General features: G+C 59.6%; 113 protein-coding genes, 3 tRNA genes, 1 pseudogene and 1 other annotated feature (2 of these 118 only partly in view). Of the genes and pseudogenes, 53 read left to right on the forward strand and 64 right to left on the reverse strand.

What is annotated here, in order from left to right:
• On the reverse strand, positions 1-394 hold the start of the coding sequence (locus BTE54_RS22415) for an O-acetylhomoserine aminocarboxypropyltransferase (RefSeq protein ID WP_065653995.1). Its footprint begins 890 nt before the window's first position; only the first 394 of its 1284 coding nucleotides appear in the window; the start codon lies at positions 392-394; its stop codon lies beyond the left edge, outside the window.
• Between the two features lie 74 nt (positions 395-468).
• Positions 469-903 carry a CoA-binding protein gene (locus BTE54_RS22420; protein WP_065653996.1) on the reverse strand — a complete coding sequence of 145 codons (435 nt, stop codon included), beginning with the start codon at positions 901-903 and terminating at the stop codon, positions 469-471.
• Between the two features lie 905 nt (positions 904-1808).
• On the opposite strand from BTE54_RS22420, the gene BTE54_RS22425 reads away from it, so the two are divergent.
• From BTE54_RS22425 to BTE54_RS22450, 6 genes are all read left to right on the forward strand, one after another.
• Complete coding sequence (locus tag BTE54_RS22425; protein ID WP_078054022.1) at positions 1809-2645, forward strand: EamA family transporter; 837 nt, start codon at positions 1809-1811, stop codon at positions 2643-2645.
• A gap of 253 nt (positions 2646-2898) precedes the next feature.
• On the forward strand, positions 2899-3363 hold the full coding sequence (gene rplM, locus BTE54_RS22430; protein ID WP_003502335.1) for a 50S ribosomal protein L13: 465 nt from the start codon (positions 2899-2901) through the stop codon (positions 3361-3363).
• A gap of 2 nt (positions 3364-3365) precedes the next feature.
• Positions 3366-3833: a 30S ribosomal protein S9 gene (gene rpsI / locus BTE54_RS22435; RefSeq protein WP_003521540.1), complete on the forward strand. Its 468-nt coding sequence runs from the start codon at positions 3366-3368 to the stop codon at positions 3831-3833.
• A 131-nt stretch (positions 3834-3964) separates the two neighbouring features.
• Positions 3965-4918 (forward strand): agmatinase, encoded by a 954-nt coding sequence (gene speB, locus BTE54_RS22440; protein ID WP_078054023.1) that lies wholly within the window; start codon positions 3965-3967, stop codon positions 4916-4918.
• A gap of 70 nt (positions 4919-4988) precedes the next feature.
• The gene (gene argC, locus BTE54_RS22445; protein ID WP_035217708.1) at positions 4989-5921 is read left to right on the forward strand and encodes an N-acetyl-gamma-glutamyl-phosphate reductase; all 933 of its coding nucleotides are present in this window, start codon (positions 4989-4991) and stop codon (positions 5919-5921) included.
• A 10-nt stretch (positions 5922-5931) separates the two neighbouring features.
• Positions 5932-6777, forward strand: coding sequence for an aminoglycoside phosphotransferase family protein (locus BTE54_RS22450; protein WP_078054024.1), 846 nt, complete (start codon positions 5932-5934; stop codon positions 6775-6777).
• A 6-nt stretch (positions 6778-6783) separates the two neighbouring features.
• On the opposite strand, the gene BTE54_RS22455 is transcribed toward BTE54_RS22450, so the two are convergent.
• The gene (locus BTE54_RS22455; protein WP_035218885.1) at positions 6784-7887 is read right to left on the reverse strand and encodes a COX15/CtaA family protein; all 1104 of its coding nucleotides are present in this window, start codon (positions 7885-7887) and stop codon (positions 6784-6786) included.
• Between the two features lie 143 nt (positions 7888-8030).
• On the opposite strand from BTE54_RS22455, the gene BTE54_RS22460 reads away from it, so the two are divergent.
• Together BTE54_RS22460 and uppA are read left to right on the forward strand one after the other, a co-directional pair.
• Complete coding sequence (locus BTE54_RS22460; RefSeq protein ID WP_020811154.1) at positions 8031-8243, forward strand: DUF2842 domain-containing protein; 213 nt, start codon at positions 8031-8033, stop codon at positions 8241-8243.
• A gap of 97 nt (positions 8244-8340) precedes the next feature.
• The gene (gene uppA / locus BTE54_RS22465) at positions 8341-9567 is read left to right on the forward strand and encodes a polysaccharide biosynthesis GNAT family N-acetyltransferase UppA (RefSeq protein ID WP_078054026.1); all 1227 of its coding nucleotides are present in this window, start codon (positions 8341-8343) and stop codon (positions 9565-9567) included.
• A 19-nt stretch (positions 9568-9586) separates the two neighbouring features.
• Here uppA and uppB read toward each other — a convergent pair whose 3' ends face one another.
• The gene (gene uppB / locus BTE54_RS22470; RefSeq protein WP_078054027.1) at positions 9587-11854 is read right to left on the reverse strand and encodes a polysaccharide biosynthesis protein UppB; all 2268 of its coding nucleotides are present in this window, start codon (positions 11852-11854) and stop codon (positions 9587-9589) included.
• A 210-nt stretch (positions 11855-12064) separates the two neighbouring features.
• Between uppB and uppC the strand changes: the two genes are divergently transcribed.
• From uppC to BTE54_RS22495, 6 genes are all read left to right on the forward strand, one after another.
• Positions 12065-12637, forward strand: coding sequence for a polysaccharide export protein UppC (uppC, locus tag BTE54_RS22475; RefSeq protein ID WP_003502309.1), 573 nt, complete (start codon positions 12065-12067; stop codon positions 12635-12637).
• A 16-nt stretch (positions 12638-12653) separates the two neighbouring features.
• Positions 12654-13799: a polysaccharide biosynthesis type 4 glycosyltransferase UppD gene (gene uppD / locus BTE54_RS22480; RefSeq protein ID WP_198939209.1), complete on the forward strand. Its 1146-nt coding sequence runs from the start codon at positions 12654-12656 to the stop codon at positions 13797-13799.
• Positions 13800-14020: 221 nt separating this feature from the next.
• Positions 14021-15574, forward strand: coding sequence for a polysaccharide biosynthesis glycosyltransferase UppE (gene uppE, locus BTE54_RS22485; protein WP_078054029.1), 1554 nt, complete (start codon positions 14021-14023; stop codon positions 15572-15574).
• Positions 15571-16812 carry a polysaccharide biosynthesis O-antigen ligase family protein UppF gene (gene uppF, locus BTE54_RS22490; RefSeq protein WP_059752598.1) on the forward strand — a complete coding sequence of 414 codons (1242 nt, stop codon included), beginning with the start codon at positions 15571-15573 and terminating at the stop codon, positions 16810-16812. Before uppE ends, uppF begins: the two co-directional genes overlap by 4 nt.
• Positions 16813-16891: 79 nt before the next feature.
• A complete protein-coding gene (locus BTE54_RS24890; protein ID WP_104679367.1) occupies positions 16892-17041 on the forward strand; it encodes a hypothetical protein in 150 nt (49 codons plus the stop codon).
• A 172-nt stretch (positions 17042-17213) separates the two neighbouring features.
• Positions 17214-17867, forward strand: a complete 654-nt coding sequence (locus BTE54_RS22495; protein WP_078054030.1) for a hypothetical protein — start codon at positions 17214-17216, stop codon at positions 17865-17867.
• Between the two features lie 71 nt (positions 17868-17938).
• Here the strand turns inward: BTE54_RS22495 and BTE54_RS22500 are convergent, their stop codons facing one another.
• Entirely contained in the window at positions 17939-18475 is a 537-nt protein-coding gene (locus tag BTE54_RS22500; RefSeq protein ID WP_003521556.1) for a DUF1269 domain-containing protein, read from the reverse strand.
• 218 nt (positions 18476-18693) lie between these two features.
• On the opposite strand from BTE54_RS22500, the gene BTE54_RS22505 reads away from it, so the two are divergent.
• The 4 genes from BTE54_RS22505 (at position 18694) to BTE54_RS22520 (ending at position 19793) form a co-directional block, all read left to right on the forward strand.
• Positions 18694-18770, forward strand: a tRNA-Pro gene (locus BTE54_RS22505).
• A 138-nt stretch (positions 18771-18908) separates the two neighbouring features.
• Positions 18909-19169: a hypothetical protein gene (locus tag BTE54_RS22510; RefSeq protein ID WP_065654007.1), complete on the forward strand. Its 261-nt coding sequence runs from the start codon at positions 18909-18911 to the stop codon at positions 19167-19169.
• A gap of 103 nt (positions 19170-19272) precedes the next feature.
• Positions 19273-19479, forward strand: a complete 207-nt coding sequence (locus tag BTE54_RS22515; RefSeq protein WP_078054031.1) for a hypothetical protein — start codon at positions 19273-19275, stop codon at positions 19477-19479.
• Positions 19480-19565: 86 nt separating this feature from the next.
• Positions 19566-19793, forward strand: a complete 228-nt coding sequence (locus BTE54_RS22520; protein WP_078054032.1) for a DUF6429 family protein — start codon at positions 19566-19568, stop codon at positions 19791-19793.
• A 149-nt stretch (positions 19794-19942) separates the two neighbouring features.
• Here the strand turns inward: BTE54_RS22520 and BTE54_RS22525 are convergent, their stop codons facing one another.
• The 7 genes from BTE54_RS22525 to BTE54_RS22555 form a co-directional block, all read right to left on the reverse strand.
• Entirely contained in the window at positions 19943-20440 is a 498-nt protein-coding gene (locus BTE54_RS22525; RefSeq protein ID WP_078054033.1) for a ferritin, read from the reverse strand.
• A 73-nt stretch (positions 20441-20513) separates the two neighbouring features.
• A complete protein-coding gene (locus BTE54_RS22530) occupies positions 20514-20969 on the reverse strand; it encodes a pseudoazurin (RefSeq protein ID WP_078054034.1) in 456 nt (151 codons plus the stop codon).
• Positions 20966-21787 carry an ABC transporter ATP-binding protein gene (locus BTE54_RS22535; RefSeq protein ID WP_078054035.1) on the reverse strand — a complete coding sequence of 274 codons (822 nt, stop codon included), beginning with the start codon at positions 21785-21787 and terminating at the stop codon, positions 20966-20968. Before BTE54_RS22535 ends, BTE54_RS22530 begins: the two co-directional genes overlap by 4 nt.
• Positions 21784-22836 carry an iron ABC transporter permease gene (locus BTE54_RS22540; RefSeq protein WP_078054036.1) on the reverse strand — a complete coding sequence of 351 codons (1053 nt, stop codon included), beginning with the start codon at positions 22834-22836 and terminating at the stop codon, positions 21784-21786. The genes BTE54_RS22535 and BTE54_RS22540 overlap by 4 nt, the downstream gene beginning before the upstream one ends.
• Before the next feature lie 112 nt (positions 22837-22948).
• Entirely contained in the window at positions 22949-24061 is a 1113-nt protein-coding gene (locus BTE54_RS22545; RefSeq protein ID WP_174056652.1) for an ABC transporter substrate-binding protein, read from the reverse strand.
• Positions 24062-24359: 298 nt separating this feature from the next.
• Entirely contained in the window at positions 24360-24914 is a 555-nt protein-coding gene (locus BTE54_RS22550; protein WP_003521565.1) for a dual specificity protein phosphatase family protein, read from the reverse strand.
• A 138-nt stretch (positions 24915-25052) separates the two neighbouring features.
• Positions 25053-25640 (reverse strand): YqaA family protein, encoded by a 588-nt coding sequence (locus BTE54_RS22555; RefSeq protein WP_059752579.1) that lies wholly within the window; start codon positions 25638-25640, stop codon positions 25053-25055.
• A gap of 511 nt (positions 25641-26151) precedes the next feature.
• Here BTE54_RS22555 and BTE54_RS22560 point away from each other — a divergent pair.
• Positions 26152-26796: an exopolysaccharide biosynthesis protein gene (locus tag BTE54_RS22560; protein WP_078054038.1), complete on the forward strand. Its 645-nt coding sequence runs from the start codon at positions 26152-26154 to the stop codon at positions 26794-26796.
• Between the two features lie 3 nt (positions 26797-26799).
• Here BTE54_RS22560 and BTE54_RS22565 read toward each other — a convergent pair whose 3' ends face one another.
• Complete coding sequence (locus BTE54_RS22565; RefSeq protein ID WP_065654012.1) at positions 26800-27078, reverse strand: hypothetical protein; 279 nt, start codon at positions 27076-27078, stop codon at positions 26800-26802.
• 176 nt (positions 27079-27254) lie between these two features.
• Between BTE54_RS22565 and BTE54_RS22570 the strand changes: the two genes are divergently transcribed.
• A tRNA-Asn gene (locus BTE54_RS22570) sits at positions 27255-27329 on the forward strand.
• Between the two features lie 102 nt (positions 27330-27431).
• Here BTE54_RS22570 and BTE54_RS22575 read toward each other — a convergent pair.
• The gene (locus tag BTE54_RS22575) at positions 27432-27821 is read right to left on the reverse strand and encodes a DUF2934 domain-containing protein (RefSeq protein ID WP_078054039.1); all 390 of its coding nucleotides are present in this window, start codon (positions 27819-27821) and stop codon (positions 27432-27434) included.
• 170 nt (positions 27822-27991) lie between these two features.
• Here BTE54_RS22575 and BTE54_RS22580 point away from each other — a divergent pair, with 170 nt between their 5' ends.
• Entirely contained in the window at positions 27992-28231 is a 240-nt protein-coding gene (locus tag BTE54_RS22580) for a hypothetical protein (protein WP_065654014.1), read from the forward strand.
• A 68-nt stretch (positions 28232-28299) separates the two neighbouring features.
• On the opposite strand, the gene BTE54_RS22585 is transcribed toward BTE54_RS22580, so the two are convergent.
• From BTE54_RS22585 to BTE54_RS22595, 3 genes are all read right to left on the reverse strand, one after another.
• Positions 28300-28743, reverse strand: coding sequence for a TIGR02594 family protein (locus BTE54_RS22585; RefSeq protein WP_078054040.1), 444 nt, complete (start codon positions 28741-28743; stop codon positions 28300-28302).
• Between the two features lie 113 nt (positions 28744-28856).
• Positions 28857-29414: a methylated-DNA--[protein]-cysteine S-methyltransferase gene (locus BTE54_RS22590; protein ID WP_078054041.1), complete on the reverse strand. Its 558-nt coding sequence runs from the start codon at positions 29412-29414 to the stop codon at positions 28857-28859.
• Positions 29415-29549: 135 nt separating this feature from the next.
• Positions 29550-29819, reverse strand: coding sequence for a DUF982 domain-containing protein (locus BTE54_RS22595; RefSeq protein WP_065654016.1), 270 nt, complete (start codon positions 29817-29819; stop codon positions 29550-29552).
• Between the two features lie 188 nt (positions 29820-30007).
• Between BTE54_RS22595 and BTE54_RS22600 the strand changes: the two genes are divergently transcribed.
• The 4 genes from BTE54_RS22600 to sseA all read left to right on the forward strand — a co-directional run bounded on the left by BTE54_RS22600 (position 30008) and on the right by sseA (position 34795).
• Positions 30008-31447, forward strand: a complete 1440-nt coding sequence (locus BTE54_RS22600; RefSeq protein ID WP_078054043.1) for a deoxyribodipyrimidine photo-lyase — start codon at positions 30008-30010, stop codon at positions 31445-31447.
• 122 nt (positions 31448-31569) lie between these two features.
• Positions 31570-32607: a cysteine synthase A gene (locus BTE54_RS22605; protein ID WP_003521575.1), complete on the forward strand. Its 1038-nt coding sequence runs from the start codon at positions 31570-31572 to the stop codon at positions 32605-32607.
• A gap of 12 nt (positions 32608-32619) precedes the next feature.
• The gene (locus BTE54_RS22610) at positions 32620-33357 is read left to right on the forward strand and encodes an alanyl-tRNA editing protein (protein WP_065654018.1); all 738 of its coding nucleotides are present in this window, start codon (positions 32620-32622) and stop codon (positions 33355-33357) included.
• 16 nt (positions 33358-33373) lie between these two features.
• Positions 33374-34795: a 3-mercaptopyruvate sulfurtransferase gene (sseA, locus tag BTE54_RS22615; RefSeq protein ID WP_078054044.1), complete on the forward strand. Its 1422-nt coding sequence runs from the start codon at positions 33374-33376 to the stop codon at positions 34793-34795.
• 113 nt (positions 34796-34908) lie between these two features.
• Here the strand turns inward: sseA and BTE54_RS22620 are convergent, their stop codons facing one another.
• Together BTE54_RS22620 and BTE54_RS22625 are read right to left on the reverse strand one after the other, a co-directional pair.
• Entirely contained in the window at positions 34909-35553 is a 645-nt protein-coding gene (locus BTE54_RS22620) for a dihydrofolate reductase family protein (RefSeq protein ID WP_078054045.1), read from the reverse strand.
• A gap of 54 nt (positions 35554-35607) precedes the next feature.
• Complete coding sequence (locus BTE54_RS22625; RefSeq protein ID WP_065654021.1) at positions 35608-36495, reverse strand: DUF4344 domain-containing metallopeptidase; 888 nt, start codon at positions 36493-36495, stop codon at positions 35608-35610.
• Between the two features lie 164 nt (positions 36496-36659).
• Here BTE54_RS22625 and BTE54_RS22630 point away from each other — a divergent pair, with 164 nt between their 5' ends.
• The 3 genes from BTE54_RS22630 to BTE54_RS22640 all read left to right on the forward strand — a co-directional run bounded on the left by BTE54_RS22630 (position 36660) and on the right by BTE54_RS22640 (position 39756).
• Entirely contained in the window at positions 36660-37127 is a 468-nt protein-coding gene (locus tag BTE54_RS22630; protein WP_078054046.1) for a DUF1203 domain-containing protein, read from the forward strand.
• A gap of 97 nt (positions 37128-37224) precedes the next feature.
• Entirely contained in the window at positions 37225-37560 is a 336-nt protein-coding gene (locus BTE54_RS22635; protein WP_003502271.1) for a PilZ domain-containing protein, read from the forward strand.
• A gap of 207 nt (positions 37561-37767) precedes the next feature.
• Entirely contained in the window at positions 37768-39756 is a 1989-nt protein-coding gene (locus BTE54_RS22640; protein WP_059752563.1) for a bifunctional 2',3'-cyclic-nucleotide 2'-phosphodiesterase/3'-nucleotidase, read from the forward strand.
• Positions 39757-39935: 179 nt separating this feature from the next.
• Here the strand turns inward: BTE54_RS22640 and BTE54_RS22645 are convergent, their stop codons facing one another.
• Together BTE54_RS22645 and BTE54_RS22650 are read right to left on the reverse strand one after the other, a co-directional pair.
• Complete coding sequence (locus BTE54_RS22645) at positions 39936-40478, reverse strand: DUF2087 domain-containing protein (RefSeq protein ID WP_078054047.1); 543 nt, start codon at positions 40476-40478, stop codon at positions 39936-39938.
• A 271-nt stretch (positions 40479-40749) separates the two neighbouring features.
• Positions 40750-41718, reverse strand: a complete 969-nt coding sequence (locus BTE54_RS22650; RefSeq protein WP_078054048.1) for a LysR family transcriptional regulator — start codon at positions 41716-41718, stop codon at positions 40750-40752.
• A gap of 149 nt (positions 41719-41867) precedes the next feature.
• Here BTE54_RS22650 and BTE54_RS22655 point away from each other — a divergent pair, with 149 nt between their 5' ends.
• On the forward strand, positions 41868-42485 hold the full coding sequence (locus BTE54_RS22655; protein WP_003521585.1) for an FMN-dependent NADH-azoreductase: 618 nt from the start codon (positions 41868-41870) through the stop codon (positions 42483-42485).
• 43 nt (positions 42486-42528) lie between these two features.
• Here BTE54_RS22655 and BTE54_RS22660 read toward each other — a convergent pair whose 3' ends face one another.
• From BTE54_RS22660 to ilvA, 3 genes are all read right to left on the reverse strand, one after another.
• Positions 42529-43794, reverse strand: coding sequence for a GGDEF domain-containing protein (locus BTE54_RS22660; RefSeq protein WP_065654026.1), 1266 nt, complete (start codon positions 43792-43794; stop codon positions 42529-42531).
• 117 nt (positions 43795-43911) lie between these two features.
• Entirely contained in the window at positions 43912-44223 is a 312-nt protein-coding gene (locus tag BTE54_RS22665) for an HlyU family transcriptional regulator (RefSeq protein ID WP_065654027.1), read from the reverse strand.
• A 70-nt stretch (positions 44224-44293) separates the two neighbouring features.
• Positions 44294-45568: a threonine ammonia-lyase gene (gene ilvA, locus BTE54_RS22670; protein WP_078054049.1), complete on the reverse strand. Its 1275-nt coding sequence runs from the start codon at positions 45566-45568 to the stop codon at positions 44294-44296.
• 80 nt (positions 45569-45648) lie between these two features.
• Here ilvA and BTE54_RS22675 point away from each other — a divergent pair, with 80 nt between their 5' ends.
• Positions 45649-47106: a TrkH family potassium uptake protein gene (locus BTE54_RS22675; RefSeq protein ID WP_065654029.1), complete on the forward strand. Its 1458-nt coding sequence runs from the start codon at positions 45649-45651 to the stop codon at positions 47104-47106.
• 106 nt (positions 47107-47212) lie between these two features.
• On the forward strand, positions 47213-47467 hold the full coding sequence (locus BTE54_RS22680) for a heavy-metal-associated domain-containing protein (protein WP_003521591.1): 255 nt from the start codon (positions 47213-47215) through the stop codon (positions 47465-47467).
• Positions 47468-47897: 430 nt separating this feature from the next.
• Here the strand turns inward: BTE54_RS22680 and BTE54_RS22685 are convergent, their stop codons facing one another.
• The 8 genes from BTE54_RS22685 to BTE54_RS22720 form a co-directional block, all read right to left on the reverse strand.
• Positions 47898-49391 (reverse strand): ABC transporter substrate-binding protein, encoded by a 1494-nt coding sequence (locus BTE54_RS22685; protein WP_078054050.1) that lies wholly within the window; start codon positions 49389-49391, stop codon positions 47898-47900.
• Positions 49392-49621: 230 nt separating this feature from the next.
• Complete coding sequence (locus BTE54_RS22690) at positions 49622-50632, reverse strand: ABC transporter ATP-binding protein (RefSeq protein ID WP_078054051.1); 1011 nt, start codon at positions 50630-50632, stop codon at positions 49622-49624.
• 12 nt (positions 50633-50644) lie between these two features.
• Complete coding sequence (locus tag BTE54_RS22695; protein ID WP_078054052.1) at positions 50645-51727, reverse strand: ABC transporter ATP-binding protein; 1083 nt, start codon at positions 51725-51727, stop codon at positions 50645-50647.
• Between the two features lie 139 nt (positions 51728-51866).
• The gene (locus tag BTE54_RS22700) at positions 51867-52772 is read right to left on the reverse strand and encodes an ABC transporter permease (RefSeq protein ID WP_078054053.1); all 906 of its coding nucleotides are present in this window, start codon (positions 52770-52772) and stop codon (positions 51867-51869) included.
• A complete protein-coding gene (locus tag BTE54_RS22705; RefSeq protein WP_020810438.1) occupies positions 52762-53706 on the reverse strand; it encodes an ABC transporter permease in 945 nt (314 codons plus the stop codon). Before BTE54_RS22705 ends, BTE54_RS22700 begins: the two co-directional genes overlap by 11 nt.
• A 72-nt stretch (positions 53707-53778) precedes the next feature.
• Positions 53779-54267 carry a Cu(I)-responsive transcriptional regulator gene (cueR, locus tag BTE54_RS22710; protein ID WP_065654034.1) on the reverse strand — a complete coding sequence of 163 codons (489 nt, stop codon included), beginning with the start codon at positions 54265-54267 and terminating at the stop codon, positions 53779-53781.
• A gap of 11 nt (positions 54268-54278) precedes the next feature.
• Positions 54279-55289, reverse strand: coding sequence for a 2Fe-2S iron-sulfur cluster-binding protein (locus BTE54_RS22715; RefSeq protein WP_078054280.1), 1011 nt, complete (start codon positions 55287-55289; stop codon positions 54279-54281).
• 12 nt (positions 55290-55301) lie between these two features.
• The gene (locus BTE54_RS22720; protein ID WP_198939210.1) at positions 55302-57806 is read right to left on the reverse strand and encodes a heavy metal translocating P-type ATPase; all 2505 of its coding nucleotides are present in this window, start codon (positions 57804-57806) and stop codon (positions 55302-55304) included.
• Between the two features lie 253 nt (positions 57807-58059).
• On the opposite strand from BTE54_RS22720, the gene BTE54_RS22725 reads away from it, so the two are divergent.
• Positions 58060-58590 carry a DUF4142 domain-containing protein gene (locus BTE54_RS22725; protein ID WP_078054055.1) on the forward strand — a complete coding sequence of 177 codons (531 nt, stop codon included), beginning with the start codon at positions 58060-58062 and terminating at the stop codon, positions 58588-58590.
• A 10-nt stretch (positions 58591-58600) separates the two neighbouring features.
• On the opposite strand, the gene BTE54_RS22730 is transcribed toward BTE54_RS22725, so the two are convergent.
• The 8 genes from BTE54_RS22730 to BTE54_RS22765 all read right to left on the reverse strand — a co-directional run bounded on the left by BTE54_RS22730 (position 58601) and on the right by BTE54_RS22765 (position 64350).
• A tRNA-Leu gene (locus BTE54_RS22730) sits at positions 58601-58686 on the reverse strand.
• 133 nt (positions 58687-58819) lie between these two features.
• On the reverse strand, positions 58820-59548 hold the full coding sequence (locus BTE54_RS22735) for a thermonuclease family protein (RefSeq protein ID WP_078054056.1): 729 nt from the start codon (positions 59546-59548) through the stop codon (positions 58820-58822).
• Between the two features lie 163 nt (positions 59549-59711).
• Entirely contained in the window at positions 59712-60245 is a 534-nt protein-coding gene (locus BTE54_RS22740; RefSeq protein WP_003520813.1) for a MerR family transcriptional regulator, read from the reverse strand.
• A gap of 274 nt (positions 60246-60519) precedes the next feature.
• Positions 60520-60858, reverse strand: coding sequence for an integration host factor subunit alpha (locus BTE54_RS22745; protein ID WP_003502236.1), 339 nt, complete (start codon positions 60856-60858; stop codon positions 60520-60522).
• A gap of 244 nt (positions 60859-61102) precedes the next feature.
• Positions 61103-62074 (reverse strand): beta-ketoacyl-ACP synthase III, encoded by a 972-nt coding sequence (locus BTE54_RS22750; RefSeq protein WP_059752548.1) that lies wholly within the window; start codon positions 62072-62074, stop codon positions 61103-61105.
• Positions 62075-62078: 4 nt separating this feature from the next.
• Complete coding sequence (plsX, locus tag BTE54_RS22755) at positions 62079-63140, reverse strand: phosphate acyltransferase PlsX (RefSeq protein ID WP_035261625.1); 1062 nt, start codon at positions 63138-63140, stop codon at positions 62079-62081.
• 98 nt (positions 63141-63238) lie between these two features.
• Entirely contained in the window at positions 63239-63802 is a 564-nt protein-coding gene (locus BTE54_RS22760) for a DUF177 domain-containing protein (RefSeq protein WP_078054281.1), read from the reverse strand.
• Positions 63803-63810: 8 nt separating this feature from the next.
• Positions 63811-64350, reverse strand: coding sequence for a ubiquinol-cytochrome C chaperone family protein (locus BTE54_RS22765; protein ID WP_078054057.1), 540 nt, complete (start codon positions 64348-64350; stop codon positions 63811-63813).
• Between the two features lie 271 nt (positions 64351-64621).
• Between BTE54_RS22765 and BTE54_RS22770 the strand changes: the two genes are divergently transcribed.
• Positions 64622-65152, forward strand: coding sequence for an outer membrane protein assembly factor BamE (locus BTE54_RS22770; RefSeq protein ID WP_003520808.1), 531 nt, complete (start codon positions 64622-64624; stop codon positions 65150-65152).
• Positions 65153-65228: 76 nt separating this feature from the next.
• On the opposite strand, the gene BTE54_RS22775 is transcribed toward BTE54_RS22770, so the two are convergent.
• From BTE54_RS22775 to BTE54_RS22830, 12 genes are all read right to left on the reverse strand, one after another.
• Positions 65229-67367 carry a sodium-translocating pyrophosphatase gene (locus BTE54_RS22775; protein ID WP_078054058.1) on the reverse strand — a complete coding sequence of 713 codons (2139 nt, stop codon included), beginning with the start codon at positions 67365-67367 and terminating at the stop codon, positions 65229-65231.
• 218 nt (positions 67368-67585) lie between these two features.
• Positions 67586-68809 carry an MFS transporter gene (locus BTE54_RS22780; RefSeq protein WP_078054059.1) on the reverse strand — a complete coding sequence of 408 codons (1224 nt, stop codon included), beginning with the start codon at positions 68807-68809 and terminating at the stop codon, positions 67586-67588.
• A gap of 20 nt (positions 68810-68829) precedes the next feature.
• A complete protein-coding gene (nusB, locus tag BTE54_RS22785; RefSeq protein ID WP_004441180.1) occupies positions 68830-69327 on the reverse strand; it encodes a transcription antitermination factor NusB in 498 nt (165 codons plus the stop codon).
• A gap of 4 nt (positions 69328-69331) precedes the next feature.
• Complete coding sequence (locus BTE54_RS22790; protein ID WP_003520804.1) at positions 69332-69811, reverse strand: 6,7-dimethyl-8-ribityllumazine synthase; 480 nt, start codon at positions 69809-69811, stop codon at positions 69332-69334.
• A gap of 131 nt (positions 69812-69942) precedes the next feature.
• Positions 69943-70575: a LysE family translocator gene (locus tag BTE54_RS22795; RefSeq protein WP_078054060.1), complete on the reverse strand. Its 633-nt coding sequence runs from the start codon at positions 70573-70575 to the stop codon at positions 69943-69945.
• Positions 70576-70870: 295 nt separating this feature from the next.
• Complete coding sequence (locus BTE54_RS22800; RefSeq protein ID WP_078054061.1) at positions 70871-71482, reverse strand: riboflavin synthase; 612 nt, start codon at positions 71480-71482, stop codon at positions 70871-70873.
• A complete protein-coding gene (gene ribD, locus BTE54_RS22805; RefSeq protein ID WP_078054062.1) occupies positions 71482-72726 on the reverse strand; it encodes a bifunctional diaminohydroxyphosphoribosylaminopyrimidine deaminase/5-amino-6-(5-phosphoribosylamino)uracil reductase RibD in 1245 nt (414 codons plus the stop codon). Before ribD ends, BTE54_RS22800 begins: the two co-directional genes overlap by 1 nt.
• A 2-nt stretch (positions 72727-72728) precedes the next feature.
• The gene (gene nrdR / locus BTE54_RS22810; protein ID WP_003496675.1) at positions 72729-73208 is read right to left on the reverse strand and encodes a transcriptional regulator NrdR; all 480 of its coding nucleotides are present in this window, start codon (positions 73206-73208) and stop codon (positions 72729-72731) included.
• 16 nt (positions 73209-73224) lie between these two features.
• Positions 73225-74514: a serine hydroxymethyltransferase gene (glyA, locus tag BTE54_RS22815; protein ID WP_020809946.1), complete on the reverse strand. Its 1290-nt coding sequence runs from the start codon at positions 74512-74514 to the stop codon at positions 73225-73227.
• Between the two features lie 198 nt (positions 74515-74712).
• Complete coding sequence (locus BTE54_RS22820; RefSeq protein WP_003520799.1) at positions 74713-76044, reverse strand: murein L,D-transpeptidase; 1332 nt, start codon at positions 76042-76044, stop codon at positions 74713-74715.
• A gap of 366 nt (positions 76045-76410) precedes the next feature.
• Positions 76411-76920, reverse strand: a complete 510-nt coding sequence (locus tag BTE54_RS22825) for a MarR family winged helix-turn-helix transcriptional regulator (RefSeq protein WP_026363448.1) — start codon at positions 76918-76920, stop codon at positions 76411-76413.
• A gap of 234 nt (positions 76921-77154) precedes the next feature.
• Positions 77155-77592: a DUF6163 family protein gene (locus tag BTE54_RS22830; protein WP_003496683.1), complete on the reverse strand. Its 438-nt coding sequence runs from the start codon at positions 77590-77592 to the stop codon at positions 77155-77157.
• Positions 77593-77765: 173 nt separating this feature from the next.
• On the opposite strand from BTE54_RS22830, the gene hemB reads away from it, so the two are divergent.
• The 4 genes from hemB (at position 77766) to BTE54_RS22855 (ending at position 80578) form a co-directional block, all read left to right on the forward strand.
• On the forward strand, positions 77766-78779 hold the full coding sequence (gene hemB / locus BTE54_RS22835; RefSeq protein ID WP_078054282.1) for a porphobilinogen synthase: 1014 nt from the start codon (positions 77766-77768) through the stop codon (positions 78777-78779).
• Positions 78780-78876: 97 nt separating this feature from the next.
• The gene (locus BTE54_RS22840) at positions 78877-79335 is read left to right on the forward strand and encodes an RDD family protein (protein ID WP_065654043.1); all 459 of its coding nucleotides are present in this window, start codon (positions 78877-78879) and stop codon (positions 79333-79335) included.
• 178 nt (positions 79336-79513) lie between these two features.
• Complete coding sequence (locus tag BTE54_RS22850) at positions 79514-80272, forward strand: arginyltransferase (RefSeq protein WP_078054065.1); 759 nt, start codon at positions 79514-79516, stop codon at positions 80270-80272.
• 60 nt (positions 80273-80332) lie between these two features.
• A complete protein-coding gene (locus BTE54_RS22855; RefSeq protein WP_065654045.1) occupies positions 80333-80578 on the forward strand; it encodes an AbrB/MazE/SpoVT family DNA-binding domain-containing protein in 246 nt (81 codons plus the stop codon).
• A 71-nt stretch (positions 80579-80649) separates the two neighbouring features.
• On the opposite strand, the gene parC is transcribed toward BTE54_RS22855, so the two are convergent.
• Complete coding sequence (parC, locus tag BTE54_RS22860; RefSeq protein WP_078054066.1) at positions 80650-82902, reverse strand: DNA topoisomerase IV subunit A; 2253 nt, start codon at positions 82900-82902, stop codon at positions 80650-80652.
• Between the two features lie 229 nt (positions 82903-83131).
• Here parC and BTE54_RS22865 point away from each other — a divergent pair, with 229 nt between their 5' ends.
• Positions 83132-84322, forward strand: coding sequence for a hypothetical protein (locus BTE54_RS22865; protein WP_065654047.1), 1191 nt, complete (start codon positions 83132-83134; stop codon positions 84320-84322).
• Between the two features lie 42 nt (positions 84323-84364).
• Here BTE54_RS22865 and BTE54_RS22870 read toward each other — a convergent pair whose 3' ends face one another.
• From BTE54_RS22870 to aspS, 3 genes are all read right to left on the reverse strand, one after another.
• The gene (locus BTE54_RS22870; protein ID WP_078054067.1) at positions 84365-85846 is read right to left on the reverse strand and encodes a SulP family inorganic anion transporter; all 1482 of its coding nucleotides are present in this window, start codon (positions 85844-85846) and stop codon (positions 84365-84367) included.
• Positions 85847-85920: 74 nt separating this feature from the next.
• Positions 85921-85976: a sequence feature (sul1 is cis-regulatory element that is thought to sense ions involved in sulfur or methionine metabolism; They are found in Alphaproteobacteria), on the reverse strand.
• 100 nt (positions 85977-86076) lie between these two features.
• Complete coding sequence (locus tag BTE54_RS22875; RefSeq protein ID WP_003520788.1) at positions 86077-86553, reverse strand: FUSC family protein; 477 nt, start codon at positions 86551-86553, stop codon at positions 86077-86079.
• Position 86554: 1 nt separating this feature from the next.
• Positions 86555-88342, reverse strand: a complete 1788-nt coding sequence (gene aspS / locus BTE54_RS22880) for an aspartate--tRNA ligase (RefSeq protein WP_078054068.1) — start codon at positions 88340-88342, stop codon at positions 86555-86557.
• Positions 88343-88533: 191 nt separating this feature from the next.
• On the opposite strand from aspS, the gene BTE54_RS22885 reads away from it, so the two are divergent.
• The 8 genes and pseudogenes from BTE54_RS22885 (at position 88534) to BTE54_RS22920 (ending at position 95956) form a co-directional block, all read left to right on the forward strand.
• The gene (locus tag BTE54_RS22885; RefSeq protein WP_078054069.1) at positions 88534-89805 is read left to right on the forward strand and encodes an MFS transporter; all 1272 of its coding nucleotides are present in this window, start codon (positions 88534-88536) and stop codon (positions 89803-89805) included.
• 82 nt (positions 89806-89887) lie between these two features.
• Positions 89888-91048, forward strand: coding sequence for a ribonuclease D (rnd, locus tag BTE54_RS22890; RefSeq protein WP_065654050.1), 1161 nt, complete (start codon positions 89888-89890; stop codon positions 91046-91048).
• Positions 91049-91099: 51 nt separating this feature from the next.
• A pseudogene (locus BTE54_RS25520) lies at positions 91100-91336 on the forward strand (hypothetical protein); the annotation flags it as partial.
• Between the two features lie 209 nt (positions 91337-91545).
• Entirely contained in the window at positions 91546-92574 is a 1029-nt protein-coding gene (locus BTE54_RS22900) for an adenylate/guanylate cyclase domain-containing protein (protein WP_078054070.1), read from the forward strand.
• A gap of 153 nt (positions 92575-92727) precedes the next feature.
• Positions 92728-94086 carry an esterase-like activity of phytase family protein gene (locus BTE54_RS22905; RefSeq protein WP_078054071.1) on the forward strand — a complete coding sequence of 453 codons (1359 nt, stop codon included), beginning with the start codon at positions 92728-92730 and terminating at the stop codon, positions 94084-94086.
• Positions 94087-94326: 240 nt separating this feature from the next.
• Positions 94327-94674, forward strand: a complete 348-nt coding sequence (locus BTE54_RS22910; protein WP_065654053.1) for a hypothetical protein — start codon at positions 94327-94329, stop codon at positions 94672-94674.
• Positions 94675-94820: 146 nt separating this feature from the next.
• Positions 94821-95168: a hypothetical protein gene (locus BTE54_RS22915; protein ID WP_078054072.1), complete on the forward strand. Its 348-nt coding sequence runs from the start codon at positions 94821-94823 to the stop codon at positions 95166-95168.
• Positions 95169-95323: 155 nt separating this feature from the next.
• Positions 95324-95956 carry a DapH/DapD/GlmU-related protein gene (locus BTE54_RS22920; RefSeq protein WP_078054073.1) on the forward strand — a complete coding sequence of 211 codons (633 nt, stop codon included), beginning with the start codon at positions 95324-95326 and terminating at the stop codon, positions 95954-95956.
• Between the two features lie 45 nt (positions 95957-96001).
• On the opposite strand, the gene ppx is transcribed toward BTE54_RS22920, so the two are convergent.
• Genes ppx through BTE54_RS22940 form a run of 4 tightly spaced genes read right to left on the reverse strand, consistent with a single transcriptional unit; the run spans position 96002 to position 101710 of the window.
• Entirely contained in the window at positions 96002-97525 is a 1524-nt protein-coding gene (ppx, locus tag BTE54_RS22925; RefSeq protein WP_003520777.1) for an exopolyphosphatase, read from the reverse strand.
• Complete coding sequence (locus BTE54_RS22930) at positions 97522-99768, reverse strand: RNA degradosome polyphosphate kinase (protein WP_233282659.1); 2247 nt, start codon at positions 99766-99768, stop codon at positions 97522-97524. The genes ppx and BTE54_RS22930 overlap by 4 nt, the downstream gene beginning before the upstream one ends.
• 53 nt (positions 99769-99821) lie before the next feature.
• Positions 99822-100550, reverse strand: coding sequence for a DnaA regulatory inactivator HdaA (gene hdaA, locus BTE54_RS22935; RefSeq protein ID WP_065654057.1), 729 nt, complete (start codon positions 100548-100550; stop codon positions 99822-99824).
• Positions 100551-100552: 2 nt separating this feature from the next.
• A complete protein-coding gene (locus BTE54_RS22940) occupies positions 100553-101710 on the reverse strand; it encodes an AI-2E family transporter (RefSeq protein WP_078054074.1) in 1158 nt (385 codons plus the stop codon).
• A 243-nt stretch (positions 101711-101953) separates the two neighbouring features.
• On the opposite strand from BTE54_RS22940, the gene BTE54_RS22945 reads away from it, so the two are divergent.
• From BTE54_RS22945 to BTE54_RS22960, 4 genes are all read left to right on the forward strand, one after another.
• Positions 101954-102748, forward strand: a complete 795-nt coding sequence (locus tag BTE54_RS22945; RefSeq protein WP_078054075.1) for a class I SAM-dependent methyltransferase — start codon at positions 101954-101956, stop codon at positions 102746-102748.
• Positions 102749-102871: 123 nt separating this feature from the next.
• Positions 102872-103945: a phosphoribosylformylglycinamidine cyclo-ligase gene (gene purM / locus BTE54_RS22950; protein ID WP_078054076.1), complete on the forward strand. Its 1074-nt coding sequence runs from the start codon at positions 102872-102874 to the stop codon at positions 103943-103945.
• Positions 103942-104616: a phosphoribosylglycinamide formyltransferase gene (gene purN, locus BTE54_RS22955; RefSeq protein WP_078054077.1), complete on the forward strand. Its 675-nt coding sequence runs from the start codon at positions 103942-103944 to the stop codon at positions 104614-104616. Before purM ends, purN begins: the two co-directional genes overlap by 4 nt.
• A 131-nt stretch (positions 104617-104747) precedes the next feature.
• Complete coding sequence (locus BTE54_RS22960; RefSeq protein ID WP_078054078.1) at positions 104748-105683, forward strand: omptin family outer membrane protease; 936 nt, start codon at positions 104748-104750, stop codon at positions 105681-105683.
• 57 nt (positions 105684-105740) lie between these two features.
• On the opposite strand, the gene BTE54_RS22965 is transcribed toward BTE54_RS22960, so the two are convergent.
• Together BTE54_RS22965 and BTE54_RS22970 are read right to left on the reverse strand one after the other, a co-directional pair.
• Positions 105741-106358, reverse strand: coding sequence for an NUDIX domain-containing protein (locus BTE54_RS22965; RefSeq protein ID WP_078054079.1), 618 nt, complete (start codon positions 106356-106358; stop codon positions 105741-105743).
• 55 nt (positions 106359-106413) lie between these two features.
• Positions 106414-108636 (reverse strand): molybdopterin oxidoreductase family protein, encoded by a 2223-nt coding sequence (locus BTE54_RS22970; RefSeq protein ID WP_198939211.1) that lies wholly within the window; start codon positions 108634-108636, stop codon positions 106414-106416.
• A 41-nt stretch (positions 108637-108677) separates the two neighbouring features.
• On the opposite strand from BTE54_RS22970, the gene BTE54_RS22975 reads away from it, so the two are divergent.
• Complete coding sequence (locus BTE54_RS22975; protein WP_078054080.1) at positions 108678-109541, forward strand: 23S rRNA (adenine(2030)-N(6))-methyltransferase RlmJ; 864 nt, start codon at positions 108678-108680, stop codon at positions 109539-109541.
• A gap of 5 nt (positions 109542-109546) precedes the next feature.
• On the opposite strand, the gene BTE54_RS22980 is transcribed toward BTE54_RS22975, so the two are convergent.
• A complete protein-coding gene (locus tag BTE54_RS22980; protein ID WP_065654066.1) occupies positions 109547-110494 on the reverse strand; it encodes a lysylphosphatidylglycerol synthase domain-containing protein in 948 nt (315 codons plus the stop codon).
• A 207-nt stretch (positions 110495-110701) separates the two neighbouring features.
• Here BTE54_RS22980 and BTE54_RS22985 point away from each other — a divergent pair, with 207 nt between their 5' ends.
• Positions 110702-111475: a ribonuclease gene (locus BTE54_RS22985; protein ID WP_078054081.1), complete on the forward strand. Its 774-nt coding sequence runs from the start codon at positions 110702-110704 to the stop codon at positions 111473-111475.
• A 112-nt stretch (positions 111476-111587) separates the two neighbouring features.
• A complete protein-coding gene (locus tag BTE54_RS22990) occupies positions 111588-112184 on the forward strand; it encodes a glutathione S-transferase (protein WP_078054082.1) in 597 nt (198 codons plus the stop codon).
• A gap of 116 nt (positions 112185-112300) precedes the next feature.
• Here BTE54_RS22990 and BTE54_RS22995 read toward each other — a convergent pair whose 3' ends face one another.
• Positions 112301-112910: the 3' portion of an outer membrane protein gene (locus tag BTE54_RS22995; RefSeq protein ID WP_035261664.1), read on the reverse strand. Its footprint extends 47 nt past the window's final position; only the last 610 of its 657 coding nucleotides appear in the window; its start codon lies off the right edge, out of view; it ends in the stop codon at positions 112301-112303.

Consider the following 112910-nt stretch of genomic DNA (forward strand, 5'->3'; position numbering starts at 1 on the left):
AGCGGACCTGCCAGTCGAAGCCCTTGAAGGCATGGCCGAACTGATTGATCGAGCCGCCATAGAGCTGGCGGGCGGCGACGAAATTGTCGCCGGATTGCAGCAGCGTATGGAAGACCAGCAATTGCGCGGCATGGCCGGACGCGACGGCAAGCGCGGCCGTGCCGCCCTCAAGTGCTGCCACGCGCTCTTCCAGAACCGCCTGGGTGGGGTTCATGATGCGGGTGTAGATATTGCCGAATTCTTTCAGTCCGAACAGGGCGGCGGCGTGATCGGCGTCGCGGAAAGCATAGGCCGTGGTCTGATAAATGGGCGTGGCACGCGCGCCGGTGGTCGGATCGGGTTGCGCGCCCGCATGAACGGCCAGCGTCGAAAACCCGGGATTGCTGCTCGGCATGATGTTTCCTCCAATTGGAATTTCGGAGGGATCATAATGCCTTGCCGCCAAATGATAAGTCCGATCCGTACCAACTATCGCACAATATTGAGACGCGGATACTCAATTGCAGGGCAACGATCCATCACGACTTCCATACCGTAGGCTTCCGCCTTGGCAGCGGCATTGTCATCGCGAACGGAAAGCTGGCCCCAGATTACCGATGGCCGCTCCGGCAGCAAGATCGCCTCCTCGACGATTGCCGACAAATATTCCGGCGCCCGGAAAACGTCGATCATGTCCACCGGCTCGGGAATATCGGCGAGTTTGGCATAGACCTTCTGCCCCAATATCTCCTTGCCTGCCTGGCCGGGATTGACCGGAAACACACGATACCCCCTGGACAGCAGGAAGCGCATCACGCCGTGGCTCGGCCTGTCCGGGTTGGGCGAAGCACCGAGCAGGGCGATGGTTTTGACATCGGTCAGAATTCTTCTGAGGTAGTCGGGCTCGTAACTATCATGCTGCATGTCAACTTATCCCTTCTGGCGCGTCGCATGGTTTGAAGAATACCAATGCAGCTGCGCCAATTAAAAGCGCCGCGAGCATAGCGTCTCCTGCATAATTCACCGACGCATTCCTGACGCTACCGGTTGCGTCCACCCCTCCATCTAGGAAGGTTCTTCGCTCTCTTGAACCCCTGCTCGGCTGAAAAATTGCAGCTACGGCAGAAACCCGACCGCGCAGTGGCACGTTTTCGCCCACGCAAAATGATTTCACCAAACGCCGGAATGCCGGTTGTACTGACTATTTTTGTCCAGTTTTCAAAATGACGCGAATTGCCGCAAATAGGGGCTCAAACAACATTAGCGTGCAATTCATGCGCTCTTCGTCTCCTGTTTGTTTTCATTCCGTTCACAGGAAAATTAGAGACATCTAATTTTCAGAAAGTTATTCTGTAAATCAATCTATACACAAATCTGCAACGTTACAGTTGCCAATTCGTGAAAGATATGAAATTTCTTTTCATGCACGCCTTCGCCCGATTGATACACCTTGCGCCCGAAGCACCATGGCGCACTGGGCGCCAATATTTGACAAATTTGGTAGTATTTTTAGCGAAAATTCGTCGTGAGGCGAAACCATAAGCTGTGCGTCGGACGCTCATGCGCCCACCTGACGGATGAAATCATGAGCAGAACGTCATATCACCCCGACGCAAAATCATTCCCCGGCGCCATGACATGCACAAAGCATAAATTTTACGCGCGTCGCAGTATCCGCTGCGATCACAGGCCGTTTGCGGGCGGTTCCACGGGCGCAAAACGCTCGCTCGAATGATCAGGAGAGGCTTACCGCCCTCGCCGAAAATCGATTCCGGTTTTCAAGCCGATGCTGTAGGTTGCCCAAAGTAGCCCGCGAGCGAGTCTCTATTGTGACGTTTGACATTCTTCTTCTGGTGCTCCTGGGCGCGATGCTGCATGCCGGATGGAATGCGCTGGTCAAAGCCGGATCCGACAAATCGCTGGACGCCTCGCTGATCGCGGCGGGCGCGGCGGCCTGTTCGTTGCCGTTTCTGCCTTTCCTGCCATTTCCAGCTCCGGTCGCCATTCCTTTCCTGATCGCTTCGGCCGTTCTGCAATTCGCCTATTTCCGGCTTGTCGCCGCCGCCTATACGATCGGCGACATCGGTCTTGTCTATCCCGTCATGCGCGGCGTGGCGCCCCTGATCGTCGCGGCGACGAGCAGCCTGTTCCTGAGCGAGATTTTAAGCCCGCTGGCCCTTGCCGGCATCGCCGTCATCTCCGGCGGCATCCTGACGCTCGCTTTCGAGGCGCGACGCGGTGGCGGAAAGGCGATCATGGTCGCCCTGCTCAACGCCTTCGTGATCGCATCCTACACCTTCGTCGACGGTGTCGGCGCAAGGCTTTCCGGCAACGCCATCTCCTATACGCTGTGGATGTCGCTTCTGCCGCCCGTGCTGCTTTTCGGCTTCGCCTTCTACCAGCGCGGTGTAGGCCCGGTCGCGGACCATGTCCGGCGCAACTGGTGGCGCGGCCTGATCGGCGGCGGCGGCTCCATTCTCTCCTATGGTCTGGCGCTCTACGCCATGACCAAGGCGCCCGTCGCCGTGGTTGCGGCGCTCCGGGAAACCTCCATTCTCTTTGCGCTGGTGATCTCCGTGGTGATCCTGAAAGAACGTGCCAGCCTCTGGCGTTATCTTGCCGGAGGCATCATTGCAGCGGGCGTTCTGGTGATGCGACTGGGGTAAAACGGGACTGTTCGATGAGGTAAAATAATACCCCATTATCAAGCCATTGTTTTTGCTATCTTATTTTTACAACCTCCAGAATCCGTCATATTGACGCTTTCGCCCGCGCACCGTATAAGCGCGCCAGATCGGATTCCAGCCGGAATAGGGTCATTTGCGGTTGCCTTTGACGGCAACCAAACCAAGCAACAAGAAACGCCCGTATGCTCTTATTTAAAAGAGGATGACGGGTCCACGTTAGAAAGTGAAATCCATGTCTACTTTCGTTCAGAAGCCTGCTGAGGTGGAGAAGAAGTGGGTCATCATCGACGCCGAAGGCCTCGTTGTTGGTCGCCTCGCCACCATCGTTGCAACCCGCCTGCGCGGCAAGCACAAGGCTACCTACACCCCCCACGTTGATGATGGCGACAACGTCATCGTTATCAACGCGGAAAAGGTTGCCTTCACCGGCAACAAGTACTCCGACAAGAAGTACTACTGGCACACCGGTCACCCGGGTGGCATCAAGGAGCGTACGGCTCGCCAGATCATCGAAGGCCGCTTCCCGGAGCGCGTCGTTGAAAAGGCCATCGAGCGCATGATCCCGCGCGGTCCGCTCGGCCGTCGCCAGATGAAGAACCTGCGCGTTTACGCCGGCTCGAACCATCCGCACGAAGCACAGCAGCCCACCGTTCTCGACGTGGCCGCGCTTAACAAGAAGAACGTAAGGAGCGCCTGATAATGGCCGATCTTTCCTCTCTGAAAGACCTCGCCCCGGCATCGGAAGCTTCGGCTCCCGTGCATGTCCGCAAGGTTGACACCCTCGGCCGCTCCTACGCGACCGGCAAGCGCAAGAACGCCGTAGCCCGCGTATGGGTCAAGGCCGGTTCTGGCAAGATCATCATCAACGGCCGCGATTTCACCACGTATTTCGCACGTCCGGTTCTGCAGATGATCCTTCAGCAGCCGATCGTCGCCGCTGCCCGCACGGGTCAGTTCGACATCATCGCCACCGTTGCCGGTGGTGGTCTGTCCGGTCAGGCCGGTGCCGTTCGTCACGGTCTGTCCAAGGCCCTCACCTACTTCGAACCGGGCCTGCGCTCCGTTCTGAAGAAGGGTGGCTTCCTGACCCGCGACAGCCGCGTTGTCGAGCGTAAGAAGTACGGTAAGGCCAAGGCCCGCCGTTCGTTCCAGTTCTCGAAGCGCTAATCGCTTCTCAGAACGGTTCGTTCAGAACTTCGAAAGGCGGGGCTTCGGCTCCGCCTTTTTTTCATGGTCTCCTCCCTTGTTTTTTCAGCAGGAAGACAGCAACCTCGGCGCAAATCGCAATGGGGTGATCAATGCCGTCCAAAACCATCGACCATGCCTTCACCGCAACGACGCTGACATCGGCCGCCACCGACCCGACCCATGCGGGCGTCCTTTCCTTCATGCGGCGCAAATATACCAAGAACCTCAAGGGTGTATCGACGGCCATCTGGGGTATTCCCTTCGATGCGGCCACCTCCAATCGGCCGGGCGCCCGCTTCGGGCCGCAGGCGATCCGCCGCGCCTCGGCGATCTTCGACAACGATCCGCAATATCCTTTCGCGCGTGATCTCTTCGCCCATATGCCGACCATCGACTATGGCGACTGTCTGCTGGACTATGGCAACCACTGGAAAACGCCTGATACGATCGAAAAGGAAGCGCGCCGGATCATTTCCAAGACGGATTACCTGCTGACGCTCGGCGGCGATCACTTCATTACCTGGCCGCTTTTGAAGGCGCATGTGGCCAAGCATGGGCCGCTGGCGCTGGTGCAGTTCGATGCGCATCAGGACACCTGGTTCGATGACGGCAAGCGCATCGACCACGGCTCCTTCGTGGCCCGCGCCGCGCGCGATGGCCTGATCGACCCCGACCGCTCCATCCAGATCGGCATCCGCACCCATGCGCCTGACGATTTCGGCATTCGCATTCTCCACGGTTACGAAGTTGAGGAAATGCGGGCGGGCGACATCGCCTCGCTCATCGTCAAGCACACGGCCGGCATGCCCACCTATCTGACCTTCGATATCGATTGCCTCGATCCCGCCTTCGCGCCAGGAACGGGCACGCCGGTGGCCGGCGGGCCGACCAGTGCTAAAATTCTCTCCGTTCTGCGCGGGCTTGGCCAGCTCGATATTCGCGGCTCGGACGTCGTGGAAGTCGCGCCCGCATATGACCATGCTGACATTACCGCCATTGCCGGAGCCACCGTTGCAATGTATATGCTTGGCCTGCGTGCCGAACGGCTGGCCAAGGCCGGCTGACAACACGGCCACAACTTAGAAAACTGATTCCGATTACCCTCGCAACCCTTTGAAAAGTCAGGACAAGGACATGACAGCGAAGATCTTCATCGATGGCGAACACGGCACCACGGGTCTGCAGATCCGCACGCGCCTTGCCGGTCGCCGCGATATTGAGCTGCTGTCCATACCCGAGGCCGAGCGCCGCAATGCGGCGATGCGCGAGGATATGCTCAACAATGCCGACATTTCGATCCTCTGCCTGCCGGACGATGCTTCCCGGGAAGCGGTCTCGATGGTGGCCGGCAATAACAATGTCCGCATCATCGATACCTCGACCGCCTATCGCGTCCACCAGGACTGGGCCTATGGCTTTGCCGAAATGGACAAGGAACAGGGCGAGAAGGTTCGTTCCGCCCGTCTCGTCGCCAATCCGGGCTGCTACCCGACTGGCGCTATCGCGCTTCTGCGCCCGCTGCGCGCCGCAGGCCTGCTGCCAGACGGTTATCCGGTCAGCGTCAATGCGGTTTCCGGTTATACCGGCGGCGGCAAGCAGATGATCGCCCAGATGGAAGACCAGAGCCGCGATGACGCGATCAGCGCCAATAATTTCCTTTATGGCCTGACGCTCAAGCACAAGCATGTGCCGGAAATGACCATTCATGGCCAGCTCGACCGTGCACCGCTGTTTTCGCCCTCCGTCGGGCGTTTCCCCCAGGGCATGATCGTGCAGGTTCCGCTGTTTGCCGCCGACCTGAAGGAAGGCGCAACCGTCGAAACGATCCATGCAGCGCTGACCGCCCACTATGCGGGACAGGACATCGTCAATGTGGTGCCGCTTGCCGAAAGCAAGGGGCTCGCGCGCATCGACGCCGAGGAACTGGCAGGCAAGGACACGATGAAGCTCTTCGTCTTCGGTACGCCGGGCGGCGAACACATCAACCTCGTCGCGCTGCTCGACAATCTCGGCAAGGGTGCATCCGGCGCTGCCGTGCAGAACATGGAACTGATGCTCTCCGCATGAGACTTTTCTCATGAAGATTGCCCCGCCCTCTTTTCCGGCCTCGTGGAATATCGAGGCCGCGAAACCTATTGCCGATACGCCGGCCGGGGTGGTCTACGAGCTTACGCGCGGCGACGGCTCCCTTGCCGTCGCCAAGGTTCTGAAAAAGAAAGTATTGAAGGACAGCCTTCGCGGCGCGGATTTCATTAAATGGCGCGCCGGCATCGGCTGCGTGGAGCTGCTCGACCGCTCCGACGATATTCTGCTGATGGAACATGCCGGCACGGAAACCCTGCGCGACGTGCTGTTTCGCGACGGCAACGACGATGCCACCACGGAAATCGCCGCCGATGTCCTGCTCAGATATCATCAACCATCGCAGCAGCAGCCGCCTTCGAGCCTGCTGACGCTGCCGCTCTATTTCGAGAGCCTGTTCCGCAAGGCCGAACAGGACCGTACCGACGGCGTGGACGGCCCCTATATCGAGGCGGCCACGCTGGCGCAGGCACTGATCGACCGGCAGCGGGATGTGAAGCCGCTGCACGGCGATCTGCATCACGAGAACATCATGCGCAGTGAACGCGGCTGGATCATCATCGACCCGGCCGGCCTGATCGGCGATGCGGCGCTCGATGTCGCCAATATGTTCTCCAATCCGCTTGACCGTTTCGATCTCACCCGCAGCGAGGCGCGCATCGCCTCCATGGCGGCGATCTTTGCGAAGGCTCTGCAACGGGACGAACGGTTATTGCTGCAATATGCCTTTGCCTATGGCTGCCTCTCTGCCGCGTGGCACGAAGAGGACGGCAATGCGGAGGAACGCGACAACGAACTCGCCGTCGCGGCCACCATCAAAACGGTGCTCGGGCAATTCTAAGCCGCCTCAGTCCCTGACTTCGACCGCAACGGGCGCCGGATATTCGCCGATGAAACCGCGCCAGTGGGCGACGGCGAAACCAAGCACGATCAGCGCCATGCCCTGATGGGCGAGCGCGACGTGAATATCCACATGCATCAAAAGCGTGGTGATGCCGAGCGCCGCCTGAATGGAGACGAGCACGAAGAACAACACGGCGCGGCGAGCATGCGGTGTATTGGGCAAGGCGCGGGCCATAGACACCATATGCCACAGCGTGGCGGCAAACAGCGTGTAGGCGCCAAGGCGGTGGACGAATTGCACCGTCTTGGGGTTCTCGAAGAGGTTGATCCACCAGGGCTGTTGCAGGAAGAGATCGCCAGGCACCAGCGAGCCATCCATCAGCGGCCAGGTATTATAGGAAAGGCCGGCATTCAGCCCCGCCACCAATGCGCCGAGATAGATCTGGAAGAGACAGAGCACCGTCAGCAGCGCGGCAAAGCCCCTGCCCGTCTTTTCGTCGGCGGCCTCGGGGGAATGAAGCGACAATCCGCGCAAAATCCACATGCAGCCCGCAAAGATGAGGCAGGCGATGGTCAGATGCGTGGCAAGGCGATATTGCGAAACATCCGTCCGGTTGACGAGGCCTGAGGACACCATCCACCAGCCGATGAAACCCTGAAAGCCGCCCAGCGCCAGAAGGCCGACCAGCGGCAGGCGCAGGCGCTTTTCGACGCGGCCGGTGAGCCAGAAGAAGGCGAGCGGCAAAGCGAAGATGAGGCCGATGGCGCGGGCAAGCAGGCGATGCGCCCATTCCCACCAGAAAATCGTCTTGAACTCGTCGAGCGACATGCCCTTGTTGATTTCCTGATATTGGGGAATGCGCTTGTAAAGCTGGAACTCCTCTTCCCATTCGGCAACGGAAAGCGGCGGAATGGCGCCGTGGATCGGCTTCCATTCGGTAATCGACAGGCCGGATTCGGTAAGCCGCGTGGCGCCGCCGACGAGGACCAGACAGAAGAGCGTGAAGAGCACGACGCGCAGCCAGATGCGCAGCAGGCGGCGGTCCTTCTCCTGTTTCTGCAGGGCAGCCTCCACCACCATTTCCGCAGAACCATTTGCCATCGTCATGCCGCTCGAACGCATCTTTCAGGTCTCCCTCATACAGTCATGTTGATTAGCCCCAACCGGCACCACAAAACAAGGCCTCTGGGTTTGCGGCATGCGGTCGCGGCGCTATAGTCCCGCAAAGATACTCAATGACGGAAGACTTCATGCACCCTCGCCTCAGATCGCTTATCGGCACCATCGTCATCATCTGCCTCGTCGTCGTTTACGCCGTGGTGGCGACGGCCATTGCATCGGCGGCGCTGGCGCAATCGCCCTGGTGGGTGCATCTTGCTTATTTCGTGCTGACCGGAATCTTGTGGGTTCTGCCGGCGATGCTGATCATCAAATGGATGGCCGGACCCAAAAAGCAGGGTTAAGCGCCAGCCATCGCATGACACCCTGAGGTCGCAATTTTATAAACCGATTGTTTGCCGCTCAGCGATATAGTCCGACCGAAACAACCGGAGAGAGTGGATGGCGGCTGAGGGGCCGGTCTTTATCAGCGACGAGCAAGCACCGACCGCCGTGCAAAACGAGCGGCGGAGTTCTGATCGTCTGTTGATCGATCTGGTCGATGACGCCTCCACCATCCGCTCCGACTGGGAGCGGCTGGAAAACGACCCGCTCAATTCGCTGCATCAGGGTTTCGGCTGGTGTTCCATCTGGGCGCAGACGCAGGACAGCGCGCTCCTGACGCTTCGCGGCCGTCAGGGCGGCAAGACGATCTTTCTGCTGCCGCTCGAAATCGTACTGGAAGGCGGCATCCGCAAGGCGCGTTTTCCCGGCGGCCGTTTCAACAATATCAATACGGGGCTTTTCGACCCCTCCTTTGCCGAACAGGCCGGACAGGAAATCGCAGCAGCGATTGCCCGTGAGGCGCGGAAGCTGCTGCATGGCCGGGCCGATATTCTGGCCTTGCAGAACATACCGCTGACGTGGCGCGACAGGACCAATCCCCTCTCGCATCTTGTTTCCGTCGAAAACCAGAATCCAGCCTTCCAGCTTCCCCTGTTCGAAAGCTTCGAAGCCACGCTTCGGCAGGTCAATGCCAAGAGGCGACGGAAGAAATTCCGCATCCAGAGCCGAAGGGCCGAGGAGATGGGCGGTTACAGCCATGTGATCGCACGGTCGCCACAGGAAAAGTGCGAATTGCTGCAGGCATTTTTCCGCCAGAAGGCAGCCCGTTTCGCCTCGCAGGGCATTCCGGATGTGTTTCGGGATCAATCGGTGCGGGATTTCTTCTACGATCTGGCCAATTTTCCCGAGATGGGCACGGACAGTCTGCTGGAACTGCATGCCATTCGCCTGCATGGCGAAAGCGATGGCGTCATCGCCGCGATAGCAGGCCTTTCGCGCAAGCAGGATCACATCATCTGCCAGTTCGGTTCGATCGATGAATCCGTTTCGGAACTCAGCCCCGGTGAATTGCTGTTCTGGCTGATGATCGAACGGGCATGTCGCGAAAAGGCGGCGATCTTCGATTTCGGCGTCGGCGACCAGCTTTATAAGCGCAGCTGGTGCCCGCTTTTCACCGTGCAACACGATATATTCCTGCCGGTGACGTTGAAGGGTCGTGTTGCGGCCTCGGCCTATGTCGCCATCGCCCGGACAAAAAGCCTGATCAAATCCAATCCCGCGCTTTATGCGCTCATTCAGCGTTTTCGCGCCGGACGCTCGAAGTTGGACACTGCCACCGACTGAGCAGTTTTTTTGCCGCGTCTCAGGCCGCGCTCAGATGGTCCGGCTTGCGCATGCCGGTCATCGGCAATGCCTGTTCATAGCCCTCAGCAACCAGTTCACCGAGCGTCTTTTCCAGCAATTCGCTATCCTTACCGGGAACCGAGACGATGATTTCCGCCGGCAGGTTGCGCAGCATTTTCCCGAGGCTCGAAATCTGCACCGCGCCGCATTCGACGAGGACGGTATCATAAGCGTCGGAGAGCGCGCCGAGGATCATCGTCAGACGGTCTATCGCGCGCATGGCCTCACGCGGCTGCGCATTGCCGCGCGGCACGATATGGGCGTCGGACAGGCGGTCGCCGTGAATGGTTTCACCGAAGGCGGCCGCGCCCGCCAGAAGGTCCATGACACCGGGAAGCCCGGCTTCCGGCGCCATCAACCGCGTCGGACAGGCTGACGCCGTCATGTCGACGAGAACGACCGAACGGCCGATTTCGGACAAAGCACGCGCCAGCATGACGGACGTGGTCGAGCCGCTATCACCGGCCGGCGACACGATTGCGGCGACCGGTTTGGCAAGGCGGGTGGCCAGGAAACCTGCGACCGCGTCGATGGAGAAATCGTCATCGGTATCGATTTCCTCCTCCATTGCCTCCTCTTTCGCAGCCGTGACATCTTCCACCGGCAAGGCCGGCATGGCAGCAGCGGCGACGGCCGGTACATGCCGTTCTTCCTCTTCAGCAACGGGCTGGTATGCCGCGACCGGCATGGCCCGCGCAGCAGGCTGCATGGTTTCATGGCGCGCGGCTACAGGCTGTTCCGGTACGTCCGTGGTCTTATCCGGATCGGCTGGAGCACGCGAAGGAGAAGGCGGATCGGAGAGCGGCGGAACCTGATTCCTGCCCATCGGCTTTAGAGCCCGGCCGGTGAAAAGCTCCACCAGCATGACGACGATGCAGGACAGCAGAAAGGCCGCCAGCGTCACGACGATGGTGATGGCGCCGGTCTTCGGGAAATAGGGTTCGCGCGGCTCCACGGCCGTCGAGATGACGCGCGCATCGGCCGGCGTGGAATCCACCGAGCCGGCGCGCGACGTCGCTTCGCGGTAACGGGCAAGATAGGTTTCCAGAAGCTGCCTTTGCGCCGAGGCTTCCCGCTCCAGATCGTTGAGGCCGACCTGCTGTTCGCCCGCACGCACGCTTTCCGATTTCAGCATGTTCAGCTGCTGGACCAGCTGTCGCTCCCGCAGGCGCGAAACATTGGCTTCGTTTTCGAGACTCGCCAGCACCTTGCGGGTCTCTTCCTGAATCTGCCGCTGTATGCCGTCGAGCTGGTTGCGCAGCGCGCGGATGCGCGGATGGCCTTCCAGCAGCGAGGACGAGAGATCGGAAATCTGGCTGCGGATCGTCGTTTCGTTTTCCTTCAGCCTTTGGATCGTCGGGGAACCGACGACATCGGGAAAAGTATCGAGTGGACGGCCGCTTGCAAGCGCGCTGCGCACGCCTTCCGCCCGCGCCTCCGCATTGGCGCGCTCTCCGCGGATACGGCCGAGTTCGGTGGAGATATCGCTGAGCTGGCGGGTGGCGAGCGTTTCGCCCTGCCCCGCCGAGAGAAGATCGGAGGAGGCGCGGTAATCCGCGACCTTTCTGTCAGCCTCGCGCACCTTTTCGCGCAGATTGGCGATTTCCGGCTCCAGCCAGCGCGCCGCTTCCGTGCTTGTATCCAGCTTCGCGCCGCTTTGCAGGGCGATATAAGCCTTCATCATCTCATTGGGGATGGCGGCGGCCAGCTTGGGGTCCTGCGAGGAAAATTCGACCGTGATGACGCGCGAGCTTTCGACCTGATAGACCTGCAGCTTTTCCCGGAAGGCGCTCAGCACCCGCTCTTCGGGCAGCACCTGAAGCGGGTCCTTCTTGACGCCGACGGCGACCAGGAGCTGCGAGATGAGCGAAGGATGGGCCTCCGGATCGAACTCATCCAGCTCGTAAAGCTTCATGTCTTTGGCGACCTGCTTGATGAGGTCTACCGATTGCAGGATCTGCACCTGGCTGGAAACGGTCAATTCGTCGAGCACGGGTTCGGCGGGCGCATTGGACTGCTGCGAGGCACCGAAGGAGGCCGCGCGGGATTCGATCAGCACGCGCGCCTCGCCCTTGTAGGCGGGCGACATCATGCTTGAGATCACGAAGGCGGCGCCCCCGGCAAGAAGCGTGATTGCCGCGATCCGGCCCTTGCGCTGCCAAATGGCCGCGACAAGCTGCGCAAGATCGATATCCACATCCCTGTCGTCAATGCGATCGCCGTTCATGCGGGCTCCGTAACCGAGACAAACCTCGGGCGCTCAAATATAGATGGTCAATTTTCGCGAAGTTTAAGTCTTGCCGGTAACACAACAGTTAATCCCGGCGAATCCGACGAAATAAAGCCGATATTACCAACGCTCGCGCCGGTCGTTTACCGCACATTAACCCTAACAGAACGATAAGAATGATCAAAGTTCGACTCGGAGCCAGATGAGATGCCGCTCGCCGGATCACGACATGTCACCGCACTGACGCTCGCCGTTCTGACGGCCCTTTCCGGCTGCGCGGCATATCAACCCGCTCCGAGGTCGTTCAACGAAGCCGCCCTGCAGCCCTATCATGTCGATAGCGGCGACAGGCTGCGCATCAACGTGTTCGAGCAGGCCGGGCTGACCAACACCTATACGGTCGATCAGGCCGGTTATGTCGCCTTCCCGCTCGTCGGCCAGGTTCCGGCACGCGGCAAGACCCTGCCGCAGCTCGAAGCCGCCATCGCCGCCAAACTGCGCCAGGGTTATCTTCGCGATCCGGACGTGACGATCGAGATCGACCGTTATCGCCCGGTCTTCATCATGGGCGAAGTCGGCCGTCCCGGCCAATACTCCTATGTGCCGGGCATGACCGTGCAAAACGCCATCGCCATTGCCGGCGGCTTCACCCCGCGCGCCAATCAGGCCGATGTCGACATTACCCGCAAGATCAATGCCGAGGTGATGACCGGCCGGATCGGTATCACCGCCCCCATTCTGGCCGGCGATACCGTCTATGTGCGTGAACGCTTCTTCTGAAAACGGAGTGGCGAACGTGTCGGATGACGGCCCTCCCCTGCGCATCATTCACTGCTTCCGCTCCCCGGTGGGCGGTGTCTTCCGCCATGTGCGCGACCTCATCGAAGAACATGTGAAACAGGGCCACAAGGTCGGCATCGTCTGCGACAGCTCCACCGGCGGCGCGCATGAGGAACGGCTTTTCGCACAGATCACCCCGATGCTGGAGCTTGGCCTCACCCGTCTGCCCATCCGTCGGTCCATCAGCCCCGGCGACTTCATGGCGCTGTGGAAATCTTACAAGCACATCAAAAGTTTGCGGCCGGACATTCTGCACGGGCACAGCGCCAAGGGTGGCGCTCTCGCCCGGCTGATCGGCTCACTCCTGCGGGCGAACAGGTATCGCGTAGCCCGCCTCTATTCACCGCATGGCGGCAGTCTGCATTACGCCAGAAACAGCCTCAAGGGGCAGCTTTTCCTGCGGCTGGAGCGGTTTCAGGAGCATTTCACCGATGCGCTCTGTTTCGTCTGCAATTTCGAGCAGGCGACTTACGAGGCCAAGGTCGGCAGGCCACGCACCCGCACCGCGATGATCTATAACGGCGTGCAGGAAAGCGAATTCGAAACCGTGCCCGCCCGCGAAGATGCGGCCCGTTTTCTCTATATCGGCATGTTGCGCGACCTCAAGGGACCGGATGTCTTCATCAAGGCATTTGCAAAAATGGAACGCAGCATCGGCCAGCCGATGACCGGTGTGATCGTCGGCGACGGACCGGACAGGGACAAATATGCGGCGATGATCGACAAGGCCGGGCTTTCCCGACGGATTTCCATGCATGCGGCAATGCCCGCCAGGCAGGCCTTCGAACTGGCGACGACGGTGGTGGTGCCGTCGCGCGCCGAAGCCATGCCCTATATCGTGCTCGAAGCGCTTGCGGCGGGAAAAACGGTCATTGCCTCGCATGTCGGCGGCATTCCCGAAGTCCTTGGAAAAGACAGCGAGGCGCTCGTGCCGGCTGGCGACGCCGATGCGCTGGCACGGATCATGGTCAAGGATGCCGAGGATGCCGGCTGGGCGCAGCGGATCATGCCTCGCCCGGACAGCTTCAAGGCGAAATTTTCAACCCCGGTCATGGCGGATGAGATGATGAAACTCTATCGCGACCTGTTATCGACCCAATAGCCATTTCAAAAACACGATTTTTAATTGTATATTCCGGCCGTCCTGTAGAAACTCATCATAAACGTTTCTTAGCATGTTTCGGCTAGTTTTCTGCTCGTAGAGCGCCGCGTGTCCATTCGGATGCACGAAGGGCGCTCTACCACTTTGAGGTTGCGCATCGTTCCGGTCGAAAATCCAATGCGATTTTAAGGCCGATGCGCTGGAGGGTGCGGACCAAGGCAATGACCAAGACTGACAAGGACAGGCTGCAATTCGATCTGGCGTCATTGCGCAAGAAACTCTCCGACCATGAAGCCGGCGGGGCTTCGGCCTCCGAAACCGTCGTTCTCAATCCGCTTGCACGGCAGATCGCCAACCAGCTTCGCGCCGGCAACCATTCACCCAACATGGTGATCGGGCAATTGCGGCTCCTGGAATTCACGATGCTCGTCGTCATCGCCGCCATCGTCAACGGCATCGCAGCCGATCGCGGTCTCGAAACCTTTCTGTCGGTTTTCGGCGGCGGCGTGCTGGGGGCGGCGCTCTGCGTGTTTCTGTTGCAGGCGGGTGACTGCTATCAGCTTCCGACACTGCGCACGCCGCTGAAGATGTTCGCCCGCATTCAGGGCGCAGTGTGCCTTTCCTTCGTGGGAATTGCCTGTTTCCTTCTCCTCTTCTTTCCCGATGCGCTGCATTCCTGGCCAGCCTTCGGCATCTGGTATGCAACGGGTGCGATGGCGATCTTCGCCGGGCGGCTGATCCTCGGCTTCGCCATTCGCCACTGGGGCCGCAACGGCGTCATGGAACGCCGTGCCGTCATCGTCGGCGGCGGCGATACCGCCAAGGACCTTATCCGCTCGCTGGAACAGCAGTCCGATAACGATATCCGCATCTGCGGTATTTTCGATGACCGGAAAAGCGCCCGTTCTCCCGAGGTTGTCGCCGGCTATCCCAAGCTCGGCACCTTTGCGGAGCTGGTGGAATTTGCCCGCCTGACGAAGCTGGACATGCTGATCATCGCCCTGCCGCTCAGCGCAGAGGCGCGCATTCTCCAGCTTCTGCGCAAGCTGTGGGTGCTGCCGGTCGATATCCGCATTGCGGCGCATGCCAATAAATTGCGTTTCCGCCCCCGCGCCTATTCCCATGTCGGCAAGGTGCCTATGCTCGATGTGTTCGACAAGCCGATCCGGGACTGGGATTCGGTGGCGAAGCGGGTGTTCGACATCACCTTCAGCCTCATCGGCATCGCCCTTTTATGGCCGGTGATGGTGGGCGCGGGAATTGCCGTGAAAGCGACGTCCAAAGGCCCGGTCCTCTTCAAGCAGAAGCGCCACGGCTTCAACAATGAGACGATCAACGTCTGGAAATTCCGTTCCATGTATACGGAACTCAGCGATCCGACCGCGAAAAAGGCCGTGACGAAGAACGACCCGCGCGTCACGCCCGTCGGCCGCTTCCTGCGCAAATCCTCGATGGACGAGCTGCCGCAGCTTTTCAACGTTCTTTACGGCGACCTTTCGCTTGTCGGACCGCGTCCGCATGCCGTTCATGCCCAGACGGGCGACCTGAAATATACCGAGGTGGTGGAGCACTATTTCGCGCGCCACAAGGTCAAGCCCGGTGTTACCGGCTGGGCGCAGATCAACGGCTGGCGCGGCGAGATCGACCATGGCGACAAGATCAAGTTCCGCACCGAATACGATCTCTATTACATCGAGAACTGGTCGCTGTTCCTCGATCTGAAGATCCTGTTCCTCACGCCGATACGGCTGCTGAAATCGGAAAACGCCTATTGACCCACACCGGCTACCAGCACGCACCGGATTTCGACGCGCCGCTGGCCGCCATGCGGCTCGTCGGTTCGTTCTTCATCGCGTTCGGCGTGTTTCTTTCCGGTTTCGTCATTTCCGAGCCGGCGCCCTATGAGCTGATGATGGTGGGACAGGTGGCCCTGTGGTTCCTGCTCGGCCTTCGCCTTTCGCGCACCGTCATCCTGCTTCTGTGCCTGCTGCTGGCCTTCAATGTCGGCGGTTATCTTTCGCTCACCACCATGGCCGATCTGGATGAGGGACCGCTTTATCTCGCCGTCTCGACCTTTCTGGCGCTGACCTCGGTTTTTTATGCGGCGATCATAGAGGACAAATACCAGCGGCTGCTTTTGATTTTCCGGGCCTGGCTTGCGGCGGCGCTAATCACCGCCCTGCTCGGCATCATCGGATATTTCCACGCCATTCCGGGTTTCGAGGTCTTCACCCTTTACGACCGCGCCAAGGGCGCCTTTCAGGACCCGAACGTTTTCGGTCCCTTTCTGGTGACGCCCTCACTCTACCTCATTTACGGCCTTCTCACCGGCAAGGCGATGCATGCGCCCTGGCGGATCGCCGGGCTGCTCATCCTGTCGCTTGCTGTGTTCCTGTCATTCTCGCGCGCGGCCTGGGGCCTGTTTCTGTTCGCCACCATCCTCCTCGTCTTCGTGATGCTGCTGAAGGAGCGCACGGCCGCGTTTCGCCTGAAGATACTCGTGCTGTTTCTCGTCGCCGCCGGGTTGATGGTCGCGGCGGTCATCATCGCGCTGCAGTTCAAGCAGGTGGCGGATCTGTTCTCCAGCCGCGCTTCGGCGGTGCAATCTTATGACGGCGGCCATCTCGGGCGTTTTGCCCGCCACTATCTCGGCTTCCTGCTCGCCATGGAACACCCGCTCGGCATCGGCCCCATGGTGTTCGACAATATTTTCCCCGCCGCCGAACATAATATCTGGCTGAAGAGCCTGACGACGCATGGCTGGTTCGGTTTCGTGATCTATCTCGTGTTGATCTGCTGGACCATCGCCGCCGGTTTCAGGCACCTGCTGCGGCCACGGCCCTGGCAGCCGTTCCTCATCATTTCCTGGGTGACGTTCGTCGGGCATGTAATGATCGGCGCCGTCATCGATACCGACCACTGGCGACACTTCTTCCTGCTGCTCGGCATATTGTGGGGATGCATGGCGCTTGAAAAACGCGAAAGCCTGCGCCGCCGCACGCGTGCCGCATAAACCGCTTACCCTTACGGAACCTTACGCCATTTCATGCGTTTAGCCCCGGATTCTGATTGTCAAACGGGGAGACATCTTAATGACGCAGACCAATAATCTCTATCTCATCATCGGCGCGCTCATCGTGGTCATCGCAGGCCTCGGCGTCTATGTCTGGCACGAGGAAAGCAAGCCGAAGGGGATCGAGATGAATATCGGCCCGAACGGCGTCTCCGTTCAGGAGAACTGATCCGTAAGCGTCGCGCAAAGTCCGGCCATTAAGACCGGGTGCATCCCAAGCCGAAAACGGCCGGGATTCGCCCGGTCTTCTTATGAGAGGAGACGAAAGGCGGGATCGATGCCCGCCTAGCCGGTTCGGTACGAATGATGCGTATCGCCCGATCAAGGAAACAGCTAGCGCAATGGTCTCCTCCATCGACCTGTCCACACGCCTCACCGCCACCAGACTGGCCCTCAAGGCCATCAAGGAGCAGGAAGACAATTCCGCCGTCACATCCTCCTCCACAACGCGGACGTCTCTCCTCGATTCTTACGGGCTGGACACCACCTCCTCCTCGTCTTCCACCAACACGCGGCTCACGCAGCTTCTGGCGCAATATGCCCAGACCTCGAACGAGGATACGCAGACCGACGACACGGATACCCAGCTTTCTTCCGGCGATATTACCAAGGCCGATTTCATGAAGGAGCTGAAGGAGACGCTGGATGAACTGACCGCAGACCCGGACAAGGCTTCGCAGGCCAAGGCCATGCTGGAGGCTTTGACGGCCGGCACGCTGACCGTCTCCGACCCCGCCGAGGGTGCGCAAATAAAGGCCTGGGATGTGGCCTCCGATACAGAAACCACCTCCAGGCCGGCCACGGATATCGCCATGACGGGATGGAGCGACTTTCTGAAAGACCATCTCAAACGCGACGGTTCGGCCTATGCGAGAAGCGAGACCGGCGCCTATGTCGATACCGTTTCCGGCGACAACGCGTTTTTCGGCAGCGTCGGCAGCCGCTATTATTATCTCACCTGGCCGCAGGCGAAAAACGGCACTTTGACCGTATAAGCCGAATTCCCCGATGCCCGAGCGGATGGCTGCGACATGGAACCTGCCGCAGCCTCGCCTTCATCGTCTGCTCAGACGGCAGGCGCTGCAGCCGGTTCGGCTCCGCCGGAAAGCGCCTTCTGCAACTGCGCTTCCTGCGCCGGCGACAGCGACGTCTTGATGACCCGTCCGCGCAGGCCTTCGAATTCCGCCAGCACCTTTTCCGGCTGCACCTTGCGGATCAGCACGAACAGCGCTGAAGAACCGTTGGGAATGGTCTCGCCGAGCGATTTGATGAAATCGTCGTCGATGCCGAAATCCGTTAGCGAACCCGCAAGAGCCCCCGTGCCGGCACCGATCGCGCCGCCGATGGCAAATCCCGCCAGTGGATTGAGGAAAAGCAGGCCGACGAGGCCGCCCCAGAGACCGCCGGACAGGAAACCGGAGCTTGCGCCGATCGCCGTCAGATTGACGCTTTGTTTCAGATGCACCTTGCCATCTTCATCGCGAACGACAACCACGGCATCTTCCAGATCGACCAGATATTCCTTTTTCAGGCCTGCAAGCTTCAGAAGCACCCTGTCGGCCACTTCCGTTCCGTCAAAACCAACAACGACGAGTTCGGACATAGTTCGTCTCCCTGAGTTTCACTTCCGCTGCGATTGAACGCCGAAGCGGGCGGCTTGTTCCGGCAATGATGGAAAGGGGATGTGTCATGCGTTTGACGGCCGCCCATCCGGGCTGCTTAGCCCTCTCTACGCCATCCACACCGTTTGCTCCTTTTTTTATGAAAAGACCATTTTCCGCTTGCGCCCTAACAGGCTTATATATAAACGGCTTTCAGGTCCGGAGCGTAGCGCAGCCCGGTAGCGCACTTGACTGGGGGTCAAGGGGTCGTGGGTTCGAATCCCGCCGCTCCGACCATTAAAATCAGATAGATAGCCAGTTCCCCCAGAGCTGGCTATATTTGTTTCAGCTATCTGGTAACCTGCGCCATGCGCGAATTTAAAAGCCCGGATTGGGCTATACGTTTGTCCAGGCCTGAGAATGAGGTGTGCCGAGATGGCCAAAAAAACGAAAATAGAACACTCAGAATTCTCGGGCGAGTTTGAAGACGACGGCATCACGGTTCTGGTTGATATCTACCGGCCCGCTGGCACCCAGCAGGATTGGACGCTCGAGGTCATCAGCGAGCATGACGATGTCACCACCTGGGACGAACCCTTCGCGACCGACAAAGATGCCTGGGAAGAATTCCTGGCCACGTGTGAGAAGGACGGGATTCGCAGCTTTCTGGATGGCGAAGAACCGTCTGTTCACTAACGTTCAATTCCGCAGTGCCGGACTGTAAAGGGCCACGCCCATTGCGTTGTTGACTCTCTGCTAAAATTAGAACATTTAGTGAACAAAAGAGAGGTCATCCACTATGTCCGACGCTGAAAAAATCACCCCCACACGGCCTGACGACATAGCCGGATATGTCATCCAATGTCACGACGGCGATGCGAAGGCGGCTGTCGAAGCTCTTCTCGGCGAAATCGAGCATCTGCAGGAACAGCTTTCCCTGGCGGTCGCCATTATGGGAAGGGGATATACGCGCGGATGGACGCCGCTGGACGGGATTGGGCGCTGATAAGCCCTGTCATTGCACCAGACCGGAGAAGCCGATAACTTCCCGCAGATAGCGAACCTTCACTGCCAATCGTCGCGAGGTGTTGAATGGATATCGATGAAGAGAAAATCGATGACACGGTGCTTGCACTGTTATGGCTGACCCTTCACAACGATTACTACGCTTGGAAGGGGCATGACTGGGATGTGCTGGAGCGTTTGCACCAGAAGGGCATGATCGATAACCCTGTTAATAAATCGAATTCGCTGGGGCTGACGCATGAAGGGCGTCAGCGTTCGGAGGCGTTGTTTCGGCAACTCTTTACGCGACAGTGATCGAGTTAAGTCGCCGTCACGCAGTATCGCCTGACAGATTGGAATGGCCGCAGCTTTTCTGAGGCGATGCCGAGTTCACCCGGCATCGTGGTACGTGATTTACCCGATCATGAATCGTATACTATTGAGAGTTGGGACTGGAGCAGCAATCAGCCCTTGTCCGCCAGCTGACCGATTTCGCGGTCGATCAGGTAAAGCGCGTTGGGGCCGTCGCCGATCAGCTCGATCTTGCCGAGTATGGTGCGGCAAAGGCTGTCTTCCTCATGCTGCTCATCCACGAACCATTGCAGGAATGAGGTTGTGGCGTGGTCTTTTTCCACGTGGGCAAGATCGACTGCCGCGTTGATGGCGGCGGTGACGCGGGATTCGTGCTCCGTCACGATGGTGAACAGCCCCTTGATGTCGTTTGCCGTGACCTGCGGCGCCGGCAGCTCGGAAAAGGTGACGCGCGCGCCGAGATCGTTCAGAAAGCCGAAGATGCGGTGCATGTGCTCCAGCTCTTCCGCCGCATGGCCGAGCAGGAATTTATAGCAACCGTCGAGATTGCGTTCCGCCGCCCATGCGGCCGCCTGAAGATAGGCGTGGTGGGCGCGCAGCTCGCCATTGAGGAGATCGTTCAGCGTCGTTTCGATAACTTTGTTTGCCATGGTTTCATCCTTGGTTTCGGGGTTGAAGAAGCGGATTTGCGGTGCGGATTGGCGCGGCCTGAAAGGCGGGGCGTTATTGTGCGGGCGTCACCTGCCCGAGCGCCGTCTCCAGCCTTTCGCTCTTCATGACGAGCTTGGGCCGCAGCTTCTCGGCCTTTTGTCTGACGGCTTCGAGATTGACGGGCTTGCCGACTTGAATGATGCCGATCATCGCCATCATCAGATGCGGCGGGCAATAATAGAGATAGACGCCCTCCTTCTCGACAGTGACGGTGAAGGCCTCATCGAGCTTGCTTTTCCAAGGGCTAACGCCTTCCGGAACCGCATAGGACTGCACATAGTGGCTGGAATTTTGCGGCACGAAGGTAATGGTGTCGCCCGGCTCCGCCTTCACGTATGAAGGCTCGAACACCATGCCGCCATCCTTGCCGTAATTGAGCATCAGTATCTTGTGTTCGGCGGCAAGGGATGGCGTGACGGGCAGGATTACGGCCAAAGCCGTGGCAAGCGTCATCAAAAATCGTTTCATGCAATTATTCCTTCAAGGGTTTTGAAATGTTCGAGCGGCGGATCGCCCGCCGGCTGGATGACGGGATTGCCGCGCCGGTCGCGCAACACCTCCACGGCAACGCCATAGGTCTCGGAAATAAGCTTCGGCGTGACGATATCGCCCGGTGCGCCGGTCGCCTTCAGCGCGCCATCCGAAATCACCAGCAGGTTGTCGGCATATTGGCAGGCGAGATTGAGATCATGCAGCACAACAAGCGTCACCCGGCCATTGGCGCGGGTTTCTCGCCGCACCAGATCGAGAAGCGCCACCTGATGCTTGAGGTCCAGCGCGCTGACAGGCTCATCGAGCAGCATCGCCTGCGGCTCACGCATCAGAACCTGCGCAAAAAGCGCCATCTGCCGTTGCCCGCCGCTGAGCGAGGCGATCTCCCTGCCCGCCAGATGGGCTATTCCGGCCTGATGCAGGCGTGTCATCGCCAGATCGAGCGTTTCGTCGTCGATATGAAGCGAAAGCCGGCCGAAGCGGCCGAGCGCCACCACCTCCAGCACACTGAGCGCTATATCGGCGGCCGTGTCCTGCGGCATATAGGCGAAACGATCCCGCCATTCCCTTCTGTGCCGCCCTGCCCTTTCCCCGGCCTGAAGGCGACGATCGCCGAGGTTGATCGCGCCGCTGGCGAGCGGCAGGTCGCCGAAGATCGCTCTGAGAAGCGTCGTCTTGCCCGTTCCGTTCGGGCCGATGACGGCGTGGATTTGCCCGGATTCCAGGCGTGCCGAGAGGTCTCTCACAATAACCTGCCCGCCCCGTTCGATGGAAATATTATCCAGAACCATCATCGGCCGCGCCTCTTCGGAGCGAAAATCAGCCACAGGAGAAACGGCACGCCGACAATGGCGGTGACGATGCCGACCGGGAACAGAGCGCCGGGAATGATCGATTTGGAGAGAATCGAGGCTGCCGAAAGCATCAGCGCGCCGCTCAGTACCGACATCGGCAAAAAGAAGCGCTGATCCTCGCCCACCGTCATACGGGCGATATGCGGCGCGACCAGCCCGATGAAACCGATGACCCCGACAAAACTCGTTGCAGTCGCTGTCATGATGGCGACGATGATGAGAACCTTCATGCGCAGCAGGCGCACATTGATGCCGAGGCTGGCTGCCCGCATTTCCCCCATCCTCAGCGCCGTCAGTTTCCAGCAATCCGCCATCAGCAGGGCGCAGCAGAAAGCGGTGACGGCGGCTGTCAAACCAAGCGTTGGCCAGGTCGCCTTGGTCAGGCTGCCGAACAGCCAGAAAAGAATCTGCTGCGACAGTTCCGGCGAGGACAGGAACTGGATGAGCGACAGCAGCGACTGAAACAGGAAAAGAAGCGCGATGCCGCCGAGAATGATGGTTTCGGCCGTCATCTGCCGCATGGAGGCCAACATGAAGAGAAAGAGCGCAGCGAGCATGGAAAAGACGAAAGCGCCGAGCGGAACGGCAATCATGGCATCCAGCCCGAGACCGCCGAGCGAAAGCACCAGCGCGGCGCCAAAGCCCGCCGCAGCCGCCATGCCGAGCGTATAGGGGCTCGCCATGGGATTATTCAGCAAGGTCTGCATCTGCGCGCCGCCGGCGCCGAGCGCCGCTCCGACGGCGAGCGCCATCAGCGCCATGGGCAGGCGAAGGCCGCGCACGATGGAATCGGTCATCGCCGCCCGTTCGCCAAGGCCGGTCAGCGACTTCACCACTTCAGCGGGCGACAGCAGCGAGGGACCGGTGGCGATATCGAGAACGAGGCTCACCGCCATCAGCACGAAAAAGACCAAGACGACGCGCCAGCGACGACGTTCACGCAGCCGGTGCGCACCGATGGCTTCGGCATTGCGGGCGGCAATTGTCATGGAAAACCTGTTTGAAAAAGACGGTGAAAAACGGACGCCGTGCCGTGGCGTCCGCGGAATTTAACCTTCAGCGGCAAGCAAATATGCTTTTCCGCCGCCGGCCACAGAACCATCAATCCTTGACGGCGATGGCAAAGGTGCCTTCAGGCGTGACCGGCAGGTACTTCCTGTAATAGCCGAGATAGTTGGCGATCGGATCGACATCCTTGAACTGCTCGGGATAAAGCTGCTTGGCGATATATTGCACCATGGCGAAATCGGAGAGTGTGCGCGACGCCCCCTGATAGACACCGAACAGTTGACCGTTCTTGATGGCCGGCACTTCACTCCAGCCCTGACGGGTTTCGAAGGCCTTGAGCTTTTCGCGGGCATCCGCTGCCTTTACCGCCTGCCCCATCGGCAGCGCCGCGGGGTTCTTGTTGTTTTCACGGCCGGAAATAAAGATGGCGTCGGGCTTCGAAGCCAGAACCTGCTCGGGATTGATCGGTCCCCACCACTCAACGAAAGGTGCTGCGATATTGTCGCCGCCAGCGGCGGTGGACATGGCGCCCCACATGTTCTTGCCATAGGTGAAGGAATATTCGGCCGGTCCCTTATTGCCGAATTCGACATAGACCTTCGGTTTCGGCTGACCGGATTTCGCCACCCGTTCGGCGACATCCTTCAGAGAACCGGCGTAGAATTCCGCAATTTCCTTGCCGCGCTGCTGCTGGCCGGTGAGTTCGCCGAAAAGCCGGGTGGAGGCGACGTGGCGCTCGACCGTCTGGGCGTTGTAGTCGACGACAACGACGGGAATGCCCTCTTCTTCCAGACGGTCGGCATCGAGGCCGAGCGCCTTGTATTGCCAATCCGCCAGAATCACCAGATCGGGATTGAGGCTCAGAACTTTTTCGACTGAGAAGGTCTGGGCTTCGACTTCGCCGACATCGGCAATATCTGCAAGCGAGGCGCGGTGAGCGAGATGCATTTTCCAGTTGGCGGGAACCCAGCCTTCCCACGCTTCGCGGGAAATGCCGACAACGGAATCATAGGCCTTTTCGCCACCCACCGCCATGTAGTCCTCGAAATAGAAACCGAGAACGACGCGTTTTGCAGGAAGATCAACCTTCACCTCGCGTCCGATGACGTCGGTGATGGTCTTCTCTGCGGCAGTGGCGGAAGGTGCAATAAAGAAAACGGATAAGAACGATGCGGCAAGGCCGCCGATAAATGTTTTGCGGGTCATGATGCGATCCAGAAGTTGAAACAATGCCGCTGTATAAAAGGTGACACCGCGAGTCAACTTAAATTGCAAGATCGCATAAGTTGCTAATATAAAAATGAAAATTGTCATTTCCGGTAGATATGCATGTCGGAGAAATATTGCGCTGGGCGACGGCAATAGATGCTGCGCAGCCCGCGCCCTCAGCCGGCCAAGATCTCTGGGTTGCGCCCGTCCCGATAACCTGCGTCATCGAGACAGGACGCAAGATCCCGTTCAGATCATTGAAGTGTGCCCTGTGGGGAATGCGCCCGAGCCGACTTCAGAACTCGTTGGAGGCGATGGCGAAATCGTCGACGACGGGCATCTTTTCCGCGTTCTCCCAGGTCCGGTCCATGGCGTAGGTTTCCGAGAGATAGGGAATGCCGATATGGCCGAAGCGGAAGGAAAGCTGGCTTTCCGCCTGTTCCTCATCAAGCTTTGCCACGCGGCTGAGATAGAGCGCGGTGGCGAGGCCTGTCCTGTCCGCACCGGCCTTGCAATGAATGAGAATGGGCTTAGGCGCATCGCGCATGATGGCGACCAGCTCGTTGACCCTGTTCATGTCGAGCTCCTGACTTGCCGACATGCCGAAATCGATATGATTAAGTCCCAGTTCGCGGGCGGTTTCGACCTCATCGCGATACCAGGCCTTGGATTCGTTCGCACCGCGCAGATTGATGACCGTCCTGATACCATGGTCTTTGGTATAGCGGACGAGCTGCTCATTGCTCGGCTGGTTGGAGCGATAAAGCTGCCCCGCGACAACCTCGTGAAAATTGCCCAGGAGCTGAATGGCGTAGAGGTAACCGCCTGCGGCAAGCACAGCAATACCCATGCCCCAAAAGGAGCACTTCCAAAATCTTCGCATAATAAAACGGTTCCCTCATTCGACGAGAGAACCGATACAGACGGATTCTGACAGTAAGCTGAAAGTTATGCGACAGTATTGTAAGAGTAGAAAATTTGCGCTTGATCAACGCACGAAAACGTAAACCGCATAGACCGCGATGAGCGCGGCGGCGGCCGCCGCGGTGATGGCGCCGAGGCGTTTTTCGATGAAATGACGCACCGATTCCCCGTATTTCTGCAGCAATCCGGCAAGGATGAAAAAGCGCGCGCCGCGCGTGACGACGGCCGAAAGAATGAACAGACCAAGGCTGATATTGGCCGCGCCGGACAGGATAGTCACGACCTTGATCGGCGGCAGATGCGCGAGCCCCGATGTCACCAGCAGGAGAACGATGGTTTCGTAGTCAACGGAGTTCTTCAGATGCTCGAAGCTGTCGAGCTTGCCGTAAAATTCGAGAATGGGCCGCGCGATGCTTTCAAAGGCATAGTGGCCGAGGAACCAGCCGGCGATGCCGCCAAGAACCGAGGCGACAGTTGCCACGAGCGCATAAAACATCGCCTTTTTCGGCCTGGCCAGCACCATGGGCAGGAAAAGCACATCGGCAGGCACAACGAAGATGGAGCTTTCCACGAAAGCCACGATTGCCAGCCACCACACGGCGGTTTTGCGCGCGGCGAGCGCCATCGTCCAGGCATAGATGTTTTTCAGCATGTCGTGTCCCCGGGGAAGAGTGTTGCGGAGTGAAGGCAGGCGGGAGCAAAGGCATATCGGCGGTGATTCATGCGGTTGCCGACGGGCCGGAGAGACCGGCCCCGAATGAGGATTAGAGACAACGCAAGAGAATGGCAAATGTTGGAAAATTTATTTTTGCATCGCAAAAAATCATAAAGACGAGCATTTCCAGCCCTCACCGCAAGCCGGTTGTTGCAATGCGAAATTTCAGCCTGTGGTAGATGAACTCGCCTTTTTGCTGTAGAATAAGAGGTGGAGGAAAGAGGAGGAAGTTATCATGGACTATGTAAACTTCGTTACATCGATCAATCCGGTCATACTTGTCATTCTGCTGGTGGTTCTTCTTGCAGGCGCCTACAGTAGCTGGGTTTCGCACTAATCCAGGCGAACCACGCGACCAAATGAGATGAGGCTCTTTTTCTATCGGCGATAGGCATCGGGCCGGATGGATGTTATCAATCCCGGAGTTAAACAACTTCCGGGAAGCCGCATGACGAACGAATTCGCATTTACTGATACGTCTGAAAAGCTGAGCACGACGCTTGAGAAGCTGATAGGAAAGCTGCAGGGTCAGACGATCACGTTGCGCGAGTTGATGGAAGCGATCGGCGAACAGGGCCTTTTGCTCATCTGCGCAATCGCCTCCCTGCCCTTTCTCATCCCGGTTTCCATTCCCGGCGTCAGCACGGTCTTTGGTGCGGCGATCATTCTTGTCAGCCTGGCAATCACCCTCAACCGCCTGCCATGGCTGCCGGCAAAAATCCTCGACCGGCAGATGGAGACGGCAAAGCTCGTTCCCGCCCTTCAAAAAGGCGTCGCCATTGTCTGCAAGCTCGACGGTTTCATCCGCCCGCGCATTCCCGCGCTGACGACCGGCATCATCGCCAACCGCGTAAACGGACTTGCGCTGATGACGGCGGGCGTATTGCTGATGATGCCGCTCGGCTTCATTCCCTTCTCCAACACCCTTCCAGGCGTTGCGATCCTGCTTTTTTCGGCAGGGATGATTCAGAGGGATGGCGTCACCGTGCTCGGCGGCTACCTGTTTCTGGGGCTGACGGCGATTTATTTCGCAGCGCTCGCCTATGCGGCCTTCTGGGCCGGCCAGGGCATCAGCAGTTCCATCGGCACATAAGACCTATTGCCGGTCGCCCTTGCGGGTGTCGCGGCGGTTCTGCCGCGATGCCCACCAGACCGCCAGCCGTCGCCGCTGGCGGCGAACCGCGGGCAGATCGTGGGAAAGCACGACGAGACCAAGCGGAACCATCCAGAAGCCGAGCACGGGCAGGAAACCCAGCGTTCCGCCCACCACCAGCGCCGAGCCGGTCGCAATCCTGCCGACACGCGAACGCGGCATGGCAAAGCTCCATTTTCCGACATGGAGGCGGTGCGTTCTGTGGTCGATACCGAATTTCATTCCATCCTGCCCTTTTGCATCTGGCCTGTGGATAATTTTTTCACCGGCGATAAGCCCGGAAAATCGGGACTCTGGAGGGATAAAACAAGAGGAATGCGTTTTTTTTGAAAAAACCGCTTGGCAAATCGGAAAAGCATTTGTATTACCCCGCTCACACCGCGCCAAGCGGTGGACGTTCCCTGGTAGCTCAGCGGTAGAGCATTCGACTGTTAATCGACAGGTCGCCGGTTCGAATCCGGCCCGGGGAGCCATTCCTCTCAAAAACACGTTTTGAAGAGCGAAGTGCAGCTGCAATTCGCCCCATTCTTCTTGGGGGATCGTCGTGACTTCCCCATTATCCTACCGCCAAACGATCAGTTCTTCTTGACAGCCCTTTTCGTCGCCTTCGTGGCGTTGGTCAGCGCCGGAGGATCGCTTGCCGGAAAACTCTCCTCAAGGCTCTCGGTGAGATCGTCTTCCTTGTTCTTATCCGTAGATTTCCGCTCTTTCTCAAGCGATTTTACCGCGGGTGATTTGGCATTTGCCGGAGTTGCCTTTTTCGCTGGCGTCTTCTTCGCAGGCGCTTTCGCGGCAGCAGACTTCTTCACGCCATTTCCGCTTTTGGACTTCGCCGCTTCCGCATCTGCGGAAAGCTCCCGTTCCGCCTCGATCCAGTGTCTTTCATGGTGCCCGTCGGGTCTTCCTTCCCTCTCCCATATTGCGCGCGCTTTTTCACGGATTGCGGCTTCGCGGTCATGGCTCATAACGAACCTCCCTTTTTACGTTGCACCGGTTTTGATTGTGCCATTGAAAAAACAAAAAAAGCCAGAGTTAGTTCCGCTTTGACCTGCGACGAATAAGCATTTCCGCGAGAAACGGAACCGTCATCGGCCGCCGATCGTTTGGCCTGCAGAAACCAGCAGGAGATCGCTTCATGACCACCCCGCAGAAGCCGAAAACCGAACCGCTTGATATTGAGGACGACGATGTCGCGCGGTTTGAAACAGACAGCGAACTGAAAGCCAAAGATGTCGAGATTTACCCGGACGAGAGCGTGAGCCTGCGTGCGCGCCGGCAGGCCGCAAGGCAGCACGAGGATGCTTTCATCGTCGCCACAGACCTTGAGGACGACGATCAGCGCGACGCAGCGCCTGGCACCAGAGAGCAGCCCTGAGCCCAAAGACGGAAAAGGCGGGTCAAAGCCCGCCTTTATCAAAAATGCCGTCAAAAATGTCAGGAGATTTATCGGCGGACCGAAACGATGGCCTTGCGGTTGAAGTTCGACACCTGCACCCGGCCGGACTGGTTGCCGCCGAGGATTTGGGCAGTCTTGCCGCTCATGCTTTTCAAAATGCCGGCGTGGTAACCGCGGCCGTTGCGAATGACGACGACATCGCCGGGCTTCGCCTGACTGACTGGCACGGCATAACCGAAGGATGTCCAGGACTTCGCAAATCCATAGGATTTGGGAGATTGCCGGCCGGCCTTGCTGGCGACCGCATGCAGGAAAAGGCCGCACCATGGGGTGCTGCGGGGATTTGCGCCAAGAATGTTCTTGAGGCTCTTGTTGTTCTTGGACTCATGCAGCCCGGTGTATTTTTCTGCCTGGTTTAGCATGCCGGCAGAGGCCGATGCAATGACTGTAAAAGACAAGGCAACCGATAGAATTAACGCGGATACTCTCAAACGTCTCGCCCTTATGTTAGAGGGCGCCCGTGTATTGTGACAATTTAGCGACAATTTGACGAGAAATGGGCAGAAATCAGACGCCTATTCATGTGCACTGATCTGTCATTGCTTTAAAACAGGCTGCCCTGCGCCTCATCGGTGCGGCTGCGGCCGGCATTTTCGAGATCCAGCATACGCAATTTGGTGGTGGTTCCGCCCGGTGCGGAGAAGCCTCCAAGCCTGCCGCCGGCGGCGAGAACCCGGTGACAGGGAATGATCAACGGCACCGGATTTTTCGCCATGGCCTGACCGACATCGCGGGCCTTTTCCATACCGAGGCCTAGCGTTTTTACGATGCCACCATAGGTCGTCGTGTCGCCCCAACCGATCTGCCGCGCAACGGCGTAAACATCGAGGAAAAAACGCTCTTGCCCGGCGAGATCGAGTTCGACGGCGGTAAAATCGATCTCCTCGCCGCCGAAATAACGGGTGATCATCGCAATCACCTCACGCGTGCGTGTTTCGGGAACGGCGATGGAGGCGGATGGCAGGCGCTTCTGGAGAAGTTTTTCGGTCTCGCCGGCGTCAGAGCCGGGCAATTGCAAACGCACAATGCCCCGGCCCGCCCATGCAAGGCCGCAATGGCCGAGGGCTGTGGGAAAAACAATATAGCCGTAGTGGTTGCTCATTGCCGTCGCTCATCCGCATTTTTGCATGCACGATGCCATATCCCGCATTCGAAACAACCCGTTTCCTGCTCCTCAACAAACAAGGCCACCCGTTTTTGGCGGGTGGCCTTATACACATCAGTTCCGAAAATCCGTTCAGGACGCGATTTTGCCCGGCTCTTCCACAAGGCACCGTGCCTGCCGGCTGGCGGCAACGAAGGCCGTGCGGGCAATTTCCCCCGCCACGTCGCCCATCAGCGAGGCGCGGCACAGGCGCAGCGCCTGTTCATGCACCTTGTCGCCACGCTCAGGCCATTCGTGCTGGAGAAAATCGAAGGCTTCGTAAACGCCATTGAAAATACGGGGAGCACCGTTTTCAAGGGAGATGGTAACGGGCTTTTCCCACTTAACGTCATTCAGCAACATTGATTGCACTTCCATGCTCTATTAACCCGCGACAAACGCCGGCTCCTCCAGTTGGTTCCCTTTATCAGCGGTTTCAAGGGCGAAAAAATAACCCTCGAAAAACCATGCCCTCCATCTTTCCATTCTAGCCGATTTGCGGAACAAAGCGTTTCAACACTCGTTCAAGCGGAAGTGAACCGGGTCCTTTCATGTCGACAGCAGCCTCCCCCGCCATCGTCTGGTTCCGCAAGGACCTGCGCCTTTCGGACAACCTCGCTTTGCTTGCCGCCGTGGAGCATGGCGGCCCCGTCATCCCCGTCTATATCAGGGAAAAATCATGCGGCCCGCTCGGCGGCGCACAGGAATGGTGGCTTCACCACTCCCTCACGTCCCTTACCGCTGCACTGGAAAAAATCGGCAGCCGCCTCGTTCTTCTCAGCGGTGACGCCGGCGAGACATTGCGCCATCTGATATCCGAAACCGGTGCGGAGGCGGTATTCTGGAACCGCCGATACGATCCTGCCGGCATGGCGACGGACAAGGCGCTGAAACAGACGCTTCGGGATGACGGCCTGACGGTCCGCAGCTTTTCCGGCCATCTGCTGCATGAACCATCGAGGCTGCAGACGAAATCCGGCGGTCCATACCGGGTCTATACGCCTTTCTGGCGGGCGCTGGAGGGCGGCGAGGAGCCACATGCGCCGGCGGATGCGCCGAAGGGTCTCAAGGCGCCGAAGACGTGGCCGAAATCGGAAAAGCCTGGCGATTGGAAACTGTTACCCACCAAGCCCGACTGGGCGAAACACTTCAGCGACATCTGGTCTCCCGGCGAAGGCGGGGCGCGGGAGAAACTCGACGATTTCATCGATGGCGCTTTGAAGGGTTATGAAGAAGGCCGCGATTTTCCGGCAAAGCACGCAACCTCTCTGCTTTCGCCGCATCTGGCGTCCGGCGAAATATCGCCTTCTACCGTCTGGCACGCGACGAAGGGGCTTTCCCGCCATATCGCCTCCAACGATATCAGCCGTTTTCGCAAGGAAATCGTCTGGCGGGAATTCTGCTATCACCTGCTGTTTCATTTTCCCGAACTCGATGAAAAGAACTGGAACGACAGTTTCGACGCCTTCCGCTGGCGAGACGATGAAAAATCCTTCACGACGTGGACCCGCGGGATGACGGGATATCCGATCGTCGATGCCGGCATGCGGCAATTGTGGAAACACGGCACCATGCATAACCGGGTGCGTATGATCGTGGCGTCCTTCCTCATCAAACATCTGCTGATCGACTGGCGGAAGGGCGAGAAATGGTTCCGCGACACGCTTGTCGATGCAGACCCGGCCTCCAACGCCGCCAACTGGCAATGGGTGGCGGGATCGGGCGCGGACGCCTCGCCATTTTTCCGCATCTTCAACCCCATATTGCAGGGCGAAAAATTCGACGCCGATGGCGATTATGTGCGCCACTTCGTGCCGGAGCTGGAAAAGCTTGAGCGAAAATACATCCACAAGCCGTTCGAAGCGCCGAAAGAGGTGCTGAAGAAAGCGGGCATCGAGCTTGGCAAGACTTATCCGCTGCCGATTGTCGACCATGGAAAAGCACGGGAAAGAGCGCTTGCGGCCTATGCCGACGTCAAGAAGAACGCATAAAATTGGGTATCGGCAAAATTTTGCGTGGCTAAGCCAAAGCCGGGAAGATAATTTCTTGCCTTGAAGCGGTTGTAACGGGACATAACGGCACCTAATTTCCGCTCAGACAAGAAGGCTCAATCATGACCATTCACTCCTCTGCGCTCAGTGCTATCGGCAACACGCCGCTCATCCGTCTGAAAGCCGCCTCTGAAGCGACGGGGTGTGAAATCCTCGGCAAGGCGGAATTCCTCAATCCCGGGCAATCGGTGAAGGATCGCGCCGCACTCTACATTATCCGCGATGCCGAGCGGCGCGGGCAGCTGCGCCCGGGCGGCACCATTGTGGAGGGTACTGCGGGCAATACCGGCATCGGTCTGTCGCTGGTCGCCAATGCGCTGGGTTACAAGACGGTCATCGTCATTCCCGAAACGCAGAGCCAGGAAAAGAAGGACGCGCTGAAGCTTCTCGGCGCCAAGCTGGTCGAGGTTCCGGCCGCCCCCTATTCCAACCCGAACAATTACGTGAAGGTTTCGGGCCGGCTGGCAAAACAGCTTGCCGCAACCGATGAAAACGGCGCGATCTGGGCCAACCAGTTCGACAACATCGCCAACCGTCAGGCCCATATCGAAACGACGGCCCCCGAAATCTGGGACCAGACGGACGGCAAGGTCGATGGCTTCATCTGCTCGGTCGGTTCGGGCGGAACGCTTGCGGGCGTGGCCGATGGCCTGCGCGACTTCAACCCCGACATCAAGATCGGCCTTGCCGATCCCGAGGGTGCGGCTCTCTATGAATTTTACAAGCACGGCGTGCTGAAATCCGAAGGCTCGTCCATCACCGAAGGCATCGGACAGGGGCGCATCACCGCCAATCTGGAAGGTTTTACGCCTGACTTCTCCTATAGGATTTCGGATGCGGAAGCGCTGCCGGTGCTGTTCGATCTGGTGACGAAGGAAGGGCTTTGCCTTGGCGGCTCCTCCGGCATCAACATTGCCGGCGCAATCCGCCTTGCCCGCGAGCTCGGTCCGGGGCATACAATCGTGACGATACTGTGCGACTACGGCAATCGTTATCAGTCGAAGCTTTTCAATCCGGATTTCCTGCGTTCCAAGGGACTTCCGATCCCACAGTGGCTGGCGACGAAAAGCGAGATTGCGGTTCCGTACGAAACCGTTTGAGGACATGCCGAAATGCCTGTGAATGCCCTGTTCCGTGACGATTTTTATCTTTCCACCGCAGAAGCGATCGTCACGGCGGTGCATGAGGATGGCGGCATAGAGCTGGACCAGACATGCTTTTATGCCACCTCCGGCGGCCAACCGGGCGATAGCGGCTTTCTCGAGCGGGCCGATGGTTCGCGCATCGAACTCGGTATCACCAAAAACGGCGCCGACAAGAGCGTGATCATCCATGTGCCGCTCGAAGGCCAGCCTTCTCCTGAAGTCGGCGAAAAACTCACCCTGCATGTGGACTGGCCGCGTCGCTACAAGCTGATGCGGATGCACACCGCCTGCCATCTGCTCTCCGTCGTCTGCCAATGGCCGATCACCGGAGCCGCCGTCGGCGAGGATGAATCGCGTGTCGATTTCGACATGTCCGAGACCATAGACAAGGACGAAGTCACGGCAAAGCTTATGGAGCTGGTGAAAGCCAACCATCCCGTCTTCCTGCAATGGATCACCGACGAGGAGCTGCAGGCCAATCCGGGCATCGTCAAATCCAAGAATGTGCGCCCGCCAATGGGCCTTGGCCGGGTCAGCCTCGTCTGCATCGGCGAAAACTCCAGCATCGACAGCCAGCCCTGCGGCGGCACCCATGTTTCCGAAACGCAGGAAGTGGGCGATATTCACATTGCCAAGATAGAAAAGAAGGGCAAGGAGAACAGGCGATTCCGCATTCGTTTCGGCGCGCCTGAAGCTGTTGCCTGAGATTGGGAGAAACATCGTGAGCACGGATAAGAGCCGTTTCGTCGTTTCGGCGGACTGGGTGGAAAAGCAGCTCGGCACGGCCGGGTTTCGTGTCGTTGATGCCTCCTGGTATCTGCCGGCGCACAAGCGCAACGGTGCGGAAGAATATGCGGCGGGTCACCTGCCAGGTGCGGTATTCTTCGATCAGGACAAGATCGCCGATCATACCACCGGCCTGCCCCATTCCCTGCCCTCGCCGGAATTCTTCGCGGAACAGGCCGGTGCGCTTGGCCTCAGCGACACCGATACGATCGTGGTCTATGACGGCCCCGGCTTCTTTTCCGCGCCGCGCGTGTGGTGGATGCTGCGGGTGATGGGCGTGCGCAAGGCCTATGTGCTGGATGGCGGCCTCGATGGCTGGAAACGCGAAGGCCGGCCGCTCGAAACCGGTACGCCGGAAATCGAGCCGGCAACCTTTACGCCTGATTTCAACGAGAAGCGCGTAACCTCGCTTGACGCCATGCGCGGCATTGTCGACAGCGGCGAAAAACAGATTGCCGATGCCCGTGGCGCCGGACGTTTTACCGGTGACGAGGCCGAACCGCGTGCCGGTATGCGTTCCGGCCACATGCCGGGTGCGCGCAGCCTGCCTGCGACGGCCTTTTCCGAAAACGGCCATTTCAAGGACCTCACCGCCATCCGCAAGATGGTGACCGATGCCGGCATCGATCTTTCGAAGCCCGTCGTCACCAGTTGCGGCTCGGGCGTCACCGCCGCCGTCATTACGCTGGCGCTGGAATCGCTCGGTCACAAGGATAATTCGCTTTACGACGGCTCATGGTCGGAATGGGGCGGATTGCAGGATACGCCGGTGGTTACCGGTCCGGCGGATGCAATCCCCACACTGTCGCACGGACCGCTGAAGGCGCATGTGACGCAGCTGGAAATGACGGCTCCGCCGAAAGTCAGCCTGCCGATCCCCGTGAACATCCAGACCGCGCTGATGCGGGTCAACAATATTCCCCTGCATTTCTACCGCTATCTTTACTGGCGGGTGGGAAAACGCTGGCACTGGCAAAAGCGCATGCGCATGAGCGATGCGGAGCTTTCCGCCATTCTGCGCGATCCGAAAAACAGCGTTACGGTTCTTTATATGAACGGTGCGCCCGCCGGTTTCTTCGAACTGAACAAGGCGAGCGACGAGGTGACCGAGCTGTCCTATTTCGGGCTGCTCGAAGAGGCGATCGGTGCAGGCGTCGGCAAGTGGTTCCTGTTGCAGGCGCTTTACGCCGCCTGGCAGGACAATCCGCAACGGGTGACGGTGACCACCAACACGCTCGACCATCCGCGCGCGCTGCAGCTTTACCAGATGATGGGCTTTTCGCCCGTCGGCACCTATGAGGCCTGGGTGGAGCCGCTTGCCGATACCGAGCTTCTGGAGATATCGCTGCGCAACTGAGTAGCGCCCTTGAGAGCAAGGCTTGCCATTCTCCGATAAGGAGTGAGTGAGGTAAATGTCAGCGCAGGAACCGCTGCGCAATGTTGGTGGAGATACCTTTAACGGCGCAGCATTTATGCCCTGTCGATAATCAGATGGGTAGCGCCCTCGCCCGCCACGGTCCCGGTACAGCGGTAACCGAGCGCGGGCAGGTCCATCCCATCGAACAAATGTTCACCCTTGCCGAGAAAAACCGGCGCCAGCGCCAGATGCAGCTCATCGATCATGCCCGCCGCCATATATTGCCGGATGGTGGAAACGCCGCCGCCGATGCGGACATCCCTTCCATTTGCCGCCTTCAGCGCCAGGTCGAGCGCCGCCTCGATACCGTCGGTCACGAAATGGAACACGGTGCCGCCCTTCATCTCGAAGGACGGGCGCGCATGGTGCGTCAGGACGAAAACGGGAACGTGATATGGCGGCTCTTCGCCCCACCAGCCCTTCCAGTTTTCATCCGGCCACGCGCCGCGCACCGGCCCGAACATGTTGCGCCCCAAAATCCAGGCACCGATATTTTCGAAGCTCTTTTCGGAAAAATCCTCGTCCGTCCCGGTCGAGCCGCCGTCCTTGCCGAACATGCGATGAAAGGTGCGGGTCTTGAAAGCCCATTGGTGCAGCTCTTCGCCGTTCACACCCAGCGGGTTCTGCAGGCTCTGGTCTGGGCCCGCGCCGTATCCGTCAAGCGAGATGGCGAAATTGCGAACGACAACCTTTGGCACGGCACTCTCCTCCCATATCGGGAAGCCAGATTGCCAGCGTTCGGCAATCCGGCTTCAGATTTCCCGTTCCAGATTAGCGGCGGCGGTCGGGATTTGCCCGCCGGCAGCGCCCTTGTCTTCCGTGACGGTGTTTAACAGGTGATCGGCAATCAGTTCCGCCTGGAACTTGCCGAGTTCATAGCAATAGGTGATCTCGCGCTTTTCCGCCGACCAGTAGACGTCGGGACGGCCGCAGGACTTGGCCGTCAGCTTGACGTCCCCCTTCAAGCCATAGCCGCTAAAACTGCGGCTGATGAGATCGAGAACCTTCGATTCCTTGATCATGATGGCGTAGGGCTCAAGCTCCGGGTCGCGCGGCGGCACGTAGCTGACGGAGAATCTGGAAGGGGTCTGGCTGCGGTGGGGGCTCAGAAAATTCTCCCAGGCCGAAGCAACGCCCGGATAGGCGGCGGCGCATTTGTCGAATTCGGCATTGTTGAGCCCCATCATGGCGGCCAGATCGCCATAACCGTCCTTGTCACGGCCGACCATCAGGCAGGCCATGTTGCGATCTCGGCTCCTGTCGGGCACCAGCGCGGAGAAGACCGGGGCTTCGTGTTCAGGCAAGGTCTCCGCCTCACGCGCCAGATACCAGCTGTCCGTGGCATTGACGAGCGCGGTGTCGAGCCATTCCTCGTTGGCCTGGAGGATGAGCGTGCCAGCCAGTTGATCGGCCGGCGCCTGCACACTTGCCGTGTCCGCCGTTCCGAAATCCGAGATCAGCATGCGCGCACCCTCGTGATAAAGCGAGAAGATCGCATTGCCGATGACGAAATTGACCGCCTGCTGAAGCTGTTCGTCGGACAGGCCATCGAGACCGGAGGCGACCTGCGCCTCGGCGTCAATCGGAGCCGTCAACGAAACGAAAGCCAGCGGAACGGCGGCCAGAAAACGACGGAACATAAAATCAGACCTTCCGGGAACGAGGAGCGTCACTGATTCCCGAAGCTAACGAGTCACGCAATGGGCTGGTTGCATCGACTGTCAAGAATCGGGTGGATAGTGATCCGTTTCGGGACCATAGCTGCAAAGAAGCAACGCCGAACCCAACCCAGGAGGTCTCCGTCATGACCGATCTCGTTTTCACTGCAATGCCGGCTAAGGAAGCCGAAGCCTACCGGGCGGGAGCCGCCGACGCCTATGGCAATCCGCCGGAGAGAGCCGTTTCTCCCGGCGGCATGCCCTGCCGCCATTGCCTTTCCCAGATCGGGGAAGGCGAAGGGATGCTGATCCTCGCCTACCGGCCCTTTCCCTCGCTGCAGCCCTATGCGGAAACAGGCCCGGTGTTTTTGCATGCCGACGCCTGTGAGCGCTATCCGCAGACGCAGGCCATTCCGCCGATGCTGGACAGCCCGGATTATATCGTGCGCGGTTATGGAGCCGATGACCGCATCGTCTACGGCACCGGCGCGGTGACGGCGACAGACGAGATCGTTTCGCGCGCGCGGCACCTTCTGGAGCGCGCGGATGTCGCTTATGTACATGTGCGCTCCGCCCGCAATAATTGCTATCAGTGCCGTATCGACACAGCATAATCGGCAATTACATGCAATTTTAAGAGAAGAACTAAACGGCTCTCAAGTTTTTCGCGCCATGATGCAGGTATCGGAAACAATTGATTTGAGCAGCAAAATGACAAACAACCTTAATATGGCGACCCGGACCGCGCCCCGCAGCAAGACCAGGATTTTTGCGACCGTGCATTATTTCAGCCAGTCGACCAGAGGGCGTGTGGTCGATCTTTCCGCCACGGGAATGGCGCTCGAGCTGGATGGACCTTTCGCCGCCGCCAAGGGCAGCCGGGTCAAGGTGCAGAGTGAGGATCTGGGCTTCATCGAGGGCGTCGTGCAATGGCAGCACATGAACCGCCTCGGCCTGCAGCTCAAGCTTTCCACCAACACGCTGGCGCAGCTTTCCTCCTATTTCCGCTTCTTCCACGAAGAAGTGAAACCGACCCTCGCCCGCTGATCCAGGGCACGGTAGTGCGCAGAGCAAACGATGCGCATTCTCCGGTGCGGCGACACCTGCGCCGCACTCCCGCGATAAAAAATTTATCAAACGGTTGAAAACCGGCCCATCTGTCACGGGCCTGTCATTTTGGTGATGGACTCCTCTGCGATTGCTTCTACCCTGTCATTTTTCAAGACAGAGCAAGCTTCATCCGAAGGAGTTCCCATGTCGTCGCTTCTCGCTCTCCACCCCATTACCCGGCGTTCGCTTCTGGGCGGCATCGCAGCCTCCTCGGCGCTGGTGATGCTGCACCCTTTTGCTGCGCGTGCGGCGGCCAACCAGGCGCATCTGCGTATCATGGAAACGACCGATATCCATGTTCACGTCTTTCCCTATGATTATTACGCCGACAAGCCGAACGACACGATGGGACTGGCGCGCACGGCCTCGATCATAGACACCATCCGCGCCGAAGCCGGAAACTCGATGCTGGTGGACAATGGCGACTTCCTGCAGGGCAACCCGCTCGGCGACTATATCGCCTATGAGCGCGGCATGAAGGCCGGCGACAAGCACCCCGTGATCAACGCCATGAACGTGCTGGGTTACGATTGCGGCACGCTCGGCAACCACGAATTCAATTACGGTCTCGACTATATGTCGAACACGCTGGCGGGTGCGGGTTTCCCTTACGTCTGCGCCAACCTCACCAAGGGCCAGCTTGCTTCCGATCCGAAGAACGACGAGCTGTTTTTCAAGCCCTATGTCATTCTGGAAAAGCAGATCCGCGACGGCGGCGGCGTGACGAGCCCGGTCAAGGTCGGCATCATCGGCTTCGTGCCGCCGCAGATCATGATGTGGGATTCCAAGAACCTCGAGGGCAAGGCGCAGACGCGCGATATCGTCGAGGCGGCGAAAGCCTGGGTTCCGGTCATGAAGGAGGAAGGTGCGGATATCGTCATCGCCCTTTCCCATTCCGGTATCGACGGCAAGGGCCAGACCGAGCGCATGGAAAACGCCTCGCTTTATCTGGCGGGTGTCGAAGGCATCGACGCGATCTTCACCGGCCACCAGCATCTGGTCTTCCCCGGTCCGAAGACCTGGGACGGCATTGAGGGTGCGGATGCCGTCAAGGGCACGCTCATGGGCAAGCCGGCGGTAATGGCCGGTTTCTGGGGCTCGCATATGGGCCTCATCGACCTGCTGCTCGAAAAGGACGGCAAGAGCTGGAAGATCGTCGACTTCACCTCCGAAGCCCGGCCGATCTACCACCGCGACGAAAACCGCAAGGTCGTCGCCGATTTCACGGACAAGGCGGAAGTTCTCGCCGCCGCCAAGGCCGATCACGAGGCGGCCCTCGCCTATGTGCGCCGTCCCGTCGGCAAGACCTCCGCGCCGCTCTATTCCTATTTCGCGCTGGTGGCCGACGATCCTTCCGTACAGATCGTCTCCAATGCCCAGACCTGGTACATCAAGGACATGCTGAAGGAAGGGCAATATAAGGATCTGCCCGTGCTTTCGGCGGCAGCCCCCTTCAAGTCCGGCGGTCGCGGCGGTGCGGATTATTATACCGATGTCCCCGCCGGTGACATCGCCATCAAGAACGTCGCCGATCTTTACCTCTACCCCAACACGGTGCAGGCGGTGCTGATCAACGGCGCGCAGGTGAAGAACTGGCTGGAAATGTCGGCCGGCATGTTCAATACGGTCGAGGCCGGGGCAAAGGACGCGCCGCTGCTGAATGCGGACTTCCCGTCCTATAATTTCGATGTCATCGACGGCGTGACCTATCAGATCGACATTTCCAAACCGGCGAAATTCGACAAGGACGGCAAGGCGGTCAACCCGGACAGCAACCGCATCGTCAACCTGCAATTTGAAGGCAAGCCGATCGATCCCGAGCAGAAATTCGTGGTGGCGACCAATAATTACCGGGCGAGCGGCGGCGGCAAATTCCCCGATATCGCCGGCGACAAGGTGATCTTCGTGGCCCCCGATACCAACCGCGACGTGATCGTGCGCTATATCATCGATCAGGGCACCATCAACCCGTCTGCGGATGCCAACTGGTCCTTCGCGCCGGTGGCCGATACCACGGCGATCTTCGAAACCGGCCCCAAGGGCCGCCACTATGCGGCCGATATCAAGGGCGCAAAGATCGAGGATGCCGGCGACGGCGCGGAAGGTTTCGCGAAGTTCCGTCTGGTTCTTTGAGGGCTGCGGGCTGCGGCCTTCGGCTGTTGGCGGCAGGGTGAAGCTCTGCCGTCATCCTTGGGCTTGTCCCAAGGATCTAACCACGTCGAATTAAATCAATCCGTAGCAGATCCTCGGGACAAGCCCGAGGATAACGCCGAGTTTGGTCGAAACTATCGGCACTACCGAGGGCTATCCCCTCAATCGCGTCCACCGAGCGCTCGCAGCAGAAGCGGCAGTTCCAATTGCGGTTTCTGCTCTATGCGCCGATAATCGCTGCCATCGCGGTTGCGGCGGATGAGCCTCAGGCCGACCATGTCGCGTCTCAGCATCGCCGCATCCCCGAACAGGTGCAGGCTATCCAGAAAAATACTGAATTCGCGCTCGGAAAAGCTCCGCCCGGCAGGAATTTTCGCCCATAGGTACCAGAGGCACAGTTCCTGCTGGGAGCGGCGGGCCGGCCATTGCATCAGCCGGCCGGCGGCGTCGAAGACACGAACGGTCTTCAGCACCCTGCCCTCATTAGCTGCCGGCAGCATATCTGGTCGGGATGGTCCGCTGTCATCGGATGGCTCGCGCGAGGCTCGCAAGTGCTGGAAATTTCGAAACCCGGCAGCCCGGCTCAGAAGATTGAGCATCTCCACATGGCTTGGCTTTCGGTCCAGCCTGCCGATCTGCTCGCGGACGGATTTGGCGAAAGTCGAGAGGTCGGCGATATCAATGGAAAGGATCGAACGTGGCATGACTTACCCTCAAGTGCCATTCCGAAAAGGTGTCGCTGATCGCCGGCTTCCGACATGGCACGGGATAAGTGCTGCCAAACTTTAAAAATGCAGGTTTAGCTTCCCTTGCGGGACGGCGATGCCTCGGTGAACTGCTGACCGTGGTTTAGGTATAGGCAGGCGACCCGCCCGCGTCAATTGGCCTTGCTGGCATAGCGCCGAGGTTGCCGCGCGTCTCTTCTCCCCGCCGGGAAAAGGTGGCCCCGCTCGGTCCAGACATAGTTAGACAATGTCACTCAGCGGCGACAGAAATGGTTCTCTGCTTGTGTGCCGCAAGCATCCCGTTGAAATCCTTGTGGTTCGGGCAGGCAGAGAGGCGTTGCTGAAATGCTTCGGCAAGCCATTGGCCGGCGGGGCCGGCGGGTGAATCGACCCGCCGCAGCGCAAAGAGCGGATATTCGCCCTGTTCATAGGCCTCGAGTTCAAGCGCCTTGAGGCTGCCATTGGTGATGTCGTTACGAACGATCGATGCGGGCAGGCCGCCCCAGCCCAGACCGCCCTTGATGAGCTGGTATTTTGTGGCGATGTCGCTGACCCGCCATGTCTTGTAAGAAAGCACATTGAAATCGCGGCCCTTGGTCAGGCCGGATGCATCGGTTACGACAAGCTGAACCTCCTCGCGCACATCGGCAAGGCCCAGCGGCCGCTCGATCTGCGCCAGCGGGTGATCCGACGCGACGACCGGCAACATGAAGGAATGGCCGACCTTTTCGACGACGAGTTCATCATCCTGGCGCAGCATCGCCCCGCCAATGCCAACACCTGCCTTGCGGGAGAGCACCATCTCCATGACCATGCCCAGCTCGCCGACATTGAGGCTGAGGGTGACGGTTGGGAATTGCTGGCGAAAATCCCGCAGCACGGCCACCATGGCCTCCGCCGGCACCATGGTGCTGATGGCGACCGAGAGTTCCGCCTCAAGCCCCTGCTTCAGCCCCTTGGCGCGGGCGCGCATCTCCTGCAGTCCGGCGACGATGCGCCTTGCATCCTCCAGCATGGCGCGGCCTTCATCCGTCAGCTTCGGCTGGCGCACGCCGCTGCGCTCGAACAGCGTCACTTCAAGCTGCGCCTCGAGATTGGCGATGGTGTAGCTGACCACCGACTGGGCGCGATTGAGCGCCCGTGACGCGGCGGAAAAACTGCCGGTCTCGGCAACCGTCAAAAACACCTGCAATTGATCGAGGGTCGGGTTCGCGTCCATGTCCCATCCATTTCATCGATAGATTGCTTCCACATTATCACAGTTTTCTTGATGGCAGTAATTTTTCATATAGAGCGCAAAGGAAGGGCATCGTGCTCTCCCGCCCTCCCAAGGCGCCCGTCAATTCATCGCATATGCAAGGAAAGACCATGTCCAACATTCTTCTCATCACCTCCAGCCCGCGTGGCGACGAATCGGTTTCCAACAAGTTTGCCGGTGAACTCGCAAACAAGCTGAAGGCCAAGTCGGCTTCCAACACCCTTGTCCACCGCGATCTCGCTGCTGACCCGATCCCGCATCTCGACACCGTCAAGACCGCCGCCATCCGCAAGGCGCCCGACCAGCGCACCGCCGAAGAAGCGGTTGCCGCCGATTATTCCGACAAGCTGGTGACCGAGCTTCTCGCCGCCGACACCGTCGTCATCGGCACCGGCCTTATCAATTTCAACATTTATTCCGGCCTGAAGTCGTGGATCGACAATGTCGCCCGCGCCGGCCAGACCTTCAAATACACCGAAACCGGCCCGGTCGGCCTCGCCACTGGCAAGAAGGTCTACATCGTACTGGCCGCTGCCGGCGTTTACTCCGAAGGCCCGGCGGTATCGATGAACCATGCCGTTCCTTACCTGAAGACCGTTCTCGGCTTCATGGGCATGACCGATGTGGAAGTCATCTATGTCGAAGGCCTGGCATTCGGTCCGGAAGCCGTCGAAAAGGCTGTGGCTGCCGCTGAAGCCAAGGTTGCCGAGCTGGCGCAGGCCGCCTGAGGCACATCGAATGTCTGGGCGATGCCGGCCAGGGTTGCCGGTATCAGCCGACCCACATTCCGTAACGGCCGTGGACCTGGTCCCGGCCGTTATTTTTTGCCGCATAGAGCCGCGCATCGGCCTCCGATAGGAGCGCGCGGAAAAGCTGTCCATCCTCGAAAGCGGTGGCGACGCCGATACTGACGGTCAGCGGCGAACCGTCCGGCCGCTGCAGGTCCGCAAGGATCGCTGCCCGAAGATTGTTCGAAAATGCCAGCGCCGTTTCATGCGCCATTGCCGGCAGGAGGACAACGAATTCCTCACCGCCAAAGCGGTAGAGATGGCCCAGCGGCTGCACCGCGCGCTTCAGGACGGCGGCGAATTCCCGCAAGATATCATCGCCCTGCAGGTGTCCGAACGTATCGTTGACGGTCTTGAAATGATCGATATCGACAATCAGCACGCTGACCGGCCGCTTTTTCTCCAGGCACTCCACGACGACGGAGGGCGCATCGAGCTCCATGCGGGCGCGGTCCGATACGCCGGTCAACATATCGCGTCCGGAGCGGGACAGAAGCTCCTCGTAACGTTCCCTGAAGGTGAGATCGTTAAAGACATCGGCAACGCTGCGGCGTGTCAGAAAGCGGCCCTTGGCCGATGTCAGCCAGAGATAGGTGGCAAACAGCAGCGAATAGATGCCGACTGCCGCCATCTTCGCCTTCCAGCCGTCGTAAAAGACATCGAGAGGGGCGTTGAACAACAATCGCAGCGCCCCATAAAAACCCGCCTGATCGAAGCTCAGGATAACGACGCCGCAGATCGCAAAGCGCAGTACGATATGGCGCTGCAGATAACGCCCCAGTTTTTCGTAAAACAGGATGATGGCGATGGCGTCGATATAAAGCAGGCTGGTTCCCCAAACCATCAGCACGCCCATGTCATCCAGAAATGCGGTGCTGACCGACTGCCCGGGAACGATCGCCACCGTCTGATGGAAACGGATGATCTGCGCCATGATGACGGTCACTATATTGCCGAGAAACAGGCCGTAGATCGGCTGTCGAACGACCGCCGCGTCCTCCCGCATATAGAGCATGAGGATCATCATCAGCTTGCCGGCAAAAAGGATCGAGGAGCCGGGCGATGCCACACCGAAAGGCAGCTGCACGTAAAATACGGCCGCCAGGTAGGTTTCCAGAAAATGCATGACGCCCAGCGCGGTGAGAAAAACACCGATGCCGAGAATATGCCGGTAATGAAGGAAGGCCGTCATTACCGAGAAATAGACGACGGCTTCCGTCAGAAAGAGGGCGAGATTTGCCCATTGCATCGGCGCATGCCTTACCTCTACGCGCCGCGCGGCGTCAGTGGCGCGCGGCTTCACATTTTGAGGAGGATAGGCCGAAGCAAACAACGGAATCTTAATATCCGAGGCAAGAAAGCGTCATCATTTTCCTGGGAAAAGCGAAGCGCCGTTCTGGTCGATGATGAGCTTTGCCTTGCGGATCGTGAACTCAACCGCATCGTCCATGCTGGTGAAGACGTCGGCGCGCACGAATTCATGCACCAGCACTTCATCGCCGGCTTTTTTTTCGATGCGGCCCGCCAGGCGGAACTGGCCGCCTTCCTTGATCGGCGTCGCATAGATCAGATAGTCGCCATGCGCATGCGGCTCCGCCTGGGCGACCTTCTGCGGCGCGTCGGAGGACGGCTGGCCGGAGCCGAAGGCCGAGAGGATTTTGGAAAAAAACGATGCCATGGCTTTCACTCCCTCAATCTGTGTCAGTTTTGAAGGGCGGAGGTGATCCGCCCTTCCCTGCCTCTTCCGATCAGATGATCAGGTTCGACAGGATGTCGTTTTCGGTGATGTCCTCATAACCGAGACCGGCGGCTTCGAAGCGCTCCAGCAGGCCGGCGAAATTCTCCTTCGCGCTGGTTTCGATACCGATCAGGATCGAACCGAAATTGCGGGCCGATTTCTTCAGATATTCGAAACGGGCGATATCGTCATCCGGGCCGAGCAGGTTTAGGAAATCGCGCAACGCGCCGGGGCGCTGCGGCAGGCGCAGAATGAAGTATTTCTTCACGCCCGTATAACGCATGGCGCGTTCCTTCACGTCCGGCAGACGCTCGAAATCGAAATTGCCGCCGGAGACGACGGCGATGACCGTCTTGCCTTCCAGCCTCTCGCGGCCGAGCTTTTCCAGCGCGGTAATTGCCAGCGCGCCGGCCGGCTCCAGCACCACGCCTTCGAGATTCAGCATCTCGATGATCGTCACGCAGATGGCGTTTTCCGGGATGAGCATGACCTGCTCGGCCGGAAAATCCTTCAGAGCCTTGAAGTTCAGGTCGCCGATGCGGGCGACGGCGGCGCCGTCGACGAAATTATCGACCTTGTTCAGCGTCACCGGTTCGCCGCTTTCAAGGCTTTTCTTCAGGCTCGGCGCCCCTTCCGGCTCGCAGAACACGAAGTTCTCCTTGCGGACCGTGCCGGCCAGAAAGCCCGATAGACCGGCAGAAAGACCCCCGCCGCCAACGGGCATGACGACGATATCCGGCTTCGTGCCTTCCGGAAGCTGATCCATGATTTCGGCGGCGACCGTCGCCTGGCCTTCGATGATGTCCTCATGGTCGAAGGGCGGCACCATGTAGCCGTCATTGTCCTCAACATATTTGCGGGCGGCGGCATAACACTGGTCGAATATATCGCCCACCAGACGGATGCTGATGAATTCGCCGCCGAAGATGCGGGTCTTTTCGATCTTCTGCTGCGGTGTCGTCACCGGCATGAAAACAACGCCTTGAACACCGAAATGACGGCAGGCGAAAGCAAAGCCCTGCGCATGGTTTCCGGCTGAAGCGCAGACGAAAACCTTGCCTTTGCCGGCCTTGGCCACCGCCTTGCGCAGGAAGTTGAATGCGCCTCTAATCTTGTAGGAACGAACCGGGGACAGATCCTCACGCTTCAGCCAAATCGACGCGCCATATCGACGGCTGAGATGTTCATTCAACTGCAACGGCGTTTCCGGGAATATTTCCCGCACTTCTCGCCGCGCTGCTTCCACAAGCTGCTTGTCCACGATAGTCAATCCATTGAAATTCATAATGGCACCCGCTATGCCATAGGAAGACGTCCGAGACAAAGACTCATTTCAGCGCGGCAACAAACTCCGGGTTTCATTTCTTGAACAGCAACCTTCTGCGCTCGGTCATATATGTGGCGTCCATCTTCGGGCTTTACATGGCGACGGCCATGTTCCTGCCGGCGCTCACCGATCTTTATTACGGCAATGACGACTGGATGGTGTTTGCGCTGTCGGGTTTCATGTGCGGGGGCTTTGCGCTTGCCTGTGCGCTGGCGACGCGCGGTCCGATTGCGGCCTTCAACAAACGTTTCGGCTTTCTGCTCGTCAACTTGCTCTGGCTGGTGTTTTCCATTGTCGGCGCGGTTCCGCTTTACCTGTCCGAACTCAACCTGACGCTCGGCCAGGCGCTGTTCGAATCCGTTTCCGCGATTACGACGACGGGGTCTACAGCCATTGCCGGTCTCGACAACGCGCCGCAGGGCATCCTTCTGTGGCGTTCGCTGCTGTGCTGGCTTGGCGGTATCGGTATCGTGGCGCTGGGCCTCTTCATCCTGCCGCTGCTGCGTGTCGGCGGCATGACCTTCTTCCGCATGGAATCTTCCGACACCGGCAACGACCGGCCTTTTGCGCGGCTCGCGAGCTTCACCCGGGCTTTTGTGGCCATTTACATCATCATGACGCTTGCCTGTACGATCGCTTACGATTTTGCCGGCATGTCGCATTTCGATGCGCTGAACCATGCCATGTCGACGGTCGCGACCGGCGGTTTTTCCACCCATGACGCGTCTTTTGCCTATTTCAACAATACGGCGCTGCTGTGGATCGCCACCATCTTTCTGATCTTCGGCAGCCTGCCCTTCTCGGTCATGATCCTGCTTGCGGTGCGCCGCCGGCTGGAAACGCTGCGCGACCCGCAGATCGCCGTTTTCCTCGGTTATCTCTGTGCGATCTCGATTGCGGTTGGAGTCTACCATCATTTCAGGAACGGTGTGCCGCTGGATGACGCGCTCAGCCATTCCTTCTTCAATATGACCTCGATCCTTTCGACCGGCGGCTTTGCCAGCGACGATTATACGCTCTGGGGGCCTTTCGTCGTCGTCGTCGCCTTTTTCGCCACCTTCATGGGCGGCTGTTCCGGCTCGACGGCGGGCGGTATCAAGGCCTATCGTTTTCTCATCATGTTCAACGTGGTGCGCGCCGGGCTGAAGAAGCTGATCTATCCGAACGCGGTCTATTCGGTGCGTTACGGCCAGCAGGTGGTCGATCCCGATACCATCCGGACAATCTTCCTGTTCGTCAGCTGCTTCATCGCGCTGTGGATCGCCGGCAGCCTTGCCATGAGCCTTATGGGTTACGATTTCCTGACCGCCACCTCGGCCGTTGCGACCTCGCTCGCCAATGTCGGACCCGGCATCGGCCCGATCATCGGCCCGGCAGGCAATTTCTCCACCATCAGCGATCCCGCGCTTTATCTCCTCTCGGTCCTGATGCTGCTCGGACGTCTGGAAATCCTGACGGTTCTGGTGCTGCTGATGCCGATCTTCTGGCGCAGCTGATGTCGCGGCATACTTGTTGAGCGCCGGCGAATAAAGCGCTTGACCTTCCCACGTTGGAATAGTCCAGGCTCCTCCTGTTAGAATTCCAAACCATGGAGAACCGCCTATGTGCACCGCTCACCAGCATCACGCCGAAACCACCACGGCACCGGTTGATGCAGACCTTTCTTTTCACGTTGAAGACATGACCTGCGGTCACTGCGCCGGAGTGATCAAGGGCGCGATCGAAAAGACCGTTCCCGGCGCCGCCGTGCATGCCGATCCGGCAAGCCGCACGGTTGTGGTTGGCGGCGTCTCCGATGCAGCACGTATTGCCGAAATCATCACCGCTGCAGGCTATACGCCCGAAGCACGCGCCTGATCCGAAGAGATACCGGCGGCGCTTCATCCCTGCAGCCGCCGGATCGCCCCACCTGCCCCGCTTCACGCTGCATTATGTGACGGGTTTTGGACGGCATCCGTCCCTCTTTCCTCCCCGATGGCGAACGCCCTATCCCTTTCAATCAGGGATGACGGAGGAGATTTTTCCAATTTAATGAAGCGAATCATCCACATGCCGTCACACCGGCCTTGTGAACCTGTCTGTTCCCCTCCTCCGTCATTTCGACCTTGAGCCGGAACCAGCCGACGTGCGTATGTACGGCGGGAAGATTCCTTTCAGCCCAAGGACTTGGGCTGGCTGGATTCCGGCTCAGGGCCGGAATGACGGAGGAGAGGTTCAAGGGCCTTATCGCAAGAAAGACCCGGCTCTTGCGAGCCGGGTCCCTCTCAATCAGCACCATCGCACCAACTTACTTCGTCGCCAGATCCTTGGTCATGACAAAATAGTTCAGCGGATGCGGCTTGTAGTTTTCGAGCTTTGCCGAATAGGCATCGAACACGGTCTCATGGATGAGGAAGACGGAGACGGCTTCGTCATAAATCTTCTTCGCCGCTTCGCCGTAAATGGCGTAACGCTTGGTGGGTTCGCCCGCCGAATAGGCGGATTTGATCAGCTTGTCCGTCTCCGCATTGCAATAGTGCGAGATATTGTAGCTGCCGCCGCAGGTATAGTCGGCATTCAGGAAACCGGCCGGTTCGGCGACATCGGTGGCGTAACCGCGAGACAGCAGCGCCATGTCGAAGTTGCCGGCCAACATGTCGGGCTCAATGGCGCTGTAATCGGCAACGCGAACATCGACCTTGATGCCGATTTCCTGCAACTGCGCCTGGATGATCGCCGCGACGTCCTTGAGTTCGGTCTTTGCGGTATAGGCAAGGAGCGTCACCTTCAGGCTGCCGGGTGCAACGCCGGCCTCTTTCAGAAGGTCCTTGGCTTTTTCCACGTCATACGCGGGTTTGGTTTCCTTTGCAGCCCACGGTTCGCCGGCCGCGAAAGGCATGGTCGCGCCCTTGACTACGCCTTCATAGATACTCTCGGCGATACCACCCGTATCGATGGCGGCCTGGATCGCCTGACGCACCTTGATATTGTTGAAAGGCGGCTTTGAATTATTCAGCAGCAACTCGGTGATACGCGGCGACGGGATTGGCGCGACCTTGACGCCATCGGTGGATTCGATGGTCTTGACCGTCCATGGCGGCACGAGCCGGGAAACCTGCGCTTCCCCGGTTCGAACCTGGGTGGCGCGTGTGTCGGCATCGGGCACGAAATTGACACGGCCGCCGGAAAGTTTCGGCATGCCGCCCCAATAATCGTGATTGGCCGTCAGAACCATATGCTGGCTGGGATCGACCTCGGTGATCTTGAAAGGTCCGGTGCAGGTTCCGATGGGATCGACCTTACCGTCCTTGTAGGCGGATGGAGCGAGGATCGAGGTAGCAGGGCTTGCCATCTGCGCCGGCAGCAGCACGGAGGGTTCGATCGTCGTGATCTTCACCACATCATCGCCGCCAGCTTCGACGGCGGCAATCAGCTTCGGAGAGAAGGCACGGGCGGGCACGGGTGCTTTTAGGAGATTACTGAGTGCATTGACCGCGGCCTTGGCATCGAGCGGTTCGCCGTTCTGGAACTTGACGCCCTTGCGCAGCTTGAATTCCCACACCTTGGGATCAATCTGCGTCCAGGACTCGGCGAGGCTTGGCTCCAGCTTCATGTCATAACCGACACGCACCAGGCTTTCGAAACAACCCGCACGCGAGCCGAGATAGGCATCGTCGGAAGCCATCTGCCAGCCGGTCTTCACACCGAAATTATCGTCATAGGTAATCGTGGCGGCCTCTGCCGCAGGCGCTCCAAACGAAACCACAATGGCGCATGACGCCAGAAGTACGTGCTTCATCATAGAATATTCCCCTTTTATTTTCGATGACAACGCTCACAATTCGTATATTTTCACGAAATTTCACTCAATCACTACAAAGGCAATAAGAATATCCTATGGATATCTCTCGATTATCCATTCGAATATTATCTATTTTACGTTTTGTACTCGGAATTTTATTCCGATATTAATCCGTAAACACACAATTCATCTGTTTTTACGGCAACAGAAAACTGTAACTGCGTTGTCCGTCAGCCCCATTCCCGCCAGCGATGGCAGCGCGCGAAATGCTCGCCGGAAACGCCTTCCAGAACGGGTTCCACCTCGCCGCATATCTCGGTCGCATATTTGCAGCGGGTGTGGAATTTGCAGCCGTTCGGAGGATTGAGAGGGCTCGGCAGATCGCCGTCCAGAAGCATCTCCGGTGCATATAACCCCGTCTCGTCCAGCATCGACGATGCTATGAGAGCCTTGGTATAGGGGTGCTTCGGCGCCCGGAAAAGCTCCTCCCGGTCGGCGATTTCAACGACACGTCCGAGATACATCACCGCGATGCGATCGCAGAGATAACGCACTACGCGCAGATCGTGGGAAATCATCAGAACCGTCAAACCGTGACGGCGCTTCATGTCCATCAGAAGGTTCAGGATTTGCGTGCGCATCGAGGCGTCGAGCGCCGATGTCGGCTCGTCGCAGACAAGGAAGCTCGGATTGAGAAGCAGGGCGCGGCCGATGACGACGCGCTGCAACTGGCCGCCGGAACACTGGCTCGGATACCGGTCGTAAAAAGAGCCGTCGAGGCCGACCTCTTCCAGCATCCGGAAAACCCGGGCCGTGCGCTCCTCACGCGTGCCGATGCCATGCTGGGCAAGCGGCGCTTCCATGCTCTGGCCGATACGCATGCGCGGATCGAGTGCGGAATAAGGGTCCTGAAACACCAGTTGCACGACCCGGCGCATACGCCGGAGCGCCTCACCCTGCATGTGCAGCATATCGTTCTGCCCGATGCTGACCTCGCCTTTCGTTGCGTGGGTCAGCCGCGTAATCAGCCCGGCAACCGTGCTTTTGCCGCATCCGGATTCACCGACGAGACCAAGCACTTCCCCCTCGCCGATCGTCAGGGAAACATCGTCGACGGATTTCACCACACGGTGACCGAGACCCGATATGGGATAATATTTGCAAAGGTTTTTCGCGACCACGAAGGGTCGCTTGCCGTTTTCCGCCGATGGCGGGGTCTGTGTCGTCGCTGTCGCTAGCATCGTCGCCCTCCCTCAGCAGACCGTGTGACTGGCATGGTCGTGGCTGGCATGATCGTGGTTGGCATGGTCGTGGCCGACCGCCCAGCACCGCGCCTTGCGTCCTTCGGGCAAGGCATTCAGATCCGGTTCCGAGGCCATGCAGCGGCCTCTCATGCCTGTTGAATTGGCAAGCGCGCAGCGCGGATGAAACCGGCAGCCGCAGGACATGTCATGGGCCTGCGCACTGGAGCCGGGGATCGTCAGCAGCTGCCCCTCGCTGTCGGTGGTCAAAAGCGAACAGCTGATGAGCGCCCTGGTATAGGGGTGCTGCGGCGCCTTGAGGATCGCCTGGGTCGGCCCCTCCTCGACGATGCGGCCGGCATACATGACCGCGATCCGGTCCGCGAAGGCGGCGACGACCGAGAGGTCATGGGTGATGAGCAGCGTGGCAAGCCGGCGCTTGCGGCGTTCGTCGTCGAGCAGTCGCAGGATTTGTGCCTGAACGGTGACATCAAGCGCCGTCGTCGGTTCGTCGGCGATCAGAAGCCGCGGATTGCCGGAGAGTGCGGCCGCAATCATCACACGTTGCGCCATGCCGCCGGAAAGCTCGTGCGCGAAGCATTGCGCCCGCGCCGACGGATCGGGAATGCCGACATCCGACAGAAGGCCGACGACCCGGTTAAGCGCGGCGTGCCGGCTCATTTTACGGTGGATCCAGAGCGGCTCCGCCACCTGCGTCCTCACCCGGCTGGTTGGGTCGAGCATGGCCTGCGGCTGCTGGAACAGCATGCTGATATCTGCGCCGCGCAGCGCATCGAGTTCGGAGGATGAAAGCGCGAGAATATCGCGACCGGCAAAGGAAATGCGGCCGGAATTGATTTCCGCGCCATGCGGCAAAAGCCGCATCAGTGACAGCGCCGTCATGCTCTTGCCCGACCCGGATTCGCCGACGAGAGCGACGACTTCTCCGGCGTTGACGGAAAGCGTCAGGCCCGAAATAACAAACTTGCGGCCATTTTGCGCCGGCACTGAAACGTGCAGGTCCTCTATCTCCAGAAGCGGTGCGCATTCAGGGGATATGGCCGTATTGGCAAGCGTTTGTCCTTCGATATTCATAAGAGTTCCCCTTATTTTTATTGAATCGGAGGCATTGCGTATTCTTCATGCGGCTTCAGACGATATTACTCTCCTTCCGGTTCCGTTGCGTCATCTATGTTTGACAATCGTCAAATCGACCATTGCCCGTTGGCAGGCGTCAATGACCGTTGGTTTTCTTCGTTTCCAGGTTCAGGCCATGGCCGATCCACGTCACGCTGAGCGCCGCCAGGAAAATCGCCAGACCCGGTGCAATGACGAGAACGGGCATCCGTTCCGCGTAAGCCTGCGCATCGGCCAGCATCAGCGCCCAGTCGGCCGCTGGCGGCTGTACGCCGAGGCCCAGAAACGACAATCCGCCCACCGTTATCAGCTTGTGGCCAAAGCGCAGGAACGCCACGGCCGCGATGGGCCAGATCGTGTTGGGAATGATATGCCGGAAGATGATGAAGCGCCGTGTGCAGCCGAGCACCTCTGCCGCGCGGATATATTCGCGGGAATTGATCGATAGCGTCAGCCCCCGCGCCAGCCGCGCAAAAGGTGTCCAGCCAACGATGGTCAGCGATGCGATCAGCGTGCCATATCCCGGACCGAAGATTGCGACGAGGAAAATCGCGATCACCACGTCCGGTATGGCGATGAGCAGGTCCACGATGCGCATCAGCACTTCGTCGACGATGCCGCGGCTGCGGCCGCTGATGATGCCGATGAAGGTTCCGATCACCACCGACAGAATGACGGTGATGGCGGCAATCGTGACCGTGAAGCGGCCGCCGATCAACAGCCGGCTCAAGACATCGCGCCCGAGATGGTCCGTCCCAAGCCAATAGGCAGCGCTCGGCGCATTCAGCCTGAGCCGAAGGCTCTGCTTTGCCGGATCATAGGGCGAAATCCACGGCGCGATCACCAGCAAGAGGATGATGACGAGAAAAATCGCCGATCCCGCATAGAAGGTCCAGTGCCGGCGGCGGATGAAATCCGTGAAGCGGGCGAGGTTCGAAGGGCGCTTGGGCGTGGTCATCGGCATGGCGGCGGCAGACGCGCTCGGGAAGTGGCTAATGGTCATGGTGAGCTCGCATTGCTGGATTGATCAGGACATAAAAGCTGTCGGCGAGGGTATTGATCAGGATGGAGAGCGCCACGATGCAGATGAAACCGCCCTGCAGCATCGGAATATCGCGATTGACCACGGCGTCGTAGAGAAGCCGGCCCATGCCGGGAATGGCGAAGATGACTTCCACCACCACCGATCCGCCAAGCAGGCCGGCAAGCCACAGGGCGAAGAAGGTGACCACCGGCAGCGAGCCGTTGCGAATGCCGTGGCGCATGACCGTGCCATGCATGCCGAGACCGCGGCTGCGGGCCGCCGTGATATAGGGCGCGCGCAGAACTTCGGCCATTGCCGCACGCGTCACCTGGGTGAAATAGGCAAGCGGCCGCAGCGTCAGGGTCAGCGCAGGAAGCACCAGCGAACGCCAGCTATCCCATCCGGCCGAGGGCAGCCAGCCGAGATAGAGCGCGAAGACCAGCGCCGACATCGGCGCAAACCAGTATTCGGGCGTTGCAACGAAGGTCTGGATCATCAGCGTCGCGAAATTGTCCAGCCGACCGCCGGGACGCATCGCCGCCAGAGTGCCGAGCGGCAGGGCGACAGCCACCGCGACCGCCAGCGCCGTCAGCGCCAGCGTCACCGACACCCAGAGCGACCGCAAAAGCTCGGCGGCGACCGGCTGGCTGCTGGTGAAGGAAAATCCGAGATCGCCCCGCAGCGCGCCCGACAACCAGGCGAAATATTGCACATAGAGCGGGCGGTCCAGTCCGAGGCTGACCCTGAGCGCCTCGACCGCATGCGGATCGAGCGCCGTATCTCGCATGCGCGACATGAGAATGGTGCGGGCCGGATCGCCGCCCGCCATATAGGGCAAAAGAAACGCGATGACGGACACGATCGCCAGCATCAGGCACAGAATAAGGAAGCGCTGTATTATCTGTATCCACATGGCTTGGTCTCCTTCACCACAATTGGCGTCTGCACTGCAATCCACGCCCGTTTCCCAAAGGAAAACGGCCGCTTATTTCACCGGGCGCTGTAGATCCATCACCGGACCGGAGGTGCCCTTCAGCATTCCGGTGCGCTTGGGCACGATGGCCACGGTCGTAAAATCGATATCTTCGGCATGGGCGAGATCATGGATGATCGGGCAATCCGGCTCACCATTGTCAGGGCAATAGTTTGCGAGATTTCGCAGCGTGTCGGCCATCTCGCGAAGCGTATGCATCTTCGCTTCCAGATCGACGACATGTTCCATGACGATGCGTTTGACATCGCAGGAGGCGCCGCCCGGATCGCGCCAGAGCGTCATAAGCTGCCTGATCTTTTCGATGGAAAAACCGAGATCGCGTCCGCGCCGGATGAAACGCAGCGTTTCCAGATCATTGGCCGTATAGACCCTGTATCCGGACTCCGTGCGGTTTGCCGATTTGATCAGGCCGATTGTCTCGTAATGCCTGATCATCTTCGCAGAAACACCGGATGCGGTGGCGGCTGTGCCAATATTCATCGATCCTGCTCCTATCTTTCCGGGGTGAAAAACACGTCTGCATGAATGTCGGCGGTGCGTATGCCGCGCGCCAGAAGCTGCGGCACCGTCGCCTCGATCATGGCCGGCGGGCCTGCAATATAGGCTTTCCAGCCATCGAGATCGTCGAAATCATCCGCCACGGCCGCACCGACATAACCGCACCGGATATTGGCATGTTCCTCATGCGAGAGAACCGGAACGAAACTCAGATTGCCATGCCGCGCGGCGAGATCGCCGAAGCGGTCGAGCATATAGAGATCACGCTCGGCGCGCGCGCCGAAATAGACATGAACCGGTCGTTCGCGGCCCGTTGCGAGCGCCGCCTCTACAACGGCCTTGACGGGAGCGAGCCCCGAACCGCCGGCAATGCCGAGGATCGGCCCGCAATGTTTTTCCCGCAGGAACGAAGAGCCGAAAGGCCCGACTATCGTGACGGGGTCACCCGCGCTTGCGAGCGAGAAGATGCGGCCGCTCGTCATGCCGCCGGGAACATGCCGGATGTGGAATTCAATCAGTTCCTCATCCAACCTGCTGGCAATGGAATAATCGCGCGGCGAACAGTCGGGATAAAGCAGGCGCACATATTGTCCGGGTTTGAAGGTAAACTGCCCGCGATCGTCAAGCCGGATGCGGATGAGCTTGATATCGTGCGTGGCATCCACCACTTCCGCAACCACGCCCTTAAAGCGGCCGGTCGGAATATCGGCGATCTCATCCGCCCCGTCGAGCCAGCTGATGGTCATGTCGCTCAACGGCACGGCCCGGCAGGCAAGCGTCAGGCCATCGGCTTTTTCCTCTTCGGTCAAGGAGAAGGGCGTATGCTTGAGGAGATCGATTTCGCCGGAAATGAGATGCGACTTGCAGGCGCCGCAGCGGCCCATGCGACAACCATGCGGATAAGTAACCCCTGCGGCCAGTGCGGCCTGAAGCACGGTCTCACCCTGCGCCGCCATGATGCTGCGTCCGATCTGCGGCAGATAGATTGTGTTGCCGGGCGTCATCATGTCCGCCTCCTATTCGGCCGCTGCGAGCTGCATGCCGGACGATCTGTCCACCAGCGGCGCGCGGAAGCTTTTCAGGCGCAGCGCGTTCGTCAATACGAAGACGCTGGAAAGCGCCATGGCTCCGGCGGCAAGGACAGGCGACAGCAGAACGCCGTTGACAGGATACAATATTCCGGCCGCCACGGGAACGAGAGCGGCATTGTAAGCAAAGGCCCAGAACAGATTCTGGCCGATATTGCGGATCGTGGCCTTGGAGAGCGCGATGGCGTTGGCGACGCCGCGCAAATCGCCGGACATCAGCACCACATCGGCGCTTTCAATGGCGACATCCGTGCCCGTGCCGATGGCAAGGCCGACATCAGCGGCGGCCAGCGCCGGCGCATCGTTGATGCCATCGCCGACAAAGGCGACACGTCGCCCGCCGGCAGCAAGCCTCTTGACGGCCTCCACCTTGCCGTCGGGCAGAACTTCCGCCACCACCTCGTCAATGCCGAGCCGACGGGCGATGGCTTCAGCGGTGCGGCGATTGTCACCCGTGATCATCGTGACCTTGAGGCCGAGCGCATGCAGCGCCGCAATCGCCTCCGGGGTCGTCTGCTTGACTGGATCGGCAACCGCGACGATCGCGGCCAGCCTGCCATCGACGGCGGCATAAAGCGGCGACTGCCCTTCCCTGCCCAGCCGCTCGGCATCGTCTGCGAACATCGCGACATCGTAACCGAGCTTGGCCATGAACCGGTCCGCGCCCGCTTCCACCCTTCGGCCGTCAACCGTTGCCGCAACACCAAAACCGGGGGTCGCCTCGAAGCCTTCCGCATCGGCAAGCGTCAGGCCGCCATGTTTTGCAGCCTCGACGATCGCTTCGGCAATCGGATGTTCGGAATGGCTCTCCAGCGAGGCGACGAGGCGCAACACCTCATCCGCATTGAAGCCCTCTGTCGTGGTAAAATGCACCAGTTTCGGTTTGCCGAGCGTCAGGGTGCCGGTCTTGTCGACGGCGATCACATCGGCATCCCGGAGCGTCTGGAGCGCATCGCCCCGGCGGAACAGCACGCCCATTTCGGCAGCGCGGCCGGTGCCGACCATGATCGAGGTCGGCGTGGCAAGGCCCATGGCGCAGGGACAGGCGATTATGAGCACCGCAACCGCATTGACGAGCGCAAAGGTCAAGGCCGGATCGGGCCCGAACATGAACCAGATGATGAAGGTGGCGAGCGCTGCCAGCATCACCGCCGGCACGAACCAGTTGGTTACCTTGTCCACCAGCGCCTGGATGGGCAGTTTGTCGGCCTGCGCCTCCTCGACCATGCGGATGATTTGAGCGATCAGCGTATCGGCGCCGACCTTGGTGGCGCGGAAGGTGAAAGAACCGTTACGGTTGACCGTGCCGCCGACGACTTCGGAACCCGCCGCCTTGGTGACCGGCACCGGTTCGCCCGTGATCATCGATTCATCGACATAAGAAGAGCCGCTGAGGACCAGCCCGTCGACCGGCACTTTCTCGCCGGGCCGAACCACGAGCACATCGCCGGTGCGCACATCCTGCAACGGCACATCGATGGTTTCGCCATCGCGCAGCACGCGGGCGGACTTGGCCTGCAGGCCGACCAGCCGCTTTATAGCCTCGCTGGTGCGGCCTTTGGCGCGCGCTTCCAGAAAACGTCCGAGAAGGATGAGCGTGACGATGACCGCCGCCGCCTCGTAATAGACATTGGCCGTGCCGCTCGGCAGGACTTTGGGCATGAAGGTTGCGACAACCGAAAATCCCCAGGCAGCGGCGGTGCCCAGCACGACGAGCGAATTCATGTCCGGCGCCAACCGCAGAAGTGCGGGTATGCCCTTTTTGAAGAAGCGCAGGCCGGGCCCGAACAGAACCAGCGTCGTCAGCGCAAATTGCAGATACCAGCTTTCCTGCATGCCGACCGTTTCCATCACGAAATCATGGATGGCAGGCACCAGATGCGACCCCATTTCCAGCACGAAAACGGGTAGCGTCAGAACAACGGCGACGGCGAGGCTGATTTTGAGGCTGCGCAGTTCCGCCTCGCGCTTGTCCTGCTCTCCATCTCTGGCTTTGTCGGCAACAACCTCGTTCGCCTTATAGCCCGCCCGCTGGATGGCGTCCGCCAGATTGGCCGCAGAGGCGGCGTTGCCGGCGACGCGGACGGTGGCGCGTTCCGTCGCCAGATTGACGCTTGCACCGGAAACACCGGAAACGGCCTTCAACGCCTTTTCGACACGTCCGACGCAGGAGGCGCAGGTCATGCCCTCAATATCGAGTTCGATGGTTTTCTCCTCGACGGTGTAACCGGCCTGCCGCACCGCCTCGATAACGGCCGGCACATCCGGCGGCCCGGAAAAGGAAATGTCGGCACGTTCCGTTGCCAGATTGACCGATGCTTTCAGAACGCCCGGGACCTTGGCAATCGCCTTTTCAACGCGGCCGACACAGGAGGCGCATGTCATGCCATCGATCGCAATCTGATGACTCGCCCGGATCTCCATTTGTGACATGCGTATGACCCCTCTTTTCTTGTGTTAAAAAAAAGATAGGGCTTCCCATCGTGGCAAGGTCAATAGGTTCTTTTTGATGATTTTCAGGTGACGATGCCGCGCACGTGAACGGGCGTTTTCCTGCCCGCAATGATGGAAAAATGGAAGTATTCCAAAGAGAAACGGCTGCGACGGAAGGTTTCTTTAGCGCCATGCGGGAACAATCCTTCCGTACCTCGGTTGGAAATGCCTCTAACCATCAGGAGGCAGATTGATGAAGAACACCGTTTTCTCGTTAGCGCTCGCGCTGGTCGCCAGCACCGCCATGGCACAGTCCGCAACGGAGTCCACGGGCGTTAATTCCGCGCTCGGCGTTGCGCCCAAAACCGAAGACTTCGTCCTGCAGGTTTCCGCAAGCGATCTCTTTGAAATCGAATCGAGCAAGCTTGCGCTGGCCAAAGGCGATGAGGCTATCAAGGCTTTCGCGCAGCAGATGATTACCGAACATGAAAAGACCAGCGCGGAGTTAAAGGCTCTTCTCTCCGGCGGCAAAGTAACGGGAACGCCCACGACCGCTCTGACTGACGATCACAAGGAAGAAATCGACGATCTGGCCAAACTCAACGGCGCGGAATTCAACGAGGAATACGTCGATGATCAGGTCGATGCGCACGAGGATGCGGTGGATCTTTTCAAACGATACGCTGACGGCGGCGACAATGTCGAGCTCAAGGCATGGGCGGCAAAAACCCTGCCGGCACTGCAACACCACCTGGAAATGGCCCAAGGTCTGGATAAGAAGTAAGGATGAGAGTTGGTGCGGACGGCGGGACTTGAACCCGCAAGACCAATGGTCGGCAGATTTTAAGTCTGCTGCGTCTACCGATTTCGCCACGTCCGCATTACCGCGCCTTACACCTTGCAGGCAAGCGCTGTAAAAATCCGTCGTCTCCACGGCAGTCGGCCCAACGGCCGATCCCAAACGCGACGGGAGCCTCATCTACACAGGCCGGGCGGTTTCGGTCAACGGGGCCTTAGCCACACCAGGACTGATTTTTTGCGGAGATCGGATGCGCCAGCCCCTCCCGTATTAGCTGATCGGCGAAGGATACGCCCGAACGCGAAAGCCGTTTGCGTTCCGTGGCTTGCCCGCCAGCTTCGCCGGAAGACGCCACGTCGAAGGTGCCGGCATTCAGCATATCGCGAAGCCTAACCTTTGCAATGAAACCACGCTGGCGTTCTTCCATACAGCGCGCGCGGTCGATTTGCGGAACGTCGACGCCGGCGATCTGCATCTTCACACCCTTCATCCAGAAGGTGTTGCCATCGGCCACGCAATTGTTGAGGCCGGAACGACCGCAAAAGGCGAAAGTACCGCTTTTTTCACCGAGCGAGATTTTTTCGACCGAAGGGCGCGTTTCCGGCAGGATAGCGGCGACCTGGCTCGGCTGCGAGGCGGATGGCATGGCGATAGGGCGCGGCGGCACGGGGCCGTTGCTCGGCAGAGCCGGCGATGCGGGGCGAATGGACGCCACTTTTTCGGCCGTGACGGAATCTCGCTTGGCCGCCGTCGCGACTTTCGGAGAACTCGTGACCGGGGATGTCGCCTTTGCAACATGCCGTTGCGGCAAAAGGCTGTCGCGATGTTCGTAAGCCTGAATGCCGCCGGCAACGACGCCCAGCATCAGCACCCATGGCCAAACGCTGCCGCCACCCGATTTCTTCGCCGTGCGGCGTCGTGCTGTCGATTTTCGATTGCTCACAATCGGACTCCTTTTTACGGAGCCGCATTATCGGCCAAAGGAGTTTCCGAAAGGTTGGCATTGCCGGGTGTTTTCGTTTTTCGGAGAATCGGGAAAACGACCTAACCCCTTGTTTTTTCGATTTCCCGAATGGAAAGCACGGAAATGAGCTGTGGATAAACCCTCAGCGAACCTGATCGAGAAGGCGCTTGCATTCGAGGAGATCGAACAGGGCTTCCTGCAAAAGCGCCTGATCATCCTTGCCGATGCTCGACTTGCCGACCGATATTTCCGCATCGCCGCCGCCACCGCCGAAGCCGAAAAAACGGCCGCTTGGCTTGGCCTTCGGACGGCCGACGACCTCGTCCCCATCGGTATCGACGACACGCGGTTCGGCGACTTCCTTTTCACCGCTCGCCGCCATGATGGCTTCCATGGTCGCAAGATCACCGGAGGCGATGGCCGCCACGAAGCGGTTGCCATTGGCTTTCAGCAGCTTCTGTACGCCCTTGATGGTGTAGCCATGGTCATAAAGAAGGTGACGAATACCCTTCAGGAGATCGATATCGTCAGGACGGTAATAACGGCGGCCCCCGCCCCGTTTCATCGGCTTGATCTGCGGAAAGCGTGTTTCCCAGAAACGCAGCACATGCTGCGGCAGGTTCAGCTCATCCGCCACTTCACTGATCGTCCGAAACGCGTCGGGGCTTTTATCCAAATTTCCACTCCCATCCGAACCGGAGCGACATGCATCCGGCCGGACACTGAACGAGAACGCTTTTCTCCCGCCGGTCAAACACCGCGCAAAGTCGGTTACGACCCCGCGCCGACGCCGTTGCGGCGAGATACAAATCACTAAAATTGATTATGATCTGAGTCGACCGGATTTCAACGGCTTGCACGTTGAAATTCAAGTATGTTCACAAGAAGAATGGGGAAAAAGGCTTGCGATACGGCAAAAAAGGCGTGTTGCTTAGACCTTGAGAGAGGGATTATGCCCCGGCCTTCTGGCCCTTCTGCTTGGCCTTGCGGGCCGTATGGGCCTTCAAGATGCGCTGCTTCAGCACGTTCGAGGCCTTGAAGGTCATGACGCGACGGGGGGAAATCGGCACTTCCTCACCCGTCTTCGGGTTGCGGCCGATACGCTCGTTCTTTTCCCGGATCTGGAATGTCGCGAAGGAAGAAAGCTTCACGACTTCGCCACGGGTGATCGCGTTGCATATTTCGTCAATGATCGTTTCGACCAGTTCGGCGGATTCGGTGCGGGACAGCCCGACTTTACGAAACACAGATTCTGCAAGATCTGCGCGTGTCACTGTCTTCCCGGCCATTTTTCCCCGCAAACCGTGTCTGAACTCTTCTCTAGGAGCCGCCGAGATTATTTCCCTTGTGGCGACCGGTCAAGGGATTGTTCCAGATTCATTTGAGGCTTTCGGCAATCAGTGCAAGGGCTTAGAGCGAGTGATACGGTTTTGACACAGGCTCCGGCCGCTCCGGCGCTTCCGATCGGGGCGTGAGCGCGAAAATCACAACCGATTTCGCGCCAGCGCCCCGGCAAATGCGGAAATCAGGCCTTTACCAGCGCAGCAGCACCGCGCCCCAGGTGAAGCCGCCGCCCATGGCCTCCAGCATGACCAGATCGCCCTTCTTGATGCGTCCGTCACCGGCGGCAACGGCGAGCGCCAGCGGAATGGAGGCGGCCGAGGTATTGCCGTGCTGATCGACGGTGATCACGACCTTCTCCGGATCGATGTTGAGCTTCTTCGCAGAGCCGTCGATGATGCGCTTGTTCGCCTGATGCGGAACCAGCCAGTCGAGATCGTCGGACGTCGTGCCCGTTGCCTCGAAGGCCTGTTCGATGACGTCGGTGATCATGCCGACGGCGTGCTTGAACACTTCCCGGCCTTCCATGCGCAGATGACCGACGGTGCCTGTGGTGGAAGGTCCGCCATCGACGTAGAGCTTTTCCTTGTGCGAGCCGTCGGAGCGAAGCTGCGCTGTCAGAATGCCGCGATCGGCAGAAGTGCCCTCGCCTTCGCCGGCCTCCAGAACCAGCGCGCCGGCGCCGTCGCCGAAGAGAACGCAGGTGGTGCGGTCCTTCCAGTCGAGGATGCGCGAGAAGGTCTCGGAGCCGATCACCAGAACGCGCTTGGCCATGCCGCCGCGAATATAGAGATCGGCGGTCGATACGGCATAAACGAAACCGGAGCAGACGGCCTGCATGTCGAAGGCGAAACCATGGGTCATGCCAAGACGGTTCTGGATGTTCACCGCCGTTGCCGGAAAGGTGTTATCCGGGGTCGAGGTGGCCAGAATGATGAGGTCGATATCGTCGGGCGTCAGGCCGGCATTGTCGAGGGCGGCGCGCGCCGCCGCTTCGCCGAGCGACGCGGTGGTTTCACCTTCGCCGGCGATATAGCGCTGCTTGATGCCCGTGCGCTGCACGATCCATTCGTCGGAAGTCTCGACGACCCCTTCAATTTCGCTGTTGGTCATGACACGCTTCGGAAGCGCTGCCCCGAAACCACGAACTATAGAGCGGATCATTCCCTTATTCCTCGTCAGCCACGAGAGCTTCGGGCGCCGGGGGCGGAAGCCGTCTTGCGTGGTAAATCTTCAGATCATTTTCAATCTTGGCCGTCAGGCCGTTGTGGACCATGTCGTAGCCGACATCGACGGCGGAGGCAAAACCAATGGCATCCGTGCCGCCATGGCTCTTGATGACAATGCCGTTCAGGCCCAGAAACACTCCGCCATTGACCTTGCGCGGGTCCATCTTTTCACGAAGCACATCGAAGGCGCTTTTCGCCAGAATATAACCGATCTTGGCGAAGAAGCTGCGGGAGATCGCCTCACGCAGCAGCGTGGTGATCTGGCGGGCGGTGCCTTCGGCGGCCTTGAGCGCGATGTTGCCGGTGAAACCTTCGGTCACCACCACGTCCACCGTGCCCTTGCCGATATCGTCGCCTTCGACGAAACCGCGATAATCGATGGTGGCGAGATCGGCCTCGCGGATCAGCCGTCCGGCCTCGCGAACCTCTTCCTGACCCTTGACCTCCTCGACGCCGACATTGAGCAGGCCGACGGTCGGACGGTCGATATCGAAGAGCGCGCGCGCCATGGCGCCACCCATCAGGGCGAAATCCAGCAGCTGCTGGGAATCGGCGCCGATGGTCGCGCCGATGTCGAGCACGATGCTTTCGCCCTTCAGCGTCGGCCAGATGCCGGCGATTGCCGGGCGTTCCACCCGCGCCATGGTGCGCAAACAGAATTTCGCCATGGCCATCAGCGCGCCGGTATTGCCGGCGGAAACGGCGACATCCGCCTCGCCGAGCTTCACGGCTTCGATGGCGCGCCACATGCTGGAAACGTAGCGGCCACGGCGCAGCGCCTGGCTCGGCTTCTCGTCCATGCTGACCGAGACTTCACAATCGTGAAAGACCGACTTTTCCCGAAGTGCGGGATATTGTGCCAGAATGGGGTCGCATTTGCTCTTCTGCCCGTAGAGCAGAAAAGTTACATCGTTGTGCCGTTCAAGCGCCTTGGCGGCACCGGGTATGGCAACATCTGGGCCGAAATCGCCACCCATGACGTCAATTGCAATTCTGATCACTCGTCCCTTATCCTTCTTCCCGCCAATCAGCGGTTTTGCGCGAAAATACCTTTTCCGGCCTTCGTTACAATAAAATTATTTCAGCCCAACGGGGCCATTCAGTCTTTTTTCCAATCTTTGAGCACGGCAAAGGGCGACGGGCGCTTTTCTTCTTCAGGCTCTTTTTCGGCCGCTTCGGGAAATTCCGCATCCGCTTTGCGCGGATAGGGATCGATCGCGAGTGCCGCAAATTCGGCAACCACCGCGCCGACATCGATGCTGTCGCCGGTGAACTGGTCGGGAATATCCGGGCCGTCGGGGTCGAGCACGATCTCGCCTTCCTCATTGGTCACCATCCGCGCCAGTTTCGAACCTTCCGGAACGAAAATCTGCTCGACTGGCTCGTCGATCTTGCTCGAGACCGGCTCCAGCGTGACGACGCAGGATTGCGTTACCGCCGCATGCACTTCGCCCTTGATCTTCACGCCATCCTTCTTCCAGCGGGAAACCTGCAGCTCCGCCTTCAGATATTCGACGGAAACCACATTCCAGAATTTCGCCAGCGCCTTCAGTTCCTCGGCACTGGCTTCGAGACCAATCCTGACCGGATTGGCGGAAATATGGCCTACCTTTACGGGATAGGAAAAAGGCAGGTCGTCATTTGCAGGGTGTCGCGCGTTCATCGTGAACCTCATCGTCCAGGCAAGGGCAGCGTCAGGCTTCCGGTTGCTATTGTGTCTTCGGACTGGGTGGCAAGTTGCGTGGATGCGTCCATCATCCAGCCTGCCAGCCCCTCCATATCGGGCGCCTTCTCATCTAACTGCGGATATATATTGCGCCGGAGCGCCGCGGCAAGGGCAACGCGGTCGGAAGCATCCAGCGCCGCCGCATAGGATTCGAGCCTCCCATAAAACATGCCGGCGAATTTCTTCATGCGCTTCGGCACGCCCTGATCGCCGATTCCCAGTTCGCGAATGGAATGATCGAGGTCCTGAAAAAAGGCGTCGACGATCTCCTGGGCAATTTCCTGCCCGCTGACATCGGAGGATTTGGTGCGGCGGAAATAGAGAATCATGATGACCGACAGCATCTCGAAGCGGCCCATGACCGTATCGGGAACACCGAGATCGAGATAGAAAGCGGGCGTGCGGGCAGCGGCGGTCAAAGTCGCATATTGCCGGTCGACAATGGCGCGATTGTTGTTTTTCTTCTTGAACAGCCCGAATATCATCGTTTTTTTTCCGAACGGGACGGGTGAATTCGCTTACCGCCCATCGCACTTGTTGCATGATCGTCAAAGCTGGTTTACCGAAGCATCCACGAATTGCAATGCTGTCGCGGTCACGTTCGTCTTTCGCCTGAAACAGTCGAAGAGAACCGGAGGAGTTCCAAAAGACCGGGAAAGCATTGAATTTGGGGAGTGACCGGGATTTTCCGTCCCCGGATTGACACAATCATGTGCACAGACACTGTGCACCACGCAATGCCGGAAGGTGCCATTCATGATCGCAGTCGGGGAAAAGCAGTTGAGCAAGCAGAAATCCGCAAGTCACGGCAATGTTCTGAGCAAGACCGCCATCGCAATCGTGCTCGCATCCGGCCTGCTTTCCGCCTGCAGCAGCACGACCGATGTGTTCCATAACGGCTACGTCATGGACGAGCAGTCGCTTCAGCTGATCCCGGAAGGTTCGAGCCGCGAGCAGGTTCTGCTGACCATGGGCACGCCCTCCACCACCGCGACCTTCGGCAACGAGGTTTTCTATTACATCTCGCAGAAGCGCGTGCGCCGCGCGGCCTTCATGAAGCCGGCGCTGGTCGAGCAGAACATTCTCGCGATCTATTTCAACAAGGACGGCGTGATCGAGCGCAAGGCCAACTATACGCTGCAGGACGGCAAGGTCTTCGACACGATTTCGCGCACCACGCCGACGGGCGGCAAGGATCTCACCTTCCTGCAGCAGTTGCTCTCAGGCGGCACCTCGGGCGCCAATATCGCCAAGAGCATTCTGGGTCAGGGCAACAACACCCCCTGATCGGAAGAAGAAACGAAAAATTCAAAGGCCCGGGGATCGCTCCCCGGGCCTTTTTCATTTGTCGGAACCTAAGCCCTCAGTGGGCAAGAACCGCAAGCAGCAACAGCGCGACGATATTGGTGATCTTGATCGCCGGGTTGACGGCGGGACCGGCGGTATCCTTATAGGGATCGCCGACCGTATCGCCCGTCACCGACGCCTTGTGGGCGTCCGAACCCTTGACGTGGCGCACGCCGTCCTTATCGATGAAACCGTCTTCGAAGCTCTTCTTGGCATTGTCCCATGCGCCGCCACCGGAGGTCATGGAAATCGCCACGAAGAGGCCGTTGATGATGACGCCGAGCAGCGATGCGCCAAGGGCCGCGAAGGCCGACGCCTTGGAGCCGGAAATGGCCAGCACGCCGAAATAAACGACGAGCGGCGCCAGAACCGGCAGGAGCGACGGGATGACCATTTCCTTGATCGCCGCCCGTGTCAGCAGGTCCACGGCCTTGCCGTAATCAGGCTTTTCCGTTCCGGCCATGATGCCGGGCTTTTCGCGGAACTGGCGGCGCACTTCCTCGACAATCGAGCTTGCCGCCTTGCCCACCGCCGTCATGGCGATACCGCCGAAGAGATAGGGGATGAGGCCGCCGAACAGCAGGCCGGCAACCACGTAAGGATTGGCGAGGCTGAAGGAAATCTCGCCAATGTCCTTGAAGTAGGGATAGGTATCGCCATTGGCGGCGAAATAGGAGAGGTCATTGGCATAGGCGGCGAACAGCACCAGTGCGCCGAGACCGGCCGAACCGATGGCATAACCCTTGGTGACGGCCTTGGTGGTGTTGCCGACAGCGTCAAGCGCATCGGTCGCCTTGCGCACGTCAGGATCGAGACCGGCCATTTCGGCGATACCGCCGGCATTGTCCGTGACCGGGCCGAAGGCGTCGAGCGCCACGATCATGCCGGCAAGGCCGAGCATGGCGGTGACCGCGATGCCCGTGCCGAACAGCCCGCCGAGCTGGTAGGTGCCGATGATGCCGCCGACGATGACGATGGCCGGCAGCGCCGTCGATTCCAGCGAGACCGCAAGGCCCTGGATGACGTTGGTGCCATGACCGGTGACAGACGCCTGGGCGATGGAATTGACCGGCCGCTTGTTGGTGCCGGTATAATATTCGGTGATGACGACGATCAGCGCCGTCACGACAAGACCGACCAATCCGCAGAAGAAGAGATTGGTGCCGGTGATTTCCATGCCGGCCACCGTGCCTACCGTGCCCCAGCCGACCGTGGAATGAGTGGCAACAGCAAGACCCGCAACCGAGAAGACACCGGTGGCGATGAGCCCCTTGTAGAGCGCGCCCATGATGGAATTGTTGGTGCCGAGCTTCACGAAGAAGGTGCCGGCAATCGAGGTCAGGATGCAGGCGCCGCAGATCGCCAGCGGATAGACCATGGCGCTTTCCAGTATCGGCATTCCGGCAAAGAAGATTGCGGCGAGAACCATGGTCGCGACGACAGAGACGGCATAGGTCTCGAAGAGGTCAGCCGCCATGCCGGCGCAATCGCCGACATTGTCGCCGACATTGTCGGCGATGGTTGCCGGGTTGCGCGGATCGTCCTCGGGAATGCCGGCCTCGACCTTGCCCACGAGATCGCCGCCGACATCGGCACCCTTGGTGAAGATGCCGCCACCGAGGCGGGCGAAGATGGAGATCAGCGATGCGCCGAAGCCCAGCGACACCAGCGCATCGATCACCTCACGCGATCCGGCCGGATGGCCCATCACCGAGGTCAGGATGAAATAATAGATGGAAACGCCGAGCAGCGCGAGGCCCGCCACCAGCATACCGGTGATGGCGCCCGACTTGAAGGCGATATCGAGACCGGCGGAAAGGCTGTGCGAGGCGGCCTGCGCGGTGCGCAGGTTGGCGCGCACGGAGACATGCATGCCGACGAAGCCGGCGACGCCTGAAAGCACCGCGCCGACGAGGAAGCCGATGGCTGCCATGGATGACAGAAGATACCAGGCCAGAATGGCGACTATCAGTCCGACGATGGCGATGGTGAGATATTGACGGGTGAGATAAGCCTGCGCACCTTCACGGATAAAACCTGCTATTTCACGCATACGCTCGTTGCCCTGATCGGCATCGAGAACGCTCTTGGTGGCCCATACCGCGTAAACGACGGACAGGACACCGCATAAAATTACTATGGGTATTACGGTCATGCGCACTTACCTCCCAAAAGGCCGGGTCTCACTCCCTCCCCGGCGTGGCGAAACCTTGTGCAGGGAGATGCGGACGGCCTGTCCCAAATCCCGTCTTGGGCATTTGTTCCCCTCCCAAGGAAAAATGTCCTCGGAGCGGAGATTGCGTTGGCGCGAGGTGCCGCGTCAAGCCCACAAATTTGCCTGAAACTTGAAAGGAGTAGAGTGCGGCGCTCGACTCAGGCTGCTTTTTTGCGGCTTGTCAGGACGAGCGACAGGACAAGCAGAAGGCAAAGCCCGGCAACCGGCCAGATGACGAGGTTCATCACCGACCAGCCCCAGGCCGTAAACACCTTGCCGGAAGAGAAGGATGACAGCGCCACGGTGCCAAACAGCACGATATCGTGGAAACCCTGCACCTTGTCCGCCTCATGCGGGCGGTAACTGGAGGTGATGATGGCGGTTGCGCCGATGAAGCCGAAATTCCAGCCGAGGCCGAGCAGGATGAGCGCCGCCCAGAAATTCCACAGCTCTATGCCCACATGGGCAACGATGGCGCAGGCCATCAGCACGATCAGGCCGACTGCCACGATTTTTTCCGCACCGAATCGGGAAATCAGCATGCCGGTGAAGAAGCTCGGGCCGAACATGGCGAGAACGTGCCACTGGATGCCGAGCGTGGCGAGTTCGGTGGGGAAACCGCAGCCGACCACCATGGCAAGCGGTGCGCCGGTCATCATGAAGGTCATCAGGGCATAGGAACCGATGCCGCAGATCATGCCGGTGACGAAACGCTGCGTGCGGACGATCTCTGACAGCGGCCTTACCGATTCGACATGGGCGGCGGCCGCCTTGGGGTCGGGCAGTTTCAGAAATGCCAGAATGGCGATCGAAACGAGGCCGAGCGGAACGAGCGCCAGAAAAGCGCCGGCAAAGGTGACCGGCGCAAGCAGATCCTTGCCGAAGATGGCGAGTTGCGGCCCGACAATGGCGGAAATGATGCCGCCGGCGAGTATCCAGGAGATCGCCTTCGGCTTGTAAAAGGATGGAGAGGCGTCGGCTGCGGCGAAACGGATTTTTTGCGTAAAGCCGCCGGAAATGCCGATCAGCAGGAGGCCGACGGCAAACAGCCAGAAATCCGCACGGAAGAGCGCCACGGCGGCAATGCCGCCGCCGATGGAGCACATCAGCGCGCCGACCATGAAGCCTGCCTTGCGGCCAAGGAAGCGGGATGCAGCCGCCACGCAGATCGCGCCGAGCGCAACGCCGATATTGAATCCGGTGAGAGGCGCGGTCGCCAGCGACTTATCCGCGCCGAGCAGCTGATAGCCGGCAAGTGCGCCGACCGAAAAGCTTAAGGGCGCAGCCGATCCCATGATCGCCTGCGCGATGGTGAGGAGAAAGACGTTGCGCTTCGCCTCGTCCAGTTGAACTTCAAGTCCGGGGACGGAAACCGCGCTCATCTCTTCCTCACCTTTTTATTTCAGCGTTTTGCCTCGCCGCGCACCTGCTTGGCAATGCGGTCAAGCACCGCATTCACCAGCTTGGGCTCGTCATGCTCGAAGAAAGCACGGGCGATTTCAACATATTCCGTGACGATGACGGCGACCGGCACGTCCTTGCGCTCGAGAATCTCGAAAGTGCCGGCACGCAGGATGGCGCGCACGGTGGCATCGAGGCGCGACAGCGGCCAGTCTTCCAGAAGGGCGGAGCGCACCAGCGGGTCGATCTTCGTCTGATCTCGGACGACGCCGGAAACGATGGAACGGAACCAGGACGGGTCGGCCTTCAGATAGGTATCGCCGTCGACTTCCTGCCCGAGACGGTGCGCCTCGTATTCGGCCACGACTTCCATGACGCCGGTTCCGCCGACATCCATCTGGTAAAGCGCCTGCACGGCCGCAAGGCGGGCCGCGCCGCGCTGGTTGGCGGGCTTTACCGAAGGCTGGCGCGGTTCGCCGCCATTTTCAACATTCGACATGCGCTCAGCCACCCAGCTTCTTCTTCAGCTCGATCATGGTCAGCGCCGCACGCGCCGCAAAACCGCCCTTGTCCTTGTCGGAACGACGCACGCGCGCCCATGCCTGCTCGTCATTCTCGACGGTGAGGATGCCGTTGCCGATCGGCAGCGATTCGCTGACGGCAAGATCCATCAGGGCGCGGGAGGATTCGTTTGAGACGATGTCGAAGTGGTAGGTCTCGCCACGAATGACCATGCCGAGCGCGACGAAACCGTCATATTCCGTGCCGTCATTGTCAGCACCGTCAAGCGCCATGGCGATGGCGGCGGGGATTTCCAGCGCACCGGGAACGGTGATGACGTCATAGGTGGCGCCGGCTTCATCGAGCGCGAATTTCGCGCCTTCGAGAAGGGCATCCGCCATATCGTCGTAAAAACGTGCTTCCACGATAAGAAGATGGGGTTTGGACATGATATTTTCCTGAAAAGCTTGATGCCGGATCATACCGGCTTTTGGGGCGGTCAAACCACGGCTGGCCGTTTTTGGCAAGTAATTTCATGTATCAGCGGCGCAAGGGGCCGCGTCTGCAAGGCATTTGGCCGGCTTTCACGCCTTCCGGCGAGGCTCCGCGACAATCAGGTTTTCTGGAAGGCGAGATGGACGCCGAGCCCCATCAGTACCGTCCCGGCAGCGCGCCGTGCGAGCACCTGCACCGTGCCGGAACGCTTCAAACGCCCAACCATGGCGCCCGCGAGAAGCACCCCGACGAGATCGGCCGAGGAAAAAATGAAATTGACGGCGATGCCGAGGATCAGGAACTGCAACCAGACCGGAAAGGCTGCTGCGGGATCAACGAATTGCGGCAGGAAGGCCAGAAAGAACAGCGCTGTCTTTGGATTGAGCACATCAACGATGATGCTGTCGATAAAGGCGCGGCGCGCCGATTTTGGCTCGATGGTGAGGTTGACCGCCTCGCCTTCCATCTTGCTGCGCAACATCGAAAAACCGAGCCAGACGAGATAAAGCGCGCCGCACAGCTTCACTGCCAGATAAAGCCAAGGCACCGCCTGAAACAGCACCGAAAGCCCTGCCGCAGAGGCAAAGATGTGGAAATAGCAGCCGACATGGATTCCAAGCACCGCCATCAGCCCGGCAAACCGTCCGCGCGCCATGGTCTGCGCCGCCGCATAAAGCATGGCCGGACCGGGGATATAGGCGAACAAGGCGGTGGTTATGAAAAAGGCTGTCAGCAGTTCGAAGGACGGCATGATGTATTTCCCCTAACCCGTTTGGCTCGCGGTCGATATCAAACGGCCTAAAAAGTCCTATAGCGTTTCCAGCTTCATCGGAAGCGGTGCATGAGAACAATTGCAATATGCCGCGATTTCAGGTGTTGGCCATTCCCTTTGCGTCATTCCGGCCTTGAGCCGGAATCCAGTCAACGCGCGTCTGCGCGGCGGGAAAAGTTCTTTCAGCCCAAAGACTTGGGCTGGCTGGATTCCGGCTCAAGGCCGGAATGACGGAGGAGGCGTCGGTGCGTCCTCCTCTCCGAAGCTCGTCACATTACGCTGACGGAAATTCCGCAAGCCTAGCGGCATAACGCGCCATGGTATCGACTTCGAAATTCACGAAATCGCCCGGCTGGCGTTCGCCCCAGGTGGTGACAGTCAGCGTGTGGCGGATCAGCAGCACGTCGAAATCCGTGCCTTCGACGGCGTTGACGGTGAGCGAAGTGCCGTCGAGCGCCACGGAACCCTTGGGCGCCACGAATTTCGCCAGATGCTCCGGCGCGCGCAGGCGAATGCGCACCGCCTCACCTTCCGGCTCCACCGAAAGGATTTCCGCCCTGCCATCGACATGGCCGGAAACGATGTGGCCGCCAAGCTCATCGCCGATCTTGAGCGCCCGCTCCAGATTGACGTGGGTACCCTTTTGCCAGCAGGCAATCGTCGTCAGGCGCAGCGCCTCTTCCCATGCCTCGACCTCGTACCAGCGCTCATTGCTGCCATCTTCCGGCAGTCTCGTCACCGTCAGGCAAACGCCGCCATGGGAGATGGACGCGCCCATATCGATGGTCTTGGGGTCGTAATTTGTCGCCACCCGCAGACGCACGCCTTCGGCCAGGGCTTCCAGCTCGGAAACGGTTCCGACGTCGGTGACAATTCCGGTAAACATCAAATCGGCCTTTCATAATCGAAGCAACGATCCCGCCCATAGGCGGTCTCGCTGACCAGAGCATAGTCGCCCGGAATATCGGCATGGTTGAGCGGCGTTTCAATGCCGCCCTCACCGATCACCACCGGGCTTTCGAACAGCATGATACGGTCCACAAGCCCCGCTTCAAGGAATGATTTTGCGGCAAAGGCGCCGCCTTCGACCAGAAGTTCCGACATGCCGCTTTCGGCGAGGATGTGGAGGAGGTTTTCGAGCGTTGGGGCTTCGAGAATCTGGACGCCGGCGTCGGTGAGAAGTTGGCGGCGGCGGTCGCGGCTACCCCCCTCTGCCCTGCCGGGCATCTCCCCCTCAAGGGGGGAGATCGGCAAGTGGCTGTCCGCTCGTTCAAATAGCGCCTCCGGCTCGCCCTCTCCGGCCGCCGATGCGGGGCGAAGCGGCGCTCCATCGATCTCCCCCCTTGAGGGGGAGATGCCCGGCAGGGCAGAGGGGGGTAACGCCGCAACGATCACCGGCACCTCCCGCACTGTCTTCACCAGCTTCGACGAGAGCGGCAACTCAAACTGCCGATCCAGCACGATCCGCACCGGCGAGCGATCCTCGAGACCTGCGATTCGAACCGTCAGTTCAGGATCATCCGCAATGGCGGTCCTGATACCAACGAGAATGCAATCACAACGCGCCCGAAGTTGATGCACGGCATGGCGAGCCTCGGGACCGGTAATCGCCACCTGCCCCTCGCCTTTCCTGCCGATCATGCCATCGGCGGAAACGGCAAGTTTCAGAATCACATGCGGGCGTTTTTTCACCTGACGCGTGAGGTAACCGGCCAGCGCCCTCTTACCCTCATCCCGCAACAGGCCGGTTTCCACGACAATACCGGCATCCCGTAAAATCGTATAACCACGGCCGGAGACGCGCTCATCCGGATCGTCCACCGCGACCACGACACGGGCGACGCCATATTCCACCAGCGCATTGGCGCAGGGCGGGGTTTTGCCCCAGTGCGAGCAGGGTTCGAGCGTCACATAGGCGGTGGCGCCGCGCGCCGCTTCCCCGGCGATTTCCAGCGCCTGCCGTTCGGCATGGGGGCGGCCGCCAATGGCGGTCACGGCTTCGGCGATGATTTTTCCGTCTTTTACGAGAACGCAGCCAACCGATGGGTTGGTAAGCGTCTGGCCCTGATGGCGAAGCGAAACCTCGATGGCGCGGGCCATGAACCTTTCGTCATCGGCGCGGGTGGTCACGGCTAGACTCCGGCGTCCGTATCGCGGGCGATCTTGGCGTTGATTTCGGCAATCACGTTTTCGAAATCCTCGGCATGGCTGAAATCGCGATAGACCGAGGCGTAACGCACGAAGGCCACGTCATCAAGGCTCTTCAGCGCTTCGAGAACCTGCAGGCCGATTTCTTCCGAGGGAATTTCCGTCTCGCCCGAACTTTCCAGGCGGCGAACGATGCCGGAGACGGCACGCTCGATCCGGTCGCGATCGACCGGGCGCTTGCGCAGCGCAATCTCGAAGGATCGCACCAGCTTTTCCCGGTCGAAGGGCAGCTTGCGGCCGCTTTTCTTGATGACCATCAGCTCGCGCAACTGCACGCGCTCATAGGTCGTGAAGCGGCCGCCGCAATCGGGGCAGATGCGCCGCCGGCGGATGGAGGTATTGTCCTCCGCCGGACGCGAGTCCTTGACCTGCGTGTCTTCAGAACCGCAAAAAGGGCAGCGCATCTTCTTCCTTTCCTACTTACATGTAAGGGTACATCGGGAAACGGTCCGTCAGGCCGACGACCTTTTCACGCACCGCAGCCTCGACGGCGGCATTGCCCTCATCCGAATTGGCAACCTTCAGACCATCGAGAACCTCGACGATCAGCTTGCCGATTTCGCGGAATTCCGCTTCCTTGAAACCGCGCGTCGTGCCGGCCGGCGTGCCGAGACGCACACCCGAGGTAACGAAGGGCTTTTCCGGATCGAAAGGAATGCCGTTCTTGTTGCAGGTGATGTAAGCGCGGCCGAGCGCTGCTTCCGCGCGCTTGCCGGTGGCGTTCTTCTTGCGAAGATCGACCAGCATCAGGTGGTTGTCGGTGCCGCCGGAGACGACATCCAGACCGCCTTCGACCAGCGTTTCAGCCAGCGCCTTGGCGTTCTTGACGACCTGAGCGGCATAGTCCTTGAACTCGGGCTTCAGCGCTTCGCCGAAGGCGACGGCCTTGGCGGCGATGACATGCATCAGCGGGCCGCCCTGCAGGCCGGGGAAGACGGCCGAGTTGAACTTCTTGGCCAGATCCTCGTCATTGGTGAGGATCATGCCGCCGCGCGGGCCGCGCAGCGATTTGTGCGTGGTGGTGGTGGCGACATGGCAGTGCGGGAACGGTGACGGATGCTGGCCACCGGCGACGAGGCCAGCGATGTGGGCCATATCGACCATCAGGTAGGCGCCGACTTCATCGGCGATCTCGCGGAAGCGCTTCCAGTCCCAGACGCGCGAATAGGCGGTGCCGCCGGCGAGAATGAGCTTCGGCTTGTGTTCCTTGGCCTTACGCTCCACCTCGTCCATGTCGAGCAGATTGTCGCCTTCACGCACGCCGTAGGAGACCACGTTGAACCACTTGCCGGACATGTTGACCGGCGAACCATGCGTCAGGTGGCCTCCCGAGTTCAGATCGAGGCCCATGAAGGTATCGCCCGGCTGAAGCAGCGCGAGGAACACGGCCTGGTTCATCTGCGAACCGGAATTCGGCTGCACGTTGGCGAAGTTGACGCCGAACAGCTTCTTGGCGCGTTCGATGGCGAGTTCTTCAGCGATATCGACGAACTGGCAGCCGCCGTAATAACGCTTGCCCGGATAACCTTCCGCATATTTGTTGGTCATGATCGAACCCTGCGCTTCGAGCACGGCGCGGGAAACGATGTTTTCCGAGGCGATCAGTTCGATTTCGTGGCGCTGGCGACCCAGTTCCTTCTCGATCGCGCCGAAAATTTCCGGATCGACATCGGCAAGCGGACGGGAGAAGAAAGCATCTGTGTTCGACATGGTGAAGGCTCCTGAAACAGTAATGCGATGGCGTCTTAGCGCCCTGCCCCGACAAGAGCAATACGGGCAGCGAGATTTGCCCGTCAAACTGCGACGTTGCGACAAAAAACGACAGATGTTTTCAGAAAATCGCCAAGAAAAAAGCCGCACCCGAAGGTGCGGCTCATGATGATGGAATGAAATAGCGGTAAAGCCGGATCAGTTGCGCGGCAACAGATCGTCATCCACCGGGCCGGCGGGCTGCTCCATGCCGCTCGTGGTGTTGAGCGCCAGTTCGGCGTTGCCGTCCTTTTCATAGATGTCGTCGCGGAACTGCACCACGCCGTCCTTCGCCGACCAGGCGGTGATGTAGACGAAATAGACCGGGATTTCCTGCGCCAGCTTGATCGGCGTGTTGACGCGGGTGGCGATGACGCGCTCCATTTCCTGACGCGACCAGCCGGGCGTGTCGCGCAGCAGCCAGCTCGTCAGGTCGCGCACGTTCTGCACGCGCACGCAGCCGGAGGATTCGAAACGCATCAGCTTGTTGAACAGGCCCTGCTGCGGCGTGTCGTGCATATATTCGTTGTTCGGATTGTGGAAGTTGATCTTCGTGGACGACATGGCGTTGATCTTGCCGGGGTCCTGACGGAACATCAGGTTCGGAGCCTTCGGGGCGAACCAGTCGACTGCGGTTGGCGAAACTTCCTGCCCCTTGCCGTCGATGAGGCGGATGTTGTTCCGCTCCAGATAGGTCGGGTCCTTCTGCATCAGAGGCACGATGTCTTTTTCGACGATCGAGCGCGGCGCGGTCCAGTAAGGGTTGAGGATGACTTCGTAAATCTTGGAATTGATCACATGGGTCGGGCGGCTGGCGCGGCCGACGACAGCCGTGTTGCGCAGCACGACGCGTTCATTTTCAACGGCTTCGATGGCTGCGGCCGGGATATTCACCATCAGGTGACGCTGGCCGAGATCGCCGGACATGGACTGGATGCGAACGAGGTTGGTCTGCAACTGCGCCAGACGTATCTGCGCGGAAACATTGAGCGCCTTCGTGGTGTATTCGCCGCTGACGCCATCTGCCGGAAGGCCATGACGGGCCTGGAAACGCTTCAGCGCGCCATCGACGTAACTATCGAAGGCGCTGGAAATTCCGGCTTCACGCGGCAGGTCGCCGGATACCATCAGTCGCTGGCGCAGCGCCTGTACGGAAGGATCGGAGACACCGATCTGGAGGCGCTGCTGGGACGCCGGCACTTCCGGCCAGCCGCCATTCTGCACGATCTGCTGATATTGCATGATCGCCTGCTGCATGTAGACCGGCGCTTCGCGTCCGAGAACCGGATTGTTGGAAACGACGCCCACGGCCGAACGCGACGTATTGGCATCGAACTGGTCATCCCAGTTGCCGCGGCGCGAAGAGCCCATGAGATCGTTGAGCGCGTTCTGCGCAAAGGCCGGCGCGGCAAGCGCGGCGGCGCCAACGGAAACGGCCGAACGCAGAAGCGCGCGGCGCGATACGGAATCGGAAACGGATTTCTTTGTCATTCTACCTACCAGCCACTCTCTTCGGCATTCTCAACAATGCCTAAATCAATATGATTAACAAACACGTACAACGTGTCTGCCGGCTGGTAATACTCAACACCCATTCGTTGGGCGCCATTGTCTGGCAGAACAGTCGGGACTTGCCGCGACAGCAGGAGAAACAGCCGGCTCCTTCAACCTTGCCGGTCCCATATCAATATGGCCGATTCGTGTCACGGTCCTCACCTCACGAAGCTTTGTTCGCCTGAGAAACAGGGCGAAGGCTCGAAGAGGGGCTGGGCTTGACACGCAGAAAGGCACAACGCGGAATCCGCAAGCCGGGAGCAAAAACATGCCCCCGGCTTAAACAGTGAAACCGTCGCGATATTACAGGCGGTAAGCGATCGAGTCGTTCCAGAAGCGATCGAGGCGCTGCAGAAGTTTGTTCATTTCGGAGAACTCGCCGGTGCCGATGCCGCCGACCTTTTCGATCGAGCCGACGTGGCGTTCATAAAGGCGGGCAACCGTTTCGGCGATTTCCTGGCCCTTTTCGGTCAGGCTGATGCGAACCGAGCGGCGGTCGACACGCGAGCGCTGGTGGTTGATGAGGCCGAGATCGACCAGCTTCTTGACGTTGTAGGAGACGTTCGAGCCGAGGTAGTAACCGCGGGAACGAAGCTCGCCGGCCGTCAGTTCGGAATTGCCGATGTTGAACAGCAGCAGGGCCTGAACGGCGTTGACGTCATCACGACCCTGACGGTCGAACTCATCCTTGATGACATCGAGGAGGCGGCGGTGGAGACGTTCCACCAGATGCAGCGACTCCATGTAGAGCGAGCGGATGGTATCTTCATGTGCATCGGCAACAACGGCCTGGGGCTTAACTTTGCTATTGATCATGACTGCCTCACTGTTTTGTTTGGCGGTGTGTTTGTTTGTCTCCCGCCTTGAGTGAGAACCTAATCAATGCGCATAAAATTCTACTTAAAAGCTACGATTAACAAATGGTTACCTGCATTTTCCCCGGAGGGCCCAACTTGTGGCGAAGCGGGAATGGTTGAAGGTCATCTATTATAAATCAATGACTTAGCCATGAAATACGGCCAAAAATCAGGCCGAATTGCTTTATTCTTATGGTAAATCAATTCTTGCGCGTTCTTCATTCTGGCGCTGATCCAGCCAGAAAGCGACCAGGAATAGTATATAAATGGTTGCCACAAGGCCGTGCATGACGGGCACCAGCGTGTTGGCGCCGAAGATGTGCGGCCAAACCTTATACATGGCGATCTGCGCACCCGCGCCCATGACCCACATGACAGCGCCCCAGGAGGCCCCGAGCCAGAGACCGAGTGCCGCGACAGGGAAAATAACGGCCAGCGCGCTGCCGGCCACGCGCCAGGGCAGGTTCAGCATATCGAACCGCCCATGCCCCCCGAGCGAATAGCCCGTCAGCATCGCCCAATATTGCAGGCCGAACCAGAAACAGGAAACCGCGACCAGCCTCATGAAGACCAGAAAGAGGATTTCCGTAAGCGGGCGTTTCGGCAGAGGTTGAGAATCAGGTTCCATGGCCGGAAGATACGGTCTCGACGAACGGGCGACCAGCCCATATTGAATCCCGCCGCCTGCCTTGTCAAAGCATCATCGTCATCGCAGGCGCCGATGAGGGAAGATTGTCGCATTCGCATGGGCCAAGCTTCATGATATGCAGCTTTCCAAATTTGATCGAAGGACATTCTTACATGCAGGACAAAACGCATCTGGTCGACGAGATCACGGGCCATCGTCGCATGCGGCGCAATCGCAAGGCGGATTGGACGCGCCGTCTGGTGCAGGAAAGCCGCCTCACCGTCGACGATCTCATCTGGCCGGTCTTCATCGTGCCGGGCAGCAATATTGTCGAACCCATTCCGGCGATGCCGGGCGTCAACCGCATGAGCGTCGACAAACTGGTCGAAGCCGCGAAAGAGGCCGCCGATCTCGGCATTCCGGCAATTGCGACCTTTCCGAACATCGAAATGGAGCTGCGCAACGAGACCGGTTCCAACGCGCTGGAGGCGAATAATCTTATCAATCAGGCGACTATCGCGGTCAAGAAAGCCGTTCCCAATATCGGCATGATTACCGATGTTGCGCTCGATCCCTTCACCAGCCATGGCCATGACGGCATTCTGCGCGGCGACGAGATCGTCAATGACGAGACGGTGGAACAGGTCGTCAAGGCGGCGATCCTTCAGGCGGAAGCGGGATCGGACATTATTTCTCCATCGGAGATGATGGATGGCCGTATCGGCGCCATCCGTCGCGGTCTCGATGCCGCCGGGCACCAGAATGTCGGCATCATGTCCTATGCGACGAAATTCTCTTCCGGCTATTACGGTCCCTATCGCGAGGCCATCTCCACGGCCGGACTGCTGAAGGGTGACAAGAACAGCTATTACATCAGCCCTGCCAATGGCATGGAGGCAATCCGCGACGCGGCGCTCGACGTGGAGGAAGGAGCGGATATGCTGATGGTCAAGCCCGGCCTGCCCTATCTCGACATCTGCTGGCGGCTGAAGGAAAATTTCGGCCTGCCGACCTTCGCCTATCAGGTCTCCGGCGAATATACCCAGATCAAGGCAGCCGCCATGAATGGCTGGATCGATGGCGAGCGCGTGATGATGGAAACGCTTCTCTGTTTCAAGCGTGCCGGTTGCGATGGTGTTCTCACCTATTTCGCTATCGAGGCCGCACGCAAACTGGCAAAGGGCTGAGGCCTGCACTTATTGTATTCGGTCGTTTTCTTCCCATATTGTCTGCTGACACGGCACTCATGCCGCGCTGTCATACCCTCTCAGGAGAAAACGACCGATGAGCCTCGAACAGAACCCCACTTATGCCGCACCGGATGACTGGCGCGCCTATAGCGGCGTCCTGAGCCGGCGGGTCTTCGCGTTCCTGATCGATTATGCGATCGTTCTCCTGCTGTGCATTCCGGCAGCTGTGATCGTCTTCTTTCTCGGCGTGATTACCTTCGGCCTCGGGTGGTTCCTCTTCCCGGCGCTGTTCGTCATCGTTGCGGTGCTTTATTTCGGCATGACGCTTGGTGGCCCCTCGCAGGCGACCCCAGGCATGCGGGCGATGGGAATAGCCATGGCGCGGATGGACGGGCGGCGAATCGATTTCCTGCTGTCGACCGTTCACATCGTGCTTTTCTGGGTCATCAACTCGGTTTTGACGCCGCTGATCCTGCTTGCAGGCCTGTTTACCGAGCGTTCGCGCCTCGTTCATGACTTCCTGCTCGGCACCGTCATCGTCAGAACGCGCTGATATTGCGGAAAGCCACGCAAACGTGGCTTTCAAACCCCGCAAATGCCGCATCTCGCAGTTGACGTTTTCCGGCATTTTGCCATTCTGTGACATTATGCATGTCGCTTGAAGCGCCGCCGCCAACCCCGTGAAATCGCGGCTCGCTTTCATAACAGACGCAGGAGGCGATCACGGTTCGATGAACACGCAGGCGACGCCCTCTCCCCAATTCTATCTTACGGCGCCGGCCACCTGCCCCTATCTGCCGAACCAGATGGAGCGGAAGGTCTTCACCCATCTGGTCGGCCCGCGCGCTTCGGAAATGAACGATCTTCTGACCCAGGGCGGTTTCAGGCGCTCGCAGAACATCGCCTATCGCCCGGCCTGCGAAAACTGCCGCGCCTGCGTCTCCGTGCGCATCCTGACCGAACAGTTCAAGCCGACAAAATCCATGCGGCGTGTTCTTGCCGCCAACAGGGATGTCGTGGCCACCGTTCACGCCGCCGAGCCTTCCACCGAACAATTCGCCCTGTTTCGCCGCTATCTCGACCACCGCCACCAGTCGGGCGGCATGTCCGACATGTCGGCGCTGGACTATGCGATCATGGTGGAAGACACGCATGTGAACACCCGCATCATCGAATACCGTGTGCGCGAACCCGGCTCCGGCATCGATTCCAGCAAGCGCGGCGAATTGCTGGCCGTGGCGCTGAGCGACGTGATGAGCGACGGCCTGTCGATGGTCTATTCCTTCTTCAATCCCGAGCTCGAAAAACGCTCGCTCGGAACCTTCATGATTATCGATCACATCACCCGCACCCGCGCGCTTGGCTTGCCGCATGTCTATCTCGGCTACTGGGTCGATGGTTCGGAAAAGATGGGCTACAAGACCCGCTACCATCCGCAGGAGCATCTGACGCCGCGCGGGTGGGAGGTTTATACGCCGGAAGAAAAGTAACGGGCTGGTCTAACCGTCAAAATCGCATGCTAAATTCCAATCAAACTTGGAGTATTTCAGATGAAAGCAACCATTTGCGAGTTCGGTGAAGAGGCAGGCGTTGTAATCCCAAAGGATATGCTTGAACAGCTTGGCTGGAAGATTGGCGACGTTCTCAGTTCAAGAACTGACGGCAACGTACTTGAATTGCGAACTGCTGAGAGCCCGAACGAAGAAGCAACAGGTGACTTTGATCGTCAGCTGGAACATGCACGGCAAGTGATGCGCAAGTACCACGTTGCTTTAAAAGCGCTCGCGAAGTCATAAGCACTCGGTGGTTTGATTGCCAAACACATGAGATTGAAAACGTCCCGGGACAGCCCCGGGACGTTCAAATATCAGCCGCCAAATTTCCCGCTGCGCGGAAAGCCCTTCGGCACAGTGCGGCCCGCCGTTGCGCGGTCGGCCAGCCATTCGCGCAGTTCTTCACCCACCTTGTTGAATAGACGCCCGGCCGTGTCGGACCATGACAAGCCCTCGGCAAGCGCGAAACATTTGACGTCGACGACGCCGCCATCCTTGTAGCGTTGCAGGCGCACGCCCTTGCCGCGCGACATTTCCGGCACCTGCGCCAGCGGGAAGGCCAAGAGCTTGCGGTTTTCGCCGACGACGGCGACATGGTCGCCCGTGACCGGCACGGCGAGCTTGGCTTCATCCGGCATCGAGACATTCATGATCTGCTTGCCCTTGCGGGTATTCGCGACCATCTCGCTCTCGGCCACGATGAAACCGTTGCCGGCCGTGGAGACGAGCAGCAGCTTGCGTGACGGATCATGCACGAAGGCGGTCAGGATGTCCTGATCGTTCTCCATATCGACCATGATGCGGATCGGCTCGCCATGGCCGCGACCGCCCGGCAGCTTGTCGGCGCCAAGCGTATAGGCCTTGCCGCCCGTCGTCAGCAGCAGCAGCTTGTCGGTCGTCTGCGCCGGGAAAGCGAGTTTCGGGCCGTCTCCTTCCTTGAAGGTGAGCGACGAGGTGTCGGACATGTGCCCCTTCAGCGCCCGGATCCAGCCCTTCTGCGAGATGACGATAGTGACCGGTTCTTTCTCGATCATCGCCTGCTGGATGGCCTCGATATCGGCATCCGGCGCATCCGCGAATTGCGTGCGGCGGCGGCCGATCTCGGTTGCCTTGGCATATTTCTTTTTGACCTCGCCGATTTCCCAGGCGACGGTCTGCCATTGCTTGTCATCGGAGGCGAGCAGCCCCTCGATTTCAGCCTTCTCGTTGCTGAGGTCATCGAATTCCTTGCGGATTTCGAATTCCTCAAGTTTGCGCAGGTTGCGCAGCCGCATGTTGAGGATGGCTTCGGCCTGATTGTCGGTGAGCGACCACTTGGCCATCATCACCTGTTTCGGCTCATCCTCCTCGCGGATGATGCGGATGACCTCATCGAGATTCAGGTAGGCCACAAGCAGGCCGCCCAGGATTTCCAGCCTGCGGTCGATGGCGGCCAGACGATGGCGGGAACGGCGGACCAGCACATCCTTGCGGTGCGCCAGCCACTCGCTCAGCACCTCGTTCAGCGCCATCACCTTCGGCACCTTGCCGAGCGACAGCACGTTCATGTTGAGCGGCAGGCGGCTTTCGAGGTCGGACAGGCGAAACAGCGATTCCATCAGCAGCGTCGCATCGACGGTACGGCTCTTCGGCACCAGCACGATGCGCACGTCTTCGGCCGATTCGTCGCGAATATCCTCGAGAAGCGGCAGCTTGCGGGCAATCAGCAGCTCGGCGATCTTCTCTATCAGGCGCGATTTCTGCACCTGGAAGGGAATTTCGGTGATGACGATCTGGTAACCGCCACGGCCGAGATCTTCCGTTTCCCACTTGGCGCGCACACGGAAACCGCCGCGGCCGGTCTTATAGGCATCGAGAATATTCTCGCGGCTCTCAACGATCACGCCGCCCGTCGGCAGGTCGGGGCCGGGAATGAATTCCACCAGCTTTTCAACCGTCGCATCGGGATGCTTGATGAGGTAAAGCGCCGCGTCGCAAATCTCATGGGCGTTATGTGGCGGGATCGACGTCGCCATGCCCACTGCGATGCCGGAGGCGCCGTTGGCGAGCAGATTGGGGAAAGCGCCCGGCAGGACGACGGGTTCCTCGTCTTCCTCATTATAGGTGGCGCGGAAATCCACCGCATCCTCGCCGATGCCTTCAAGCAGCAGCGCCGCAACCTCGGTCATGCGCGCTTCGGTGTAACGATAGGCGGCGGCGCCGTCGCCATCGATATTGCCGAAATTGCCCTGCCCGTCGACGATGGGATAACGCTGCGAGAAATCCTGTGCGAGACGCACCAGCGCGTCATAGACAGACTGGTCGCCATGCGGGTGGAATTTACCGATCACGTCACCGACGATACGGGCGCATTTCTTGAAGGCCGAGTTGGGGCGAATGCCCATTTCGCTCATGGCGTGAATGATGCGGCGGTGAACCGGCTTCAGGCCGTCGCGCACATCCGGCAGCGCACGATGCATGATCGTGGACAAGGCATAAGCGAGGTAGCGCTCTTCAAGCGCCGCCTTCAAATCGACCGGATGAATGTTATCGTCTCCGCCGGGCGGAGGTACAAGATTTTTTCCCATGGTGCTTGACTAGCGGAAATGCCGATTCCCGGCAAGAAATTCGGGGGTCGCGCCTGTGGATGAACGCAACCCTTTCATGCTGTTTTTTGTTAACCGCGTTGCAAATGCCGCAATGCCGCCGTCATGGGAATCGATCTAAATCCTATAGACCTTTGAATAATCGCGAATATAAGTATCAGCATTCGAATTCGAACACGGTGCACAGCCGTACGTTGAGGGAAGAAACATCATGAGACTGAAATCCACCCGGCAGGTTCTTTTCGCGAGTGCCGCGCTTCTTACGCTTTCGGCGCCGGCTTTCGCGCTGGATGGCGGGGATGTGCTGAAGAAGATCAATGCGGCCTATGCCGCGCAGGGCGGTGAGATCGCCGCCGGTTCCGTCGCCGTCAACGGCTCGACGGTGACCCTGAACGACGTGACCTTCAACGCGGCCGCAGATCCGGCCAAGAAGATCCCGGTCGGCAATGTGACGCTCGAAGGCGTCGAGGAAAACAACGGCGGCTACAAGATCAAGAACGCCCGCTTCGACAATATCGACTACAAGCAGGAAAATGTAGAGATCAAGGCAAGCGACATTTACATGTCCGGTCTCGTCATTCCCGCAGACTCCACCACTGGCACCGTCGATGCGCTGATGTTCTACGACGAAGCACATAGCGGTCCGGTTTCCGTTTCCATCGACGGCAAGCCGGCTTTCTCGCTTGAGGAAACCAGCGCGACGATGTCGGTCAGCGATGACAAGAACTCTATCGGCTTTGAACTCGACGCTTCCGGTTTCAAGGCCGATCTCAGCGAAGTGACCGATCCTGCGACCAAGGACGCGATCGAAAAGCTGAAGCTGCAGGCGCTCTCCGGCGACATGACCATGAGCGGTAGCTGGGAAGTGGCCTCCGGTACTATCGATGTTGAAGAATATGCCATCGACCTCGATGATGTCGGCCGCCTGAATATGTCGTTCGGTTTCTCCGGCTACACGCTCGCCTTCATCAAGTCGATGCAGGAGACGGTGAAGGCGCAGGCCGCCAATCCGAACAAGGAACAGGCGGACCAGGCGGCAAGCCTTGCCATGCTCGGCCTGATGCAGCAGCTCTCCTTCATCAACGCTGAAATCAGCTTCGAAGACGCCAGCATCACCAAGCGCGCCATCGACTATGCGGCAAGCCAGCAGGGCATGACTGGCGATCAGCTTGCCCAGACCATCAAGGGCATGGCCCCGATCATGATGGCCTCGCTCAACGTGCCGGAATTGCAGAACATGGTGTCGGCAGCCGTCAACGCCTATATCGACAATCCGAAGAACTTCTCGATCACGGCGGAGCCGGAAAAGCCGGTTCCGTTCCCGATGATCATGGGCGCTGCGATGGGCGCGCCGAACACCCTGCCGAAAATGCTCGGCGTCACGGTGACGGCAAACGAATAAAACTAAAAAAGCCCCGGTCATGCCGGGGCTTTTCTTTTGCGCTCAGTGCAGCGGCGCGGCAGCGCCATCCTGTTTATCGTGCAGGGCGAAGCGGTCGATCATGTGGGCGCTCGCCTCGTTGACACCGATCACCTCGACCCGCCTGCCGGCCTTGCGGAATTTCAGCACCACCTTGTCCAGAGCGCCGACTGCGGAAATATCCCACAGATGCGCCTGCGTGACATCGATCGTCACCGCCTCAACCTCCTCGGCGAAATCGAAGGCGGCAATGAAGCTTTCCGTCGAGGCGAAGAAAATCTGGCCGTCGACACGATAAATCCGCTCCCGGCCATCGGCTGAAAGCTCCGGCCGGACATGGAAAAGCTTTGAAACCTTGCCTGCGAAAAACACGCCGGAGAGAAGGACGCCGGCCAACACGCCCTTTGCAAGATCGTGGGTCGCAAGCACCGTGCCGACCGTGACCAGCATGACGATGCTGGAGGATGGCGGGTTGCGGCGCAGATCGAGGATGGATCGCCACGAGAATGTGCCGATGGAGACCATGATCATCACCGACACCAGCGCGGCCATGGGAATGATGCGCACGAGATCATCCAGCACCAGTATGAGGAAGAGCAGGAACGCGCCCGCGACGAAAGTGGACAAGCGGCCCCGACCGCCCGAACTGACATTGATGACGGACTGGCCGATCATGGCGCAGCCGCCCATGCCGCCGATGAGGGCGGAGGCGATGTTGCTCGTCCCCTGCCCGATGCATTCCCGGCTCTTGTTGCTGCCCGTATCCGTCATGTCGTCGACGATCTGCGCTGTCAGCAGCGATTCCAGCAGACCGACGGCGGCGAGTGCGACGGAATAGGGAAAGATGATCTGTAACGTCTCGAAGGTCAGTGGTACCTGCGGCAGCGCGAATATCGGCAGCGTCGAGGGCAACTCACCGAGATCGCCGACCGTGCGGATATCCATGCCGGAGAAGACGGCGACACAGGTGAGAGCGATGATGGCGACCAGCGGCGACGGCACGATCTTCGTGAACAGCGGGAAGAGATAGATGATCGCAAGGCCGGCCGCGATCATGACATAGGTTTCGACCGGGACGCCGATCAGTTCCGGCAATTGCGCCGTGAAGATCAGGATCGCCAGCGCATTGACGAAGCCGGTCATGACCGAACGCGAGACGAAGCGCATCACCCGGCCGAGTTTTAGAAGGCCCGCCAGAATTTGCAGCACGCCCATGAGAATGGTGGCGGCGAAGAGATATTGCAGCCCGTGTTCCTTGACGAGCGTAACCATCAGGACGGCCGTGGCGGCGGTTGCCGCCGAGATCATGCCCGGTCTGCCGCCGGTGAAGGCGGAAACGCAGGCAATCGCAAAGGAGGCGAACAATCCCACCTTCGGATCGACCCCGGCGATGACGGAAAAGCCGATGGCTTCGGGAATGAGGGCGAGTGCCACGACGATGCCGGAAAGGAGATCGCCGCGAATATTGGAAAACCACTCACGTCTGTAAGTCTGAAATTTGTTCATCTGATTTTTTCGCAAAGAATGACGCACCGGCCGGAGCCATGTCCGGTAGATTGAGATGAAATGTCGGTGCTTTGCGTTGTCTGGCGGATCGGCGGCCAGAAGAGCCACCCGGAGTTTCACCGGGTCCGTGGTGAGTAATTCACCTATAAACAGCAAAAAAGCGGGCCGCAAGTTGCGCGCCCGCTTTCGATGTCTGCGATCGTATGCTCATGCCGCTTTGCGCAAGACCGCTAGAGCTTCAGCCGCTCGCGAAAGAAGACGAGCGCTACGGCTACACCGGTCGCCACGCCCACGATCACATCGACAAAACGGACAAAACCGGCAGCCTGCGGCCCCATTAAGAGCACCAGCATGGCTGAAGCGCCTGCCTGTATCGGCACGACCGGCGGCAGACCGAACATGGACGCAAGGATCATGGCGATGAAGGTCGCCGAGGCCAGCCGGATTTCAGCGAAGTCATGCGGGACAAGGAGCGCAATCTCCCCAACGAGAATGCCGACGGTGACACCAACCATCAGGCCTAGGCCCTGACGAACATGGCTTGGAATTCCCGGAGCAAGGCAGATAAGTGCGCTGATTGCGGCAAAGACGGGTTGCGGGTGGCCCAGCCACCGATGCGCGACCCAGAACGCAAAAGCGGCCGCAAGAGCGGCCGCCAATGCACGGGTGAAGGCTGCGCGAACCCGGTCGAGCAGCGTCTTCACCATATCAGTCCTTCTTGGACGGAACGACGCGCAGCGCCAGCTCACGAAGCTGCGTCGGCGTTGCCGGCGACGGCGCGTTCATCAGCAAGTCCTGCGCCTGCTGGTTCATCGGGAACAGCGTGATTTCGCGCAGGTTCTTCGCGCCAACCAGCAGCATGACCACGCGGTCGATACCGAATGCGCAGCCGCCATGCGGAGGCGCGCCGTACTGGAAGGCGCGATAGAGACCGCCGAAGCGCTCTTCCACATCGCTCTGCGACAGGCCCACCTTTTCGAAGGCCTTGACCATCAGCTCGGGCGACTGGTTACGGATCGAGCCGGAGGCGATTTCGAAGCCGTTGCAGACCGCGTCATACTGGAACGCCTTGATGGAGAGCGGATCCTGCCCTTCCAGCGCTTCCAGACCGCCCTGCGGCATCGAGAAGGGGTTATGGGCGAAGTCGATCTTTTTTTCTTCTTCGTTATATTCGAAGAAGGGGAAGTCGACGATCCAGCACATTTCGAAACGGTCGCGGTCGATCAGGTTCAGCTCGTCGGCAGCGCGGGTGCGCGCTTCACCGGCAAACTTGTAGAACTTGGCCGGATCGCCGGCGACGAAGAAGCAGGCATCGCCCGCCTCAAGGCCGAGCTGCTGCCGCAGCGCCTCGGTGCGTTCCTCGCCGATGTTCTTGGCGAGCGGACCGGAACCGCCGACCTTGCCGTCCTCTTCCTTCCAGAAGATGTAACCGAGGCCAGGCTGGCCCTGAGACTGCGCCCATGCGTTCATGCGGTCGCAGAAAGCGCGCGAGCCGCCGGTCTTGGCCGGGATGGCCCAGACCTGCACCTTCGGGTTGGAGGCGATCATGTTCGCGAAGACCTTAAAGCCCGAACCGTCGAAATGTTCGGTCACGGCTTCCATGACGATCGGGTTGCGCAGGTCCGGCTTGTCGGAACCATATTTGCGGATCGCCTCGTCATAGGGAATGCGCGGCCACTCTTTGGTAACCGGCTTGCCTTCGGCGAATTTCTCGAACACGGCCGTCATCATCGGCTCCATCGTGGTCCAGACATCTTCCTGGGTCACGAAGCTCATTTCGACGTCGAGCTGGTAGAATTCGCCCGGCAGGCGGTCGGCGCGCGGGTCTTCATCGCGGAAGCACGGCGCGATCTGGAAATAACGGTCGAAACCGGCCACCATCAGAAGCTGCTTGTACTGCTGCGGCGCCTGCGGCAGCGCGAAGAACTTGCCTTCATGGATACGCGACGGCACGAGGAAGTCGCGCGCGCCTTCCGGCGAGGAAGCGGTGAGGATCGGCGTCGTATATTCGGCAAAGCCGGCATCGGCCATGCCGGTGCGCATGGCGGAGATGATCTGCGTGCGCTTGACGATGTTCTTGTGCAGCGTTTCGCGGCGCAGGTCGAGGAAGCGATACTTCAGGCGGACGTCTTCAGGATAATCAGGCTCACCGAAGACCGGCAGCGGCAATTCCTTGGCAACGCCGAGAACCTCGATTTCCTGGGCGTAAAGCTCGATCTCGCCCGTCGCCATGCCCTTGTTGACGGTGTCTTCCGAACGCGCCTTGACGAGGCCGTCGATGCGGATGACCCATTCGCCGCGCACGGTTTCGGCAACCTTGAAGGCCGGGCTGTCCGGATCGGCCACCACCTGGGTGATGCCGTAATGGTCGCGAAGGTCGATGAAGAGAACGCCGCCATGATCTCGCACGCGATGAACCCAACCGGAAAGGCGAACGGTTTCGCCGACGTCGGACTTGCGGAGAGCGGCACAGGTGTGGCTGCGGTAACGATGCATTTTTTTATCCTGGAACGTGTCGTGGGCCTGATGGAGGCCAGATGGGCGGCACTGTCGAAATTTGCCGGAAAAGCGCATGGCCAGCCTGATTTGTCAAGGCAAAGCACAACAATGTCGCCTTCAGCCTGTCCTTTCCCCTGCCTTCGCTTTAGATAGGACTAATCCAGCCCGCCAAACCGAGTCGGCCCGCAATGAGCCAGATCAGACCTCTTATCCCGCTTCTCGTCACCGCCGGTATCCTGATCGGCGGCAACGGCCTGCAGGGAACCTATATAGCGCTGCGCGGTCTCTCCGAAGGGTTTTCCGCCAGCACCATCGGCCTCATCAGCGCCGCCTATAGCTTCGGTTTCGCGCTTGGCTGCATTTCGGTGACGCGGCTTCTGCGCAAGATTGGCCATATCCGCACCTTCGCCACCATGGCGGCCGTCGCATCCGCCGCAGCGATCGCCATGCCGCTCCTTATGCATCCCCTGTTCTGGATGCTGATGCGCTTCGTCACCGGCATTGCCGTCGCCTGTCTTTTCGCGGCCATCGAAAGCTGGATCAACGCGCAGGTCACCAATTCCAATCGGGCGCGCACGCTCTCCATCTATCGTTTCGTCGATCTCGGCTCCGTCACGCTTGCGCAATATATCATTCCCGTCGCGGGCATCGACGGACCCGTGGTGTTTTCGCTGATCGCCATGGCGCTGACGCTGTCGCTGGTGCCGATCTCGCTTGCCGACAAATCCAACCCCGCGCCGCCGAAACAGATACCCTTCAATCTCTTCGCGGTGTGGCGCATCTCGCCGCTTGCCGTCGTCGGCTGCGTGGCCGTCGGTCTCAGCATGGCGGCGTTTCGCAATATCGGCCCGATCTATGCCGAACAGATCGGCCTTTCCGTCACCGCCATCGCCACCTTCATGAGCGCCGGCATCATTGGCGGCGTGGTGCTGCAATATCCGCTCGGCGTCTATTCCGACCGTTATGACCGGCGCATCATCATTCTCGCCACCACGGCGGGCTCGGTCGTCGTCGGCCTGTTTCTCGCCTTCTTCGCCGGAACCGATGAGTGGAGCAACATCATCGGCGTCTTCATCTTCGGCGCCTTCGCCCTGCCGCTCTATTCGCTGAGTTCCGCTCATGGCAACGACCATGCCAGGGAAGGCGAACATGCGATGATGTCGGCCGGACTGCTGTTCTTCTGGTCGGTGGGCGCAACCGTCGGGCCGCTGCTCGCCTCCGTGCTGATCGACCAGTTCGGCCCGAAGGCGCTATTCAGCTATACGGCAGCGATCCAGATCGTTTTCATCGCCTATACCATCTACCGGCTGCAGGTGCGCGAAGGTGTGCCCGTGGAGGAGCGGAACTGGCGGTTCAGCTCGCTTTTGCGCACCTCAGCCTATTTCCAGAAGCTCGCCGCGGCTCCGCCCCCCAAAAAGGATGAAGCGGAGCCCCATCCGCCCGAGAAAAACGATCCTTGAGCCTTCAAAAGCGGGCTTTGTATTGACATGCGCCCGGCAAAGGGAAAGTAAGACGGATAATTTTCACGATTGGCCAATAACAATGATTGAAACGACTGCCGCCCTCGCCGAAGCCTGCACGGAACTGGCGAAATCGGAATTCATCACCATCGACACCGAATTTCTGCGGGAAACGACCTTCTGGCCGGAACTCTGCCTCGTGCAGATGGCAAGCCCCACGCTCGAAGTGCTGGTCGATCCGCTGGCGAAGGGTCTCGACCTGACCCCTCTTTTCGAACTGATGGCCAATCCTGCTGTCGTGAAGGTTTTCCATGCGGCGCGACAGGATATCGAGATCATCTATCATCTCGGCGGGCTTATTCCGCACCCGATCTTCGACACGCAGGTTGCCGCCATGGTCTGCGGTTTCGGCGATTCGATCTCCTACGACCAGCTGGTGCAGAAGATCAAAAACGTCCAGATCGACAAATCCTCGCGTTTCACCGACTGGAGCCGCCGTCCGCTGACCGAAAAGCAGCTGGACTACGCGCTGGCCGACGTGACCCATCTGCGGGATGTCTATCTCTCGCTGAAGGCCCAGCTCGAGCGCGAAGGCCGCTCGCTGTGGCTGACCGAAGAGATGGACATTCTCGAGTCTCGCGACACCTATGACATGCATCCCGACGATGCCTGGCTGCGGCTGAAATCGCGCCTGCGCAAACCGACGGAACTTGCGATCCTCAAATTCATCGCCGCCTGGCGCGAGCGTGAGGCGCGCTCCCGCAACGTTCCGCGCTCACGCGTGCTGAAGGACGATGCGATCTTCGAAATCGCCCAGCAGCAGCCGAAGGACGCCGAGGCGCTGTCGCGGCTTCGCACCATCCCCAAGGGCTGGGAGCGCTCCGCCTCCGGCACCGCCATCGTCGAAACGGTGAATGCGGCGCTGGCGCTGCCGAAAGAGGAAATGCCGAAGGCACCGCGTCACAGCCACGCACCGGAAGGCTCCGGCGCTGCCGTGGAACTTCTGAAAGTTCTGCTGAAGCTGACGGCGGACAAGCATGGCGTCGCCGCCAAGGTCATCGCCAATAGCGACGATCTGGACAAGATCGCCGCCGAGGGCGAAAAGGCAACCGTGGCGGCGCTGACCGGCTGGCGGCGGGAACTCTTCGGCGATGTGGCCCTGAAGCTCATCAATGGCGAAGTGGCGCTGCGTTTCGCTGGCAAGAAGGTCGAGGCGGTGGAGGTTGCGGCAGGCGAGCCGTAACGGCCCGCCGCTTTCCACCCCAACGGCGACGTGTCGACCGCTATAATCGCGGACCCGAAAGGCATGGGCTGCAGCTTGAGCGGCTGGAAGGAGAACATTCCCTTCGACGTCGACGGCCGCACCTGCGCCGCCATCATCTTCGCCCGCAAGGGAGAAACCCTGTTCGACCGGGCCTGGATCGACGGCCACCGGCTGCCTTTCGCCGCCTTCCCTGTCAAATGGTCGAACCGCTCGCCAAATGACCGGCCGCAATCCCCGCTTGAAACCGTCTATTACAGAACATCCTATCAGACGTATAACGGCGGCAACGCCGATTTTGCTGCAACAGCGCAACAGCCTCACCAATCCTTCATGCAACCTTACCGATTGCTCACTTTTTGCGGCGCTTTTTCCACATTAATGTCGCATATGACCTGAACAGAAGCTTCGACCGAAGGGAGCGGCCTGCCCTTCTTTGCCGAGACCAAAGCCTTCCCTTCCGAGACCCAAGAACCGACATGAGAAAATTGCTGCCCATTCTGGATTACGTGGTGCTCTTCGTTGCCGTGGCCGGCAGCGGCGTGGCCTACGCCTTTCTGGAATATGGCGGCGGCGCATTGATCGGCGCGACCTATGCGCTGTTTGCCTGCGCACCCATTCTCGCCTTCGAGCGCGGTTACATCATGCCCGGCCTGTCGCGGCAGGTGAGCGCCCTGCCGACGCCGGCCTATATCGCCGTCGGCCTCGTCATCTATGCCATCCTCGTCTTTTGCGGCTTCGGGCTTGGCGGCACAATCCTGTGGTTGAGCGGGATATTTCCCGGTACCTGGAAACGCGCCGTCCATGCCGAGGTGCAGACGCTGATGTTCACCCTCATTGTCTGCGGCATCATCGTCTTCATCATGCGGGTGCGCGAGCTTCTCGGCCGCGATATCTTCATCGACCTCATCCTGGGGCGTTATCGCCGGCCGGTCAGCGAAGACCGCGTCTTCATCTTCATCGATCTCGTCGGCTCCACCTCCTTCGCCGAAACCCATGGCGACCTGAAGGCCCAGGAATTTCTCGGCGAAATCTTTGCAAGTTATGCCGCACCGGTCAGAAAACACGGCGGCGTCATCGACGACTATATCGGCGACGCCGCCATCATCACCTGGCCCTATCACATGGCGATCCGGCGGGCGGCCTGCGTGCGCTGCGTCTTCGATATTCAGGCGACCATTGAAAACACCCGCGACATGTGGCTTTCCCGCTTCGGCGAGGTGCCGCGCCTGCGCTTCGCCATTCATGGTGGCCCAGTCATCACCGCGGAAATCGGCGTCGATCACCACAAGATCACTTATTTCGGCGACACGGTGAACACAACCTCGCGGCTCGAATCGCTGAGCAAGATGCTCGGCCACCCGGTGCTGATTTCCGCTGACCTTGCCCATCAGCTGGTGCTTCCGAAGGGCGTGCGCAGCGAATATCTGGGCGAACATGCCGTCAAGGGCCGTGGACAGACGCTCGGCGTCTGCACCCTCAGCCAATATCAGGCGCCCGCCGCATAAGGGCCACCGGCGGCAAAAAGCCGTGCGACCCATTTACCGACGATGGCCGTCATCAAAATTCATCAAAGCTTCAAACGGCAATCACCTGCCTGTCATGCGACGACCCTATCGCGTCAATCCTGTCTTCAACATGTATTGAGAGGGGTCTCCGTCATGAAGCACATTCTTTTTGCACCTTTCGCGGTTCTCGCGCTCGCCGGCGCGGCACATGCGGCGGAAAAGGAGTTTCCGGCAAAGCTCGTTTCGCACGCCATTCTGCCTGCCAACACCATGATCGCCGCACCTGCCGATGCGCCGGAGCACCTCAAGACCTCCGCCAAATTCACCACGGCCGACCGCAAGCGCGCCGAGGGCCTCGGCACCGTGCCCGGCAAGGACGGCGTGCGCCTGACCGGCCTTTCCATGCCGTTCAACGGCCAGCCGATGCAGGGCTTTTCCGGCATCCGGGCGATGCCGGACGGTAGCTTCTGGAGCCTTTCCGACAACGGTTTCGGTTCCAAGCTCAATTCCAGCGACGCCATGCTGATGCTTCACCATCTGAAGTTCGACTGGGACGCCAGCAAGGTCAACGCGCTTGAAACCGTGTTCCTCTCCGATCCCGACATGAAGGCGCCCTTCCCCATCGTTCTGGAAGGCTCGAGCAAGCGTTACCTGACGGGCGCGGATTTCGACGTCGAATCCATTCAGCCTGTCGCTGACGGTTTCTGGGTCGGCGAAGAATTCGGCCCCTACATTCTGAAATTCACCCGCGACGGCAAGCTGACCGATGTGATCTCTACCAAGGCCGGCGACATCGAGGTGAAGTCTCCCGACCATCCGGCTCTTGCCCTGCCCGGCAACCCCACGCAGAAAATGCCCGCTTTCAACCTGAAGCGCTCCGGCGGTTATGAGGGCATGGCGCTCTCCAAGGACGGCTCGAAGCTCTATGGCCTGCTGGAAGGCCCGCTCTACATGGCCGACGGCCAGGTGGAAAAAACCGATGACGGCGCGACCGCGCTGCGCATCATCGAACTTGACACCGCCAAGAAGGCGTGGACCGGCCGCAGCTGGCTTTATCCGCTGGCGGAAGGCGGCGAGGCAATCGGCGACTTCAACATGCTGGATGACACCACCGCGCTCGTCATTGAGCGCGACAACGGCGCCGGCACGGCCGACAAGGCCTGCGCCGATCCGAAGAAGCCGGCAGCAAACTGCTTTGCCGTGCCTTCCAAGGTCAAGCGCATCTACAAGATCGAGTTCAATGACGCCAATGTCGGCAAGGCCGCCCGCAAGATCGGCTATATCGATCTTCTGAAGATCTCCGATCCTGACAACAAGAAACGTCAGGGCGGCGGCAACGGCTATTACGACATGCCTTTCGTCACCATCGAGAATGTCGACCGCGTCGATGCCACCCATATCGTCATCGGCAACGACAACAACCTGCCCTTCTCGGCCGGCCGTGCGCTGGACAAGGCTGACGACAACGAATTCGTCCTGCTGGAGGTAAAGGACCTGCTCGAGGCGAAATAAGACCAAGGCTGCTGTCACTTGCTTTGACGGCTGCGAATGATCCGGACGGAGCGCCCGGCAGACACAAATGTCTGCATGGCGCTCCGTTCCGATTTTCCAGAGCTAGAGCAATTTCGGTGAGCACCGGTTCACCTCCATTGCTCTAACTCTCTGTTTTTATGCATTTCCGGACGCAAAACCGAGCGCACTTTCGCTGGAAATGCTTTGACCGAAACATGCTTGCGGAAAAGAAGACGTTTCATGCAGGACCACGCAGAAAGACTTTATTACGCCCTGAAGAAAAGCTGGTCGGGCGAGACGAGCGGCCTCTGGTCGCGCGAAAACCCCGCCAAGGGCCAAGGCAGCGTCACCGCGCTGGTGGTACAGGATATTTTCGGCGGAGAGCTTGCCAAAACCGCTGTCAGCGGTGCCGACCATTTTTACAATATCGTCGAAGGCACCCGCTGGGATTTCACCTTCAGCCAGTTCGATATTCCGGTCGGCTATCAGGACAGGCTTGCCAGCCGCACGGAAGCCATGGCGACGATAACGCCGCTGCAATATGCCTATCTCAGCGCCTGCATCCGCAAGGCGCTCGGGCACGGCTGAGCCGTTAGCAAAAGCGCATCGCGGCACGGTGGCCAGCCAGGGTGTCACGCTCCGAGACCACGATGTCAATCTTTCCCGCAAAGCGGACACAATCCTTGCGATAATATCGCCAGGTGGAATGGTTGCACCGGCAGGAGAGATATTCGATGAGTGAAAGTTGCCCGGTCCTGACACCGGCGGAACGGCAGGTACAGGCCATATTGGAGCGCACGGGGGCAGTGATGATGGCCACCATTCACGCAGCGCTCGAACGTGCCAGCAAAGAGGTCGCTGATGCATTCCGGGCCGTCGATTCAGACATGCAGCCGCCGCCCCACGACTATTTTACCGCTGTCGCCCATCAGCAGCTCTTCCTGATGTTATGCGGGGCGGACCCGAAAACCTTCGAGGGCGGAGACCCCGAAATCGCCGGCCACATCATTCGGAATGCGCAAAACATATCCGACCACTACTGGAAGAAAACGCCTGCCGCGGCGGATGTCCCCGGCAAGTGATACATTCCGAGTGAAGACAGGATTTCGCGTCACGCGGCATCGCGCGCGATCTGCGTTTTAGAGAGGATGCCCAGCCCGGCCGGACCCCTATCGCCATTTCACGTCACAGCACCTTCATCATCGCCGTTTAAGCAGGCGCAAATCCGGAGGCTGGAATGGATTCGACCGCACAGATCAAGCGCCCGAAAATTGCGGAGACCGTCGTCCATGCGACGGCGAGCATAAGAGATTCAAGCATCGGCGAATGCTGCGAAATTCTGGCTGACACCTCCCTGCACAATGCCGAGCTCGGCAATTACTCCTATCTTGGCCCCCGTTGCATGGTGGGCGATGCAACGATCGGAAAATTCTGCGCCATCGCCGCAGAGGTCAGGATAGGCGCTCCGAACCATCCGATGGACCGGCCATCCATGCACCGTTTCAGCTATTGCCCTGAATATTATTCTGCGGATGCCGTGCGCGATGACGCCTTTTTCGACCGGCGCAGGGAGGACCGCGCCGTCATCGGTCACGATGTCTGGATCGGTCACGGCGTTATCGTCTTGCCGGGTGTCACGGTTGGAGACGGGGCAGTGCTAGCCGCCGGCGCGGTCGTCACCAGAGACGTGCCGCCCTACACCATCGTCGGCGGCGTTCCCGCAAAAATCATTCGCGAACGATTTTCGCGGCCCATCGCGGAAAAGCTTGCATCAATCGCATGGTGGGATTGGCCATTCGAAACGATCATGGCGCGGCTTTCCGACTTTCAGTCGAGCGACATAGAAGCCTTTTGCGAGCGCTGGTCCTAGCGGACGCAAGAACCGTCCTGTCGCGAAACAGAAACGCGCCGTTCGTTATTCGAACACGAATGCCAGCCGCTTGCCCGTCAGCTTCGCCAGTTGCTGCAAACGCCCGTCCAGCCGCTCGCCGGCGAAATCGCAATAATCGTGCGGCACGACGAATTCCAGATCGAGATCGGGATTGCCGGATTTGCGGAATTTGAGGTGGTCGACGACGCCCGGCATTGAAGCCGAGAAGAGATAGACGACGCGCAGCAGGCCGCCGAGCAATTTACCAAGCTCCTGCAACCGGTCACCCGCCATGGCGGCGAGCGGCTGCGTGGTACCGTTGTCGTTCAGACCTTCGAAGCGATAATAATTGGCGAGTGCAATATAGGCGCGGCCGGGATGGGTGATCGCCACGAAGGAGGAATGGGCGATGATGTTGAGCGCCTGCAATCCGCGATAATCGGGATGGGCGCGCCAGCTGATATCGGCGAGAAGGCAGGCCGCCTGCCGGTAACGGCTCTCCTCTTCGGTCTCATCAACGCCGAAGACCGGGAAGGTGCGGCCGCTCCAGTCCGCCAGTTCGCGCGCATGTTCCGGCGAGCGGGCGCGCAGAATGGCAAGTTCATCGGCGGCAACCAGCAGCGGATCGGAATCCCGCTCCTCTTCCGTCAGCAGCGAATAGAGATAACCTTCGCGCACGCCCTGCGCCGAAAAGGCGATTCTGGCCGGCTTCATCATTTTCAGAACTTCGCGCATGGCGATGGCGCCGAAGGGCAGAAGCGAGCGGCGGTTCTTGGAGACCGCTTGCCAGGCCGGGTCCTTGCTATCCCGGGAGACGATGACCTCCTCGAGAAAATTCAGCATTTCCTCCAGCGGCAATTCATAGCCCTGCATCATATGCAGCGGATAGCCCGATATCTCCATATGCAGCTTGGCGATGTTTCGCCAGGTGCCGCCCACCGCGTAAAAGGTGCGCCCCTCACCCGCCGCCAGAAGCTTGGCGAAGGATTTGACGTGTTTTCTGGCAATCGTCGCCGCTTTTTCCAGCGAGCCGTCCGACTGCTCCGACAGCCGCAGGCCGCCGAGCGGCAGGGTGATGCCCTCGCCGCAGCTCTTGCCCTTGATGTCGATGAGCTCGAGCGAACCGCCGCCCAAATCGCCGGCGATGCCGTCTGGATCATGGAAACCGCTGATCACGCCATAGGCGGAATAAAGCGCTTCCTTTTCGCCTGACAGTACCTCGATCTCGCAGCCGAGAATGGCTTCTGCCTCGCGGATGAAATCCGGGCCGTTTTCCGCCTCACGCGCCGCAGCCGTCGCCAGCACATAGAGCTTCTGCGCCTGCGCCTGCTCGGAAAGGACATGGAAACGCCGAAGCGCCATCAGCGCCCGGCTGACGCCTTCCTCATGCATACGGCCCGTCAGCGCCAGTCCCTTGCCGAGGCCACACAGGACCTTTTCATTGAACAGCACCGCAGGCGCGCGGGAAAGACCTTCATATACGACGAGACGAACGGAGTTCGAACCAATATCTATGACGGAAACGGGGGCAAGGCCGGTCAGCCGCCCCTGTGCTTCTGATCGAGTCATTCAGCCTGTTTCTTGCGGGACGAAATCAACCCGGCAATCAATTTGGGCGCACTGGATTTCAAGGCTTCACCACGTCCGGAAAGGCTGGGATTGGTCATGAAATAGTGCTGCGCGTTGAACGGTTCTTCGCCTTTACGCACCTCGATGCGCCTCGACGTTCCGTCCGCAAGTATCTCGTAGCTCTGCTGGTTGTCAATGAGATTGCCAAGCATAATCTGTGAAAGAACCTGCTCATGCACGGTGGGATTGGTGAGCGGAACCAGCGTTTCCACGCGCCGATCAAGGTTGCGCGGCATCATGTCGGCCGAGCCGATATAGACCAGCGCCTTGTCCGACGGCAGGCCGAAACCATTGCCAAAGCAGAAGATGCGGCTGTGTTCGAGGAAGCGGCCGACGATGGATTTAACGCGGATATTATCCGACAGACCGGGCACCTGCGGGCGCAGGCAGCAGATGCCGCGCACGACGAGATCGACCTCCACGCCCGCCGCGCTGGCGCGGTAGAGCGTATCGATGATTTCAGGATCGACCAGCGAATTCATCTTCATCCAGATCGCCGCCGGCGCGCCGCGCTTGGCATGTTCGATCTCTTCGTTGATGTGCTTTACGATGCGGGCGCGCAACGTATAGGGCGAAACGGCCAGCTTCATGCCCTCTTCCGGTTCGCCGTAACCCGTGATGAAGTTGAAGATATTCGCCATGTCATGGGCGATCTTCGGGTTGCAGGTGAAGAAGGACAGGTCGGTATAGATCTTGGCGGTGATCGGGTGATAGTTGCCGGTGCCGAGATGGCAATAGGTTCTGAGCTTGCCGTCCTCGCGGCGCACAACCATCGACATCTTGGCGTGGGTCTTGAGTTCGATGAAGCCGAAGACGACCTGCACGCCGGCGCGCTCCAGATCGCGCGCCCAGCGGATATTCGCCTCTTCATCGAAACGCGCCTTCAGTTCGACCAGCGCGGTGACGGATTTACCGGCTTCGGCCGCATCGATCAGCGCACGAACGATCGGGCTGTCATTGGAGGTGCGGTAGAGCGTCTGCTTGATGGCGAGCACTTCGGGATCGCGCGCGGCCTGCAGCAGGAACTGCACGACCACGTCGAAGCTTTCATAGGGGTGGTGAACCACCATGTCCTTTTCGCGGATGGCGGCGAGGCAATCGCCGGCATGTTCGCGCACGCGCTCGGGGAAACGGGCGTTGTATGGTTCGAATTTCAGGTCGTCGCGCGGCGCGCGGACGATTTCGGAGATGGTGTTGAGCGCGAGAAGACCGGGCAGAACGGCAACACGATTATCAGGCACGCCAAGCTCATGCACGACGAACTGGCGCAGCGACTGCGGCATTTCGCTGTCAGTCTCGATGCGGATAACGGAACCCCGGCGGCGGCGCTTCAGCGCGCTCTCGAAGAAACGGACCAGGTCTTCCGCCTCTTCCTCCACCTCGATATCGCTGTCGCGGATGATGCGGAACGTACCGGAACCGCGCACGGTGTAACCGGGATAGAGCCGGTGGATGAACAGGCCGACCACATCTTCAAGGGTGATGTAGCGGATGGCGTTCTTTTCGTCAGGCAGGCGCACGAAACGGTCGAGCGCGGGCGGCAGGCGCAACAGCGCCGTCATCGGCTCGCGGCCGTTGACGCTGTCGAGCTGCAGGCCCATGGAAAAGCCGAGATTGGGAATGAAGGGGAACGGGTGCGCCGGGTCGATGGAGAGCGGCGTCAAAACGGGGAACATGCGTTCCTCGAACTCCGTTTCCAGCCAGGTGCGGTCCGCATCCGAAAGTGCGGCCGGCCGCACGATGAAAATTTCTTCCTTGGCGAGATATTGTTGCAGAACGGCGAGCGATGCCTGCTGCTCCATCTGCAGATTGTCGATTTCCTTCAGAATATCTTCGAGCTGCTCGGCCGGTGTCTTGCCGTCCGGCGTCTTGACGGTGATCTTCTGGCGCACCTGCCCTTCCAGGCCGGCGACGCGGACCATGAAGAATTCATCGAGGTTGGCGGCCGAGATGGAGAGGAAACGCAGCCGCTCCAGCAGCGGATGATCCGTGTTCAGCGTTTCTTCGAGAACGCGGCGGTTGAACTGGAGCCAGGAGAATTCGCGGTTGATGAAACGCGCCGGGCTGTCCCACAGGCTCTCGCCTTCGGTCACCGGCTGAACCTTGTTGAAGTCTTCCTGCGCGATAGCGTCCATTCCCTGTTCCATCCCCTGACCGATTTCCGTCCCGTGATCCTGCTGCATCGCGCGATCGTCCTTCTTGCCCGTATAACAGTTTGACGACGGAACTGTGACAGTCAATCGACGTCCAGTCCGCTGCCCGCCGCTGCGTTGTCCATCGCATTGAGGACCTCCGCCACCAGAGGACGTGTAATTCTCGTTCCACGCGAAAGCGCCAGCCGGTCGATACGGTCCACGATCGTCTGGGCCGTATCGAGCGAACGCTCCATTCTATTGACGATGTAACCTATGAGTTTGTCATCCATGTAAAGCTGCCTGTCGGCGAAGAGTTTCACCAGCACCTGCGCCAAAAGCCCCTCGTCCGGCTCGCCGGTTTCCACCACCGTTACGGCTTTGAGGCGCGAGCGCAGATCGGGCAGCGTCACGGGCCATGCGGCCGGCCATTGCCGGCTCGTCATCAAAAGCGTGGTGCCGTGCTGGCGTACGCTGTTGATGACATGGAAGAGTTCCGTTTCGTTAAAACCGCGCCGGTCGGCGTCCTCGAAAAGAACAGGCCCCGTTTCGGCCGCGCGCGCAGCATCCGAGCCCGTCTGGGGGTGAATGTCGCGCGCGTCGCTGATATTTTTCCAGATATTGGCGAGATGCGATTTTCCCGAACCCGGCGGCCCGGCCAGCACGACGACGGGCGAGCGCCAGTTCGGCCATTCATCGATGAGGCTGACGGCAGCCGCAAGCGAGGCGGAGACGAGGAGATCATCCCTGCCGGAAGCGGACTGGTGCGAGAATGCGAGCGGCAGCTGCTCGGCCTTCGACCGGGCGTTGTCGGTTTTGATTTGGTCAGTCATCGTCAGCTCTGAGAGTCAACCTTGCCGGAGGACGCTTCCCCTTCTTCCAGGGCAGGGTTTGTGTCCCAGGGAAGGTTGGCGGCATGCCCGTGGTAAAGATCGCTTTCAAGATACCGCGACAAGGCGAAGCGGACAAGCACGCCGACCGCCGCCGCAGCCGGCACCGCGACGAGAAGCCCGACGAAACCGAAAAGCGCACCGAAGGCGAAAAGGGCGAACATCAGCCAGACCGGATGCAGGCCGACGCTTTTGCCGACAAGTTTCGGCTGCAGGATGTTGCCTTCTATGAACTGACCGGAAAAGAACACAACGAGCGTCAGAAACACATAGATGTAATCCGGCCAGAACTGCACGATGGCGACGCCGACGGCAAGGATGAGGCCGACCATGGAGCCGATATAGGGAATGAAGCTGATGAGGCCTGAGAAAAGGCCGATCAGCAGACCGAAATTCAAACCCACCAGCGACAGGCCGACGGCATAATAAACGCCGAGAATGATGCAGAGCGACCCCTGCCCGCGCACGAAACCGGCAATGGTCTTGTCCATGTCGCGGGCGATCTGCCGGACGGTATGGACATAGTCGCGCGGTATCCAGCTATCGACCTTGTCGATCATCCGGTCCCAGTCGAGCAGCAGATAGAAGGCGACCACGGGCGTAACGACCAGCAGCGACATGACATCGACCAGCGATTTGCCGGAATTCCATATCTGCGTCAGCAACGTGCCGATGAAACCGGCACCTTCGGTCAAAAGCTTTGAAAAATTCTCCTTCACGGCGTCGATCTGGCTGCTGACCCAATCCGGCAGGAGATTGGTGTCGGCGCCGGCAATCAGCTGCTGCAATGACGAGATATATTGCGGGATGCGCGTGATGAATTCCGAGGCCTGAGCGGCGATCAGCGGGATGATGATGATGAGCGACAGCGCAAAGATCAGCACAAAGGAGACGAGGATGACGACGGTCGCCATCAATCGGCTCAGGCCGCGCCGTTCCAGCCAGTCGGCAACCGGATCGAGAAAATAGGCAAGCGCCATGCCCGCCACGAAAGGCAGGAGAATGGAGCTGAAGACCATCAGGAAAAGGACAAAGACGGCAAGCACGCCGATCCAGAAAAACACCTGCCGGCGCAGGCTCGTACCGCTTACATGGGGTTGCATCCGTTCATCCTTTATCGCCGCACCGTCACCGCCCGTGATGGAGATAGGATGCGTACATGCACATGGTCAAGACCGGCGCTTTCGCGCGTGGGCAGAAGGAGACTGCCCGCACAGCGGCAAAATCCCTCATTTCCGGCCAACCCCTCGCAACGGCAGGTTGACCGACGGTAAATATTAGACAACTATCAAATATTGCCGGGCGGGCCAGCGGCGCTCCTTCATCTCCGGCGGCCGGGGGGCACGATGCAGAGCACCAATGACAATGGCATCGCGGAATATAATGCCGGTCTCTTCGATAATCCCGAAGTTGCCGAATGGTATGACAACCAGCAGCTTTACCCGGCCGAACGCATCATTCTCGACCAGTTCCGCCATGCCTATGCGGGCAAGCGGCTGCTTGACCTCGGCGTCGGCACCGGCCGAACGACGAAGCCGCTTCTGCCGCTGGTGGGAGACTATATCGGCATCGACCGTTCGCAGCCGATGCTTGCGCTGGCGCGGCGCAATTTTCCAGCCGCCACGTTTATCGACATGGATGTGCGGGCGATCGGCCAGTTCGGTGCGGAACGTTTCGATTGCGTGCTGGGCGCGCTCGCGATTCTGAGCGCCTTCGACCATGAGGACCGGCTTGCCATCATCCACGCCGTGCGAAGCATTCTGTCACCGGGCGGGTACTTCATCTTTTCTTTTCATAACCGGCGATGGAAGCGGGCCGGCGGCATGCCGCTGCACCGCCGCTCCTGGCACCCGCGCGAGGTGGTGAATTCGCTGCATCCGCAAAGCTGGATCAACTATCTGCGACTGCAACCTTCGACACGGCGGACGCCGGAATATGCCATTCTCGCGGATCAGGCGCATCGCTGGAGCGGCCTGTTTTATTTCATCGACCTTGCCGCCCAGACCCGCCAGCTGGAAGCGGCGGGCTTTGAGATCGCCGCGCGTTATGGCGAGAACGGACGGCCGATAGAGGAAAATTCCGATACGTCCAATGACGGCCTGCTCAATCTCGTCTGTCGCGCCGCGCCGCAGCCATCGTAAGCTCCCAATCCGGCCAGCCCCGCCAAAGCCGTTAAAAACCGGAGCTTTTGCCACTCAAACCCTTGCATCAGGCCCCGTCCCGTGCGAATGGCGACGCCAAAGGAACCAGCGGAGACGAGAGCCATGAGCCAGTCGGGCAAGAACGGTCTTACCTATAGTGATGCAGGTGTGGATATCGACGCCGGCAACCTGATGGTCGAAAAGATCAAACCGGCGGTGCGCTCGACGCGGCGTCCCGGCGCGGATGGCGAAATCGGCGGCTTCGGCGGCCTGTTCGATCTGAAAGCCGCAGGCTTCACCGATCCGGTTCTGGTGGCCGCCAATGACGGCGTCGGCACCAAGCTGAAGATCGCCATCGATGCTGACTATCACGACACCGTCGGCATCGATCTCGTCGCCATGTGCGTCAACGATCTCGTCGTCCAGGGCGCAGAACCGCTGTTCTTCCTCGATTATTTCGCGACCGGCAAGCTGGATCCGGACCAGGGTGCGGCCATCGTTTCCGGCATTGCCGCCGGCTGCCGCGAATCCGGCTGTGCGCTGATCGGCGGCGAAACCGCTGAAATGCCCGGCATGTATTCCGATGGTGATTACGATCTCGCGGGCTTTGCCGTGGGTGCGGCCGAACGCGGCCAGCTTCTGCCGGCCGGCGATATTTCCGAAGGCGACGTCATTCTCGGCCTCTCCTCTTCCGGCGTTCACTCCAACGGCTTTTCGCTGGTGCGCAAGATCGTGTCGATCTCCGGTCTCGACTGGAGCGCGCCTGCCCCCTTCGCGGATGGCAAGAAGCTCGGCGAAGCGCTGCTGACGCCGACCCGCATCTATGTGAAGCCGCTTTTGAAGGCGATCCGCGAGACCGGCGCGCTGAAGGCCCTGGCGCATATTACCGGCGGCGGTTTCCCGGAGAATATTCCGCGCGTTCTGCCCAAGCATCTCGCTGCCGAAATCGATCTCGACGCGATCAAGGTTCCCGCCGTCTTCTCATGGCTGGCGAAAACCGGCGGCGTCGAAGCGAAGGAAATGCTGCGCACCTTCAATTGCGGCGTCGGCATGATCGTCGTCGTTTCGGCTGAAAATGCCGAAAAGGTCACCGAGGTTCTGACCGCCGAAGGCGAGACCGTCTTCCCGCTCGGCCGCATGGTCGCCCGCGAAGAAGGCGCGCATGGCACCATCTATAAGGGCGCTCTCGGCCTATGATGAGCGCCGCCTTCCCGTCCGGCCGCAAACGCGTCGTCGTTTTCATTTCCGGCAGCGGCTCCAACATGGTGTCGCTGGCCAAGGCCTGTCAGGCGGCGGATTTTCCGGCGGAAATCGTCTGCGTCATCTCGGACAAGGCGTCTGCGGGCGGGCTGGAAAAGGCACGGGGCATGGGCATTCCCACGCTGGTCTTCGAGCGCAAGACCTATGCCAGCAAGGCCGAGCATGAGGGCGCCATTCTGGCCGCACTTGGCGAAATCGCGCCCGATATCATTTGTCTCGCCGGTTACATGCGGTTGATATCGGGGGATTTCATTGCTCCCTATGAAGGGCGCATCATCAATATCCACCCTTCCCTGCTGCCGCTTTTCCCCGGCCTCAACACCCATCAGCGCGCCATTGACAGCGGCATGAAGATTTCCGGCTGCACCGTGCATTTCGTCACCGAAGGCATGGATGAAGGTCCGACCATCGCGCAGGGTGCGGTGCCGGTCATTTCCGGCGATACGGCCGAAACTCTGGCGTCGCGGATCCTGACAGTCGAGCATCAGCTCTACCCGCTTACCCTGAAGCGGCTTGCCGAAGGCAAGGTTCGAATGGAAGATGGCAAGGCGGTCTCCACGGATGGCGAAAGTAAAACTGAGTATTCCAAACTGATCTCCACCTCCTGATAAAGCTATAACTAAAGTACAAAAACACTCATAATGGTATTTTTTGGAAAATAAACCGATCGTTTACCATAATCATCTTTAATGCCCGCAACGGCCCTTATTTCGGGCCCTCCGGTCATTCAGGAGCGATTATGCCATTGTCGAGATTTTCCCTGCCGCTTTCAGTTGTTCTGCTGGCGGGCGCCAGCCTGCCTGTCACGGCTGAGCAAAGTGGCATTACAGCCTCAGTTGATGCCGGCGTTCTCAATCTCCGCGCGACGGAAACCGTCCATATCGGTGGGCGCAAGCTGAGCGAACTCGAATGGGAAACCAAAAACGCCGTGGCATTGCGCGGCTCGCTCGGGCTTGAACTTGCGCCCGGCTGGCGCGTGAAGGCGGAAGGCAGCGTCGGCTTCGAGGGCGACGGCTACATGACCGACTATGACTGGGTTTGGCCTTTTTCCAGAGATAGCTCGAAGGACAATTGGAGCCACCGTTCCCAGCATGACGACACGCGGCTCGACCATTATTTTTCGGGAAGCCTCGAACTCAATCGCATGTTGCTGGACGATCCGCAGCAATATCTCAGCGCCGGCGTCGGTTTTCGTTATACGGATGTTCAATGGTCGGCTTATGGCGGCAACGCCGTTTACAGCGTTTTCTCCCGCCGCGATTTCTCCGGCAAATTCAAAGATGGCCTCAAGGGGATCACCTATCGCCAGCAAATCCCGGTTTTCTACGGCAACCTGACGGGCGGCCAGAGGTTCGGCAACTGGTCGCTCAATCTGGGCCTCGAAGGCGGCGCCATGGTCTATGGCAAGGCGACCGACGATCACTGGCTGCGTGACATGCGCTTCACCGACAAATTCGACGTCGCCGGCATGTTCGGAGTGAAGGCCGGCGTCGCCTATGACCTGACCGAGAATGCCTCGATCTATCTCGACGGCGCATATGACTATACCAGCCTCGGGCGCGGAGATACACATTACAGCGGCGCAGGCGCCGGAAACCTGTCATCGGAAAAGAATGCCGGCGGCGGTGACTTGCAGTCGATTTTCGTGGGGATGGGTGTGAGAGGACGCTTCTAGTATCGACAGTTTCACTCGAATTACGAGTTTACCAGATGCGCTCGAATAACCCTGCCCTCAAAGCCGGGCGCGATTCAACATCGCCCATTGCAGCAGAATGATCGTCTTGGAATCGGTGATTTCACCCGATGCGATCATCGCGAAGGCTTCGTCCAGCCCGTAGGTCAGAACCTCCAGATCCTCGCCTTCGTCCTCCAGTCCGCCGCCGCTGCCGGCCTGCACGTCAAGATCAATGCGGGCGACGAAGAGGCTGACTTTCTCCGTCAGCGTGCCGGGGCTTGCATACATGTCGAAGAGATACTCGACCTTCTCAACAGCGTAACCGGATTCTTCCATTGCCTCACGGCGGATGGCGACGGCTGCGTCGTCGTCGTCGAGAAGCCCCGCCGGTACCTCGATCATGAAGCTTTGATCGCCGTTCACGAAGGCGGCGGGGCGGAACTGGCGCACCATCACCACGCTGTCGCGCTTCGGGTCATAAAGAAGAATGGCGGCGGCGCTGCCATGGTCGTGGACTTCCCGGACGATACGGATGGTTTTGCCATCCGGCATGCGCTGGTCGAAAACGAGCTTCTGCATATGCACGAAGCCCTTCCAGACGGTTTCTTTTTCCACCAGCCGGATTCTGCCCGCATCCGTGTCAGCCGGAATGTTTTTCGCCTGCGTCTGTGTCACCGGATATGTCCTTGCCTGTCGTGGAATTTCAGCCTGCCCGTGTTGCGGCGCAATATCAAGCCTCGCGGACCTCGTCATCGCGGCGGAGCCACACCTTGTTGTCGTGAAAAGCCGCACCGCCATAGGGGGCGACGGCATCGGCGCCGGTCAGCACATTGATGCCTTCGCCATCCAGATGCGCCCTGTTTGGCCACAGCCCTTCGGCGATCAGCACACCCGGTCTTGCACCCTCCACGATTTTCGCATGGAGGCGCACTTCGCCGCGCGCATTGCCGATGCGGACAATGTCGCCATCGGCGATGCCGTTGCCGCTCGCATCCTCGGGACAGATCATCAATTCCGGACGGCCTTCCTTCTGCACGGAAGTCTTCGTTTCCGCGAAGGTGGAGTTCAGGAAGTTGCGCGCCGGCGATGTCGCCAGCCGGAAGGGATGGTCACCGTCCACGGTTTCGATGACGTCGACCTGATCCGGGAATTTCGGAAATTGTGCAACAGGCCCCATCACACCGATATTTTTCGGCGGCTTGTTCGGAGACGGTCCAGTCGCCCATTCGGGGCTGAAACGGAATTTGCCATCGCCGTAACCGAATCCTTCGAGATAATGCGCCACCTCGAAGGACGGCTGCGCATCGATCCACTTTTCTTCAGCCAGCGTGTCGAAATCGCCCCAGCCGCTGACTTTGAGCATACGGTCGACATGGTCGCGGGCCGAAAGGCCGAAGCCCGGCATATGGTCGACGCCGAGGCGTTTTGCCAGCTCCTCGATGACGAAGAGATTGGTGCGCACCATTTCCGGCGGCTCCACCAGTTTGGGCCCCAGCAGAATGTGGTTCTGGCCGCCGGCGCGGTAGATATCGTCATGTTCGAGGAACATGGTGGCGGGCAGCACGATATCGGCCACATCGGCCGTTTCGGTCATGAACTGCTCATGCACGGCGACGAAGAGATCGTCGCGCAGGAAACCCTGTTTCACCAGCCGCTGCTCGGGGGCGACATTGACGGGATTGGTGTTCTGGATGAGCAAGGCCGTCACCGGACCGCCGTGGCGCAGCGCCTCGGCGTCCCCTGTCAGCACCCGGCCGATCTGCGACTGGTCGAGCTGGCGCACCTCAGGGTCGGCGTAAGAACTGCCCATCAGCTCCGCTTTGTTCAGCCGGAAGATATCGCCATTGTTGTGGAACGCGCCGCCGCCCTCATATTGCCAGGAGCCGAGAACCGTGGCGATGGAAAGCGCCGCATGCATGGCGACCGCGCCGTTGCGCTGGCGGGCAAAACCATATCCGAGCCGGAAGAAGGTCTTCTTGGTGGCGCCGACCAGCCTTGCGAAATCCTCGATTTCGTCGACGGAAAGGCCGGTGATTTCGGATGCCCATTGCGGTGTCTTCGTCTTCAGATGCGCCTCGAGCCCGGCCGGATCGTCGGCGAAGCGCGCCATATAATCACGGTCGGCGTAACCGTCGCGGAAGGCGATGTGCATGACGGCGCAGGCAAGTGCGGCATCCGTGCCGGGGCGGACGACGAGGCGCATATCCGCCTGCTTCATAGTCGGATTGTCGTAGATATCGACGACGACGATCTTCGCACCGCGTTCCTTGCGGGCTTTCACCGCATGGGTCATGACATTGACCTGTGTGGCGACCGCGTTGGTGCCCCAGATGACGACGACATCGGCCTTGGCGATCTCGCGCGGATCCGGGCCGCGCAGTGCGCCGGTGCCCATCACATAACCGGTCCAGGCCATGTTGGTGCAGATCGAGCCGAAAAAGCCGGAATATTTCTTGGCGTGGCGCAGCCGCTCGATGGAATCGCGCTGCACCTGCCCCATGGTGCCGGCATAGAAATAGGGCCAGATGGCCTCAGTACCATGCCGCGCCTCGGCCTTGACAAAAGCGTCCGCCACCTCGTCCAGAGCCGCTTCCCAGGAGATTTCCTGCCAGTCGCCCGCGCCCTTCGCACCCTTGCGACGCTTCGGGGTGAGAAGACGGCCGGGATGATAGATGCGCTCGGAGTAACGCGCCACCTTGGCGCAGATCACGCCGGCGGTGTACGTATTGGCGTTAGCCCCGCGCACGCGGCCGATGCGGCCATCCGCATTGATGTCGACCTCGAGCGCGCAGGCGCTCGGACAGTCATGCGGGCAGACCGTGTGTCCGATACGGACTTCGGACTTCGGGGCGGCTTTTTCAGCGGAAATCGGGGTCGCAACGTTCATGTCTTTTGTATATTGCATCAACGATGCGGCAAAAAGGCCGAAGTGACGTCCATCAAGAATATTCATCCTGACCATTCATCCGGATAAACGGCAAGCGAGACACATCCATGAACTACCGCCACATCTATCACGCCGGCAATTTCGCGGATGTCCTCAAACATGCCGTTCTCGCCCGCCTCGTGCGTTACCTGCAGAACAAGGACAAGGCCTTTCGCGTGCTGGACACCCATGCCGGCATCGGGCTTTACGACCTGACCTCGGAAGAGGCGCAGAAGACCGGCGAATGGCAGACCGGCATCGGCAAGCTGATGGAGGCCGATCTGCCCGCCCCCATCGCCGAACTGCTGGAGCCTTATCTTGACGCCGTGAAGGAGCTCAATCCGGAAGGTGGCGTGAAATTCTATCCCGGCTCACCGAAACTAGCGCGCATGCTGTTTCGCCCGCAGGACCGGCTTTCGGCCATGGAACTGCACCCAGATGACAGCCGGGCGCTCGCGCGCCTCTTCGAGGGGGACTATCAGGTGCGAGTTACCGAGCTGGATGGCTGGCTGTCGCTCGGCGCGCATCTGCCGCCGAAGGAAAAGCGTGGCCTGATCCTCGTCGATCCGCCTTTCGAGCTTGAGAATGAATATCAGCGTCTGGCCGATGGCTTGAACAAGGCCTATCGGCGTTTTTCCACCGGCACCTATTGCCTGTGGTATCCCTTGAAGAAAGGCGCTCCTATCAAGGACTTCCACGAGCGGCTGCAATCCTTCGACATTCCGAAGATGCTGTGCGCGGAGCTTTCCGTCAGAAGCGACCGGCTGGATGGCCTGAGCGGCTCCGGCCTCATCATCGTCAATCCGCCTTATACGCTAAAGGACGAGTTGCATACGCTGCTGCCCTACCTGAAGACAATGCTGGCGCAGGACAGGTTCGCCTCGCAGCGCGCCTTCTGGCTGCGCGGCGAGGAAAAATCGGAAGAGATTTGAAAGGGCTATCTCAGCCCTTCCCGCCTCTGCGCCTGCGCCAGCTGTGACCGTTCGAAGAACAGGATCACGAACAGGGCCATGATGAAGGGAATGATGAGGTAGAACAGCCGGAAGACCAGAAGCGCCGCGATGACATCCGCCGGGTTCATGTCCGGCAGGCCGGTGACGAAGACCAGTTCCAGCACCCCCAGACCTCCCGGCGCGTGCGAGATGAGCGCCGCCGAGAAGGAAACCAGAAATATGCCGAGAATGACCATATAACCAGGATTTCCGGCTTCCGGCAGCGCAAAATAGATGATGCCCGCCGCGCCGATCAGTTCGATCGGGCCGATGACGAGTTGCTGCGCAACAAGCTTCGGCGCGGGGTATGGCAGCACGAAGGAACCGATTTTCAGGGGCTTCAGCCTTAGCAGGCTGCCAAGAATATAAAGACCGACGAAAAGAAGCAGCACCACACCTGTGGTGGTGGAGGCTTCGACGGGCAGAATGCCGGTAAACCGTTCGGTGATGTCAGGCTCGTAAAGCAGCACCAGCCCGATGAGCATGATCGTGCCGATGAGGAAAGTGAAGGAGCAGAGGCCGACAAGCACGCCCACTTCCGCCACACTCAGCCCCTTGGACGTATAGGCCCTATATCGCACCACGGCGCCGGAGAATACCGAGGCCCCGACATTGTGGGACAGCGCATAGGTAGTGAAAGAGGTGAGCGTGATGAAGAACCAGTTCACTTTGCGGCCAAGATGCTGCAACGCGATGCGGTCGTAACCGGCGAGCGCGGCATAGGCCAGCAGGGTAGCAAGGCCCGAACACAGCCAGTCCCGCACGCGAATGGCTTTCAGACTGTCCCAGAGATCATCGAGCGACAGGCCGCGCAATTCGTGAAAGAGCAACCAGGCGGAAAAACCGATCGTCGCGAAGCCAACGACGGGCCAGATATATTTCTTGAATTTCATGCGGTCATGCCCGCCTATTTCCTCCAGCCTCACCCCAGCCCTGTTCCGTCTTTGCGGAAGATTCGTTCAACTTTATTCGTTATGCGGCAAAGCTTTCAACCTTTTCATCAAAGATTGGCGGTTTGCCCCGTTCACAAGTTGATGTAAGACCGGATCGTCGCCCGCCGGCGATGTGAGGTCGTCCACTTTCCGGAGAACGTACACGGAATGAAGCGTTATGCCGGTTTCATCGCCCTGGGCCTTCTGTCGCTCGGCGCATTGTGGTTCGCGCGGGAAAATCCGGCTCCGACCAGCCCCGCCGGCAACCGGCAGACACAATCCCAATCGCAGACCGTCGGCAACTCCCGGCCGGACGCTCCAGGGCGCGACGTTTCCCGACAGGAGACGGGCAAGAACCCTGCGTCCCGCGGAAGCGGATTCGATTTTTACGTGCTGTCGCTCTCCTGGTCACCGGCATTCTGCGCCAGTTCCGAAGGCTCGGGCAACCGCCAGCAATGCGGCAGCGACAGACGTTACGGTTTCGTGGTGCACGGGCTGTGGCCGCAGAACGAAAACGGTTATCCTGAATTCTGCCAGAGCGGTGAGCCCGACCGTGTTCCGGACGCGATCGGCCGCACCATGTTCGATATCATGCCGTCCATGGGCCTGATCGGCCACCAGTGGCGCAAGCACGGCTCCTGCTCCGGCCTGTCGCAGAGGGACTATTTCTCGGCGACACGGGCCGCCTTCGAAGCCATCCGGCTGCCGGGAAAGATCGCCTCCGGCGCCGAAGCCGCCACTCTCTCCGCCGACGCCATAGAAACCGCCTTCACCGACGCCAATCCCGGCCTGTCGAAACGCGGCATCTCCATCAGCTGCGACGGCAGGCGCCTTGAGGAAGTGCGCATCTGCCTCAACAGGGACATGACATTCCGCGACTGCCCCGAGCTTGACCGCAAGGGCTGCCGCGCCAACGCCACGGAAATCATCCCCATTCGCTAGAGCGCATCGAATGCTCTCGATTGCACTCTTCTACACATTTTCCAGACATAAAACCGCTATGCAGCTTTATTGACTATTCCAGTCCCCAGACGACAACCCACAGGACACGACCATGGAACTGCTCTACTCGCCCGCCTCCCCCTACTCCGCCAAGGTCCGTATGGCCGCGCGCCATCTCGGCATCGACATTACCTCCGTGCGTGTCGACACCAGTGCCGAGCCCGCAACGCTGATGGACAACAATCCGCTCGGCAAGATTCCGGTCCTGCTTCTGGATGAAGGCGGCTCGGTCTATGACAGCGTGGCGATCATGCATTATCTCGACCGTCTTTCGGGCGGCAAGCTCTACCCGAAAAAGAACGGCAAGCGCACGGATGTGGAAATTCTCGAAGCGCTGTGCGACGGCATCATGGATTGCCTGCTCGCCATCGTTTACGAGCGCCGTTTCCGCCCGGAAGAAAAGATCCACCAGCCCTGGATCGACAAGCAGTGGAGCAAGGTGGTCCGCGGGCTTGATTATCTCAACACCAACCTGCCGAAAACCGGCAAGAAGCTGCATGGCGGCCATTTCGCCCTTGCCGCGATGATCGGTTATCTCGACCTGCGTTTCGCCGGCGAATGGGCCGAAGGGCGCGATGCGCTGGCCGGCTGGCCGGAAACCTTCGGCAAGCGTTTCGAAGCCTATGCGGAAATGAAGGCCGCCGCCTGAGTGGGATGCAGAAGGACGCCTGGCCGGAAGGCCGGGCACTCATGCCGACGCTTAAGAGCGAAAAACAAAAAAGCCGGGGCAAAACCCCGGCTTTTCCAATAGCGATCCTTGAGGGATCAGAACTTGACGCCGATACCGGCCTTGACGGAGTGGTCATCATAACCACGCGAAAAGGCGTCGTTGCCGAGCGTGTAGTCCTTCTTCTGGTAGTCGCTGTAGCGATATTCCAGACGAGCGGTGATGTTGTCTGTAACCATGGCTTCAACACCGGCACCAACCGTGTATCCGAGAGCCGTGGCGCTGTCCTTGTTGACGCCGTCACGAACCTTGTTGTCGGAAACAGCAAGACCGGCCGTACCGTAGAGCAGGAACGGGTTCATGTCGTAACCGACGCGGCCACGCAGCGAGCCGTTGACGCCCTGCTTGCCTTCGACGGCGCGACCTGCGACCGTACCGGCGGAACCGCGCTCGTCACCGAGGTTGACGTCTGCTTCCGCACCGTAAACCAGCTGGCCGTTCTGCCAGTTGTAACCGCCGTAGAGACCGCCGCCAGCGCCCTTGGCGTCACGACCGTCGTTGCTGGAGCTGAAACGGCCCCAATCGTAGTTGACCGTACCACCGAGGTACGCACCGGACCAATCCTTGACCGGCGCGGGCTGGTCGTAGGAAACCGGTGCCTGCGGCACTTCGTTTACGGCGTCAGCGGCGTGAGCAGCCGAAAAGCCG

The organism is Agrobacterium sp. YIC 4121 (assembly GCF_002008205.1).
Taxonomy (GTDB): domain Bacteria; phylum Pseudomonadota; class Alphaproteobacteria; order Rhizobiales; family Rhizobiaceae; genus Agrobacterium; species Agrobacterium leguminum.

Coding starts and splice junctions, on each gene's coding strand:
- BTE54_RS22420 (WP_065653996.1), bottom strand. CDS start 903: ATGCAGCATGATAGTTACGAGCCCGACTACCTCAGAAGAATTCTGACC.
- rplM (WP_003502335.1), top strand. CDS start 2,899: ATGTCTACTTTCGTTCAGAAGCCTGCTGAGGTGGAGAAGAAGTGGGTC.
- rpsI (WP_003521540.1), top strand. CDS start 3,366: ATGGCCGATCTTTCCTCTCTGAAAGACCTCGCCCCGGCATCGGAAGCT.
- speB (WP_078054023.1), top strand. CDS start 3,965: ATGCCGTCCAAAACCATCGACCATGCCTTCACCGCAACGACGCTGACA.
- argC (WP_035217708.1), top strand. CDS start 4,989: ATGACAGCGAAGATCTTCATCGATGGCGAACACGGCACCACGGGTCTG.
- BTE54_RS22450 (WP_078054024.1), top strand. CDS start 5,932: ATGAAGATTGCCCCGCCCTCTTTTCCGGCCTCGTGGAATATCGAGGCC.
- BTE54_RS22455 (WP_035218885.1), bottom strand. CDS start 7,887: ATGACGATGGCAAATGGTTCTGCGGAAATGGTGGTGGAGGCTGCCCTG.
- BTE54_RS22460 (WP_020811154.1), top strand. CDS start 8,031: ATGCACCCTCGCCTCAGATCGCTTATCGGCACCATCGTCATCATCTGC.
- uppA (WP_078054026.1), top strand. CDS start 8,341: ATGGCGGCTGAGGGGCCGGTCTTTATCAGCGACGAGCAAGCACCGACC.
- uppB (WP_078054027.1), bottom strand. CDS start 11,854: ATGAACGGCGATCGCATTGACGACAGGGATGTGGATATCGATCTTGCG.
- uppC (WP_003502309.1), top strand. CDS start 12,065: ATGCCGCTCGCCGGATCACGACATGTCACCGCACTGACGCTCGCCGTT.
- uppE (WP_078054029.1), top strand. CDS start 14,021: ATGACCAAGACTGACAAGGACAGGCTGCAATTCGATCTGGCGTCATTG.
- BTE54_RS24890 (WP_104679367.1), top strand. CDS start 16,892: ATGACGCAGACCAATAATCTCTATCTCATCATCGGCGCGCTCATCGTG.
- BTE54_RS22495 (WP_078054030.1), top strand. CDS start 17,214: ATGGTCTCCTCCATCGACCTGTCCACACGCCTCACCGCCACCAGACTG.
- BTE54_RS22500 (WP_003521556.1), bottom strand. CDS start 18,475: ATGTCCGAACTCGTCGTTGTTGGTTTTGACGGAACGGAAGTGGCCGAC.
- BTE54_RS22510 (WP_065654007.1), top strand. CDS start 18,909: ATGGCCAAAAAAACGAAAATAGAACACTCAGAATTCTCGGGCGAGTTT.
- BTE54_RS22515 (WP_078054031.1), top strand. CDS start 19,273: ATGTCCGACGCTGAAAAAATCACCCCCACACGGCCTGACGACATAGCC.
- BTE54_RS22520 (WP_078054032.1), top strand. CDS start 19,566: ATGGATATCGATGAAGAGAAAATCGATGACACGGTGCTTGCACTGTTA.
- BTE54_RS22525 (WP_078054033.1), bottom strand. CDS start 20,440: ATGGCAAACAAAGTTATCGAAACGACGCTGAACGATCTCCTCAATGGC.
- BTE54_RS22530 (WP_078054034.1), bottom strand. CDS start 20,969: ATGAAACGATTTTTGATGACGCTTGCCACGGCTTTGGCCGTAATCCTG.
- BTE54_RS22535 (WP_078054035.1), bottom strand. CDS start 21,787: ATGATGGTTCTGGATAATATTTCCATCGAACGGGGCGGGCAGGTTATT.
- BTE54_RS22540 (WP_078054036.1), bottom strand. CDS start 22,836: ATGACAATTGCCGCCCGCAATGCCGAAGCCATCGGTGCGCACCGGCTG.
- BTE54_RS22545 (WP_174056652.1), bottom strand. CDS start 24,061: ATGACCCGCAAAACATTTATCGGCGGCCTTGCCGCATCGTTCTTATCC.
- BTE54_RS22550 (WP_003521565.1), bottom strand. CDS start 24,914: ATGGGTATTGCTGTGCTTGCCGCAGGCGGTTACCTCTACGCCATTCAG.
- BTE54_RS22555 (WP_059752579.1), bottom strand. CDS start 25,640: ATGCTGAAAAACATCTATGCCTGGACGATGGCGCTCGCCGCGCGCAAA.
- BTE54_RS22560 (WP_078054038.1), top strand. CDS start 26,152: ATGACGAACGAATTCGCATTTACTGATACGTCTGAAAAGCTGAGCACG.
- BTE54_RS22565 (WP_065654012.1), bottom strand. CDS start 27,078: ATGAAATTCGGTATCGACCACAGAACGCACCGCCTCCATGTCGGAAAA.
- BTE54_RS22575 (WP_078054039.1), bottom strand. CDS start 27,821: ATGAGCCATGACCGCGAAGCCGCAATCCGTGAAAAAGCGCGCGCAATA.
- BTE54_RS22580 (WP_065654014.1), top strand. CDS start 27,992: ATGACCACCCCGCAGAAGCCGAAAACCGAACCGCTTGATATTGAGGAC.
- BTE54_RS22590 (WP_078054041.1), bottom strand. CDS start 29,414: ATGAGCAACCACTACGGCTATATTGTTTTTCCCACAGCCCTCGGCCAT.
- BTE54_RS22595 (WP_065654016.1), bottom strand. CDS start 29,819: ATGTTGCTGAATGACGTTAAGTGGGAAAAGCCCGTTACCATCTCCCTT.
- BTE54_RS22600 (WP_078054043.1), top strand. CDS start 30,008: ATGTCGACAGCAGCCTCCCCCGCCATCGTCTGGTTCCGCAAGGACCTG.
- BTE54_RS22605 (WP_003521575.1), top strand. CDS start 31,570: ATGACCATTCACTCCTCTGCGCTCAGTGCTATCGGCAACACGCCGCTC.
- BTE54_RS22610 (WP_065654018.1), top strand. CDS start 32,620: ATGCCTGTGAATGCCCTGTTCCGTGACGATTTTTATCTTTCCACCGCA.
- BTE54_RS22625 (WP_065654021.1), bottom strand. CDS start 36,495: ATGTTCCGTCGTTTTCTGGCCGCCGTTCCGCTGGCTTTCGTTTCGTTG.
- BTE54_RS22630 (WP_078054046.1), top strand. CDS start 36,660: ATGACCGATCTCGTTTTCACTGCAATGCCGGCTAAGGAAGCCGAAGCC.
- BTE54_RS22635 (WP_003502271.1), top strand. CDS start 37,225: ATGACAAACAACCTTAATATGGCGACCCGGACCGCGCCCCGCAGCAAG.
- BTE54_RS22640 (WP_059752563.1), top strand. CDS start 37,768: ATGTCGTCGCTTCTCGCTCTCCACCCCATTACCCGGCGTTCGCTTCTG.
- BTE54_RS22645 (WP_078054047.1), bottom strand. CDS start 40,478: ATGCCACGTTCGATCCTTTCCATTGATATCGCCGACCTCTCGACTTTC.
- BTE54_RS22650 (WP_078054048.1), bottom strand. CDS start 41,718: ATGGACGCGAACCCGACCCTCGATCAATTGCAGGTGTTTTTGACGGTT.
- BTE54_RS22655 (WP_003521585.1), top strand. CDS start 41,868: ATGTCCAACATTCTTCTCATCACCTCCAGCCCGCGTGGCGACGAATCG.
- BTE54_RS22660 (WP_065654026.1), bottom strand. CDS start 43,794: ATGCAATGGGCAAATCTCGCCCTCTTTCTGACGGAAGCCGTCGTCTAT.
- BTE54_RS22665 (WP_065654027.1), bottom strand. CDS start 44,223: ATGGCATCGTTTTTTTCCAAAATCCTCTCGGCCTTCGGCTCCGGCCAG.
- ilvA (WP_078054049.1), bottom strand. CDS start 45,568: ATGAATTTCAATGGATTGACTATCGTGGACAAGCAGCTTGTGGAAGCA.
- BTE54_RS22680 (WP_003521591.1), top strand. CDS start 47,213: ATGTGCACCGCTCACCAGCATCACGCCGAAACCACCACGGCACCGGTT.
- BTE54_RS22685 (WP_078054050.1), bottom strand. CDS start 49,391: ATGATGAAGCACGTACTTCTGGCGTCATGCGCCATTGTGGTTTCGTTT.
- BTE54_RS22690 (WP_078054051.1), bottom strand. CDS start 50,632: ATGCTAGCGACAGCGACGACACAGACCCCGCCATCGGCGGAAAACGGC.
- BTE54_RS22695 (WP_078054052.1), bottom strand. CDS start 51,727: ATGAATATCGAAGGACAAACGCTTGCCAATACGGCCATATCCCCTGAA.
- BTE54_RS22700 (WP_078054053.1), bottom strand. CDS start 52,772: ATGACCATTAGCCACTTCCCGAGCGCGTCTGCCGCCGCCATGCCGATG.
- BTE54_RS22705 (WP_020810438.1), bottom strand. CDS start 53,706: ATGTGGATACAGATAATACAGCGCTTCCTTATTCTGTGCCTGATGCTG.
- cueR (WP_065654034.1), bottom strand. CDS start 54,267: ATGAATATTGGCACAGCCGCCACCGCATCCGGTGTTTCTGCGAAGATG.
- BTE54_RS22715 (WP_078054280.1), bottom strand. CDS start 55,289: ATGACGCCCGGCAACACAATCTATCTGCCGCAGATCGGACGCAGCATC.
- BTE54_RS22720 (WP_198939210.1), bottom strand. CDS start 57,806: ATGTCACAAATGGAGATCCGGGCGAGTCATCAGATTGCGATCGATGGC.
- BTE54_RS22725 (WP_078054055.1), top strand. CDS start 58,060: ATGAAGAACACCGTTTTCTCGTTAGCGCTCGCGCTGGTCGCCAGCACC.
- BTE54_RS22745 (WP_003502236.1), bottom strand. CDS start 60,858: ATGGCCGGGAAGACAGTGACACGCGCAGATCTTGCAGAATCTGTGTTT.
- BTE54_RS22750 (WP_059752548.1), bottom strand. CDS start 62,074: ATGATCCGCTCTATAGTTCGTGGTTTCGGGGCAGCGCTTCCGAAGCGT.
- BTE54_RS22760 (WP_078054281.1), bottom strand. CDS start 63,802: ATGAACGCGCGACACCCTGCAAATGACGACCTGCCTTTTTCCTATCCC.
- BTE54_RS22765 (WP_078054057.1), bottom strand. CDS start 64,350: ATGATATTCGGGCTGTTCAAGAAGAAAAACAACAATCGCGCCATTGTC.
- BTE54_RS22770 (WP_003520808.1), top strand. CDS start 64,622: ATGATCGCAGTCGGGGAAAAGCAGTTGAGCAAGCAGAAATCCGCAAGT.
- BTE54_RS22775 (WP_078054058.1), bottom strand. CDS start 67,367: ATGACCGTAATACCCATAGTAATTTTATGCGGTGTCCTGTCCGTCGTT.
- BTE54_RS22780 (WP_078054059.1), bottom strand. CDS start 68,809: ATGAGCGCGGTTTCCGTCCCCGGACTTGAAGTTCAACTGGACGAGGCG.
- nusB (WP_004441180.1), bottom strand. CDS start 69,327: ATGTCGAATGTTGAAAATGGCGGCGAACCGCGCCAGCCTTCGGTAAAG.
- BTE54_RS22790 (WP_003520804.1), bottom strand. CDS start 69,811: ATGATCCGGCATCAAGCTTTTCAGGAAAATATCATGTCCAAACCCCAT.
- BTE54_RS22795 (WP_078054060.1), bottom strand. CDS start 70,575: ATGCCGTCCTTCGAACTGCTGACAGCCTTTTTCATAACCACCGCCTTG.
- BTE54_RS22800 (WP_078054061.1), bottom strand. CDS start 71,482: ATGTTTACCGGAATTGTCACCGACGTCGGAACCGTTTCCGAGCTGGAA.
- nrdR (WP_003496675.1), bottom strand. CDS start 73,208: ATGCGCTGCCCTTTTTGCGGTTCTGAAGACACGCAGGTCAAGGACTCG.
- glyA (WP_020809946.1), bottom strand. CDS start 74,514: ATGTCGAACACAGATGCTTTCTTCTCCCGTCCGCTTGCCGATGTCGAT.
- BTE54_RS22820 (WP_003520799.1), bottom strand. CDS start 76,044: ATGACAAAGAAATCCGTTTCCGATTCCGTATCGCGCCGCGCGCTTCTG.
- BTE54_RS22830 (WP_003496683.1), bottom strand. CDS start 77,592: ATGGAACCTGATTCTCAACCTCTGCCGAAACGCCCGCTTACGGAAATC.
- hemB (WP_078054282.1), top strand. CDS start 77,766: ATGCAGGACAAAACGCATCTGGTCGACGAGATCACGGGCCATCGTCGC.
- BTE54_RS22840 (WP_065654043.1), top strand. CDS start 78,877: ATGAGCCTCGAACAGAACCCCACTTATGCCGCACCGGATGACTGGCGC.
- BTE54_RS22850 (WP_078054065.1), top strand. CDS start 79,514: ATGAACACGCAGGCGACGCCCTCTCCCCAATTCTATCTTACGGCGCCG.
- BTE54_RS22855 (WP_065654045.1), top strand. CDS start 80,333: ATGAAAGCAACCATTTGCGAGTTCGGTGAAGAGGCAGGCGTTGTAATC.
- parC (WP_078054066.1), bottom strand. CDS start 82,902: ATGGGAAAAAATCTTGTACCTCCGCCCGGCGGAGACGATAACATTCAT.
- BTE54_RS22865 (WP_065654047.1), top strand. CDS start 83,132: ATGAGACTGAAATCCACCCGGCAGGTTCTTTTCGCGAGTGCCGCGCTT.
- BTE54_RS22870 (WP_078054067.1), bottom strand. CDS start 85,846: ATGAACAAATTTCAGACTTACAGACGTGAGTGGTTTTCCAATATTCGC.
- BTE54_RS22875 (WP_003520788.1), bottom strand. CDS start 86,553: ATGGTGAAGACGCTGCTCGACCGGGTTCGCGCAGCCTTCACCCGTGCA.
- aspS (WP_078054068.1), bottom strand. CDS start 88,342: ATGCATCGTTACCGCAGCCACACCTGTGCCGCTCTCCGCAAGTCCGAC.
- BTE54_RS22885 (WP_078054069.1), top strand. CDS start 88,534: ATGAGCCAGATCAGACCTCTTATCCCGCTTCTCGTCACCGCCGGTATC.
- rnd (WP_065654050.1), top strand. CDS start 89,888: ATGATTGAAACGACTGCCGCCCTCGCCGAAGCCTGCACGGAACTGGCG.
- BTE54_RS22900 (WP_078054070.1), top strand. CDS start 91,546: ATGAGAAAATTGCTGCCCATTCTGGATTACGTGGTGCTCTTCGTTGCC.
- BTE54_RS22905 (WP_078054071.1), top strand. CDS start 92,728: ATGAAGCACATTCTTTTTGCACCTTTCGCGGTTCTCGCGCTCGCCGGC.
- BTE54_RS22910 (WP_065654053.1), top strand. CDS start 94,327: ATGCAGGACCACGCAGAAAGACTTTATTACGCCCTGAAGAAAAGCTGG.
- BTE54_RS22915 (WP_078054072.1), top strand. CDS start 94,821: ATGAGTGAAAGTTGCCCGGTCCTGACACCGGCGGAACGGCAGGTACAG.
- BTE54_RS22920 (WP_078054073.1), top strand. CDS start 95,324: ATGGATTCGACCGCACAGATCAAGCGCCCGAAAATTGCGGAGACCGTC.
- ppx (WP_003520777.1), bottom strand. CDS start 97,525: ATGACTCGATCAGAAGCACAGGGGCGGCTGACCGGCCTTGCCCCCGTT.
- BTE54_RS22930 (WP_233282659.1), bottom strand. CDS start 99,768: ATGCAGCAGGATCACGGGACGGAAATCGGTCAGGGGATGGAACAGGGA.
- hdaA (WP_065654057.1), bottom strand. CDS start 100,550: ATGACTGACCAAATCAAAACCGACAACGCCCGGTCGAAGGCCGAGCAG.
- BTE54_RS22940 (WP_078054074.1), bottom strand. CDS start 101,710: ATGCAACCCCATGTAAGCGGTACGAGCCTGCGCCGGCAGGTGTTTTTC.
- BTE54_RS22945 (WP_078054075.1), top strand. CDS start 101,954: ATGCAGAGCACCAATGACAATGGCATCGCGGAATATAATGCCGGTCTC.
- purM (WP_078054076.1), top strand. CDS start 102,872: ATGAGCCAGTCGGGCAAGAACGGTCTTACCTATAGTGATGCAGGTGTG.
- purN (WP_078054077.1), top strand. CDS start 103,942: ATGATGAGCGCCGCCTTCCCGTCCGGCCGCAAACGCGTCGTCGTTTTC.
- BTE54_RS22960 (WP_078054078.1), top strand. CDS start 104,748: ATGCCATTGTCGAGATTTTCCCTGCCGCTTTCAGTTGTTCTGCTGGCG.
- BTE54_RS22970 (WP_198939211.1), bottom strand. CDS start 108,636: ATGAATATTCTTGATGGACGTCACTTCGGCCTTTTTGCCGCATCGTTG.
- BTE54_RS22975 (WP_078054080.1), top strand. CDS start 108,678: ATGAACTACCGCCACATCTATCACGCCGGCAATTTCGCGGATGTCCTC.
- BTE54_RS22980 (WP_065654066.1), bottom strand. CDS start 110,494: ATGAAATTCAAGAAATATATCTGGCCCGTCGTTGGCTTCGCGACGATC.
- BTE54_RS22985 (WP_078054081.1), top strand. CDS start 110,702: ATGAAGCGTTATGCCGGTTTCATCGCCCTGGGCCTTCTGTCGCTCGGC.
- BTE54_RS22990 (WP_078054082.1), top strand. CDS start 111,588: ATGGAACTGCTCTACTCGCCCGCCTCCCCCTACTCCGCCAAGGTCCGT.